Raw genomic sequence first — 115,343 nt, 5'->3', positions numbered from 1 at the left:
GCGTGTGGATATTCTTTTAAATAATTTGTTAACCAATGAATATGTTCAACGTCTAAATAGTTGGTAGGCTCATCTAATAGTAATACTTCTGGTTGCTCAAGTAGTAACTTTGCAAGTAATACTTTTGTACGTTGTCCACCACTTAATGCAGCAACATCACGATCTAAACCAATTGCGTCAATTCCAAGACCGCGCGCTGCTTCCTCAATTTTCATATCTAATAAATAGAAACCGCCTGCTTCAAGAGCATCTTGTATTTCCGCCATTTGCTCAAGAAGTTCTTCTAATTCTTCAGGTGTAGCAGTTCCCATTTTTTCTGTAACTTCATTTAAAGCTTTTTCTTTTTTAAATAAAGGTAAAAATGCATCTGCTAATACGTCACGAATTGTACGGCCAGGTGTTAAAATTGTATGTTGGTCTAAGTAACCATAATTTGTGCCAGGTGTCCATTCGACACGGCCTTCATCATGGATAAGTTCACCAGTAATTATATTCATAAATGTTGATTTACCAACACCGTTTGCTCCAACTAATCCAACATGTTCTCCTGCGAGTAAGCGCATGGATACATCTTTAAATAATGTACGATCACCAAATGTATGGCCTAATTTTTCAACAGTTAATAAGCTCATAATGTCCTCCGTTCAATTCTAAATAGTGTCTTGAATCATGATACTAAATTCTTCGATATAATGCTATCATTTCAAAAAATGTATATAAGTAAACAAAGCAAGTTTCTCCTCATAATTTGGAAGAGAAACTTGCTTCGTTGTTGTTTATCTGCCTAGCTTTTTATTCACAAACCCTAAAAGTAACCTGCGTATTTGTGGGTCAATTGCAAGACCGATAATGCCGTACAATATACCAGTAAGTGTTAAAGCTACTAGTGGTGGTAAGTTAATTAACACAGTACGATATAGAGCGTAACTGATTATAAATGCTAGTGCATTGAATATTGTTCCTTTGAATAGTAATGTAAAGCCTTTACGAGCGAATAAAGTAAAGCCGATTAATAATGTAATCTCGGTAAGGATAGCAGCTACAGCTGCTCCCATCATTCCAAATTGGCTACCTAATACGATGTAACTTATGACAGCAACAGCTAACCCAATCCCCATAGTTGTCGCACGCTTCCACTGTTGACCAATTGTCGTTAAATTATCAGCAAGTGGGTAGTTGATAGATTGTAAAATGACCATAAAGGCTAAAATTGCAAGAGCGTCACCAGCTGGGGCATACTCTTCACCTAATAAAGTAACAATCCAAAATCTTGGATTAGCGATGAATGGGATAGAAATCCCCATTCCTAAGAAAGACATAAGCTTTAATTCAAACAGAGATAGTTTTCTATGTTCATCAATATTTTTTTCATTTCCAAAAGCAAATAACTTTGGATAAAAGGCTGCTGCAATTACACCGGGTATTTGATAAAGTACAGCGGGTATTTTAGAAGCAGCTCCAAAGAATCCAACTTGCTCGTACGTTGAAACTTTTTCTAATATAATAGGCCCTAACTGTGGCAAGAGCATAATGATAATGCCATTGATTGTGAAAATCAGCAGTTGATCTAAAATCCCTTTGTCCCAGCCCTTATGAACTGTCGTATGGCGAATTACCATTATAAAGGCGATGACACCTGTTACAAGACTGGATATTCCGTACATGGCAGCGACCATCATAAGTGACCATTTAAATGACATTCCTAGTAGAAGAGCAGCTGCGGCTGTTACACCTTGTATTACAGAAATAATGGCTGTAAATTGCATACGTTCTGTTACTTGGAAGTAAGCCATCCCGACACCTTGTAAAGTTGCTCCAAACATTGTTGGTAGTACAACCCAATATACCATGGCGCGTAAGTAGGCATCTGTATAGAAGAACTGAGCAAAAATAGCGAAGAGTACAGAAATTACGACAGCTAATACGAAACGAATGCGTAAATAACTACTGATTAGTACGCTAATATTTGCATCCTTTCTCGTTCCTTCACGCATAAACGTATGTGTCAAACCTGCATCTGTGAAATAACAAATAACAGCGGAAACTGCTAATGCAGTTGTAAACATCCCATACTCACCAGGAGAAACGTATCTTGCGAAGAGAATCGTCGCGATAGCAAGTACAAATCGAACAGTAATATTTCCTACAAATAGGTAGGAGGCATTTTTAAGAATCTTATTTGTTTTCATGAGAAAAAACCTTTCTATTCTTTAGGACCTTTTTCGTTTGTCCTATTTGTAAATTTGATTTGTTTACGGAAAGAGAGATGAGTACTATATTTTCAGTTTAAGAAAACAGAAATTTAATTCGTACAAACCAAAGCATTGCATATAGTTTTTTACTACGCTTTCCGTTTTTTGAATAGATTTTACGGCAATATTTCTTTATATCTTTTTTGATTAATTGAACTTGGGCATTATTTAATTGAGTGTTTTCTTTAATGTATATACAAGCATTATTGATAACCGTATAAGGGAATAAATAAGTCTCAAGAATCTCAATAAGTGACTGAGGGTCTTTCGTAATGAAGTCTTGAGATTTATTATGTACCCAGTCTTTCATACGATTGAATATTTCCAGTTCTTTAGTTGTTTTTAATTCGTAATCTTTATATTTAGAAGAAAGATTTCCTTCGGATAAGATTCTATAATATGTTAAATATTCATCGACATAGCATACATTTGTCACACTCATTAGTTTAAATAAAAACTCCAAGTCTTCTCCCCAGCTACATCCTGGTGTAAAACGGATATTATGATTCATTGCGATAGAGCGTTTGAAAATCCAAGTACTTGTTTGAGCAACAACTTGGTGTGTTAAGAATGCTTTTGCCATATCACCTTTAATAAAGTTTGTTGTATGCTCAACCTTTTCACCTGTTTCTTCGTAGAAATTCATATAACCACAATAGCACGCATCCATGTTGTTTTTATGCATACTCTCGATTTGTTTCTCAATTTTAGTTGGATGCCATAAGTCATCACTATCAAGGAAAGCGACGTATTCCCCGCTAGCATTTTCAATCCCTGTATTACGAGCTACTGAAACGCCTTGGTTTTTTTGGTGAACGTATTTTACTTGCCCCGGATATTTTTCTGCAAGATTTTTTACGATAGAAGGTGATTGATCTTTACTTCCATCATCTACAATTACAATTTCAATGTTTTTATATGTTTGATCCAGTATTGACTGCATTGTGTCTTCAATATATTTTTCTGTGTTATACAGAGGTATGACAACAGAAACAAGTTGTTTTTGTTCCATCATAGAATTTTTATCTCCTCAAATTTTTTATGTCTTGCACCATATATACAAGCCTTTTGAAAGGAAGAAGATTACAAGAACATCTGTATCAGTTTAACGCATATAAACTTTGTAAATCAACTTTCTATTATTGTACTTTGTATACAAAGTACAATAATAGAATATATTTTCTTGTGAAAATATATAAATAAAATTTGAAATTTATGTATTTTGAGGGGAAATATGAAATGTTAAGGCGATTTGCGCTTCGTTTTGCAACTTTACAAACACATGGTGCAGATTTGACTCTAGCTAGCGATGATATAGGTTATCAAAAAATGGAAACTATTTTATTGGAAACAGGAATGTTAATATATCATGAGCTTGATAAACCACCTATTCATATTATGCCAGGTTTTCCAGTGTTTTTAGTTACTGTATTTTACTTTTTTGGAAATGGTAATAAAGGCCTTTTTGTAGCTAAATTAATTATTATCCTATTAGGAGTACTTATTATTTTACTCACTTATAAGATTGGTACTTATTTATTGAATCCCGCTGCAGGATTAATAGGTGCTTTCTTATTAGCGGTGTATCCTCCAGAGATTGTTGTGGAAAATTTAACAGAAGGACAGTTTCTATTCTTTTCATTGGGATTATTATATTGGAGCTTAAAATTAGCTGATACTCATAAAACGAAACATTTTCTACTTTTTAGCATTGTACTTACGCCTACAAGTTGCTTTATATCCAATACTATTATTTATATATCTTTTAATGAAGCGCTATCCATTCCGCATTATGATGAAGCAAGCGATAGTATTTTTTATAATAAAAAATACATGCAAGGAAGGACCTGTGCATGTATGATGAGAAGATTATGTTAAATATTCCAAGGCTTACTTAAAGTTAAAACTTCAGCCATCTCTTTACTTTTTAAACGTCCCTTTTTTCGGTTTTCCGCGCGTTCTAAACCGGTTGTGTGTAACCAATGTTCTTCCTGAGTTTCAGGTAGTACTTGTGGTACGGACGAAGGTTTTCCATCTTTTATAGCCACAAATGTAATGAAGCAAGTAGCAGCAATTCTACGCTCGCCTGCTAATAAATTTTCTGCGATTACTTTTACGAAAACTTCCATTGAAGATTTCCCTGTATAACACACAAATGCTTCATAACAAACAGAATCAGCTTGGTGAATTGGAGTTAAAAAATCAACTGAATCAATAGATGCTGTTACGCAATGTTTACGACTATGTCTTGCAGCCGCAATTGAAGCAATACTATCAATTTCTGCTAATAATTTCCCTCCAAAAAGTGTTTGGTGATTATTTAAATCGTTAGGAAAAACACGTGTTGTCTTAATTGCTTTAGATTCTCGCATGAATTTCTTTTCCATATATTCAGCCCCTATAGTCTGTTTTCAATCAGAATAATATGTGTAAGTGGAGTACTCATATTAGATATTTAATGAAGTAAAGTGTATTCCAAAAGAGGATTATTTAAACTTCTGTATTTGTATTCATGTAACTGAAAGAAAATTTATTTTATCTAAAATGTAGTGTAAAAGAGGATTCGCTTACATTGCAAGTAAAAAGTAATGACTATGTATTCGTCATAGAAATTCCCTATCAGCCGTGTACCCATTCATGATAGAATCATTTTGTTATGAATGGAAATAGAGGTGCAATGGACATATGAATCATATACAAACAAATTTTTCATCTTTCTTCAATAAAATTACGATCGGTGCGATGCTCGCATTTTTCGTTTATAGTTGTTGGGTAGCATTTGAGACAAGTAAGCAATTCTTTGGAGGAAGTACAACAAGTGTAACAATCATATTGGCAATTTTCGTCATACTTATTTTGTTAGTGGCATCAATTCTACAATATCGTTTTACAGATAAACAATTTCTTATTTTTCTTATAAGTATATCTATAGTTGTGAGGCTTAGTATGCTGTTATTTGTAGATGCTCCAATAATTGGTGATATGAAAGTGATGTATGAGTCTGCAAAGCAGATTGCAATTGGTAATAATATAGGGACTGTAACTCATTTGCCTTTTATTATATATGAGTCAGTAATCATTCGTATATTCGGTGATACATTATTCGCTTTACAACTATTTAATGTGTTATTTTGCGCAGGAACCGCATTTTTTATTTATCGTATTGCGGCAATGGTTTTTGGAGAAGAATGCGGTCGTATTGCTTCTATATTTTATGCTCTGTATATTCCAAATATATTGCTGAGTTCCGTATTAACTCCTGAGTCACTTGCAATATTTTTATTTTATTTTGCTTGTTACATACTTTTATATAAAGGGTTAGATCATCCTTATATGTGGGTGTTTTCAGCGGTTTTATTTGCATTTAGTAATATGATTTTCCCGATAGGATTATTTCTTCCTATTTTTATCACTGTATATGTATTATTAATTGAAGTGTCTCAATCAGCAACGAAACAAAAAGTGTTACTAAAGATGGTAGGGATACTTATTCTATTTTATAGTACTCATTTTGGTGTGAATTATGGAATTAAGGCAATGGGATTGTCACAATATACGATTTCGAATGAGACGTATGTTCAATCTGTCTTAATTGGAAAAACGAAACACGAGGAAAAAATATCGAAAAATCAAAGTGTAACAGAGCATATTGATCAAAAGTTAAAAGAGATTGAGGGAGAAAGATTTAAACTTTTAGAACCGATGATAAATCAGTTTTCAGATGAGGGGATAAATTCTATTCTTTTCAAATGTGAAAAACTGATATATATAGCCGTAACACTGTTTATGACTATAGCTCTATTGCACTTCCTTATTAAGAAACAACAAAATGAAGGATATATGTTGTTCTTATTTTTAATTAGTGGCTACGTATTGTTAAGGCTTTTCCAAGTAGATATGGCATATTACAATGTAATTATGCCGGCATTGTTTATTTTGCAGAGCTTTGGTGTTTATATGAGTTATGTGTATTGTCAAAAAATATTTTTCAGAAAATAAAAAGAATCCATTCTGGATTCTTTTTTTGATGGAAGATGAAATTTAGTAGTCAGTGCAAAATGGAAAGTATGCCGGACCTGAATTTTATTCCGCTATTTTCCGGACAGTCAGCCCCCACCTCAAAATCAGCGAAAGCAAAGAAGTTAGGTGGGGGCGGACTGCCTGTAAAAGCCCGATTGTTGAGGGCTGATTAAAGTGTCACTTTATCTTATCGATTTAGTTCTAGTTGTAAATTATCGGCTGTTAGAGCCATTTGTGAGGAATCATCTTGAATTCCTTTCATTACTTGTGAAATAGCTTGTAGCTCATGTTCAATTTTCTTATTCTGTTCTTTTGAGTTAGACATATCTTTTACAATTTCTTGGAAGTATCGATCTGTTGCCGACATACTATCCGTTCCTTCTGATACGAGAGAGCTAATTTGTTTTACGGAAGACGAGACACGGATAATTTGTTCATTTGTTTTTTCGACGAGCTTTGTAACGTTAAAGATAGATTCTTTCGTTTGCTCTGATAATTTTCGGATTTCACCAGCAACAACAGAAAACCCCTTCCCAAATTCTCCAGCACGTGCAGACTCGATAGCAGCATTTAGTGCGAGTAAATTTGTTTGCTCCGCGATTGATTTAACGATATCTATGATTTCGTTAATTTTGTTAGAAATATCAAGAAGTTCATGAGTATCTGTAATAATCGTTTCCATATTCATTTGAATAGATCCCATTCGTTTGTTTTGCTGGTTTAATTGTTCTTTCCCTTTATTCGCTTTTTCTTCAGATGTTGTAGCTAATGATGTACCTGTTTTAGCAATCTCTACAATAGTTTCAGACTTAGCGGTTAGTTTTTGAATAGAAGAGCTTGTCTTTTCAGATACAGCAGCTAGTTCTGTTGCAATATGCGTAATTGTCATAGCAGTTAGTTCTTTTTCTTTCTCATGCTCTTTTTGCATTCTTTCATATTCAGATTCATAAGCTGCAAGAACAAGTTCTTGTTCAAGAGTGAATAATTTATTTATGACATTTATAGAATAGGAAAAATCATCGATTGTTGTTATTTTTGTTTGCAAAATCTTCATGATAGAGCGGAATAATTCTTGATAAGCAGCAGTATACCATTTTCGATGTAAACCAATTTGCACATGTCTTTTGGCGATTCTAACACGCTGTTCAATGAAATCTTCATGCATATTGCCGCTGAATAATTCTTTAATATGTGTTTTTAAAGTTTGTTTTAGTTTTGGAATAGAGCTGTAACGTTCAATAATAGTAATTAAATTAGGTTGTTTTGTAATGTTGGCATAGAATTTTTCAGTAATCCAATCAATTTCTGCATAAATAAAAGGCTGTAGTACTTTTACAACTTGTAAATCTTCTTTTGAAATATGTAGCATATCCATTTGAATTTTTAATTCAGAATTAGTAGGTACATTAAAAGTTATTTGTTGGTCCTTACTTAATTCGATTATACTGGCATTTGTTTTATTAATATTTTTTCTGAAAACCCCAAGCATCATTCTTCCCCCTGTATATAAAACGTTTTCAATTTTAAAACTAATATAGAGTAATTATATATGCTTATATATAATTACTCTATATTAGTTCGTTGAATAGTATATAAATTAAGAGAATTCTATCTAGAATTCTCTTAATGGCCTTTATTAATTTTAGCATGTGTTTTAAAGAAAACAGGGAAATGCACATTATATATTACAGTGACGACACGAATAACGAATGTTACTAATAAACAAACATAGAAAGCTAATACGTGCGCCCCCATAGCGTATGTGATTAGGAAGCTAATTGCTCCTAAGATAGAAGCGATTGCGTAAATCTCTTTTCGGAATACGTAAGGGATATCTTGAGCACAAATGTCACGCAAAATACCGCCTCCAATACCTGTAATGACTCCCATTGAAACAACTAGAAATGAGGCGTCAACATGATGTGACATTGCCGCATTTGCACCAATAGCTGTAAAAACGCCTAATCCAACAGCATCAGAAAGCATAATAACGACTTGAAGTTTATTGATACGCTCAAAAAACATACAAGTAAATAATGCTGATAATACACTTACGAAAAAGTAAATGGGTTTTACAAATGCGACAGGGGGCAGGTTACCAATCATGATATCACGAATAATACCGCCGCCGAGCGCAGTAGCTACAGCTAAACAAAGGACACCAAATAAATCTAAATCTTTTTTTAAACCAACTAATGTACCAGAAATGGCAGCGGCGATAATGCCAAGAAACGTAAATATATCGATTAATAACATGGCCTTAATCCCTTTCTCTTAAAGATGTTCCAGAGAAAAAATATACACTAAAGTATTGGAAATAACAATTACTTTTCGTTACATGTATAAAAACGGATAAAATACATAAAGAAAGCGTTTGAAAATGCTTAGGAGAAAACGAAGCAAGGTTAATCTTTAGTTGTAGGATAGCCGAGTGGGTGTTTGTATGTAATTATTAAATTTTATATACTTATAAATAAATTAACAAATGTTACTATAATGCTGATAATAAGTGGAAGAGTGTTAGATAGTTTTTATAGAGATAGGGAAGAATAGCTAAAGGATAATGTTTTCTAGCACTACTTAAGCTGGATTTGGTTAGTTTCGGCATAAAAATAAGTTCTCAATTTAAATATGAGTTATGTTATAATTGCTAGGTGTGTTTTAACGATAATAAATTATGATTAAAAGATAATGTTAAGATTTTGTATGGAGGTCTTGGAATGTTAGCAAATCAAGCTAGGGTTAGATTTGAGCATTTTTTGCTCTTTTTTATTATTTTACAGCCTGTTTTAGATTTATTAACGTCTCTTAGCATCACTTTATTAAAGTCAAATGCTACCGTTGGAATTTTAGTAAGATTCCTTATTATGGCTGTTGGTGGTATTTACATTTTAATTCAGGCAAAAGAGAAGGAAAATAGAAAGTTTTTAATTTATCTTATATTATTAGCCGGCGTTTTAGGGATAGGATTTATTAATAACAAACTAGTTAAGGATCCTATTGTACTTGGTGAAGAAGTTAAATTCGTTGCGAAAGCATTATATATATATATTATGCTGGGATCATACATTTTAGCTTTAAAATCATTGAAAACGAAAGTTAATATTAGTGATAAGGTTCGAAATAGTATTGTATATTCTACATTAATCATTAACGCAATTATGGTTATTTCTATTTCAACATCTACTGACTTTGGTAGTTATGAATGGATGAAGGTTGGTTCTCGAGGTTGGTTCTATGCAGGGAATGAACTAGGTTCAATCTTAGCTATTATTTTCCCTATTGTGGTACTATATTCTATTCAAAAAACAAAGAGCTGGAAACATATTTTATATTGGATTCCATCACTTTTAATGATTTACTCATTAATTCAAGTTGGTACAAAAGTAGGAATGGGCTCAATTGGTGCTACGTTGGCAGCAGCAATCGGGATCATTGTACTACAATTATTATTTAATAGAAAAAATCCGAACAAAAAATCTCTTGCACTTAACGCAGTAATTGCTATTGTCCTATTAGCTGGTGTAGTTGGGACGTTTAAACAAACACCATTAGCACAAAATATGGGCATTCATAATAATTATTTATCAGAGCAAAATGTGGCTCAGCAAGGCCAAAAAGAACAAGAAATTAAAGATAAGTTGAAAAAAGAACAAGAACTTAAAGCAAAAGAAGAAAATCATCATAAAGTTGAAAAGCCAGAAGAAAAGGCGAAGATAGAAGAGGAAGTTAAGAAAGAACTTGAGAAAGAGCAAAAGAAAGAAAATCAAGAAAACCTTATTTTCAGTGGACGTCAAGTATATGAAGAAAGACATAAGCAGTTCTTTAAAGAAGCGCCAATGTCACAAAAGTTATTAGGAATGGGTTATGCAGGTAACTTTAAATACAATGAACAAAAGCAGCCAGATCCAAAACTAATTGAAATGGACTTCCATGATTGGTTTTACGATTTCGGGATTATTGGCTTTGTATTACTAATGATTCCATTTATTTATTACGGGCTAAGAATTCTACTAGCATTTGCTACGAGATTTAAGGACATATTTAATATAAAATATGGAATGATTTCAGCAAGCTTATTGTTAGCGTTAGGTATTGCTTATATTGCAGGACATATTTTAACAGCACCAGGAGTTGGAATTTACTTTGTAGTGGTGTTAGCTTATCTAATAGTAGACCTAGAAATTGAATGATAAAAATAAAAGCTAACTTTTGTTAGCTTTTATTTTTTAGTACAGTAAAATAAAAATAGATGGAAACGTAGCGAGGATTTAAAGGAGGAAAAAATATGAGAATATTGCATATGAATGCAGGAGCAGAAGATGGGGGAGGGAAAACACATATTATTTCACTTCTCGATCAGTTTCCAACTGGTGAAGTAGAATTAGCAGTATTTGAAGATGGAATTGTTGCGAAGGAAGCAAGGGAGTTAGGGATAAAAGTCCATGTGTTTTCACAAAAATCGCGCTATGATTTATCCATTTTAAAGAATATAAGTGAATTTATTAATAAAGAAAAATTTGATGTAGTTCATACACATGGTCCTAGGGCTAATTTCTATGTTTCTTTAATGAAAAAGAGAATAAAGGCAAAATGGGTAACGACTATTCATAGTGATCCATTTCAAGACTTTACTAAACAGGGCTTAAAAGGTTGGATTTTTACGAAATTAAATTTGAAAGCCTTAAAAAATATAGACTTATTTTTCGTTGTAACAAATAGATTGAAAAAAAGCTTGGCAGCATTAGGCATTTCAAATGACAAGATGCATGTTATTTATAATGGAATTGAATACGATCAGGAAAAAGCAGAAGGCTATAATAAAAAAGAAATGTTCAATATTGATGAAGATGTATTTACGGCAATCCAAGTAGCACGATTACATCCCGTCAAAGGACATGAAGTTTTATTCGATGCGTTACAACAAACAAAATTAGAGAAAATTAAAGTATTGTTAGTTGGCGATGGCCCATTAGAAGAAAATCTAAAGTCATTAGCTACTGAAAAAGGGATTAACGATAAAGTAGAGTTTTTAGGACATCGTCAAGATGTAAAACAATTATTTGCGTCGTCACATGTAAATTTATTAACTTCCCATAGTGAAGGGTTCCCACTAGTTTTATTAGAAGCGGCAAACCAACGTGTACCATCAATTGTGACTAGGGCTGGAGAAATTGAGCCATTAATCGTAGATGAAACTTACGGATGGATTGTGCCAACAGGTGATGGAAAGGCATTAGCATTAGCTTTAGAAGAAGCGTATGATAAGTGGAAAACGGGAGAATTAGCAGCAATGGGTAAACATATTTATGAGCATGCTACTATGAACTTCTCACTTCAAAAACTATATGAAGATACAAAAGAAACATATAAGCAATTAATAGCGAAAAACTTGTAATGATAGAGAGGATAGTTAACTATGGCAGTACAAACAGTTGATATTCTAGGCGTTCCTTTTTCTACAATGACAATGGATGAAACGGTCCAATATTTAAAAGAACAACTAGAAGCGGAACGAACTCATACGTTTCAGGTAGTAACAGCAAATCCTGAAATTGTTATGTGCGCAAAAAAGGATGAAAAGTTCTATCAAACATTATTGAATACAGATTTAATTACACCTGATGGTATTGGGGTTGTAAAGGCAAGTGGTATGCTTGGTACACCTTTAAAAGAGCGTGTAGCAGGTTTTGATTTAATGTGTAATTTACTTGCGAAGTTATCAGAAGATAGTAAACCAGTATCTGTTTTCTTATTAGGTGCAAAGCCGCATGTTGTACAAGCTGCAGCAGATCATTTAACAAAGACATATTCAGCTGTATCCATCGCCGGTACACAAGATGGTTATTTTAAACAAGAAGACGAAGAGAATATTATTTCTCGCATTCAAGAAGCAAAACCAGATTTATTACTTGTTGCACTCGGTTTCCCGAGACAAGAGAACTTTATCCAAAACAATAAGCATCGTTTAGAAACGAAAATGGCTGTTGGAGTGGGTGGAAGTTTAGACGTATGGGCTGGAGAAGTAAAACGTGCACCAAAATGGATTCAAGCGATTCATTTAGAGTGGTTTTATAGATTATGCAGTAATCCAACACGCTGGCGTCGTCAGTTAGTATTAGCGGAATTTTTAAAAGAAGTAATGCGTTCGAAAAAGTAGCGAAATATCGCTGCTTTTTTTATTTGTTCATTTTTAATAAATTGAAACTTTAATCAGTGAGGCATCCCTACTGATTATTAGCCCTCACCAATCGGGATAGACGTTTTACTTTTTGGGAATGATGAAGGAGAAATTTTTTACACAAAAGTATTTTACTTATACAATTCACACATGTAAAATGATGTGTAAAGACACCTGTGTAAGGAGGACTTCTAGTGGGTAAGGTAAAAGAAATTTCGAAGCGCAAACTACTTGGTATAGCTGGGCTTGGATGGCTATTTGATGCAATGGATGTTGGAATGCTTTCATTTGTAATGGTAGCCTTGCAAAAGGATTGGGGATTAACGAGCCAGGAAATGGGCTGGATAGGTAGTATTAACTCAATCGGTATGGCAGTAGGAGCGCTTATTTTTGGGATACTATCAGATAAAATAGGGCGAAAATCAGTCTTTATTATTACATTATTATTATTTTCTATCGGTAGTGGTTTAACTGCGTTAACGACGACACTCGCGATGTTTCTCGTTTTACGCTTTGTAATTGGTATGGGGCTTGGCGGAGAGCTTCCGGTTGCCTCTACACTAGTATCAGAGAGTGTTGAAGCACATGAGCGTGGGAAAATTGTTGTGTTATTAGAAAGTTTTTGGGCAGGTGGATGGTTAATTGCAGCTCTTATCTCGTATTTTGTTATTCCGAAATATGGTTGGGAAATTGCGATGGTATTGAGTGCAGTTCCAGCACTATATGCTTTATATTTAAGATGGAATTTACCAGATTCCCCAAGGTTCCAAAAAGTTGAAAAAAGACCATCTGTTATTGAAAATATAAAATCAGTTTGGTCTGAGGAATATCGTAAAGCAACAATTATGCTATGGATTCTATGGTTTTGTGTTGTCTTTTCCTATTATGGAATGTTCCTTTGGTTACCGAGTGTAATGGTGCTAAAAGGGTTTAGTTTAATAAAAAGTTTCCAATACGTACTTATTATGACGTTAGCTCAACTTCCAGGGTATTTCACCGCTGCTTGGTTTATTGAACGTCTCGGTCGTAAATTTGTTTTGGTTACGTATTTAATCGGGACAGCTTGCAGTGCCTATTTGTTTGGGGTTGCGGATTCATTAACAGTATTAATCGTGGCAGGTATGTTACTATCCTTCTTTAACTTAGGTGCTTGGGGAGCATTATACGCCTATACACCTGAGCAGTATCCAACCGTTATTCGTGGTACAGGTGCAGGAATGGCAGCAGCGTTTGGGCGTATTGGTGGTATTCTTGGACCACTATTAGTGGGGTATTTAGTTGCCTCAGAAGCTTCACTATCATTAATATTTACGATTTTCTGCGGATCAATTTTAATTGGTGTATTCGCTGTAGTAATACTTGGACAAGAAACGAAGCAACGAGAATTAGTATAAAGTGAAATTTTAAATGTATGCCTGATCGTTTATTACCCTACACTACTTGGTTCTTTCTAGGCAGTTAATGTAGGATAAAGGGGGAGAGGAAACCGAAGGGGTTTCCTTTTTTCTGTTTTTTTAGATAAATAATGGTATAGTAAGAAAAAGGGATTATTTCTTATAAAAGCGAATGTATACAGCAGGACATATGGACAAAGAATTAGGTGGTTGAAGAAATGAAAATTTTACTGATCATGGAAGAGGCAGAAGAGAGAAGAGAGTTAGCTGAAAATTTCACTGAAAATATGAGAAATGTAGAATGTTTTGAAGCAAAGACAGGAACAGAATCTTTATTTATGATGAAAAAACATATACCAGACTTTGTTTTTTTAAGTTCCAAATTACTAGATGGTACTGGTTTTGAATATGCAAGTTTATTACGAGAAATAAATTGCTATACAAAATTTATTTTTGTAGGTGAAAACATAGAGGAATCTATTACAGCTTTTCGTTTCCAAGCATTTTATTATTTATTACGACCATTTCGTGAAGAAGATTTACAATTTCTTTTATATAAAATAGGTAAAGAACAAGGTGAGAAAGCAAAGAGTTATTTGCGGAAACTACCGATAGAAAGTCAAGAAGGTATACGATATATGCTTCCAGAAGATATCGTATATGTAAGTAAAAATAAAGAAAATAAAACTGTTTCAATTTACACAACGAATAATCAGTATATTTCAACATATACACTTCAGGAATTAGAAAATAAGCTAAATGCATATGATTTTTTACGTGTGCATAAAAGCTATTTAATTAATATGTCATATGTAAAAGAACTGAAACCTTATTATAATGGCACGTATAATTTGTATTTAGATAGGTATGATGAGCAACCGATTCCAGTCAGTCGTAATTATGTAAAACGCCTTCGAAATAACATTGAATTATAGTAGGTAATGAGAGTATTTTAACATGATAAACTGAAAATCCTTCATGATAAGGAGGATTCAAGTTAAATATTCAGAAAATTTAGTACAATCTCCACTAAGAAATAGTATTGGGGGAATTGTATGTGAAGACATTGAAATCAATCTTACTTTGGGGCGTTATTACAGCAGTAGGAGCAGGTGCTTTTGGGGTAATAGCTTTATCACAAGGTGAAACCATTAATGCTGTATGGCTCTTAGTAGCTGCCGTATGTGTATATGCAGTTGCTTATCGTTTTTATAGTAGATTTATAGCGAGAAAGGTTTTTAATTTAGATGATAATCGGCAAACACCAGCCCATACATTAAACGATGGGAAAGACTATGTTCCGACAAATAAGTGGGTATTATTTGGACATCACTTTGCAGCGATTGCTGGGGCGGGACCTTTAGTAGGACCGATTTTAGCAGCACAAATGGGATATTTACCAGGGACCATTTGGATTATTGTTGGGGTAGTTGTTGCGGGGGCTGTCCAAGATTTTGTCATTTTATTTGCTTCGATGAGACGTAATGGTAAATCGTTAGGAGAAATGATTAAGGATGAGATTGGACCTGTTACAGGACTAATTGCAATGATAGGTATTTTAGGAATTATGATTATTTTATTAGCAGTATTAGCGTTAGTCGTAGTAAAGGCACTGATCGGAAGTCCTTGGGGAATGTTTACGATAGCAGCAACGATTCCTATCGCTATTTTAATGGGAGTTTATATGCGCTATATTAGGCCTGGTCGTGTTGGAGAAGGGTCAGTAATTGGTATTATCCTACTTATTTTATCTCTTGTTGGAGGACAGTATGTAGCAGAAAATCCAACACTTGCAAGTATGTTCACATTTAGTGGTGAAACAATTGCTATTATGCTTATTGTATATGGATTTATTGCATCTGCATTACCAGTTTGGATGCTATTAGCACCACGTGATTATTTAAGTACATTTTTAAAAGTTGGAACAATCGTTGGATTGGCGATTGGTATTTTAATTGTAGCACCCAATTTACAAATGCCAGCAGTTTCGCAATTTATTGATGGAACTGGTCCTGTTTTCTCCGGTAATTTATTCCCGTTCTTATTTATTACGATTGCCTGTGGTGCGGTCTCTGGATTCCATGCTCTCGTTTCATCTGGTACAACTCCAAAAATGATTGAGCAAGAGGGACACGCACAGCCAATCGGTTACGGAGCAATGTTAATGGAGTCGTTTGTAGCGGCGATGGCAATGATTGCAGCTTGTGTATTAACGCCAGGAACTTATTTTGCGATTAATAGTCCTGCGGCACTTATTGGTACGGATGTATCACAGGCAGCTCAAGTTATTTCTTCATGGGGATTTGCTATTACACCAAATGAACTAAAAGAACTTGCTGTAAATGTTGGAGAGCAAACAATTTTATCACGTACAGGTGGCGCACCGACGTTAGCAATAGGTATGGCATATATTTTCTCACAAGTAATAGGTGGGACGGCGATGATGGCATTCTGGTATCATTTTGCCATTCTTTTTGAAGCCCTATTTATTTTAACAACGATTGACGCAGGAACGCGTGTAGGACGATTTATGATTCAAGATATTTTAGGGCATGTATATAAGCCTTTTGCGAAAACAGATTCTACATTAGCGAATGTAATAGCTACAACGTTATGTGTATTAGGGTGGGGATATTTCCTATACCAAGGGGTAATAGATCCGCTCGGTGGAATTAATACATTATGGCCGCTTTTCGGTATTGCAAATCAAATGTTAGCGGGTATCGCATTATTACTTGGAACGACAATTTTGTTCAAAATGGGGAAAAAGGCGTACGTTTGGGTAACACTTATTCCAACTGTGGGATTGCTTATTGTAACAATGACAGCTGGTTATCAAAAGCTATTTCATGAAAATCCTAAAATCGGATTTCTATCTCACGCAAAGGTGTTTCAGGGAGCGCTAGATGAAGGGAAAGTGTTAGCACCAGCTAAAAATGTTGCTCAAATGAAGCAAATTATTTTTAATGATTATATCGATGCAGCGCTTTGTGGGATTTTTATGATAGTTGTAATCGCTGTGTTAATTTCAGCACTTCGAATTTGGATACAAGTATTGAGAAATAAGCCAATGCCGTTAAAAGAGGCACCATATATTCCTAGAGATGAAAGTGAGTCGAGGAACTATGCTTAAAAAGCTGTGGCAAGTATGGGGGAAAAGGAAGCGCTTTATTAGTTTGCTCGTTGGGGTACCAAGTTATGAAGTATACGTAGAGCATATGAAAAAGCATCATCCTGAAGAAGAGGTTGTATGTCAAAAGCAATTTTTTGCTGAGGCACAAGAAGCAAGATTTAATGCAAAGGGTGGAAAAATATCACGCTGTTGTTAATGAAAAAGGGCGAGTTTTCGCCCTTTTTATTTTTTTTGCTGTTTCACGTGGAACAGCAAAAAAATAAACAAAAAACTTTGGGAATTATAGGGATTTCGTATACAATAAAGTGAGGAAGGGGATAGATGGAAAAGTAGGGAGATTATTTTATGTTAAGGGACTTATTTGTAAATACAACAATTATTATTTCCTTTATTTTTGTTGGAGGTCAGCTTTTAAGGGATAAACCGTTAAAAGAAGAATTCTCTTTTTTGCAGAAGTGTGTAATCGGTATTTTTACTGGAATATTAGGTGTACTGTTAATGCATTTTGGGGTACACATTGAAGATATTATGTTGGATTTACGTTATTTAGCCGTTATTTTGGCAATTATAGTTGGAGGTCCGGTAGCTAGTAGTATAACAGTTACTATAATTTTAATTACTCGGCTAATTTTTACTGAGTACTCTTTAGCTTCCGAATTGGCTTGCTATACAATTTTACTAAGTGGAATTGGTGTTATCTTTATTGCGAGAATACAAACTTCGATTACGTTAAAGTTAGTATGGTTACACGTATACTGCCTTTCTATTTTGATAGTACCGATGTATATATTATTTAATGATATATCTGTAGTTGTACTATATTTAATTTCAAGTATTACTACAGGTTACATAACATTCGTAAGTACAAACTATGTTTTACAATCCAATGAGTTATTTCAAAAGATGAAACAATACGCAACGATAGATGCATTGACAGGTCTAGGAAACGTAAGACAGTTTGATTTAGAGATGAATCATCATATTAGTAATAAGAACATGAAAAATGATTCGCTTTGTTTACTCCTTATAGATATTGATCACTTTAAGTATGTAAATGATACGTACGGGCATCCTGCAGGGGACGAAGTGTTAAAACAAGTAGGATGTATTTTACGAGAAACTTCACAATTTCCAGATTTGGCTTTTCGAAAGGGGGGAGAGGAGTTTGCGCTTTTGATACCGAATAAGGGATTAGCTTACGGAATTTGTATGGGCGAGCAAATTCGTACAGCTGTTGAAAGTCACCCATTTCAATTGTTAGATGGAACAAAAATAAAAATTACGGTTTCGGTAGGGGTTTCAGAGTATGAAGGGTCATCAGAGCAATTTATTCAAGCGGCGGATGATGCGTTATACTACTCGAAACGAAATGGTAGAAATAAGGTCAGCTCTGCATCTTAAAGATAAGATGACCAGAAGACATAAAGCTTATAAAAAACACTCACAGAGTCAATGTATGAACCTTGTGAGTGTTTTTATTTATATATTAGACAAGTTCTTTTGATACAACGAATTTACGATATGCACCATGGTGAGTTGGACCTACGTATTCGTTAATTTTGAATGAGTAACGAATAGCAGCTGTGATGAATTCTTTAGCAGTTTTTACTGCTTCTTTCACAGGTTTTCCTTTTGCAAGTTCTGCTGTAATTGCAGCAGAATATGTACAACCTGCACCGTGTGTATTGGTTGTATCGATTTTTTCTGATTCTAGAAGTTCGAATGTTTCTCCATCATATAGGACGTCGATTGCAGTTTCCGTACCAAGTTTGCTTCCGCCTTTAATTAGTACGTATTTGGCACCTAAAGCGTGGATTTTCTTCGCTGCTTCTTTCATGTCCTCAAGAGAATTAATTTTCACACCGCTTAATTGGTAAGCTTCAAATAAGTTTGGCGTTACAACTAATGCCTTTGGCACAAGAACGTCACGTAAGCAATCGTTCGTTTCAGGATGTAATGCTTCATCTGCACCTTTACATACCATAACAGGGTCAACTACTACATTTTTGAAATTGTGCTTTTCGATTGTTTCTGCAACCATTTCAATAATTTCTACTGATCCAAGCATACCTGTTTTTAAAGCATCTACGCCAACACCTTCAATTGTTGTTTCTAATTGTGGTTTTAATGTAGAAGCTGGGATTGGAAATACGTTATGTGCCCAACCGTTATGTGGATCCATCGTTACGATTGTTGTAAGAGATGTCATTCCGTATACGCCAAGTTCTTGGAATGTTTTTAAATCTGCTTGTATACCAGCACCGCCACTTGTGTCAGAACCAGCGATAGTAAGTGCTTTATTTAATGTCATTATGAAAGCCCCCTCAAGTGATATAATGAAAACTATGTTTTCACCATTATATCAATGTTACGAATAAGTACAAAGTGAAAAGTAGATGATTTATTTTAAGAGCTATTTAAAATCTTGTATGCAGGAGACTGGGTATGTTTCGAGATAATCGTACAAATGAATTAGTTATATTAAAGGAAATTGCAGAAACATTAAATACATCAAATGATACGTATCATGTATTGCAAGCTGTCCTAGAGAAATTACTAAGTGTGACAGGCTTAACGACAGGATGGATTTTTCTTGCAGATGAAAATGGGAAGTATACGAAGTTGATTGATTACCAATTACCAGAGGCACTTACATATGAAAATAAACGCCCGATGTGCGAAGGTGAGTGTTGGTGTTTACGAGGTTTTGTAGATGGGAAATTAGAGAGAGCCGTTAATATTATTGAATGTAAAAGAATTAATAATGCAATTGAATATAATTGGGGAGATACGGAGGGCATTCTTCATCATGCTACGGTTCCTTTAAAAGCTGGAGGAGAAAAATTTGGGTTGTTAAATGTTGCAAGTCCGGGTAAAACACATTTTTCGGAAGAAGAATTAGTATTACTCCAATCGGTTGCTTTCCAAATTGGTACGGCTTTAAAGCGAACAAAATTATATGAAAATGAAAAAAGAAGAGCACATTATTATGTGAAATTAGAGCGTTTCATTCAAGATTTAAAAACGATTCATAAGTTTAATGTATTACCTGAAAAGGTGGTAAATCACGTAGGTGAAGTATTTCAATGGAATCAAGTAGCGCTTTTTATTAGGGAGGAAAAAGAATTATCTCTGCGAGCGTCTTACGTTCAGGAAGAGTTACAAGAGGATGTAAAAGAGGCGGCCAACAAGGCGTTAGAGCAAGATGAACCAGTTCTAATAAAACATCAAATAGGGCATAATGTGCATCTAAATCAAACTGTTATTGCTACGCCAATACATATTCAAAACCATATATTTGGTGTTTTATGTGTTAGCTTGAATAATGGAGAGTTTGATGCTAATACAATAGATGTAATTCAAGCGCTATCAAACCATGTTTCGTTAATAATAGAGAATTTGAGGTTAAACGAGCAGCGCCGTGAACTTGTACGAATGGAAGAAAGAAACCGATTAGCAAGAGATTTACATGATTCTGTTTCGCAAAAATTATTTTCATTAACCTTCATGACAAAAGGCGCCGAGGCAGTTTTAAAAGGTAAAAATGAAAAGGTAGATCAATCTTTGCATGAGATGCGTGAACTTGCACAAGGAGCTTTGAAAGAAATGAGGACATTAATTTGGCAGCTTCGTCCGGCAGGATTAGAAAAAGGATTATTGCCAGCTCTAAAGCAGTACGGTGAAAATTTGGGGCTGAAAATTAGGGAGCAAGTTACGGGTGTTCGTGATTTACCTCGTGTAGTAGAAGAAGCTTTATGGCGCATTGGCCAAGAAGCACTGAACAATGTAAGTAAGCATGCAGGTGTAAAAGAAGCGACGATTTATTTTACAGTGAATGAGAAAAATGTATCATTAGAAATAGTTGATCAAGGAAAGGGCTTTGTGGAAAAGAATATAAAAGAAAAGAAATCACTAGGTATGACTACGATGCGTGAAAGAGTAGAATTAGTTGGTGGAACAATTAAAATTGTAAGTAGTAATAAACGAACGAGCGTAAAAGTAAATGTACCATTATGATGTGAAAATGAGGGAAGTTTGTGAAAATAAAAGTATTGTTAGTTGATGATCATACAGTTGTTTTAAAAGGATTAGCGTTTTTCTTAAGTACACAGGAAGATTTAGATTTAGTTGGAGAAGCGAATAATGGGAAAGAAGCGTTAGTGAAAGTAGGAGAAACAAATCCTGATGTTATATTAATGGATTTATATATGCCTGAAATGGATGGTGTTGAGGCGACGGCATATATTAAAAAAGAGTATCCAAATGTGAAAGTAATTGTATTAACTAGCTTTTCTGATCAGGCGCATGTGTTACCTGCATTACGGGCTGGAGCAAGTGGGTATATTTTAAAAGATGTAGAACCGGATCAGCTTGTTGAGGCTATTCGAAGTGCATATAAAGGTAATATTCAATTACATCCGGATATAGCAAATGCTCTTCTCTCTCAAACATTACCTGTAGAAGAAAAGGAAGAAGAACATTCTATTCAAGTGGATGTGCTAACAGCGAGAGAAAATGAGGTGTTGCAACTATTAGCAAAAGGGATGAGCAATAAGGAAATTGCATCTGTTTTAGTTATTACAGAAAAGACGGTTAAGGCGCATGTAAGTAGCATTTTGAGTAAATTAAATTTATCCGATCGTACGCAAGCGGCGTTATATGCAGTGAAAAATGGAATTGTATAAGACAAAAGTCGTAAGACCTAGTTCGCCTTTAGAAGGTGGACTTTTTTTATGGAAAAATACGTCTATGTGAGGACGAAATTGTCTTGATATAAAGATAAAATATGTTTGTAAGCAACAAAACAACAATTACAAGGGATACCTTTTTTGAAAGCATATAACAACATAAGAGTGAGTACTAGGAGGAAGAAATAATGGCAACAGTTTTATTCGTTAAAGCAAACAACCGTCCAGCGGAACAAGCAGTTAGTGTAAAATTATATGAGGCATTTTTAGCAAACTATAAAGAAGCACACCCAAATGATACAGTAGTAGAACTGGATTTATATAAAGAAGAATTACCATATGTAGGTGTAGACATGATCAATGGTACATTCAAGGCAGGTAAAGGATTTGATTTAACAGAAGAAGAGGCAAAAGCAGTAGCAGTTGCTGATAAGTATTTAAATCAATTCCTAGAAGCTGATAAAGTTGTTTTCGGCTTCCCATTATGGAACTTAACGATTCCAGCGGTGCTACACACATATATTGATTATTTAAACCGTGCTGGTAAAACGTTCAAATACACGCCAGAGGGTCCAGTTGGCCTAATCGGTGATAAGAAGATTGCATTATTAAATGCACGAGGCGGCGTATATTCAGAAGGTCCAGCAGCTGAGGTAGAAATGGCTGTTAAATATGTAGCAAGTATGATGGGCTTCTTCGGCGCAACAAACATGGAAACAGTAATTATTGAAGGACATAACCAATTCCCAGATAAAGCAGAAGAAATCATTGCTACAGGTCTTGAAGAAGCAGCTAAAGTAGCAAGTAAATTTTAATTAAAATTATAATCGTCACTCGAAAAAACAGCATTAACATGTAAACGTTAATGCTGTTTTTTTTATATTTTTAGTTCATCAGCAAGTTTTTTTAATTGAATTCGATCTCGTATGTAATAGGTTCTTCCGTCTTTTTTTAAGTAATTTTGTTGGCAAAACTGATTTAATACATATAAAAGATGACGGTAGCTGATATTTAAATATTCCGAGGCCTCAGTATGCTTTTCTATATAACAATTATTTTGTTCTGTTAATAAAATAAAAGCAGCTAATCGATTTTCAAAAGGATAACTATAGTTTTTTGCGTAATTTTCAGTGCGAGTAATTGTCTTTTCTCCAATAAATTTGCATAAGTGCTGTAAAAACGTTGCATCTTGTAATAAAATTTGCTGACAATCTTTAAGAGGAAGTGCCAAACAAACACAATCTTCTAGTACTTCAACGGACTTAGTAATATTTTCTACTCCTATTAATCCTAATTCCCCGATAAATGATGGTGCTTGAATAAAATTAATTAATGAAACCTTCCCGTTTTTATGACTCATATATATTTTTGCCTTCCCAGAAATTAAGTAATAGAGATAAGGGAGAGCATTTCCTTCGCTACATATCATCTCTTTCGTTTGAAAAGAATGCAGCTCTACATATGGCAAGACATGAAATGAAAATAGGGTATGGAATTGATGGATTTGCATGTATTGATAAATTTCTTCCTCATTTTTGCTGATTTTCATATTTTCACCCCTATGTATAGTATGAGATATCTCCTATTATCTTTACAAGAAGGAATGATACGATTTATGTAAATTTGTTTTTGTAGAAAAGAGAGTGTGATGAATTTATGAAAAAATATAAAACATTGCTATTTGATGTAGATGATACATTATTAGATTTCCAAAAGGCTGAAAAAATGGCTTTACGGGTGCTTTTTGAAGAGAAGGGAATCTCTTTAACAGACGAGATAGAGGCTCGTTATAAAAAAATAAATAAAGGTCTTTGGGATGCTTTTGAAAAAGGTGAACTATCACGCAATGAAGTTATAAATACACGATTCTCTCTGTTGTTTCAAGAGTATGGAGAAGAAGTAGACGGAATATTATTCGAAAATAATTACCGTAACTACTTAGAAGAAGGAAATCAACTCATGCAAGGTGCGTTTGAATTTATAAATCAAATTCAAGGGGAGTATGAGTTGTATATAGTGACAAATGGTGTTTCTAAGACGCAAGATAAACGTTTGCGTAATGCAGGGTTACATTCATTGTTTAAAGATGTTTTTGTTTCAGAAGATACAGGTTTTCAAAAGCCGATGAAAGAGTATTTTGATTATGTTTTTGAACGGATTCCTAACTTTGCACCTGAAGAAGGGCTGATTATTGGTGATTCATTAAGCGCTGATATTAAAGGTGGATATGTAGCGGGAATTGATACTTGTTGGTTTAATCCAGAAAGGAAATTAAATGATAGTGGGATTATACCGACATATGAAGTGCATAATTTTGAGGAGTTAGAAGCGTTATTAAAGCAGCATGTGTAATAAAAAAATAGGCAGTGGAGCTTTCGTCCCCACTGCCTATTTTTATTAATTTTTATTTTCGTTATGTTTTGGGAGTGGAAAGGCATTCCCAATAGCAGCTGCACCAAGCATTGGCAATAGTAAATTAAGCGGGAAAAACATAAGTAATAGCAATGTAATAGCTATTGGCTTTCGTAACGCATAGCTCGAAATTGCTGTCGTTACGATAGCAACGGATGCTACTGGATCTATAGGAAGAATAGATGCTATAGCGTATCCAATACTTGATCCGGAAAATATAATTGGGAATATATGTCCACCCCGCCACCCTGTGTTCAAACAAACGGCAGTAATACACAACTTTAAAATCCCTGAAAGAAGTAGTATCCAAAAAGATAAATGGCTCCATTCAACAACTAACTCTTTTAATTGATGTTCCCCTGAAAATAATGTGTACGGAAGAAAAGTTCCTGCAATTCCTAATAAAATGCCACCGATAATTCCGAGTGTCAGCTTGTATTCCCTAAAAGGGTGAATTAACTTCTCTAAAGTGAATTCTAACTTGAAATAAAAGAAACCAACTATAGCACCGATACTAGCAAGTGGAAGAAATGCGATCCATTCATTGAAAGAAAGTGCACCTTCCCCGAAATCAACAATAAAGGATCCACGATTATCGAGTTTACTCAGTAGTAAATAAACAGAAAAACCTGCGAAAGTAGTAGCTAAGTATACAATTGCCTTTTTTCCTTTAGAAAAAGCAGCAATTTGTTCCCCCTCATTTTCATTCGGTGCTAAATAACCGAATAATGGTGCGTTAAAAATGACACTTAAAGTAGCGCCAATTCCAATCTCGGTTAGCTCATTCATACCCTTTAAGGCAAATTTAAAGCGATCCCCTACCCATGTGCACAGTCCGCCTATAATTCCAACTAGTGCGGCTTCTGGACCAAGACTAGCTCCGAAAATTAAAACAATAATCGCTGTTAAAGTAGCCTGATGGACAAAGCGATATTCGATTCGACCAGTTTTTTGATATTCAGTCATCACTTCAGGCATAAGGCGTGGATATATACCGAAATATTTTTGTGATAGACCAACGAGGACCCCGCCAATTATTGTTACGCAAAGGGTGTAATAAGAGGGATAAGAGAGAACTTCAGGCAAGTATCCCCAAATAAAGTGGATTCCAATATTTATTGTGACTAAAAATAACCAGACTGTAGCTCCTACTATAGATCCTAGAAGAATGCCATATAGAGCAAGTATGTACTGCATATCTTTTTTATTTGTCATGTTATACCTCCGTTATGTAAATCTCAGTAGGGAAAAAGTGAAATATACTAGTGGAAAATGGATTGAATATATATAGTATCTTTTTGAGAGGACCGCCTATTCAACATATAGGCTGAATTTTAGAGAATTTGAATTTATAGGTTAAATTACTTATTTAATTTTATAGACTGATTTGAGTTTTTTAAAGGTCTTTTTTGAAATAGACTAGAATATATTTCTTTTGTTGCTTTATATGAAACTGTTAACATTTATTTTAGAACATTCAGAAAAACTGTTTGACATTAGGAAATTATTGCTATAAAATCAACGGTAATTGCATAGTCTTATCAAGAAAAGGTGGAGGGACAGGCCCGATGAAACCTTGGCAACAGCCGTATAACGGAATTGTGCCAAATCCTGCAGGTAGTAATCCTGAGAGATAAGAAAGAGCCTTTAGAGCGTGTTTTCAAACTGCTCCTTTCTTGTTTTCAGGAAAGGGGCAGTTTTTTATTTTGTATAAAAGAAAGGAGAATGAGAGATGGGAGAATCATGGGGAAAAGGAACGATTTGTGTGCAAGGTGGCTATACGCCAAAGAATGGTGAACCACGTGTTTTACCACTTTATCAAAGCACAACGTATAAATACGATACTTCGGATGATTTAGCAGCTCTATTTAACTTAGAGGCAGAAGGATATATTTATACGCGTATTGGAAACCCTACTCTAGCCGCATTTGAGCAGAAGTTATCAGATTTAGAAGGCGGTGTAGGAGCTGTTGCAACGGCTTCTGGGCAAGCAGCTATTATGCTCGCAGTTTTAAATATTTGTAGTAGTGGGGATCATTTACTTTGCTCTTCAACTGTTTACGGGGGAACGTTTAATTTATTTGGGGTGAGTTTACGTAAGCTTGGCATTGATGTTACGTTCTTTAATCCAAATTTAACGGCAGATGAAATTACGGCACTTGCTAACGATAAGACGAAACTTATCTATGCAGAATCATTAGGAAATCCAGCGATGAATGTTTTAAATTTCAAAGAATTTTCAGCTGCCGCTAAAGAATTAGAGGTACCTTTTATCGTTGATAATACATTAGCAACTCCTTATTTATGCCAAGCGTTTGAATATGGGGCAAATATTATTGTTCATTCTACGACTAAATATATCGATGGGCATGCGAGCTCTTTAGGTGGTATTGTAATTGACGGTGGAAACTTTGATTGGACAAATGGAAAATATCCTGAGCTTGTTGAACCAGATCCAAGTTATCACGGTGTAAGTTACGTTCAAAACTTTGGTGCAGCAGCATATATTGTGAAAGCACGTGTTCAACTATTAAGAGATTATGGAAATTGTATGAGCCCATTCAATGCATATATTAGCAATATTGGCTTAGAGACTTTGCATTTACGAATGGAGCGTCATAGCGAAAATGCTCTGGCAGTTGCTAAGTGGCTTGCTAATCATGAACGTATTGAATGGGTGAATTATCCGGGATTAGATAGTAATGAAAATTACTCGTTAGCACAAAAGTATTTGAAAAAAGGTGCTAGTGGGGTTTTAACATTTGGTATTAAAGGGGGATTAGAAGCAGCAAAAGAATTTATCGCAAATGTAAAACTAGCAACTCTTGTAACGCACGTAGCTGATGCACGAACTTGCGTTATACATCCCGCTAGTACGACGCATAGACAATTAAATGCTGAAGATCAGCGTTTAGCTGGTGTTACATCTGATTTAATTCGTTTATCGGTTGGTATAGAAGATGTTTCTGATATTATTGCAGATTTGGAAGCAGCTCTAGTTGGAGGCAAAACACATGCCGATCATAATTGATAAAGATTTACCGGCTCGCAAAGTGTTGCAAAAAGAAAATATTTTTGTAATGACGAAGGAGCGGGCAGAAACACAAGATATACGCGCTTTGAAAATTGCTATATTAAATTTAATGCCAACGAAGCAAGATACAGAGGCACAATTACTTCGCTTAATTGGAAACACACCGTTGCAATTAGATGTTCATTTACTTCATATGGAATCACATCTGTCTCGTAATGTAGCGCAGGACCATTTAACGAGCTTTTATAAAACGTTTCGTGATATTGAAAATGAAAAATTTGATGGGCTCATTATTACAGGAGCACCAGTTGAAACTCTTTCTTTTGAAGAAGTAGATTATTGGGAAGAGCTTAAACGTATTATGGAGTATTCAAAAACGAATGTAACATCTACGCTCCATATTTGCTGGGGGGCACAGGCTGGTTTGTACTATCATTATGGTGTTCCAAAGTATCCCCTTAAGGAAAAAATGTTCGGTGTATTTGAACATGAGGTTTGCGAGCAACATGTGAAATTGTTACAAGGATTTGATGAATTGTTTTTTGCTCCGCATTCTCGTCATACAGAAGTACGAGAGAATGATATTAGAGAAGTGAAAGAATTAACATTGTTAGCAAACTCTGAAGAAGCAGGTGTTCACCTTGTTATTGGGCCAGAAGGAAGGCAAGTTTTTGCCCTTGGACATAGCGAATATAGTTGTGAGACGTTAAAACAAGAATACGAACGAGATCGTGACAAGGGATTAAATATTGATGTGCCAAAAAACTATTTTAAACATAATAATCCAGATGAAAAGCCGCTTGTTAGGTGGAGGAGTCATGGTAATTTATTGTTTTCTAATTGGTTGAATTATTACGTGTATCAAGAAACCCCTTATATATTGTAAAGAAAGATTGTGTAACACGTGGCAACGTTTTCCTTGTAAAGATTAACTTATATTTTTCCGAATGTTCAAAATACATTGTTTTTCAGATTTTTTACTCATATAATTTCATCTAAACACAATTTTTGAGGGGTGGACAGTACTATGAAAGAAATTCAAGTTGGGTTATTAGGTCTTGGGACAGTTGGCAGTGGTGTGGTTCGTATTATTACAGATCATCAAGAACGACTCATACACCAAGTAGGTTGTCCAGTTAAGGTAACGAAAGTATTAGTGCAAAACATTGAGAAAGAGAGAGAGGTAGAGGTACCTTCTACTCTATTAACACAAGATGCAAATGAAATTTTAGATAATCCAAATATTGATGTTGTCATCGAAGTGATGGGTGGCATTGATGATGCAAAATCATATATTTTACAAGCTTTAAAAAGCGGAAAGCATGTTGTAACTGCAAATAAAGACTTAATGGCATTACATGGAGCTGAATTATTAGCGACAGCAAAAGATAATAAGGCTGATTTATTCTATGAGGCGAGTGTGGCAGGAGGAATTCCAATTTTACGCAGTATCGTAGAAGGACTTTCTTCAGATCTTATTACGAAAGTAATGGGAATTGTAAATGGAACGACAAATTTTATTTTGACGAAAATGTCAGACGAAGGGAGAGCATATAACGACGTGTTAAAAGAAGCCCAACAACTTGGATTTGCAGAAGCAGATCCAACATCAGACGTAGAAGGTTTAGATGCAGCAAGAAAAATGACGATTTTAGCTACTCTCGGTTTCTCTACAAATGTAGAGCTTGGAGATGTGAAAGTAAAAGGGATTACCTCTATTACAGAGGAAGATATTGAATACAGTAAGAGCTTAGGTTATACAATTAAATTAATCGGTCTTGCAAAACGAGATGGTGAAAAATTGGAGGTTACAGTTGAACCAACTTTACTTCCAAATACACATCCTCTTGCGGCAGTACAAAATGAATATAACGCTGTGTATGTGTACGGTGAAGCAGTTGGAGAAACGATGTTTTATGGACCAGGCGCAGGAAGTTTACCGACAGCGACAGCTGTTGTTTCGGATTTAGTTGCTGTAATGCAAAATATTAGATTAGGGGTAACAGGAAATAGTGCTGTAGTCCCACAATATCAAAAAGTATTAAAAGAGCCAGACGAAATTGTCGTGAAAAAGTTTTTAAGACTGCATGTAAAAGACGAAATTGGTGTATTTGCAAAAATTACTTCATTGTTCTCTGAGCGTGGCGTTAGCTTTGAAAAGATTATTCAAATGCCGCTTGAAGAGAAAGGAAAGGCTGAAATTGTAATTGTAACGCATCGTGCGTCTCTTGCTGATTATGATTATATTCTACATACGTTGCAAGGGTATGAAGAAATCGATTGTTTGAAAGCGAACTATCGAATTGAAGGGGATGCTAAGTAGTATCTCTTACCATAAAACAGAAAGAGCCTATTAAGCAGCTTGCTTAATAGGCTCTTTTCTATTTAAAATCTGCGTACCAACTTGAATAAATGCTTGGATAATCCAGCCTGTTGTAAAGGATAAGATGATTGTTCCAAAATAGATAGGTCCATCTAATAAAAAGCTTAACGTTAAAAATAAAAAGGCTAATGAAATCTCTGTTCTTCTAAACGTCCATTTTTTCTTTTCAGCAACCGTTAAAACGAAAGCTTCTTGAGGCGCCGCGCAAAGGTTTGTAGAGACGTAAAGACCAATTCCAGCTCCAACGAATAGATTTCCGCAAATAAGTGTTATATATTTTGGAAGAGAGCGGATAGCGTCCATAATAGTTGTAATGGAACCAATCCAATCAACAAAAAGAGAAATAAGAACCATCGTTACAATTGTACCGATTGTAATTTGTTTTTTATTCCAAAAGAGTACGATAAGTGTAAAGGCAAAGTTAATCATGAAAATCCAAAAACCAATGCTTATCCCAAAATTTTGATATAGTGCAATAAAGAAGGAATCATAAGGACTAAGTCCAAAGGAAGTAATTGTTGTCATCATATTAATACCGATGGCAAGAATGAGTAAACCGCCAATGAAAAATATATATTCTAATTTGAATCGAAGCATAGTTGTATATCCTTTCTAAATGTATTTGCTAGGAAAGGATATATTGTGGAAAGCTTACCAGGTCAAGGGAGAATTTTTGTGAGAAGGGGAAAATGAGATGACAAATATAAGAAAGATTGCTGAACTTGCTGGAGTATCTGTTTCAACTGTTTCACGTGTACTAAATAATCATCCGTACGTAAATGAACAGAAACGAAAAGAAATTTTAGCAATTATAGAAGAATTAAATTACACGCAAAACGTGAATGCAATTCATTTAGTGAAAGGAAAAACGAATGTAATTGGCGTTTTATTGCCACACGTAAATGATCAATATTATAGTGCTATTATCGAGGGGATATCAAAAGAAACAGCAAAGAATAATTATAATATGATGCTTTGCCAGACAAATTATAGCGAAGAAAGAGAACTAGAAATTTTAAATATGTTAAAAATGAAAAAGCTTGATGGGGTTATTATTTGTTCTCGGACAAATAGTAAGGAGAAGCTTGAAGAATATACGAAATTCGGCCCGATTGTTATGTGTGAAGAAATAGATTCGAAGTATATTTCAAGTGTCCATATCGATTACTACAAAGTATTTTCACGTGGGATGAAAAGCTTAATAGATGCCGGTCATACACGTATTGGATATTGTATTGGAAGAAGTAATAGCGTTAATAGCCAAAGACGAAAGAAGGCGTACGAAGATTCGCTTCAACAGAGTATCGTAACATCGTTAGAGACCTGGAAATTTGAGGGTTGTTTTACAGTGGAAGATGGACGCAATGTAATTAGAGAATGGGCTCATATGTCAGTAAAACCGACGGCGTTCCTTGTATCTTGTAACCATATTGCAGCGGGGATGGTTACAGAAGCAAAAAAACAAGGATTTCGTATTCCAGAGGATATTACGATTATCGGGTGTGATGATCAAGAGGTGGCAGATATATTGGGTATAACGACGATTTCGCATTCTAGTAAAAACGTTGGAGTGAAAGCGTTTGAATTATTATATGAAAAGATTAATGAAGAGAAATTAGATGTGAAGCATATAGAGTTATTACCAGAGTTAGTAGATAGAGAAACGACATAATTGAGAAGGTGTGAAAATCGCTTTTCAAAATTTCGTTTGGTATAATTATGGACAATCTATGAGGGCTAAAAGGGGTTTTGATATGAGATCAAAAGTAGTAAAAGTAATTCTACTCATTACAATTGCATCTTTCTGTTTATTTGCATATGGCTTTGTTTCAGGTGTAAATGATGTATTAAATCCGAAAGCTTCAAATTTAATTAAAAAGACCGATGTAGTGGCAAAAGAGAAAAAGAAAACGGGAACGTTACAAATCGTTAGTTTAGGTGATTCATTAACGCGTGGCGTTGGTGATAAAGAAGGAATTGGCTATGTTGGGCGAATGAAAGAGGATTTACAAAAAGATTATAAGCAAAAAATTGCATTAACAAATTTAGCAGTTAGTGGTGCAAAAATGCCCGATTTATTAAAACAAATTGAAAGTAGTGGCGCTCAATATTCAATTAAGCAAGCAGATGTAATCGTGTTAACGATCGGCGGGAATGATTTGTTCCCAGGCTGGGAATCGCTCGGGAAAATAGATTTTGAGACGTATCGTCCTGATACAGAAACGTTTCAAAATGAAGCAAAGAAAATTATAGAAGAAATTCGTAAATTAAATGCAAATAGTCCGATTTTTTGGCTTGGTTTATACAATCCTTTTGAAGATGTAGAAGATTTAAAAGGGTCTTCAAACATTGTTGTGGACTGGAATGCATCTTTAGAGAAGTTAGCGCTAAACGATAAAAATGTGTATATTACACCGACATTTGATTTATTCCAAAACCGCGGGAAAGATTTATTATACTCTGATCATTTTCATCCGAATGAAGTAGGTTATACGTATATGGCAGAACGTTTAGTTCAAAATGTTGTAAGTAAATTAAAACTAGAACAAGGAGGGGTAAAATGACGACGATACTTTCCGTACGAGACTTGAAGAAGGTAATTGGAAAGAAGACTCTTGTAGAGAATATTTCCTTTGATGTAAAGCAAGGAGAAGTATTCGGGTTCCTAGGACCAAACGGTGCTGGAAAGACGACTACCATTCGAATGTTAGTCGGATTGATTAAGGCGACAGAAGGTAAGATTTCTATCGGTGGTTATTCGATTAAGGAAAATTTCAGAGAAGCGATGCGTCAAATTGGGAGTATCGTTGAAAACCCAGAGTTGTATACATATTTAACAGGATGGGAAAATTTAAAGCAATTTGCTCGTATGTTAGGTGATATATCAGATGAACGTATTATTGAAATTGCTGAAATGGTTCATTTAGATGAAAGAATTCATGACAAGGTAAAAACGTACTCACTTGGTATGAAACAACGCCTTGGAATTGCACAGGCGCTCCTTGGGAATCCTAAATTGCTTATATTAGATGAGCCAACGAATGGTTTAGATCCAGCAGGGATTAGAGAACTTAGGGAATTTATACATAAGCTTGTGAAAGAAGAAAATATGAGCGTGTTTATTTCAAGTCACTTGCTAAGTGAAGTGCAAATGATATGCGATCGCGTTGCTATTATTCATAAAGGAAAGATGATAACAGTTGCCAAGGTTGAAGAATTAATTAAAACAGCAAGTGATCGTGTAGAATGGATTGTTACACCAATTTCTAAGGCGAAAGATATGCTAGAAGCGGCCGAGGAAATAAGAGAAGTGAGTGTAAAAGGCGAGCGATTACTATGCCGCATGGATATTGCATCTATAAGTAGTTGGAATAAAAAATTTGTAGAAAATGAAATAGATGTACATAGCGTTAAGGAGCTTGTATTTACGCTAGAAGATTTATTTATTGAACTCACAAGGGGTGAGCAGCATGCGTGAATTTGCGAATCTAGTTTTAAATGAATCAGAAAAGATTTACCGTAAGAAACGTATTTTTGTTGTCATGCTTATTTTAGCAATCTTGATCCCGCTTTTTGTGTACGCGCAGTATCGTGAAATAGAAACGACACAAAAAAGACTCGGTACAACTGATTGGAAGGTTTCATTGCAACAGCAAATTGTTGATTCTCAGAACCGGTTGAACAATTCTAGGTTGCCAGAAGAATGGCGTGATTGGTTAAAGGTAAGAGTTGAGCAACAACAATATTATTTAGATCATGATATTAACCCGATGGCACCGGGTGCACCGACTTTTGTCAGAGCATTTATTGAACAAGGAATTACATTGTTTATTCCGCTTCTCGTAATGATTGTCGCTATTGATATCGTTTCAGGAGAACGAAGTGATGGGACAATGAAGATGTTACTTACGCGGCCGATTCGGCGCTGGAAAATACTCCTTAGTAAATACGTGACGATGTTATTTTTCATTTCGCTCATACTGTTTCTTGTAGGTTTGTTTGCTTACATATTATCAGGGCTTGTATTTGGATACTCGGGATGGAATTTACCTGTTTTAACAGGATTCGTCATTGATAAGGAAACGTTAAATACGAACTTTGTGCATCTGATTCCGCAGTGGCAATACATCTTAATGGCGTATGGACTAGCCTGGTTTGTTGCTATCGTTGTCGGAACTATATCATTTATGGTCTCTGTTTTAATTCGTAATACACCAGCTGGTATGGGCGTTATGCTAGCTGCATTAATTGCAGGCGGTATCTTAAGCTCGTTCGCAACATCTTGGGAAGGTGCGAAATATATTTTTAGCGTGAATTTATCATTAACGGATTATTTATCAGGAAAATTACCTGCATTACAAGGCTTATCAATGGGATTTTCTTTGATGAATTTAACTGTTTGGGCAGTTGTTTCCCTTATTATTTCGTTCTTAGTATTTATAAAACAGGATATGTTGAATTAATTAGACAGGAAGTGACAGTATGGAAAATGTTTTAAAGAATGATTGGGGACTATTATTGGCACCAGAATTTGAGAAAGAGTATTATCGTACTCTATCCAGTTTTTTGACAGAAGAGTACAGCACGCATGTTGTTTATCCGAAGGTAGAAGATATTTTTAACGCTCTTCAGTATACAAGTTATGAAAATACAAAGGTTGTTATTTTAGGACAAGATCCATATCATGGACCGAATCAAGCGCATGGTTTAAGTTTTTCTGTACAACCTGATGTTAAAACACCACCATCATTGTTAAATATGTATAAAGAACTTCGAGATGAATATGGTTATGAAATCCCGAATAACGGTTATTTAGTAAAATGGGCGGAACAAGGAGTATTACTACTAAATACCGTATTAACAGTTCGTCAAGGCGAAGCAAATTCTCATAAGGGAAAAGGATGGGAGCACTTCACAGATCGTGTGATTGAACTGTTGAACGAACGTGCAAAGCCAGTTGTTTTCATATTGTGGGGGCGCCATGCGCAGGCGAAGAAGAAGTTAATTACGAATCCGAATCATCATATTATCGAATCTGTACATCCAAGCCCATTATCGGCAAGACGTGGTTTCTTTGGTAGTAAGCCATACTCTAAAGTAAATACGATTTTAGCTAATATGGGAGAAAGAGAAATTGATTGGGAAATTCCAAATTTATAAATAGAAAAGGTAGTTAACAGTCGTTAACTACCTTTTTATTATTGTTGCTCATTCTTTAATTTTGCATCTAGTACAAAAGTACCAAATGGGATAACTGATGAAACAAATGCTCCAAGTGCCCATAAAATTGATTTACGGTGTACGATTGTTACTTGAATTACTGCAAAGATGAATAGAATAAACAGAACACCATGAGCCATGCCTGTAATTTTAACAGCTGTTGCAAATCCTGCGAAATATTTCAATGGCATTGCTACAAATAATAGTAATAGGAAAGAAATACCCTCAACTAGTCCAATTGCTCTTAATCGTCCGATTGGTGTAGATAACATAAAGTAGCCTCCTTTAACGTATGCTTGTATATAGTAAATTTGTATTCTTTTTCAAAATAAAATAGTCTATTTTGTTTCATTATATACAAAAAGAAAGTTTACACTACGAGAATAGTGCAAAGTTCAAAATATAGTCACAAAAGCATGAGAATTTAAATAAAAACCTATTTGAAGTATTTGACTTCAAATAGGTTTTGTGAATGAAAATATTAAACAAGTACATCCGTTTTTAAAACGAATTTCTCTACAACTTTTGCAACACCATCATTCATATTTGTATCTGTTACGTAGTTTGCAATTTTTTTAATATCATCAGGTGCATTGCCCATTGCAACGCCAAGACCAGCAAATTCAATCATTGCTTGGTCGTTATAGCTATCGCCCATTGCGATAACTTCTTCACGCTTAATGCCAAGCTTTTGAATCAGTTTGTTTAAGCTCGTTCCTTTTGTAACACCGGCTTCAGTAAATTCTAAGAAGAATGGTTTCGAACGCATCACACTTAATTGGCCTTCTAGTTGTTTTTGTAGTTTCTTTTCAACTTCAACAAGGTGTTCAGCTTCTTTATTCATTAATACTTTTACTACAGGCTCTTTAACTGCGGCTTTAAAGTCATCTACTACAACAATTGGCATACCAGTAATATCGCCCTCAATTTCAGTATAAGGATTATTTTCTTCCGTTACGATATCATCGCCCATATAAGTATGAATCCATACATCTTCAGTTTTACTAATTTTAAATAGGTTGTGAACGATTTCAGGAGATAGTGTACTACTAAAGATTTCTTCGTTTGTTTTACAGTTAATAATTTTTGCGCCATTAAAAGATAGAATGAAACTGCCGTATTCTTCTAAGCGAAGTTCTTTAGCTACATTGCGCATACCAAACGTTGGACGTCCAGAAGCAAGTACAACCTTTACCCCTTGCTCTTGTGCAGTCATTAACGCTTCTTTCGTACGAGGTGAAATAGTATGGTCATCACGTAATAAAGTATCATCTAAATCTAAAACAATCATTTTATAAGTCATATAGAAAATTCCTTTCTTTAATTGAAATCAAAATACATGTTCATGAAGATGTTGAGGAATAATAGTAAGACATCAAACCTCTTTGAAAAGAAGTAGATAAATCATTATGAGTGTGTTGCTCATAATATCGGTTAATAATCATTGGGGATGGATAAAGCCCCAATGATTCAAGTTTGATTTTATCGTAACAACTCTAAAGGTAGAGTGCAATAATGGAAGTTTTCCAATTTACGATATTTGTTTTGCTGTGGAACGAGAAAATAGTATTTCTAGCAAAATGGCCATTACAGATCCAAGAACGAGACCGTTACTTAAAAACGATGCTAGAAATGGTGGAAGTGTGGAATATGCTCCTGCTGGAACAAACATAACTCCGACTCCTGTGAAGATTGAAAGACCGGCTACTTTAAATAATTGTTCCTTATCCTGGGCAGTTTCGTATTCTCGAAAGGCGAGGCCAATCATGCTTGCGAATACAGGATAAATAGCGGCATAACCAACTGCAACAGGGATTGCTGCAAAGAATGAAGTAATCTTTGGGAATATACTAACGACAATAATAAAGCTTGACCCTAATATAAAAGGGAGACGTTTATAAATATTAGTCGTTGCAATAAAACCTGCTGATCCAGAAATAGCGACAGGTCCAATAGCTGAAAACAGGCCGCCTAGCAATTGGTTGATTCCTGTTATAATGCCGGCTTGTTTAAAACGATCTGATGCAGCATTTTCTTCATATTTAGAGACAACCTTTTGTACAACGCGAATACTTGCTAACATATTTGTTAGAAGTAAGAGTGTAACAAATATGACCGTAATTACCATGTTCCATTCAACACGAGGCATGCCGAAAACAAATAAGGACGGAAAACGAATTATGTCTGTCACTGGTGTTATTGGATTAGATAATCCGAAGCATGCGAATAATATCCAGCCGCATATGATACTGAAAAGAACGGAATATTGTCCAATAATAGGTAGCTTCATGATGAAAAAGGATAGTAAAATAACAATGAGTGAAAGAATAAATACGTTAGGTTGTACTTCTGTATGTTTTCCATCAAGGCCAAACATTCCCTTTAAGAAGGAGCCACTGAGTTGCGCGACAAGAAGAAATAAATACGTTCCAATGACTGTCGGTGTAAAATAGCGAACGAGTTTATCAATAAGTCCAAAAACGCTAAGAATAATACAAATAATACCGCTTAATAAGAAAGCATATTGAAGAACTTTAAGTGTCTCATTGCTTGATCCAAATAATACGACGCCTAAACTTGCGTAAAGGGAGAAAATTCCCCACCAAAGGCCAGCAGGACCTTCTTGAATAGGAAGTTTATGCCCAAATATAGCTTGCAAGAGACCAGCAAAGCCTAGAACAAATAATGTTCTTTGTACGAATGCAATGGCTTCAGCGCCATCAAGACCATAACTAGTTGCGACACTAATTGGTACAATAAGGCTTCCAGCTAAAATAAATAGTGCCCATTGTAAGGCGGAAAGAAATGTCTTCATTATATCAACCTCTTTCATAGATTCCGTATCTAGTATATACGTATTTTATTTCCACTGGCAAAGATTGTAGATAGAGAAAAGAGTTGAAACACGGTATGAATGCACGTAAGCAATTATGGATAGCAGTTATATGTATGACTTTTGTTGTAATTCTAGGAACAATAGGATTTATGACAATTGAAGAGATTAGTTTGTTTCAAGCATTTTGGATGACGATGATTACTGTATTGACTGTTGGATACGGAGATGCCGTTCCTGTAACGCAAGCAGGGAAAGTATTTGCGCTCCTTATTATTCCTGTTGGTGTAGGTATTGTTACGTATGCAATTGGGGTAGTGGCAGCTATGATTATTGAAGGGAATTTATTTCATGCAGTACGGAGGAAGAAGATGGATAAACAAATAGCGCAGTTGAAAAATCATATTATAGTATGTGGTTGCGGTAGAGTGGGGCTTCAAGTTGTACATGAATTGCAAGAAAAGAATATTCCATTTGTCGTTGTTGATAAAGATGAAAGCATATTGGAGCAGGAAAAGCTTTTATTTGTACATGGAGATGCAACGGAAGATCAAGTATTACATAATGCCGGAATTTTAAAAGCAGCTGGTTTAGTTGCTATTGTTGCAAATGATGCCGAAAATGTATTTATTACATTAACAGCAAGAGGATTAAACGATACAATTAAAATTGTGGCGAGATCTGAAAAGCCAGAAACTGAAGAGAAATTAAGGCGTGCTGGTGCAAATAAGGTTATTAATCCATCTAGTATGGCAGGTATTCATATAGCAAAAGGTATTGCAAATCCATTAACCGTTCATTATATTGATACAGTGTTGTATGGAGTAGAACAGTCATTTGTCATTGAAGAAATTCTAGTTGGCAAAGATTCAATACTAGTCGGTAAATCGTTACTAGAGAGTAATGTAAGGAATCAGTTTGATGTAACGATATTAGCGATTTCAAGAAATGGGAATATTATACATAATCCAACAGGGCAGGAAAAACTACAAGAACATGATATGATAATAGTATTTGGTTCAGTAGAGAAACTGGGACAATTTGAGAAAGAATTACAAAGTACGAGGTGATAAGGAATGCAAATATCTAGTGACAAGATTTTAAATAAAATGGCGAATGAAATTGCGAAGGCAAAAAGTAGCGAAGGACAAAAGTCAAAAGAACATTTATTAGTTGTGCGTGCTTTATGCGATTTACTATTAGATGAACAGGTTGAATCTTCTACGTATAGGGAGCCGCAAATTCAATCGCAAGTAATTGGATCACAGCCTATAACAACAGTTCAACCAGTTATACCAGTTTCTGGAGAACCTGTGTATATAAAAGAAGAAGGTGCAAATGGTAATTCTTTATTTGATTTTTAAGAATTAAATCGTTTGGCTTATATGAAAAAATTGCTTATGATAAAGGTAAAAAAGGGGAATTAAGATGAAAATTTTCTTTTTACTAGGTTGTATTGCAGCGGGGCTATCTGTTGCGTTAGGGGCCTTTGGAGCACACGGTTTAGAAAATAAAATTTCTGCGAAAATGTTAGAAGTTTGGAAAACAGGCGTTACATATCAGATGTTTCATGCAGGTGGATTATTCGTAGTTGCTTTATTGATGGATAAGGTTCAATCATCACTTTTAACTACTGCTGGTTGGCTAATGGTAGCTGGGATTATTATGTTCTCAGGTAGTTTGTATGCATTAAGTACGACAGGCATTAAGTTCTTTGGTCCAATTACACCTCTTGGTGGTGTAGCGTTTATTGTGGCGTGGATTCTAGTAGGGACTGCAGTTGTAAAAGGATTATAAAAAACAAAAGCTGGCATTTGCCAGCTTTTTTTATGGTCTTGGAGTATAAGTTGCTTGTTGACTAGGTAAATACGTAATTTCTTCTGGAAATTCTACGTAATCTAAGTAGATCATTAATAGTAAATAGCGTTTTCCTGATTGCGGTTCACTAATAACGATATGGTCACGGCCAGCTGCTTCAATAATACCTGTATAAGATTGTGTACCAAGGGAACTGCCACGTTCATAAGTCATTACAACTGTAGCTTGCTTACCTTTGTTTAAACGAAGGATATTTTCAATATAGGATTGCTCTAGAGGTAACATGCCTTGAGAAATTGCATATTGAGCTTGCGCAGCTTGAGCTGTTTGTTGTTGCATTGCTTGCTGTTGTTGTTGAGTCATTTGTTGTGGTTGGACATAAGTTCCAGATGGTTGATAAAAACCTGTTCCATAGTACGGATTTTGTTGCTGTGCCATTCAAAAATCCCTCCTCATTTTCATCTCTTAATATACGCTAGGACAGTCTTCACCAGATGGTTGGAAGAAGCAGTGCTTTTTGAAGCGACCAGAGTTTTGTTGGTTATACCAAGTTGGTGGACAAGGACCTTCAGGTCTAAAGAACCATAAGGCAAAGTTAGCGGGCCAAAAACGTTGTCCTTGAATAGTTCGCCTTGCTAAGGCGATATCTTGTTCACGGGCTCTTTGATAAAAATATCCTTTTTGTGTTGCCTCAAAACCACCAGGATTTTGATACACCATTTGACGTAAATTACGAATACTTTTAAAGTCTAAACAATTTCCGCGGACACGATTTACCCCAACGTTTCCGACCATTAACATTCCTTGTTGCCCTTCTCCTTCGGCTTCAGCACGCATCAGTCTAGCTAACAACTTTACATCTGCTTCGTTATAAGCAATAACACCCATTATGTGTCACCTCTCTTTTTGTAATACCTTTTGGAAAGAGGTTTATTTCTAGATGAAGTGTGGAACAATTACTAGTTCATACGTATGAGAAAAAGGACTCAGATATGACAACCAAACGAAGTTTTACATTGAGAGAGGAAAATAAAAAAAGCTAGCGTGAGCTAGCTTTTCATCATTAAAATACTTTAGACCATAAGTTTGAGAAGAAATCTCCAATAGAGCGCATTGTTAGCACAAACCAATTTGCTTTTTCAACTTCCTCTGTTGTTTTTGCAGTAACTTTCATACTTTTACTACCGTCTAAGAAACCATATTTATCAGTTGATGCTAAAGTAATTGAGCCTACTTTAGCATCTTTCTTAACAGGAGCAACTAAATGTCCATCTTCAGCAAGAGATTTATCTAATTCAGTCCCAATTTTATAAGGATCTTTGCTACCTTTTTTCGCAATTACTGTTATTTCTTTTTCAGGTGCAACCGTTACTTGATCTTCTTTCCCTTTTACTACAGAGATTGTGTTATTTTTATCAACCTTGAGCTTTTGTTTTTCAAAGTTATTAAATCCATATTCGATTAATTCACGAGATTCTGTGAAGCGCTCGTCCATTGATTTCGTTTTAATAATAACCGAGATAAGACGTAAATCACCGCGTTTCGCAGTAATAGTAAATCCATATCCAGCTGTATCAGAACTTCCTGTTTTTAAACCATCAGTACCTTCATAAGCGAAGGCAGCTCCTGGTAACATCCAGTTCCAGTTTTCCATACGAATTGGTTTTGGATGATTGTCTGGGAAGTTTCTAAATCTTTGTTTTGTATCCTCTAGCATTTCTGGATACTTTGTAATCATTACTTTTGAAAGTATACCCATATCGCGAGCTGACATAGAGTTTTCTGCATTTGGATCAGTACCCTCGGGATGTTTCCCTTTTAAGTCAGCGTTATTTAAACCAGTAGCGTTTACAAATTTATATTTCTTTAACCCTAGTTTTTTTGCATGTTCATTTGCAAGATTTAAGAAGTTTTTCTCACTTCCTGCAAGTAGCTCTGCTAAAGCAATACTAGACCCGTTTGCAGAGAAGATAACAATAGAATGATATAATTCTTTTACAGTATATTGACGTCCTTTCTCAAATGGTACGTTAGAGAATTCATTATTACGTGAGACTTCATAAGCGTAATCGGAAATATTTACTTTCGTATCCCAAGTAATTTTCCCTTCTTTAATTGCTTCTAAAACAGCGTAAACAACAATTAATTTTGACATACTAGCAATAGCTAGCAGTTCGTCTGGGTTTTGTTCATGCAGTATTTTCCCTGTATCTGCATCAAATAGAAGTGCAGCAGCAGCTTCTATTCGTATTTTTTCTTCCGCATGGGATGTTGTTACTCCTAAGGAAGAAATTGACAATAGAAGCGCTAGTAAAATAGACAAGATTTTCTTCATATAAATTATCACCTTCGCATCGTTATTAGCATATAGCTCGTACCATTTTAGCATGAATTTGGATATAGAAAAGTTACAATTTTGTAAGGAATTTGTCGGTTTTTGTTCGAATTTGCGGGAAAAAGGAGTTTTTTGAGAAGAAATATAGAGGGAAATAAAAAAAGGAACGAATTTCGTCCCTTTTTCAATATTATATGTGTAAAAATTCCTCTACTTTTTCGTCTGGTAAGATGTTTCCAACGAAGAATGTTCCGAATTCACCATAACGAGCACTTACTTCATCAAATCGCATTTCATATATAAGTTTCTTAAATTGAAGAACATCGTCAGCGAATAATGTTACGCCCCACTCGAAATCATCGAATCCAACAGATCCTGAAATAACTTGGCGTACTTTCCCTGCGTATTGGCGACCAATCTTACTATGACTGTACATCATTTTTTTACGCTCTTCCATAGGAAGCATGTACCAGTTGTCATCACCTTGGCGACGCTTATCCATTGGATAGAAGCAAATATGATTTGCTTTCGGTAATTCAGGATATAAGCGAGCTAAAATTTGTGGATTTTGATATGGATCCTCATCAGCTGGAAGGTAGTTGCTTAGTTCAACAACAGATACGTAAGAATATGCAGGAACCATATATTCAGCTAATGTTGTTTTATTCAATTCTGTCTCAATTTCATTTAACTCTTCCATTGTTGGACGTAAAATCATAAGCATAATATCAGCTTTTTGACCAACAACTGTATACATTGCGTGACTACCTTTTTTCGCAGTAGCTACTTCGTTCCATTTTTCAACGACATTTAAAAATTCAGACACTGCTTGTCCGCGTTCGTCGCTAGATAATGTTTTCCATGCAGCCCAATCAATAGAACGTAAATCATGTAAACAATACCAGCCATCTAACGTTGTTGTTGCTTCACTCATTCTATTCACCTCAGTTAATGATAGTTTTACACGTTAACTATAGCATATATAGTTTTAAAATCATCTATATAAAACCTTGGCGCATAAAATTGTCACATTTAAGTGTTTAAGCGAGGTGAATTTAACGGCTGAATTTTATGAAAATATAATCATTTTTATTTTATCTATTTTTTGGGAGCTATAAGTTTAAAATATAGAAGAAAAGCAGTATTCTTAAAGATAGAGTTTTTTAACATATGTAGGAGGGTTTATTCGTGAGCAACTTATTTACAACAGTAAAAGAAAAAGTTCAAGGAAAAGGCATTTCTATCGTACTTCCTGAAGGAACTGATGAAAGAATTTTAGGCGCTGCAGAGCGTTTAGCAAAAGAAGAGTTAGTAAAACCAATCTTAGTTGGTAATAAGGAAGAAATTAGCGCAAAAGCTGCTAGCATGAATTTAACATTAGCAGGCGTTGATATTTACGACCCAGCTACATACGAAGAAATGGATGCAATGGTAGCATCTTTCGTTGAACGCCGTAAAGGTAAAGCAACTGAAGAAGACGCTCGCAAAATCCTTAAAGACGAAAACTACTTCGGTACAATGCTTGTATACATGGGCAAAGCACACGGTTTAGTAAGTGGTGCAGCTCACTCTACAGCTGATACAGTTCGTCCGGCACTTCAAATTATTAAAACAAAACCAGGCGTTACAAAAACTTCTGGCGTATTCATCATGGTACGTGAAGAAGAGAAATATGTATTCGCTGATTGCGCAATTAACATTGCACCAAACAGCCAAGATTTAGCTGAAATCGGTATCGAAAGTGCGAAAACTGCTGAGTTATTCGGCATTGATCCACGCGTTGCTATGTTAAGCTTCTCTACAAAAGGTTCTGCGAAATCTCCAGAAACAGAAAAAGTTGTAGAAGCAACTCGCATTGCAAAAGAAATGGCTCCTGAGTTAACTTTAGATGGAGAATTCCAATTCGATGCTGCATTCGTACCATCTGTAGCTGAGAAAAAAGCTCCAGGTTCTACAATTAAAGGTGATGCTAACGTATTCGTATTCCCAAGCTTAGAAGCTGGTAATATCGGCTACAAAATCGCTCAACGTTTAGGTAACTTCGAAGCAGTAGGACCAATCTTACAAGGTTTAAACATGCCTGTAAATGACCTATCTCGTGGATGTAACGAAGAAGAAGTGTACAAGTTAGCTTTAATTACAGCAGCTCAAGCACTTTAATTCTAAAATGAATTAGTATGGAAAATGACCACCCTTAGGGTGGTCATTTTTATTTTTCTAAGCTAAGTGCTTTATTATTACGATCAATAATACGTTGTAAATTCGTCTCATATAAAGGAATCTCATCTATTGTTAATTGAGATGGTGTTAACTTTGGAGCGAATTGCTGCAATGTTTTTAAAAGACGCATCATTAAATCTTGTACTGTAATGGTTTCGCCAAGTAATTCTGAGAGTGAGGCCATCGTACTTGGTACAATTTCAGGGTACGTAAAGCGTGTTTCTTTTCCTTGAATTGCTAGGTTGTAGAAATCACGAACGAGTGCGGCACGCTCAGAGCCACTTCCGGTAGCACAGAGATAAATTTGGACAGCGACACCACCGCGAATACGACGTTGTGAAATACCAGCGAATTTTTGATCGCGAATACTTAAGTCATAACTACCAGGACAGTAAGAGCCAACAATTTCTTTTGCCTCGATAGTAACGTTGTAATCCTTTAACATCTCCTTAATTAAATGCCACATCGTATCGTATCCAAGATCAATATCGATACCTTTTTCTGTTTCTTGGAATAAAAGTGATACGTTTAAAACACCTTCATCAAGCACGACTGCAAGCCCGCCAGAATTACGAACAATAACATTGAAGTTGTGTTGTTTTAAAAAAGAAATACCTTCTTCTAAATGCGGAAGGCGTGAATCTTGAATGCCAAGGACAATTGTATTGTGATGAACCCAAGAACGCATTGTTGCGGCTGACTTGCCATTTCCAATGCTTGTGCATAATGTGTCATCCATTGCGAATGACTGAAGTGCATGGAATGTTGGTCCCAAACTAGACTGATCTACAATGCGCCACTCTGGCTGAGATAAAATGGAACGGGAATTGCTCATATAACTAACCCCTTATCTTTAAAATGACAATCTCTATTATAGCAAAAAATGAAGAATGGAGTTTTCTCACATATAAAGGGGGAGCTTAAAGGTGAAATAATAAAAAGGATGCATTACATGCATCCTTTTTATTCTGCAATTTTTTCTAAATTACCGTTTCGGTCCATTCGGAAAGATGTTTGAGAACGTTCTTCGTCATCCATGACTGCCAATTTACGAGCTCGGTTCATAATGTTCATAAGTGTTTCGTAATCTTCTTGTACAGTATGAGATTGCTTTTCTAACTTTTCTAGTTTCTTTTCTAGTTCCTCACTCCGAAGGATTTGTGCTTTAATTTCTTGTTTCAATCTCGTATTCTCGTTTTCAAGAGCTGTCACTTTTATATTTGAAGATCCGACTGTTTGTAAAAAATAAATAACATCTTGCATTGTCATAGAGCTTCTTGCAGCAGGAGCAGTAGATTCTTGATATGGAATAGCTTCTTTATATTGTACGATTGATTCCTCTTGTGCTAATTCTTCATAATCAGTTATCGAATCTGAAGCTGGTGGTGTATAAAGTAAACGTTTTTTCGCTTGTTCACCGCTTGCAGCACGCATTTTATCTTTACGATGTTTTTTTGCTAGTTGAAGAGCTTGTTCATAGCTATAGCGAACGACAGCATTCCAGCGGAAACCACAAGCAGCAGATGTACGATTTAACTGATCTCCTACTTCCTCAAATGCATTTAATTGCGTACTTCCTTCTCGAACATGACGAAGTACCGTTTCAGCAAGTAATAAATCATCCTCATCTGTCCAAGCATCTTGTCTTACTTTCATAGATTCAACTCCCTTTCTTTTTATGAACTTCCTATTTTTATAATGGGCAAAAAAATAAACTTTTATACAAAGCTTTTAAAAATATGGTAGATTTCGATGAAAGGTAAAAATTTTCCCATGAATGGTGAGCGCTTCTGTAGGAGAGCATATAAATATGTAGCATTATGTAGAGAATAGGCTTTGTAGGGAAACTTGCAACGAGCTTCAAAGAGCGGTAAAATACCATTTAGTGTTTATTTTTAAACGTACTTGAGAAAAGTTTAAAATAGAGGAAGTGTTATATAATGGGAAACGAATTTCGCGTGTGCGATGACTGTCAGGCAACGAACGTTAAAACGTTAGTTCCGAAGTTAAAAAAAGTAGATTCATGTGCAACGATTGAAGTTGGATGTCAGTCTTACTGTGGTCCTGGTCGTAAAAAATCATTCGCATTTGTAAATAACCGTCCAGTTGCGGCTCCAACAGAAGATGAGTTAATCGTAAAAATTGAAGCAAAGTTAAATAAGTAAGAAAAAGAAGAGTGAAAAGATTACTCTTCTTTTTTTATGCCCATAAGAGGAAAGATTTATTCTGCGAAAGTACTCTTGTGTGGACGAACGTTTTCTAAAGGATGGATATAACTTTTGTATTAAAGTTCCAATTTATATAAATTTATATTTCAAAATAATGGTTGACAGTCTTTTAAAGCGATAGGTAGAATAGAAGTGTCTGATTCTGAGAATCATTATCAGGAAAATAACAATTCACCTAATTTTTTTATTACTATTTGAGAATAAATTTCATTTTAATAAATATATGTTGTTGGTTAGGATGGTTGAGGGATGGAAGCGAGCGCAAGCAGTATAGAACAGCAAGAAGAGAATGTTAAAGAGATTAAGAGCAGACCGCTCATCGCTTCTATTATTTTAGTAGCGGGTACAGTTTTGTTAGCTTTAAGCATGGCAGTTTCTATTTCTTTTGGGGCTGCAGATATTAGTTTAAAGACTGTATGGCAAGCTGTATTTCAGTTTGATGGATCTATTACACATCATAACGTAATTCAAGAGCTTCGCATGCCTAGAGCAATAGGGGGCGTAGTTGCAGGTGCCTTTTTAGCGGTATCAGGAGCAATTATGCAAGGCATGACGCGAAATCCACTTGCTTCACCATCGTTAATGGGAATTACAGATGGGGCTGTATTTGGAATTGCAATTATGTATGCATTTTTCCCTAATTCACCTTATTTAATGTTTGTTATCGCATCTTTTATTGGAGCTGCGTTTGGTGCAAGCATTGTATATGGAATTGGGTCTTCTTCACCAGGTGGATTAACACCTGTGAAATTAGCTTTAGCAGGTGCAGCTATTAGTGCTTTATTAGGGGCAATTTCATCTGGAATCGCATTGTATTTTAATCTTGCCCAAGAGGTGAGCATGTGGAATGCAGGCGGAGTTGCTGGAGTGAAATGGCAAAGTATTAATATGTTAGTGCCAATTGGCCTTGTTTGTCTTTTTATCGCAATTATGATGTCGAGATATATTACAATTTTGAGCTTCGGTGAAGAAATTGCAATTGGACTTGGTCAAAATACGACATTAATTAAATTTATCGGAACAGTACTTGTTCTTGTTTTAACGGGTTCCGCAGTTTCCATGGCAGGATCAGTAGGGTTTGTTGGTCTTGTAATCCCGCATATGACTCGTTTCCTTGTAGGCTCGGACTATAGATGGGTTATTCCATGTTCTGCGGTCTTAGGTGGGCTGTTAATTGAATGTGCAGATATGTTATCTCGCGTTATTAACCCGCCATTTGAAACGCCAATTGGAGCAATTACAGCGCTAATTGGGGTTCCATTCTTCCTCTACTTAGCACGTAATGAAGGGAGAGGAAAGATGTGAGGACGAGTGTCTTAACAAAAAAGAACATTTCTATATTAACGATTTTAGTAGGGCTAATCGTTTCTATATTTCTTATTAGTTTAAATACAGGAACTTTTAAAATACCCCCAATGGACGTATTAAAGTCATTGGTTGGACTAGGGGCTGAAGATCAGTCTGTTATTTTATTTGAATTCCGTATGCCGCGTATGGTAATTGCTATACTAGTCGGATCTGCTTTAGCTATGTCAGGTGCGATTTTGCAAGGTTTATCACGAAATCCACTTGCTGATCCAGGTATTATAGGGATTAATGCTGGAGCGGGATTAACAGTTGTTATATTCGTCTACTTCTTCTTCGGGAAAGTAGGGACTGGTACATTTTTATCTGTATTCATTCTTCCATTTTTCGCACTAGTTGGAGCGATATTAGCAGCGGTAATTATTTATTTATTAGCATGGAAAGACGGCGTTTCATCGACTCGATTAATACTAGTCGGTATTGCCGTTGCAGCTGGATTTGGAGCTGTTAGTTTAATTTTCTCTATGAAGATGACATCTAACGATTTTCGTTTTGCTACGATTTGGCTGGCGGGAAGTCTATGGGGTACAGATTGGAAATTCGTATTAAGTGTACTTCCATGGATGGTTATTTTCTTACCGCTTGCTATAAGTAAAGCACACATATTAAATGTAATGAACCTAGGCGATTCTACAGCAGTTGGCCTTGGTGTAAATGTAGAAAAAGAAAGACGTAAATTATTATTTATTGCAGTTTGTTTAGCGGGTGCATCTGTTGCTGTTGCCGGTGGAATTGGCTTTATCGGTTTAATGGCCCCGCATTTAGCAAGGCGCCTTGTTGGTGGCAAACATCAAATCATGTTGCCCACAGCTGCGCTAATAGGAACGTTTTTACTTTTATTCGCAGACGTAATTTCAAGAAGTGTACTAACAACTTCAGAAATACCAGTCGGTCTTGTTATTTCTGTAATTGGTGCCCCGTATTTCATTTATTTACTTATGAGGACAAAATAAAGGGAGGCTTTTCGTATGGCAACTTTAGCGGTTGATGCGGTATCTGTTGGCTATAATGAAGGTTTAATTATTGATGGATTAACAGTTGAAATTCCGGAAGGGAAAATTACAACAATTATTGGGCCAAATGGTTGTGGGAAGTCCACATTATTAAAAACGGCGTCTCGTATTTTGAAGGCAAAACAAGGTACTGTTTATCTTGACGGAAAAGCAATTGAGAAACAGCCAACGAAAGAAATTGCAAAGAAAATGGCGATTTTACCACAAACTGCAGAAGTACCAACGGGTCTTACTGTATTTGAGCTTGTGTCATACGGAAGATTCCCTCATCAAAAAGGGTTTGGCACGTTGAAAGAAGAGGATTATCGCTACATTAACTGGGCACTTGAAGTGACAGGAATGAAAGAATTTGCGAATCGTCCAGCAGAAGCGCTATCTGGTGGTCAACGTCAACGTGTTTGGATTGCAATGGCTCTTGCACAAGGAACAGAATTACTTGTATTGGATGAACCAACAACGTACTTAGATATGGCTCATCAATTAGAAGTATTAAACTTATTGAAAAAGTTAAATGAAGAAGAAGGTAGAACGATTGTTATGGTTATCCATGACTTAAACCACGCTTCTCGTTTCTCAGATCATATGATTGCATTAAAAGCAGGTAAGTTAATGAAACAAGGAACGCCAGATGAAGTTATGACAAGTGAAACACTTCGTAACGTATTTGAGATTGAAGCTCAAATCGTTCCATGTCCAGTAAACTGTAAGCCAATTTGCTTAACATATGATTTAGCGATGATTAGTAATCAATTGCGTAAAAAAGCATAAGTAGAACCCCCTCGTGAAGAGGGGGGACTTCTAATGGACGTTGAGCTTCTTATATAAGAATGGGAAGTTGAACGCCCGTTAGAATGGGGTATTAACAACAATTAATAAAAATATATTGATTAATTGTTATCTTCGTTTCTTATAGTTCATTGCAACTTATAAGATAAATACAGCTAGAAGGAGTGGGAACATGAAGAATTTTAAAATGGCACTATTAGCAATGGTATTAGTTGTGACTTCTGTACTATTTGCTGCTTGTTCTAACAAAGAAGAAGAAAAGAAAGCAGATGCAAAGACTGAAGAGCGCACTGTAAAACATGCAAAAGGGGAAATTAAAATTCCTGCAAACCCAAAGAAAATTGCTGACCTTAGTGGTTCAACAGAAGAATTATTAATTTTCGGTATGAAACCGGTTATTACTGCTAATACATCTCAAGAAAAAATTGATGCACATATTGAAAAGAAACTAAAAGACGTTAAACCAGTTGGTTCTGCTTGGGGCGATAAAATTAACATCGAAGCAGTAGCTGCTGCAAAACCAGATTTAATTCTTGTAAATAATCGTCAAGAAAAGATTTATGATCAATTATCTAAAATTGCACCAACAGTTATGTTAAACACTCCATTAGATCAATGGCGTCCAAAATTCGAAGAAGTAGGTCAAATCTTCGGTAAAGAAAAAGAAACAAAAGAATGGTTCAAAAAGTATGATGAAAAAGCAAGCAAATTACATGACAAAATCGTCGCTAAAACTGGTGAAGCAACATTCATGAAAATGGCTGCGTATCCAAATGCTTTCCGCGTATACGGTGACTACGGTTACGGTAGCGTAATCTTTAATGATTTAAAACTACCAGCAGTTAAAGGTACACCAACTGATAAACCACTAGTACAAGTACAAAAAGAAGCTTTAATCGATTACAACCCAGATTACTTATTCGTATTTACAACTGGTGACGGTTCTCAGCGCTTAAAAGAATTCCAAGAAGAATCAATTTGGAAAAACATGAACGCTGTTAAAAACAACCACGTATTTACAATTAAAAATGAAGACTTAAACAAAGGTTACTTCCCACTAGGGAAAGATATGATCTTAGACGAAGTTGCTGAATTCGTTTTAGGTAAATAATGTATAAAGGAAATCACTTTTACTTCGGTAAAGGTGATTTTTTCTTTTTATAAAGGTAATTAATACAGTCTTTCATTTCTTTCTGTTTCTCATTTCGTTTATAATATAAAGTAAGAATGTAGTAAAGAAAGGGGGATGTCGGAAAGTGGTATATTTAAACGACAAACTCAGCGAAACAAAAGTGTTTAAAGACCCAGTACATAAATATGTGCACGTGCGTGATCGTGTTATTTGGGATTTAATCGGAACGAAAGAATTTCAACGCTTGCGCCGTATTAAGCAGCTTGGAACGACATTTTTTACATTTCACGGTGCAGAGCATAGTCGCTTTACTCATTCGTTAGGTGTATACGAAATTATTCGTCGTATGATTGATGATGTGTTTGATGGCAGACCAAATTGGAATGCTGAAGATAGATTGTTATGTTTATGTGCGGCATTACTTCATGATGTCGGTCACGGCCCATTTTCTCACTCGTTTGAAAAAGTATTTTCATTAGATCATGAGAAATTTACGCAAAAGATTATTGTTGGCAATACGGAGATTAATGATGTATTAAGTCGTGTTGATAAGGAGTTTCCACAAAAGGTAGCAGATGTAATTGCAAAAACGTCTACTAATAAATTAGCAATTAGTATGATTTCGAGCCAAATTGATGCGGATCGTATGGATTATTTATTAAGAGATGCTTATTTTACAGGCGTAAAGTATGGAAACTTCGATATGGAACGTATACTGCGTGTAATGCGCCCGTATGGGGATCAAGTAGTCATTAAAAATAGTGGTATGCATGCTGTTGAGCATTACATTATGAGTCGTTATCAAATGTATTGGCAAGTATATTTCCATCCGGTAACGCGAAGTGCAGAAGTTATTTTAACGAAGATTTTACACCGTGCTAAATCATTGCACGAGAAGTATTATACATTTAAAAATCATCCTGTTCATTTCTATTCTTTATTTGAAGAAGAAGTAACAGTAGAGGATTATTTAAAGTTAGACGAGAACGTTATGTATTACTACTTCCAAGTATGGCAGGAAGAAGAAGATCCAATTTTAAGCGATCTATGCCGCCGTTTTATGAATCGAAATCTATTTAAATATGTAGAGTTTACAGATAAACATGGTTTAGATAATTGGATGGAATTAAGTAGTTTATTTAAAAAGATTGGACTTGATCCGGAGTATTATTTAGTAGTTGATTCAACATCAGACTTACCGTATGACTTTTATCGTGCAGGAGAAGAAGAAGAGCGTTTGCCAATCCTACTTCTTATGCCAAACGGAGAGCTTAGAGAGCTTTCACGTGAATCGGATATTGTTGAGGCGATTACAGGTAAGAAAAGAACGGACCAAAAGCTATTCTATCCACATGATTTAATCTATGAAGATGGAAGAAAAGGAAAATATAAAGAGAGAATTATTGAGTTGTTAGAAGGAAAGAAATAAGAAGCAGCTAGTGGCTGCTTCTTATGAAAAACTTGAAATTATTTGTCGCTTAAGCGTTTTCCGCCAACTGCATAATGATTCTTAGACATTTCTTCGATGAAAACAACGATGTTTTCTTCAGGAGCACCAGTTGTTTCGCTTACTGCTGCTGTTACTTTCTCAGCAAGAGCTTTCTTTTGTTCTTCTGTGCGTCCTTCTAGCATTTTCACTGTTACGTATGGCATGTACAATCGCTCCTTTTATGTAAGTTACACTCTTATTATAGCGGATTATGGGGAAGAACAATCGAAAAAACAAATAATTTCTTTTTTTGACATATGGAAGAGGAGATGAAGTATGGATCAGTTATTTAGATATCCATTGCACGAAATTCCGTTGGTAGCAATGGCGATTATTATTGCATTATCCGTTCATGAATTTGCACATGCATATGTTGCATATAAATTTGGGGACGATACAGCAAAGAGACAAGGGCGTTTAACGTTATCACCGATGGCTCATTTAGACCCTATCGGTTTGATTGCAGTATTAATTCTTGGATTCGGTTGGGCAAGACCGGTTCCTGTTAACCCATATAACTTTAAAAGACCGCGTCTTGCAGGCATATTAGTTTCAATTGCAGGGCCGATTAGTAACTTAATTTTAAGTGCAATTGGTTTAATTATTTTGTATAGCTTAGCAGTATTTGGAGTGTTAGATGCAGTTCCAGTTGCAGTAGCTGAAACATTAGGAAAGTTTTTTGAGCTCTTTATTATGTTAAATATTGTTTTACTTGTATTTAATTTATTACCGATCCCGCCACTTGATGGGTATCGTGTAGTGGAAGATTTAGCACCAGCAAATATTCGCGCGAAAATGACACAGTATGAAAAATATGGAGCGATTGCGTTATTAATTCTCGTTATTACACCGCTTAGTAATTACACAATTCAACCTATTTTCCAGGTAGTTATTCCGCATGTATTAATGTTTTTACAAAGTATCATTGCGCCTATTTTTGGCCTTTTATAATTTTTAAGTGAGGAGGATTTTACATATGACAGAGAAAAAGAAAAAAATCGGTTTTAATATCGTGAAAAATGATTCAACAGATGGACATGGTGGATTTGGTGTTGGGGCATTAAGCCTAGAAAACATTTCACCTGTATTTGTTGATGTACTAGAGAAAACCGCATTCGTTGATATCGGTGCGATGCATGCGCGTAGTACAGTAGAAAAAGGTATTAAGTTTTTAACAAATAAAGATGAAGTTCCAAACGGAAAACCATTTTGGCTTGTTTGGGTAACGATTGAAAGAACTGCAACTGGTGCTTATTACGCAGGTGTAACAGCTTGTGAAATGACAGTAGACCGTGAAATTCGTCGCGGATATAAATCACTTCCAGAACACGTAAACAAAATGGATAAATCAATGAAGCGTCACATTATGGTTGACCATATGGATGAATCATCTAAAAAAGTACTTGGTACGTTCTTGAAAGAACATAATGAAGCGATTTGGAACGAATCTAGTGAAGAATTGCGTCGTGCATTATTAAGTGAATAAAAAATAGCTGACGGATGCCCGTCAGCTATTTTTTTTACCAAGGAAGATATTTTTTCCACCAACTTGTTTTTTTCTTTTCTTCAGTCGTTTTTTCAAATTCTTCTTTATCATCGACGTGATCCATACAATATTCAGTCGGTTCGGTACCTTTAGCGAAATACATTTTCACAGAAATAGGACAATTTTTTGTAGCAATTTTACCGTTCTCTGGGTTGATACTAACCGCTACGACGTCACCTGGTTGTTTAAATTCTTTTTTGGGCTGTCCATCTAAGCCTTTCTCCATCGTATCAGTCCATATTTTCTTCGCATATCCTTGTTCTGCTACGTTTGAAATAGATTTGGGTTGATCATATCCGACCCATACACCTGTTACGATTTGCGGAGTAAATCCGATCATCCAACTATCCGTTTCAGTAGAACCAGATTTTCCGGCATATGTTCTTGATAATTTTGATAACATCGATTGGCCAGTTACAGCAGCATAACTGCTTAGTTTCTTATTAAACATACCGGTCATCATTTCTTCCATTACAAACGCTTTGCTCTTGTCGAGAACTTGTTTACTCTCTAAATGAGCATCGTATAATATATTTCCTTCATGATCCATAATGCGGCGAATGAAAGTAGGTTTTACTTCTTTTCCACCGTTTGCGAACATGCTATAAGCGTTAACCATTTCAATTGGTTTTACGGGTGATGTGCCGAGAGCTAGAGAAGGCACATCTTTTAATGCACTTGTAATTCCAAATTGTTTTGCTGTTTTTGCGAGTGCGTCATCTCCTAAAAATAAATTCGTTTTTACAGCATATATGTTATCAGAGACTGCGAGAGCTTGTGCCATCGTTACAAAATCATCTGCATAATAATCTTTATAGTTTTTTGGTTTATACTTTGAAACGCCGTCACCTAAAGTAAATACAGTATATTCGCTTTTTAAGCGCGTAGCAGGCGTGAATCCTCGTTCTAATGCTGCATAATATAGAAATGGCTTAAATGTAGAACCAGGCTGACGAACGGCTTGTGTAGCCCTGTTAAATTGACTCGTAGTATAATCAGTTCCGCCAACAAGAGCAGCCACTTCACCTGTCGTTGGATTCATAGAGACGAGAGCAGTTTGTATGTTTGTTGTGTCAGGTATATGATCTTTTACAGCTTGCTCTGCTACAGCTTGTAGTTTAGGGTCTAGCGTTGTATAAATTCGCAAGCCACCCCGTTGTAAAGCTTGTTCGTCTAATCCAACATCACGAAGAAGCGAAGCTTGTACAGCATCTTGGAAATATGGTGCGACCTCTGCTACTTTTTTCGTATCTAATGAGGCAAAAGTTAGTGGCTCTTTCTTCGCTAAGGCTGCTTGTTGCTTCGTAATATATCCTTGTTCGACCATTTCATCTAATATGAGAGCTTGTCGTCCTTTAGCACGATCCTCTTTCAAAAAGGGAGAATAGACACTTGGCCCTTTCGGGATACCTGCGAGCATACTAGCTTCTGCTAATGTTAAATCTTTTGCTGTTTTATCGAAATATAGACGGGACGCAGCTTCGATTCCATAAGCGCCATGTCCGTAATAAATTGTATTTAAATATCCTTCTAAAATATGATTTTTATTATAGTTTACTTCAAGGCGGACAGTGTACATTGCCTCTAATAATTTCCGTTTCCACGTTTTATCATGATCTAAATACAGATTACGCGCGTATTGTTGTGTAATTGTACTAGCTCCTTGTACCTTTGCCATCGCTTTTAAATCAGCAACAATTGCACCTGCAATCCGTTTCACATCGAAGCCGTGATGTTTGTAGAATCGTTGGTCTTCGATAGATAGTGTCGCCTCTTTTACATAAGGAGAAATTTCATTGAGAGATACATTGTAACGTTTTTGAATTTCATTACTTTGTCCAATAACAGTATCATCGTTTGCGTAAAAGACGCTTGTTTGTGGGACCGCAACAGGAGGAGGTCCCATAATTTTTGCGACTATAATAATAACAAAAAAAGAAAAAACGAAGAAAAGGACGCAAGAAAACATTGCGGTGAAGAAAAGACGTTTATATTTTTTAAGTTTTGGATTCATAGTCTGATCCATCTTTTTTCAGCCCCTCATTAATACAAGCGTTATTGTATTAGTATTGAGGGTTTTCATTTATTTTAAACAATGAAATTTCGAAAATAAAAAGCTCCTTCCATTAAGAAAGGAGCTCAAAGGCACGTGCTGGCCAATCGGTAATGATGACATCTACACCATAATCAATCATAGTTTGTAAATCTTTGTATTCGTTAATTGTATATGGACGGAAAACATATCCTTGCTCTTGTGCTAATTGCACAAATTCTTTCGTTAATAGCTGGAAGTTTGGATGTAATCCACTTGCTTTTCTCTGTTTTGCTTCGGCAATTGGATCAGCAATCGGTGTATCATATAAAATTGCTCTTGGGATTTCAGGAGCAATTTCTGCTAATAATGAAACAGAGTCATGGTTAAATGATGAAAATACAATTTGATTAGAAAGATGATATTCGCGCACAAGTGCAACAGCTTTTTCCTCAATATTTGGGTAATGAATAACATCTGTCTTTAATTCAATATTTAGTTGTAAGTTCGTTGTGGAAAGCCAAATGAAAACCTCACGCAACGTTGGGATTTTTGCTTCATGGAAAGAAGGGTCTTTATAGCTACCAGCGTCCAATGATTGTAATTCCTCTACCGTTTTTTCCGAAATAAGTCCAACGCCATTTGTTGTACGATCGACGGTTTCATCGTGAATTACGACAAGTTCACCATCTTTTGATAAGTGGACATCGAGTTCAATTCCGTGAGCGCCAATGCGTTCTGCTTCTTGGAAGGCAATCATCGTATTTTCGGGATGTGTACCTTTTACTCCGCGGTGAGCGAAAATAAGTGGTTTACTCATGTGAAATTCTCCTTATTATCTCTTTTCTTTCATTATGAAACTGCTTTAGGGAAAATACAATTGAATATGACAAACATTTACAAAAGTCTAACAGTTGCAGAAAAGTTAACGTTAACGTAAAATGTAATAATCAAGTGAAGGGAGGAATAAACATGTATAAAATTGATGAAGTAACAAAGCAAGTCGGTTTAACAAAACGTACACTTCGTTATTATGAGGAAATTGGTTTAATTCATCCCCCAGAACGTAGTGAGGGGAATATTCGTCTGTATACGGATGAGGATATTGCCAGAATTAAAAGAATTGTAGAAGCGAAAGAAGTGCTAGGAATCACACTTCAAGAAATGCAGCATTTCTTATCACTAAAAGAAAGAATGGAGAAAAGAAGAAATAGCGAGAACCCTCGTGATCGTGAAGTGATTCAAGAAATTAAAGATATGCTTGAAAAACAAGTGCAAACGTTAGACGAAAAAATGGAGCAAATGCAACGTGTAAAGGCAGAACTTGAAGATAGTTTACATCGTGCAGTAACATTTTTAGAGAGCACAAAAGGAGAGTAATCAAAATGGAGAGCAAACAAAAACTAGGGAGATTGATTACAGTGGTGGCTACCTTCCTTGCCTTTTCGGGTATAGGAGTAGTCGACCCAATTTTGCCGATTATTGCAGAGAAAATTGGTGCAACGCATTGGCAAGTTGAAATGTTATTTACTGCTTATATTTTAACGATGGCAATCATGATGTTACCAGCTGGTATATTTGCATCAAGATTTGGTGATAAACGGATGATGACAATCGGTCTTGCGATTGTGACTGTATTTGCGTTTATATGTGGTATATCGCAAACGATTGCTCAATTATCTCTTTTCCGTGCTGGATGGGGATTAGGAAATGCGATGTTTTTTGCTACAGCAATGACGCTGTTAATAGCATTAAGTAAAGAAGTTCATGAAGCAGTAGGATTATACGAAGCAGCGATCGGCTTAGGTATGGCTGGGGGGCCGTTATTGGGTGGAATACTAGGTGGACATTCTTGGCGTTATCCGTTTTTCGCGACGAGTATTTTAATCTTCTTAGCATTTATTTTAGTATTCTTTTTTGTAAAAGAACCGGAGCGAAAAGTGAAACGTAAGGCTGCTGGCGTAGGAGAATTACTTAACCTGGTGAAATATAAACCGTTTATGCAAGGTGCGATTTCAGGAATGTTATACTACTACGGATTTTTCGTTGTGTTAGCATATTCACCACTTATTATGCATTTATCAGCTATTCAATTAGGCTTTGTATTTTGCGGATGGGGATTAGCGTTAGCTTATGGTTCTGCAATTTTAGCACATAAGCTAGAAGGGAAATATGAACCAAAAACATTATTGAAGGGTAGTTTACTTGTATTTGCGATTTTCTTAATTGCACTATTCTTTATGAAAATTATGTGGTTACAAATTACTCTTATCGTTTTATCAGGATTAGCATCTGGCTTAAACAATGCATTATATACAAGTTATGTAATGGATATTTCACCTTATGAAAGATCTGTTACGTCGGGTGTTTATAACTTTGTTCGTTGGTTAGGGGGCGCAATTGCTCCGATTTTATCAGGAATTATCGGTCATACTGTTTCACCACAAAGTCCGTTTTTAGTAGGTGGAATTGTGGTGTTAGTTGGTTGTATTATGATCCTAATTCCAATTCGTAAACCAGTAGAAATAGAGACAAAAGCCCTTTCTTAAGAAAGGGTTTTCTTTATACATATATGTTAGAACCCTCTGACTAAAATATATTTTCGGTATTTTTGTACTTTTAACTATACATTTTGGATGTTTTGTTTTATTTTTGTTAGGGGACATTAATGATGTCCCTATTATAAATTTGCATTGAAAGGCGTGATTGTACGATGGAACTATGGTTCACTGAAAAACAAACAAAACATTTTGGGATTACGGCGCGTATTAACCGCACATTACATACGGAGCAAACAGAATTCCAAAAACTTGATATGGTTGAAACAGAAGAGTTCGGAAACATGCTTATTTTAGATGGCATGGTTATGACAACAGAAAAAGATGAGTTCGTTTATCATGAAATGGTAGCGCACGTACCTTTATTTACACATCCAAACCCTGAAAACGTATTAGTTGTTGGTGGCGGTGATGGTGGTGTTATTCGTGAAGTGTTAAAACACCCAAGTGTAAAGAAAGCAACTCTTGTTGAAATCGATGGAAAAGTAATTGAGTACTCTAAACAATACTTACCATCAATTGCAGGCGCATTAGATAATGAGCGTGTAGAAGTAAAAGTAGGAGACGGTTTCCTACATATCGCAGAAAGCGAAAATGAATACGATGTAATTATGGTAGATTCTACTGAGCCAGTAGGACCAGCAGTAAACCTATTTACAAAAGGCTTTTACGCTGGAATTTCAAAAGCGTTAAAAGAAGATGGTATTTTCGTTGCACAAACGGACAACCCTTGGTTCACACCAGAGTTAATTACGACTGTGTTTAAAGATGTAAAAGAAATTTTCCCAATTACTCGTTTATACACAGCTAATATTCCAACATACCCAAGTGGTCTTTGGACGTTCACAATTGGATCTAAAAAACATGATCCATTAGAAGTAAGTGAAGAGCGTTTCCACGAAATCGAAACGAAATACTACACAAAAGAATTACACAACGCAGCATTCGCATTACCGAAATTTGTTGGCGATTTAATTAAGTAAGAAAATCGAGCTTGAACAAATAAAGTGTGAGTAGCTCATTTAAGGTGTTTGTCCAGAAGACTTGAACATGCTAGCTACTTACACTTCTGTAGAGAAAATCGTCTTCTTGTTGTTAAAAAGAAGACCCGGTAAATCGAGAAAGAGGAGCAATTCGCTCCAAATTTGAGAAATAGTGAAAGGTTGGGATACCTTAAGTTCCACATAAGGAGGAAAAGAATATGCGTTTTGATGAAGCTTATTCAGGTAAAGTATTTATTAAAAGTCATCCAAGTTTTGAAGAGTCAAAGGTAGTTATTTATGGGATGCCTATGGATTGGACAGTAAGTTACCGTCCAGGATCTCGTTTTGGCCCTGCACGTATTCGTGAAGTATCAATCGGTCTTGAAGAATATAGTCCGTATTTAGATCGTGAATTAGAAGAGGTAAAATATTTTGATGCGGGTGATATCCCATTACCATTCGGAAACGCACAACGCAGCTTAGACATGATTGAAGAGTATGTATCAAAACTTTTAGATGCCGATAAGTTTCCACTAGGTCTCGGCGGTGAGCACCTAGTGTCTTGGCCAATTTTTAAGGCAATGGCAAAAAAATATCCGGATTTAGCAATCATCCACATGGATGCTCATACTGATTTACGTGAATCGTATGAAGGGGAGCCTTTATCCCACTCTACACCAATTCGTAAAGTGTGTGATTTAATTGGTCCGGAAAACGTATATTCTTTCGGAATTCGTTCTGGAATGAAGGAAGAATTTGAATGGGCGAAAGAAGTAGGTATGAACTTATATAAATTTGACGTATTAGAACCTTTAAAAGAAGTATTACCGAAACTTGCTGGACGCCCAGTCTATGTCACAATCGACATTGATGTATTAGACCCAGCTCACGCTCCAGGAACAGGAACGTTAGAAGCTGGCGGTATCACATCTAAAGAATTATTAGATTCCATCGTAGCAATTGCAAATTCAAATATAAATGTAGTTGGAGCAGACTTAGTAGAAGTAGCCCCAGTCTACGACCATAGTGATCAAACACCAGTCGCAGCAAGCAAATTCGTGCGGGAAATGCTGCTCGGTTGGGTAAAATAAAAGCGGAAGCGGCTCGCTCAGAATGTGAGGGGGATGGAGCTTCAGACGTAGAGGCTCTTTTTGCCTCGAAGGAAGAAGCGAAGCCACCGATCATTCTAGCCGCTGCAGCTAGATAAAGTAAGAGCCCTCTATATGATTAGAGGGCTCTTATTTTGTCGTTATGTGTCGGTAAGTCGATATATTAAAAAAATCGCCGGTATAATTTCATTTACCGTTACGCGACACAAAAAAAGCTATTCTCAAACGATGGGAATAGCTCTTTTTCTTATGCAACCTTCTCTTCCGAAGTAACTCCACGAATTTCATCAGCAGAGCGGATCGGATATTTACGGAACACAATAGACCCGATGTATCCGACAATAGTGGTAACGATTCCACATAGTACAGCAGCAATCGTTACTTTTATAACGTCATTAAATCCGAATAGGACAAGAAGACCTGGAATTGGTGATGCTGTTCCTGGTGCATTATTAACAAGCTGGAATAGCGATGTAATAATACCGGCAAGTGCACCGCCAACGAAGTTTGTTGCATAAATTGGAATTGGATTTGCTGAAACAACATCTGCTTGTGTTAAAGGCTCGATTGCTACAGCGATTGTGTCTTTCTTTGAGCAAATTTTTAGTCGCTTAAAGAAAATAAAGTTCATCGGGGCTGAGGCTGCTACGGCAAGACTACCAATTGCCATTGGTAAACCTGTTAATCCAAGCATTGCAGTTAGTGCCATAGAACTCAGTGGAGAGGTAGAAATAACTGTTATTAATCCACCAAGCATAATACCCATAATGATAGGACTTTCTGTAGTTGCAACTGATATCATAGAACCGATTTTACCAAGTGTTGCGTTAACGAGCGGATCCATAAGCATTGCCATTCCACGTGAGATTGGTGCAGCGATAAATAGGATTGCTAAAAATTCCACACCAGCCGGTAATTTCTTTTCGAGAAATTTCACGACGAAGGCACAAACGTATCCGGCGAAAAATCCTGGTAAAATACCGAATCCACTAGTAGCGATACCAATTAAAACAGCGTATACGGGGGAAACACCGATTGCTAATGCGACTAAAATCGCTGCTGCGACACCGCTCATACTACCAGAAGCTTCTCCTACTGATTGTAAAAAGTCATTATGAAACATTTCTCCACCTATATAACGGTGAAATGCTTCAATAAGAAAACTTGCGATTGCTGCATTAGCTAAAGCGCCCATCGCCTTCATTCCGTAAGGCGCACGGTAACTGAAAAGTGTAAATAGACAAAGTACAACAAGTAATAGTGCTAAACCTTGCAAGATAGCCATTTGAAAACTGTCTCCTTTGATTTTTGTAATAAAAATTCGTATCATTCAATAATAATATAAAAGTGTATGAAACGGAAAAATTTTTTCTTGGGAACTTGCTGTAAGAAAAAATCCCTTACAATAATGTAAGGAAAGTGTAAGACTTTTAGATAGAGTATAGTATGCTCTTTTCCGTATAATACAAGTATAGATATAATACTAGTGAGAAAGAAGTGCAAACAGGAGGCGCATGTATGAAATTGGTAATTAAAGTTTTAGCTGTATTCGCCATCATTTTAGGGGGAACAGCATATTATTTAAACACAAAAACAGAAGGTGTACATGCTTTTGTAGACAACTTCTTTTCAAATAAAGAAATACAAGATTATTATGCGGTTGTAGATAAAGGTGAGAAAAAAGACGGTGAATATTTGTATACATTTAAAGGGTATACAGAGGACGGAAAGCAACAAATTATTAAAAGAATGGTAAATCGTGAATTGCATGCAGGTGCTTTTATAAAAATTTATGCAAAAGGTATGCAAGGAAAAGGATGGGCTGAAATAACGAAAGAATCAATCCCGCAAAAAGCGTTGCAAAAAATAGAAAAATCATAAAAGGAGCGAATCGTTCGCTCCTTTTTTAGTGCGTTAAAATAGTGATAGATGTATTTTTTTTGTTAGAAATGATTTTGGCATGTCCACCAATTGGAAAAGTAAAAATTGGAGTTGTATGTCCAAAATTTGCATTTGCAATGATAGGAATATGTGCAAGTTCAGGTTTTGAAGAAATCATTTCTTGAATGTCCGCTATCGTACATTCTGCTTCTTTTTGCATTCTTCCTATTACAATACCTGTTATATGTTCAAAATCAGGTTGCTGCATAAGGGAATGTAGATAGCGATCAAAAGTTTTAAGCGTTGATTTTCCTGTTAAACTGTCTTCTTCAAGGAATAAAATTTTGCCCTTTAAGTTTGGCATATATGGTGTGCCTTGTAGTAAATTAAGTGTGCTCATATTGCCACCGATAATTTCTCCTGTCGCTTCTCCCTCTTGAATTGGAACATACCCTTCATTTTTTATAAATTCTCGATTTTCCTGATCCATATACCAAGAATCATCGCTCCACGTTTCCGCCGGAATGATTTCAATAGGCTCATTAGTGGTTAAGCATTGTAAAAAGTAATCGTTTGTATACTCGAGCCCTTTCTCCATTCCAAATGAAGAGAAGTGGGGACCCGAATATGTAACAAGCCCTGTTTTTGTGTAAATTGCATTATTTAAGGCAGTAATATCAGAATAACCACAGAAAAATTTCGGGTTTTTACGAATTAGATCATAATCGAGATGTTTCAATAAACCATTGGAGTTGTATCCGCCAAGTGTCGTCAAAATAGCTTTTACATTAGGGTCTCCAAATGCTTCATGGAGGTCTTGAATGCGGGAAGAAATAGAAGAGGAAGCAAATTGATCTATCTCATCGGCATATTTTGAGAATGTAACTTGAAAGCCCATGTCAGTTAATCTTTTTATAGCAAGTTTTCTATTTTCATTTGAAACAATACTTAAACTACAGGATGGTGAAATCACGCGTATTTCATCACCCTTTTTTAACTTTGTTGGTATCACTGAATTCACCTCTATAATTAAAAGAATATTTAGATTTAAAAAATATTTTATCACATGAAATAAAGTAGAAGTGAATTATTTTTTGAAATGGAGTTTTCCTGATTTTTCAGCAGACAGACAGCGTCTTTTTTTGATATGATAGGAAAAGTGATTTATTATAAGTAGTATTTAATATCTATAACATTTGAAAGGTGTGCAAGACGTGAAGAAACAACTTGCAGGCTTGCCGGTACACGTTCATTTCGTAACAGAAATCCGTGAAGGGGCGAGGAAGGAAACCGTTGCTTTTGAAGCAAATGGTCAATACTATGTAAAAGGTCAAGGTACATATGTAACATTCCAGGAGCCGAACGAACAAGGCGAAGTGAAAACAATTATTAAAATTCAAGATGAACAAGTTCTCATTATGCGTTCAGGTGCTATTTCTATGCGTCAGACGCATGTGAAAGGTGAATGGACAACGGGTACGTATACGAGTGAACTTGGTACGTTTGCACTGCAAACGAAAACTGATAACGTTCTTTTTAAATGGTCGGATGAAAAGAAAAAAGGACAACTCTTCTTAACGTACGCATTGCTTCTAAGTGAACAAGAAGCTGGCAGATATACAATTACAATTAATTTGAAGGAGGCAAAATAATGAATTCCTTAGAACAGGTAAAAGGATTGATTAAAGAAGAAATTCAAGCTGCTGTATTAAAGGCAGAATTAGCGACAGAAGAACAGATTCCAAACGTTGTATTAGAATCTCCAAAAGATAAAACAAATGGTGACTTCTCTACAAATATGGCAATGCAACTTGCACGCGTTGCGAAAAAAGCACCTCGTATGATTGCAGAAGAACTAGTTGCAAACTTCGATAAAGCAAAAGCTTCTATTGAAAAAATCGAAATCGCTGGTCCTGGTTTTATTAACTTCTATATGGATAATAGCTACTTAACAGATTTAATTCCAACAATCGTAAACGCTGGTGAAGCTTACGGTGAAACGAACACTGGTAAAGGTGAAAAAGTACAAGTTGAGTTCGTATCTGCGAATCCAACAGGTGACCTTCACTTAGGACATGCACGTGGTGCGGCAGTAGGTGACACTTTATGTAACGTATTAGCAAAAGCAGGATACGATGTATCTCGTGAGTACTATATTAATGATGCTGGTAACCAAATTCATAACTTAGCTCTTTCTGTTGAAGCTCGTTACATGCAAGCATTAGGTTTAGAGAAAGAAATGCCAGAAGACGGTTACCATGGTGCGGATATCATTGGAATCGGTAAACGTTTAGCTGAAGAGTTTGGTGATCGTTACGCAAAAGCTGATGAAAAAGAAAGCTATGAATTCTACCGTGAATATGGTTTGAAATATGAGTTAGCAAAACTTCAAAAAGACTTAGAGAGCTTCCGTGTTAAATTTGATGTATGGTTCTCAGAAACATCATTATACAAAAACGGAAAAATCGATGCTGCACTTACTGTATTAAAAGAGCGTGACGAAATCTTTGAAGAAGGCGGAGCAACTTGGTTCCGTTCAATGACTTACGGTGACGACAAAAACCGTGTATTAATTAAAAATGACGGTTCTTACACATACTTAACGCCAGATATCGCTTATCACCGTGATAAATTAGAGCGTGGTTTCGATAAGTTAATCAACATTTGGGGTGCTGACCACCACGGTTACATTCCTCGTATGAAAGCTGCTATTCAAGCGCTAGGTTACGATAAAGAAACACTTGAAGTAGAAATCATCCAAATGGTACAACTGTACCAAAATGGTGAAAAAATGAAAATGAGTAAGCGTACAGGTAAAGCAGTTACACTTCGTGAGCTTATGGAAGAAGTAGGCGTGGACGCAATGAGATACTTCTTCGCGATGCGTAGCGGTGATTCTCATTTAGACTTCGATATGGACTTAGCTGTATCAAAATCTAATGAAAACCCAGTATACTATGCACAATATGCTCATGCTCGTGTATGCAGTATCCTTCGTCAAGGTGAAGAGTTAGGATTAGCTGCAGATGGAGACGTGAATTACAAACTTGTTACTTCTGAGAAAGAAGTAGAGTTACTGAAAAAACTTGGTGAATTCCCAGCTGTAGTTGCGGATGCAGCACAAAAACGTCTGCCACACCGCATTACAAGCTATGCATTTGAATTAGCAGCAGCATTACACAGCTTCTACAATGCAGAAAAAGTATTGAACCAAGATAACTTAGAATTAAGTAAAGCTCGTTACGAGTTAATGAAAGCAGTACGCACTACACTTCAAAATGCATTAGCAATCGTAGGAGTATCTGCACCAGAAAAAATGTAATTAAGAAAAGCGAAAGCGGCTCGTTTAGAATAGGAGGGGGATGGAGCTCCTGACAGAGAGGCGTACTTTGCCTCGGAGGAAGGCGCGAAGCCACCGAGTATTCTAGCAAAGCGGAGCCGATTTTTCGCTTTCAGTAAAAGGCAATCACACGATGTTGTGATTGCCTTTTTGTATGGAGATAATAAAAAAATAAAATTTTATCAAACAAAAGGATAATTTGCGTCGTCTTATATAAATGACAGGAGGCTTATGATGGAAGAAAAGGTAGAAGAATTAATTGATATATATAAGCAGCAAATATATTCCTTATGCTATAAGTTAGCGAAAACGAAAGAAGATGCGGAAGATATTTTTCAAGAGACGTGGATAAAGGTTTTTTCATCAAGGCACCAACTTTCTTATGTGGATAATTATAAAAAGTGGATTACTACAATTTGTGTTCGTACGTTTTATGATTTTTATCGTAAGAAAAAAAGGTGGAAAGATCGAATATTGGATTTGTTTCATAAAGAAGATGGTGGAGAAATAGATTTCGCAGATGAAGTGAATATATCAGAAGAATTTATTCAAAAAGTGGAAGCGGAAATGATACGGGAAGTAATACAGTTATTAAATGAAAAATATAAAACGGTACTCGTACTCTATTACTATGAACAATATTCTTACAAGGAAATGAGTGAAATATTAAATATACCGATTGGTACGGTGAAGTATCGTCTCAATTATGCGAAAAAGAAAATGCGAGAACATTTGGAGGGTTTCGTGCATGAAGGAAGATAAATTTGAACAGAAAATAAAGAGCAGTTTAGCGGGAGAGATGATTCCTAGCGAAGAGCTGATAAATCATACGAAACAGAGCGTGCGAAATGCTCGGAAATTAGAAAAGAGATGGGTTGTTTTCATTCATGCTATTTGGATGATTGTATTAACAGTCATCCTAGAGCAGTTTGTTAGTCATTTGGATCATAAAATATCTGTCATTATAACGATAGTTATTATGATGCACCTATACATTCCTATATACGTTGTCATACAGTCATTTTTAAAGAAGGAGTATAAATTACATGATAGAGTTCGCTAATCCATTTGTAGTATTTGAGATAGCTGGGATTACAATGTTTTTGGCTTTTATAGCACTTTTAGTATGTGTAGCATCATGGGTGTATACAGATGCGAAAACGTGTGGAATAAGTAAGTGGTGGAGTGTTATAGCGATTGTATTGCCATTTTTTATTGGAGTTTTGTTATATATGATACGAAGAAGTAACAAGAAAATAGAAGGCGAACATACGATGAAGGTTATGAAAAAACAAAAGATAAAATTAGTTGTCATATTTGCAAGTGCGATGTTTGTATTACTTAGCGGCTTTGCTTTTGTTCAAACGCTAGATGATATGTGGAGAGCTGGTGATATATATTTAGAAAATGAGAAGCGAGGGGAGACAAGTTACGAGGCAAAATTCTCATCATGGGATATTGCTGGGAAAGGTATTGAACTTGAGTATGCAAAAGATACAGAAGTAACATTTTCTTATGAAACAGATGCAAAACTTGGTAACTTATGCTTTAGCTTATATGAAAGGAAAGGAGAAGGAGAAGGTATAAGAGAGTTAAAAGAAATCTGTGAATCGAAAAAAGGTACTTTTAAAGCTACATTAAAAGCAAATGAAAAGTATGTATTTAATATAAGTGGTTTAATGGTGAAAGATGGTTTTGTAAAAGTGAATTGGGAAGCAAAATAAAGGGCCCTTGAGAAAGGCCCTTTATTTTATTGGATTGTATAAGTAACAGAAAAACTAACAGGACTATAGTAAACGTAAGGTGCATGAAATTGAACGTACATATTTCCATCTGTTTTTGCAGTGAAAATTCGGCCGTAACCATCAGAATAACGTCCAATAAGGTTATGATTTGAGTCATAAACACTGTAACTAGGAGTTTTGCTGTTAGGTTGAATTGTTAACTCTTGTCCCTTTTGAAGGAAAACAGGTTCTTGTTCAGAACTACCTCCAGTTTGCAAAGAATAAAATTTTGTAAAGCTTTGTTCTTGAGCGGCAGCAGCGACTTTTGTTTCAGGAATAAACGCGGTAGCGCCGGTAATTCCTGCTAAAGTTAACGCACCTGCTAAAATCATTTTTTTCATAATAGAAAAAGCCTCCTTATAAGTTGTAATCGATATTGTTACAGTTAATATTGTATACGATAATGAGTAGGATAAAATATGCTTTTATGCATATATATTTTTTCTCAATAAAAGACCACTGATAAAAATCAGTGGTCTTTTATTGATTAAGCAGCTTTCTGTTCAGTTTGAGTAACAGGTTTTTGAAGCGAGTTATAAACCCCTGTTCCGATAACGTCTAATGCCATTTTCATTCGTTCAGGTGAAATATTTTCTAATACGTTATCTTGAGGTGTATGGTATACCTTCTCAATATGATAGATTAATGGATTCCAACTATCGACACCCATCCAAATAAATAGAGCAGCAGGAATACCAGCTTCAGCAAATGGAACATGATCACTAGAACCGAATTTACCTTGTAGGACGAGGTCATTATTTAGTTGTTTACCTGCTTGCAAGGCAGCATCTGTTACAAAGTTTGTAGAGCCATCAGGTGTCATAGCGTATAAATTCTTTGCTTTATCATAATTTGTTGCAACCATGTCTGCGTTAAAGACACCTAAAATTCGATTGCGTTCTTTTTGGGATAGACTATTAACGTAATAATCGGAGCCAAGTAAGCCAGTCTCTTCAGAACCAAAGGTAATAAACCGAATTTCCTTATCAGTTTCTACATTTTGAAAAGCACGAGCTAGTTCTAATACTAATCCAGTTCCAGAAGCATTATCATTTGCGCCAGGTGCTCCGACAACACTATCATAGTGCGAACTTACAACGACTGCTTTTTCATTACCGGTACTCTTTTTTGGTTTCTTTTTGGCGATAACATTTAGAGATGTTAATTTAGATTCATGTCTCGCTTTTAGGGAAAGAATTGTTGTCCCTTTTTTAGCGATTTCTTCTTTAAATGCATTTCCTTGCGCATAAGCAAGACCAAAGACAGGGATAGATTGCTTTTTCGTTAGGCGGGGATTGAAGGTTTGTCCATAATTTCCGCGTCCGCCAATTAAACTGTATAAAAGAACACCTTTTGCACCTTTGCTAACAGCATTTTCAACTTGTTTATTATAGTCTGTAATTGTCGTTCCTCTTTCAAATAAAACAATTTTACCGTTTACTTCGTTTGGAATATCTTCTAATTTTGTCCCACCTTGAACAAAGATAAGGGGAGCTGTAACAGCTTCTGTAGAAATTAGTGAATTAGGAGCAGCACCAGCTTGCCAATTACGTTTTATTGATAGTGGTGATTCAATGAATCCAACGTACTGATCGGGCACCTGAAATGGCTGATATTCTACTTCATAGCCCATCGATTTAAGCTGCATACCAATGTAACGAGAAGCCCATTCTTCGGATTTTGTTCCACCGGGTCGAGGACCAATTGTTTCAGATAAGAAACGAACATGTTCAATTGCCCGGTTTGGATCAATCTGTTTTGTAATAGATGGAGTTTGTGTAACCTCTGACGTGGAATCCGCTTTTGCTTGCCCAATTGGAGCTAAGCTAACAGCGAGTGATACAGCAAGCAAAGAGCTTACTATTTTTTGTTTCAATGATTTTCTCATTTTTTCCTCTCCTATTCTTCTATTCTCTGTGACTGACAAAAGAAGACGGATAATGACTTTATTTTACCTTCGCGTCTTTTATTTTTCAATATTCTGACATTGAGAAATAAAAACAATATATGCATATTTGCATATTTTTGAGGAAGATATGTATGCTATTATTTTAAACGAAGGTTCGCTTTCTACTCTGAAAGCTCCTACATTGCATGAATCTAGTGTACCCAAACTTTAGATTATGTAGAGAAATGGAACCACTGTAGGGTTTCATTTCTCATGTTTGAATCAGTTGATGGTAATTATGTTTCCGCATTTCATAATTATTATCAGTGATATATGTAAGGCATCCATATGAAAATAAGAGGCTGTTCAAAGGTTTTCCGTACTTTTGGGCAGCCTCACCCCGTTAAAAGGACGATACTTTATGTATCGTCCTTTTTGTATAAAAAAACATCCAATCAATTGAGAGATTGATTGGATGTAAAAACATTATTAATAATGTTTTTTGCGTTTTGTAGCTAAAATACTTAATAATCCAGCTAGTAGAAGGACGATACCTACTGTTTGTGTAGGGTCTTCTTTATGACCTGTATTTGGAAGGTGTTTATCCGTATTTCGATCATCTTGCTGTTTGTTATCTGTTTCATTTGATGTTTCTTCGGAAGTTCCGTTTTTGTGTTTCTCAGATGTTTCATTGCCTTTGTTTTCTTCTTTATTTGGAGGAGTAACTGGCTTGTCATCTCCACCTGACGAAGATTCAATCTTTTTATTTGAAACTGTAATTTGTAGTGGTGTAGCTTGGGCTTTATCAATTGTAAAGTTTATTGGTGATGCATCTAATTGATAGCCTTTAGGAGCCTGTGTTTCTACTAATTGATAATTACCAGGTTTCAAATCATTTACGATTACTTTTCCGTGTTGGTCTGTTTTTAAACCTTCTCGGATGATTTTTCCATCTTGGTCTAAAATATTGAAAATGGCACCTTCAAGTGTTCCATGGTGATCAATATCAACTTTAGTTAACTCAATTGAACCTGTTGTTAAACTATTTAAAGCTGTAACAGAGGTAATCTGAGATTGTCCTTTCGTAATTGTGAAAGGAATTGGTTTAATGTTTAAATCATAGCCAGTTGGAGCTTTCGTTTCAATGAACTGATAATCTCCTGGACGTAAATCAGAAACAGAAATCTTCCCATCTTTATCAGTAGTTAAATCAGAATGAACATCTTTACCGTTCATATCTACAATTTTAAAGATAGCCCCTGCAAGAGTAGTACCATCGATGTCATCAACTTTAGTTAATTCAACTGCGCCTTTAGTTAAGCTGTTAGTAGCAGTAACAGAAGCTTTAGCAGTTTGACTCTTTTCAATAGTAAACTTGATAGGATTTTGATTTAAGTCATAATGCTTAGGAGCTTTCGTTTCAATGAACTGATAATCTCCCGGACGTAAATCAGAAACAGAAATCTTCCCATCTTTATCGGTAGTTAAATCAGAACGAACATCCTTGCCGTCCATATCTACAATTTTAAAGATTGCTCCTTCAAGAGTAGTACCATCGATGTCATCAACTTTAGTTAATTCAACTGCGCCTTTAGTTAAGCTATTCGTAGCAGTAACAGAGGCGATTTTTTCTTGGCCTTTTTTAACTGTGAACTTAATAGGTGTTTTGTTTAAGTCATAGTGTTCAGGAGCTTTTGTTTCGATAAACTCATAGTCTCCTGGCGGTAATTCATCCACAACTAAACGGCCGTTTTTATCAGTAGTTAAATCGGTACGAACATCGTGTCCATCCTTATTAACAATTTTAAATACTGCACCTTCAAGTGTTGTGTTTTGCTTGGCATCATCAACTTTAATTAACTCAACACTACCTTTCGTTAAGCTATTAATAGCTGTAACGAAGACATGCTTTGTTTGACTTCTTTCGATTGTGAACTTAATTGGTTCTTCATTTAAGTCGTAATGTTTAGGAGCTTTTGTTTCAATAAATTGATAGTCTCCTGGTTGTAAGTCTTTAGCGATGATTTTTCCGTCTTTATTGGTAACTAAATTCGTACGAATGTCGTTACCGTTCAGATCAGTAATTTTAAATACCGCACCTTCTAGCATTTCTTTCTTATCTATAGAGTCAACTTTCGTTAATTCCACGCCACCTTTTGTTAGGCCATTCTTAGCAGTAACAGAAGCGTGAGTTAGTTGACTTCTTTCGATAGTGAAGCTAATAGGTGTTTTATTTAAATCGTAATGCTTAGGAGCTTTCGTTTCAATGAATTGATAGTCTCCTGGGCGTAAGTTCGTAGCAGTAATCTTACCATCTTTATCAGTAGTTAAATCAGTGCGAACAATTTTACCTTTCGCATCGATGATGTTAAACACTGCATCAGAAAGTTTTGTATCTGGATTTATATCATCCACTTTTACTAATTCTACAGCACCCTCAGTTAAGCTATTTGTAGCAGTAACTTGGAGCTTTTCTTTTTGGCTTTTCTTAATTGTAAACTTAATAGGTGTACTATCTAATTTATAGTGTTCAGGAGCTTTCGTTTCAACAAACTGATAGTCCCCAGGACGTAAATCAGAAACAGAAATTTTTCCGTGTACATCTGTTGTAAGCTCAGTACGAATGTCGTTACCATTCAGATCAGTAATTTTAAATACCGCATCTTTAAGAGCAGTACCATCTACATCATCCACTTTAGAAAGTTCCACAGCGCCTTTCGTTAAGCTATTTGTAGCTGTAACGGAGATAGGATCAGCTTGGCTCTTTGTAATTGTGAATGGAATTGGCTCTTTGTTTAAATCGTAGTGTTTCGGAGCCGTTGTCTCGATGAATTGATAATCACCAGGACGTAGGTCAGAAACGCTAATTTTACCTTGTTGATTCGTAACAAGATTTTTGCGAATTACAGTACCATTCATATCCACAATTTTAAATACTGCGCCTTCAAGAGTAGTGCCATCGACGTCATCCACTTTAGAAAGTTCCACGCCGCCTTTTGTTAAACTATTTTTCATAGTAACGGTAGCAATATCTTTTTGGCTTTTTTCAATTGTAAATATAATTGGTTTTTTGTCTAAATCATAGTGTTCAGGAGCCGTTATTTCAACGAATTGATACGTACCAGGACGTAAGTTTTCGATAACGATTTTACCTTCGCTGTTTGTTTTTAAATCTGTTTTAAGTACTTTGCCATCTTGATCCAGTAAATTAAATACCGCATCAGCAAGTTTTGTTTGAGTGTTTAAATCATCAACTTTAAGTAATTCGATACTACCTTGTTTTAAGCTATTTGTAGCAGTTAAAGAAATAGCTTTCTTCTGTCCTTTTTCAATAGTGAATTTGATTGGTGTTTCATCTAAAACGTAATGCTTAGGAGCTTTCGTTTCGATAAATTGGTAATCACCAGGACGTAGGTCGTTAATTTCGATTATTCCTTGTTCATTTGTAACAAGGTCTTTATGAACTACATCACCGTTCATATTAACAATTTTAAATACTGCATCTTTAAGAACAGTGCCATCAACATCGTCTACTTTAGAAAGTTTAACTGCACCCTTTGTTAAAGCATTTGTAGCAGTGATATGAAGAGTTTCAGTTTGGCTCTTTTTAATTGTAAATACGATAGGTTTTTTATATAAATCGTAATGTTCAGGAGCAATTGTTTCAACGAATTGATACGTACCAGGACGTAGATTTTCAACAACAATTTTACCTTCAGCATTTGTTTTTAAGCCTTCTTCAACTAGCTCCCCGTCTGCATCTAATAAATTAAATACGGCGTTAGCAAGTTTTGTATTTACATCAATATCGTCAATCTTTGTTAGTTCAACGCTACCTTTTTTCAAAGCATTTTTGCCTGTAACATTGATCTCTTTCGTTTGACTTCTTTCAATTGTAAATGGAATCGTTGTTTCATCTAATACATAGTGCTCAGGAGCTTTTGTTTCAATGAACTGATAGTCTCCAGGGCGTAAATCAGAAACAGAAATTTTACCGTTTTTATCTGTAACAAGATTCGTATGAACTTCCTTACCATTCATATCCACAATCTTAAAGATTGCACCTTCGAGCATCGTACGATCGATGTCATCAATTTTTGTTAATGTTACTGCACCTTTCTTTAAACTGTTAGTAGCAGTAACAGTAATATTCTCTTTTTGACTTTTTTCGATAGTGAACGGAATAGGGTCTTTGCTTAAGGTATAGTCTTTTGGAGCTTTTACTTCAATAAATTGATAGTCTCCAGGACGTAAATCAGAAGCAGAAATTTTACCGTTTTTATCAGTTGTTAAACCTTTGCGAATTACCTTTTTAGTATCATGAGCGTCAACGATTATAAATTCTGCACCTTCAAGAGTAGTGCCATCAACATCATCAACTTTTGTTAAAGTGACGCCACCTGTAAGTAAACTATTTTTTACAGTAACGGGGATAGGAAGATCTTCCTTACTACCTTTTTTAATTGTGAACTTAATAGGTGTTTTGTCTAATTTATAATGTTCAGGGGCTTTTGTTTCGATAAATTGATAATCCCCTGGTGCTAAATCAGGAATAACTAATACTCCGTAATCATCTGTTGTTAAATCTTTCATAATTTCTTTGCCAGTTGCATCTTGCAATGTGAATACAGCGCCGGCAAGAGCTTTACTACTTTCCACATCATCTTCTTTAATAAGTTTAACTTTTCCTTTCGTTAAACTATTTTTAAATGTAAGTGGAAGGAGTTTTTGTTGTCCTTTTTCGATTGTAAATTCAATTGGTTCTACATTTACATCGTAATAAGTTGGAGCCTTTGTCTCGATAAGCTTATAGTTACCAGGACGTAAGTCATCTACAACTAGCATTCCTTTACTATTCGTAACAAGGTCCGTACGAACATCTTCATTAGTATCTCTATTAACGATTTTAAATACTGCACCTTCAAGTGTTTCCTTTTCATCTGCAGCATTCACTTTTGTTAACTCAATACCGCCTTTTGTTAAGCTGTTTTTAGCGGTAACAGTAGCCTGAGTTGTTTGACTTTCTGTAATCGTAAATTTAATTGGTTTTGTATTTTTGTCGTAATACTTCGGTGCTGTTACTTCGATAAATTTATAATCGCCAGGGCGTAAGCCAGTAGCGATAGCTTTACCATCCGCACCAGTTTTTACATTTTCGCGAATAACTTTCTTTTCATCATTTGCATCAACAATTTTAAATACAGCACCTTCAAGAGCTGTACCATCGATATCATCAACTTTTGTTAATTCAACATCTCCTGGTTTTAAAGCATTTTCAGCTTTCACAAGTAGAGTTTCTTTCTGACTTCTATCGATTGTAAATTCAATAGGTTCTGCTTGTAAAACGTAATGTTCAGGAGCAGCTATTTCAATAAATTTATACGTACCAGGACGTAGGTTACTAACTTTAACTTTACCGTGTTTATCAGTAGTTAAGTTAGTGTGAGGGGAAACGTCATTATTATTTGTATCGACAAGTTTGAATACAGCACCTTCTAGTGGTTTTTTCTCACCAAACTCATCAACTTTTAATAATTCAACCTCGCCCGTTTTTAAGCTGTTATTTGCCGTAACAGTAGCAAGAGCTTGTTGGCTTTTATCAATTGTAAACTCGATAGGGTTTGTACTTAACGTATAATCCTTAGGAGCTTCTGTTTCGATAAATTTATAAGCACCAGGCTCTAAATCTTTAACGGTAACTTTTCCATCTGAACCTGTTTTTATATTTTCACGAATTACTTGTTTCTCGTCATTCGCATCGACAATTTTAAATACAGCACCTTCAAGGGCAGTGCCATCGACATCATCGACTTTCGTTAAAGTGACACCACCTTTAATGAGGTGATTTGTCGCTGTAACAGTAAGTGCTTTCTGTTGGCTCTTATCAATTGTAAATTTAAGTGGTTTTTTATCTATTTCATAATGTTCAGGAGCTTTCTCTTCAACAAATTGGTACTCTCCAGGAAGTAAATTTTTCGCTTCGATTTGTCCGTTACCATTTGTCGTTAATTTGGTATAACCAGGAATTCTTTTGTTATTTCGGTCCCGTACACTAAATACTGCACCTTCTAAAGTATTACCCTCTTTATCAACTTTTGTTAGGATAACTGAGCCTCTAATCAAGTTGTTTTGGGCCTCTTTATTAATTACTGTTGTTTGATCTTCCTCGATTGTAAATTCAATAAGTCGATCATCTAATTGATAATGTTCAGGAGCCTTTATTTCTTTTAAGTAGTAAGTTCCTGGTTTTAAATTATCTACAGTAATTTGTCCTTTATCATTTGTTATTAATTCTTTATGTTCAGGAATGACATTATGGTTTTGATCAAGCAGAGAGAAAACTGCATTTTTAAGCTTTTCTTTGTTATGAGCATCAGTCTTTGTAAGTACTACTTTTCCAACAAATTTCTCGTTTTTAAGAGTATATGTTGTAGTTTCTTCTGCACCAAGCTTAACAAGTTTACCTGCTTTTAATTCTTTACTAATGACATAGCCATCAAGAGTTTTCATTTCTCTAAGCAGATATTCATCGCGTTTTAAGTTGTTAAACTGAGCGATACCATTGTCGTCTGTTGTAATTGTTCGAATAGCAGTTGTACCTGTGCGATCGAATAAAGTAAATACTACGCCAGATAAAATTTTATTTGGATCTGCATTATCTACTTTTTTAATTTGAAGGTTTCCGCGTCCCTTAGTAGCAGAACCGCCTCCAGATCCAGAAGATACTTTAACTACTATTTCTTCAATTTTTTCAGTTTCTGTTAATTTTAAACTATTACCAGTAATCTTCGCTTTATTGCTTACCTTTTCATTATTGTCTGCATTAATGAGTGAACGGTATTCTAAAATATAAGCTCGATCAATAGTATGAAGAAATTCAATTGTAAATTGTTGTTTCCCCGTATTGTTGTCTGTTGTTATTTTGAGTTTATAGTCTTTTCCTTCTTTTAATTCGTTTGTTGTATCTTTCGTTAAAGTGCCATCCACGGCTACTGTTGTCCCATATAGGTGGAATGACTTTTCATCGAGAATTTGATTGTCTGTCGGATCGTCTGTTACGACAGCATTTTCAATCGTTGATTGACTTGCATTAATAGAAACGCTCCAATCAATGTACTTGTCATTTTGTTTTGCTTTTTTCGTAACGCCGCTACCACCATTTTTGATCTCGAATGCACCATGAATATTGGCGATAGTTTCCGATCCATCTTTTAATTTGGCGTAATTATCATAGCGCTTATTAATTTCTTCACCTGCAAGTGAAGTTTTAAAGCTGATATGGTACGCTGTTTTAATTTCATTTTTAAAATGAATCGTTAATGTATTTTTATTATCTTTCATTGCATTTTCTACCGTATATTCGTCAGGGGAAACAAGTGCCCCTAATTTATAACCGTCTGCACCACCAGTTAATTCCATATGATGAATCTCAATGGAGTCTGGTATAAGTTTTTGATTGTTTTCTAGTACGTCAACGATAGAAGGGTCTTTAATAGTCCTGTTATTATAGTTAAACCCTATGTCCCATTTGATTTCTTTCGTTTGGGCATTGTAAGAACCGTATTTAAATCCGTTTCCTTTTGTATAGCCGTCAGGATTGAATCTATCATGAGATTTACTATTTTTATCGTTCCCATTTATATCTTTCCATGATAACTCAGCTGTATTTTTGAATGATTTATTATCATCCTTTTTAGATAGAGTCTCGTAATTAAAGTCTGTTGTGTACGTGATGGTTAAAGTTTTATCCATATTAGACTTATAACTACCAGCTAGTGTTACTTTGAATCCGTCAGCTGTTACATCAAGTGTGTAATCAGAGTCTAATTTCAGTTCAGTTGATCCATCAGTAATTTTGAAACTATCTTTTTGTAATGTAAGTCCACTATAGTCAAACGTATCAGTGATAACAGCATCATTTAACACGTAATTGTTATCATTTACAATAATTGTCCATTTCGTTGTTTTCTTATTGTAATCTGTATCGTTTGCATTTTTATTATGTTTCTTTATGATGTTTTGTTGTTGTAATGTAACTTTGTTTGTTTTACTCCATTTTCCATCTGCAATAATTGTATTTTCGATTTCGCCATCTTGTATAACATCATTCTTGGCTTTCGATGTATAAGTAATCACATAGGCACTATTAATATCTTCATTAAATTGTAAATCAAATCCCTCATCGGTTTCTTTTACAGTAAAGTTTGTGGCGTTGTCACCTGTAACAAGTTTTCCGTTATTATCATAAGAAGCATTTTTAACCACGATAGAACTTGCATCAACTTTATGAGATTTGTCCAAGATGTCTTTTAAAAGCGCATCAGATTGTTTAATATCTCTTTGATCACCGTTGAAAGTAATTGTCCATTCAATTGTTTGTGTTTTTGGATTATATTTATTAGTTTTCTCTAGATGTGTACCGCGTGAAACAGTTACAGTTGCATTTGCGGATACATCTCCTTGATTCTTGCTGGATACTTTTGCTTCATTTTTGAAACTAGTAACACTTTCGTCAGTAATTTTTGTCGCATATTCAATTTGATATGCTTTTTTTGTTTCATTTTTAAAAGCGATATTTAATTTATCGGAGGATGAAGTGAGTGTATATTCTTCTTTACTAACTTCGGCTCCACGAGTCGTTTTCCCGTTAATATCTACTTCTAACTCATAAACCTTAATAGAATCTTCATTGAGACTGGATCCATTTGGAATATTGTCTTGGAAGACAGCGTTTGTAAGAATGTCTTTTGTTTTGTTCATTTCGACTGTCCAATTGATTTGATTCGTATTAATCGGTCTATCAGGTATACCTTTTTTATTCATAGATTTCTTTACATTAGGTTTGAAATCAAGCTCGATAATAACGTCTTGTTCTTTAATTGGGAAAGGAATTTTTTGTTCCGTAGTCCCTTTAATTTTTGTTTTATTGAATTCCGTACCAACTTTTAAATGACCATCTATATTAGGATTGTCTTCAACGTACTCGTTAAAAGTCATAGTTACTTTTCCGTTTAAGTCAACAACGAACGTCCCAATTTCATGTCCTGTTCCATCAACTAAAGGCTGTGTAATGGTGTTGTGGACGATAAAATATTCCGGGAGTTGGAAAATATAGTAATCTCCCTTTTTTACTTTTAATGATTCTAAAACTTCCCATGTAAAATCGATATTGGCAGCAGAATCAGGATTTGGACGATTATCTGTATCATTAAATGGTTTTCCGTCTTTATCTGTTAATTTTACGCTTGTTAAAATATTTTCTTTAATTTGCTTAGGTGATGGGTCTGGATTTTCAACAGGTTGCCCTGTTGTGTTATCACCAGGGTTCTCAGTAGGTTGCTGTGTCCCGCCATCTTTTGGCTGTTCAGTAGGCTGCTGAGGATTCCCGTCTTTCGGCTGTTCCGCAGGTTGCTGAGTGTTCCCGTCTTTTGGTTGTTCCGCAGGTTTCTGCTGTGTCTCACCATCTTTTGACTGTTTCGCAGGCTGCTGAGGATTCCCGTCTTTTGGTTGTTCCGCAGGTTTCTGCTGTGTTTCACCATCTTTTGGCTGTTCAGTAGGTTGCTGTGCGTCACCGTTCTTTTGCTCTTCGGTAGTCTGCTTAGCATCATCACTATTAATAGTAGGTGAAGTAGGGTTATCTACTTGAACAGGAACTGAGATAGTCTTAGCTACTGTACCTAGAGGGAAAGTGAGTGGGACGGCTTTTATGCCAGGTTTTAAATCTGGATTGAATACAGTGTCAAATTTAATTTTTCCCTTAACACCTTTTGAATCTTTTACTGAATCGTTAAAGACTATTTTCATTTTGTTATCGTTTGCCGTAACAAAATATTGACCAATAATTTGTTGATCTGCCATCAAGTTTCCTTGTTGGTCATTTTTTACTTTTAATGCGTTAGGTATTTGAAGAACTGTTGCATCTTTTTCTTGTGCAATTTGATGATCTTTTATTGACCAAGCATATTCTAGGTGAATGATTGATCCTGCATTTATTAAGTTTTTAGGATTTAATGCTTCGTCAATAATATGATTCGTTGCATCTTTCATTTCAACAGTGTCAAATAAGGAATCTCCTGTTAAGGTTTCCGCTTTTACTTGATTGTATGGAAAACTAGCAAGTTGCGAAAATAGTACGAATACAATTAAACATACATTGAAAAGTTTTTTCATTTTTCCTCCTCTGAACATTCATTTGTCCATTGGGGACTTATTCCACATGAACAAATGGAATATAAAAAGTATTTTTTATAAGCTATTTCCTTTTTGCTATCCCTCCGTTTCTATACGCGTTCTCAGACAAGTAGGATTATGTTCAAAGTAATATTATTTAACGTAAAACAAAATGTATATTTACACAGTTCTGTGGAAATATACACAATTCGACAAAAAATGTCGAAAAAAATACTGATATTAAAGAATGATATCAGACCTTTATATGTGAGATAGTTTTCATGTATATCTAGTAAAAAAGAATGGTTATAAAGGTAAGTTTTACGATACATACTAACCAATGTAGTGTATCCCTTTGTGAAGGCTTATTTTTGCCTTAAAGTTATGTGGAGATAAAAAGCTAGATAGGGTTGGTTTTGGTCAGAATGAAGACAATATGTACTTTGAAAATAGTCATTTATTTTGTCTAAAGAGAGTTGTGCGATTAGTGGACCGAAGTTGAAAGATGATAGTTTCTTACATTGTTAGAGGAATATAAGAATTACAGAATATTCGACTAACACGTTACTACGGTCATTTTTGAGACTGTTTAAACAATAAGAAAGAAGGTGTTTTACTCCTTAGTTACAATATCTTTTTAGTAAAGATAAGCTTAAGTAACCTCCGCTAAAGATTATATACTTAAATGATAAAGAGTTCAACAGTAGTTCACATATTTTCCCAAAAATAAAAACGGCTGTTTTATGTGGAATAAATCTACAAAACAGCCGTTTTTGGTATTAGATTTCTGTTAAAATTATTGGTTCGCCGCGCGTTACGACAACGGTATGTTCACATTGTGCAACAAGACTTTTATCAGGTGTAACGAATGTCCAGCCGTCGTCACCACGTTCAATAATATGATCAGCTTTCATAGAGATGAACGGTTCTACAGCGATAACAAGACCGTCTTTTAGAAGCGCATTATCCATTGGATCATAGTAACTTAAAATGTGATTTGGTGCTTCATGTAAGCTAAGACCAATGCCGTGACCAGTTAAGTTTTGAATAACATTGTATCCACTTTTATGTGCAAAGTTTGAAACAGCACGACCAATTTGATTTTGTTTTGAGCCAGCTCTAACCTTTTTCATTGCTGCCCAAAATGCATCAACCGCTGCTTGGCAAAGCTTTTCTTTTGCTTCGTCTTCTCCAAGAACAAATGAGATACCTGTATCTGCATAATAGCCATCAAGTGCAGCAGATACATCGACGTTTACTAAGTCGCCTTCTTTTAATACGCGATCTCCTGGAATACCATGAGCAACTTCCTCATTTACACTAATGCAAGTTACACCTGGGAAATCATATTCTTTTTCAGGTGCAGAAATAGCACCATGCTCATCTAATACTTTTTTACCGATCAAATCAAGCTCTTTCGTTGTCATACCTGGCTTCGCTTCTTTTTTCATTTCTTCACGTGCAAGCGCAACGATGCGGCCGATTTTTCGTAAGCCTTCTAAATCTTGTTCATTACGAATAATCATGAAAACCACTGTCCTTCCTCGAATATATATCTTAACCGATTGTATCATGTTTATTTTCGTCCTGCTACTCGCTTGCGGTATGCAGCTTGATTCCTCTCATAAAGAATACATGACAATTGTCATATCGATGTCATGACGCATCATACTGTTTCCTAAGTTTTCCAAGTAATACAATGTAAATATAAGAAACAGCGGGGGTGGAGAGATGGAAAAGATTATTGAAGTAAATGGTGTTTCTAAAACATTTAAACATAAAAACGCAGTAAATAATGTTTCATTTCATGTAAATAAAGGGGAAATAGTAGCGTTACTTGGTCCGAATGGTGCGGGGAAAACAACGACGATGTCGATGATGCTTGGATTAAAGGACCCGACAGAAGGTAAGGTCTTTATATTTGGAAAGAGTCCAAAGCATAGAGATGTTCGTAATAGCCTCGGTGCGATGCTACAAGAAGTAAGTGTCATTGATAGTATTACGGTGGAAGAGGCAATCGAGTTATTCCGTAGTTATTATACGAATCCTATAGCGAAAGAAACGTTACTGCAGTTATCAAATTTAGAATCAGAGCGAAAGCAAAGATGTGAGAAATTATCAGGTGGGCAAAAAAGAAGGTTGAATTTTGCGCTTGCACTTGCGGGAAATCCGGATTTGTTATTTTTAGATGAGCCGACAGTCGGAATGGATATTACGTCTCGAAGAACGTTTTGGGAAACGATTCGAAAGTTAGCAAGTGAAGGGAAAACGATTATTTTAACGACGCATTATTTAGAAGAAGCAGATGCTTTAGCAAATCGTATCTTATTATTTGCGAACGGAAAGATTATCGCAGATGGTACACCAGACGAAATGAAAGCAACGATTTCGAGAAAAACAATCACATTTTACTCGAAGGAAAGCATTCCTACAAAATTATTAAAGGAATTACCAAATGTAACAGAAGTAAAGTCAAGCGAAGGACGATTCATTTTAACAACGGAGGATACGGATGCAACTTTAAAAGCCATTTATCAAAGGAATTTACCTGTAATAGATGTTTCAGTTGAACGTGGAAGCCTTGATGAAGCATTTGAACAGTTTGTCGCAAATCAGAAGGAGGAAATCGCATGAGAGCATTATGGATGCAATGCAAAATAGAAATTTTACGTACATTCCGCAATAAATTATTTATCTTTTTCTCATTATTAATGCCTGTTATGTTTTACTACATTTTTACAAATGTTGTTCAAGTACCACAAAACGGAGATGCGTGGAAAGCACACTATTTAATTTCGATGGCAACTTTCAGTATTGTAGGGACTGCACTCTTTAGTTTCGGTGTGAGACTTTCTCAGGAAAGAGGACAAGGATGGACACATCTTTTGAAAATCACACCACTTCCAGAGGGTGCGTATATAACTGCTAAAATTATTGCACAAACAGTAGTAAATGCTTTTTCAATATTAGTTATCTTTATTGCAGGGATACTAATTAATCATGTTGAGTTAACGATAGGGCAATGGATTGGTGCGGGATTATGGTTATTGTTAGGGGTAACACCATTTTTAGCATTAGGAACAGTAATAGGTTCCATTAAGAAGGCGGACGCAGCTGCTGGCTTAGCAAATATTTTAAATATGAGTTTAGCTATAGTTGGCGGGTTATGGATGCCGATTGAAGTATTCCCCAAAATGTTAAGAACGATTGGTGAATGGACACCGACATACCATTTCGGAAGTGGTGCGTGGGATATTGTAGCTGGAAAATCAATTGGATGGGAAAATATCGCGGTATTAGGAGGTTATTTCCTTATATTTGTTGTAGTATCAATATATATAAGAAAAAGACAGGAAGCGGTATAAATGATAGAGAAGAAGAGGATTGAGATTTTTCCGAAACATATGGGATTCTTCCCGTATATGTGGTTTGTTTATCTATTATTTCCAATTTATCACTTAGCGCAGGCATCAGGATGGAAGCTTGTAATAGGAAGCGGTATGTTGATAATTTTTATCGTCACATACCGTCAGCTTTATTTTGTTCAGAGGACGTTTGTTTTTTGGGCGTGTATTCAAATGGTACTCATCTTTTTATTTGCTTTATTTTATAATCCTTTTATGATATTTTTTGGCTTTTTCACAGCAAGTGCGATGGGATTTGCGCCAAATAAGAAAGTATTTCGAGTGCTGTTATGTTCGTTAGTTATCATGCTTGGAGCATTTTTATTTGTAAATATGAATCAACTAACAACTACAAGTTTAGTAAATATTGTTCCGATGTTTATTTTAATGCTTCTTACGCCATTTGGTATGCGTAATTTTAATCAGAAAAAGATGTTGAAGAACCAACTGAATGAAGCAAACGAGCAAATTAAAGACTTAGTAAAACGTGAAGAACGGCAGCGGATTGCAAGAGATCTTCATGACACATTAGGGCATACGTTATCTCTTATTACTTTGAAAAGCCAGCTTGTAGAGAAGTTAATTGTGAAAAATCCAGAGCGTGCAAGTGCGGAAGCGAAGGAAATTACACAAACGTCTCGTACAGCCTTAAAACAGCTGAGAGAATTAATTTCTGATATGCGTATGATTACGGTAGAAGAAGAGCTAGAGCAAATAAAAGCGATCTTACAAGCAGCTAATATTGAATTAGAAGTGAGGCAAGAAGCCAGCTCGAGTTCGTTATCACCAATTGAACAAAATATTGTCGGGATGTGTTTACGTGAGGCTGTTACGAATGTTGTAAAACATAGCAAGGCAACGCGGTGCACAGTTTCTGTATTAGAATCGCAAGGTGAGCTGATTTTGAAAGTAAAAGATAACGGAATCGGTTTAACAGATCAAAATCATGATGGAAATGGTATCCGCGGCATGAAAGAACGAATTGCTCTTATTGATGGATTTGTTGAACTAGGTACAATCAATCCAGGGACGTTGTTAACAGTAAAAGTTCCAGTTGTAATTAGAACAGGAAAAGATGAGGTGAGGGCATGATTCGAATTATTATTGCAGAAGATCAACGGATGCTTCGTGGTGCATTAGGGGCCCTACTTGATCTAGAAGATGATATCGAAGTAATTGGGCAAGCGGCAAACGGGGAAGAGGCGCTAAAATTAATTGAATCGTTAAAACCGGATATAAGTATTATGGATATTGAAATGCCGATTCAAAGTGGATTAGATGTTGCTGAAGCGTTAAAAAAAGAAAAATCATTATGTAAAGTAATGATTTTAACAACATTTGCACGGCCGGGATATTTTGAAAGAGCAATGAAAGCTGGTGTGCACGGCTATTTGTTAAAGGATAGCCCAAGTGAAGATTTAGCAGCAGCAATTCGTAATGTAATGAAGGGGAAACGAGAGGTCTCCCAAGATTTAATGTTCGGCCTATGGCAGGAGCAAAATCCGTTGTCAGATCGCGAAAAGGAAGTATTGTTGCTTGCGAAAGAAGGAAAGACGGCAAACGAAATTGCGAAGGCACTTTATCTTTCACCGGGTACAGTACGTAATTATATTTCTGAAGTATTAACGAAGCTCGATGCGAAAAATAGAATTGAGGCAATTACAATTGCGGAAGAAAAGGGTTGGATATAAAAAGAAGGTTACCTATGAGAGGTGACCTTCTTTTTATACTTATTTTACTTCTATTACTTGATTTACTTTTTGTAATGACTTGTAACCATGTGCTTCAAATGCCTTTGCAAATTCATTTGATACGGCAGTGCCATATAGATCTTTTGCAGCTTGTACGATGTGAGATTGAAGTGATTCAAAGTCTTCAGCGGAAGTTGCGTAATTTTGCAATGCACGCATAACAACTTTACTTACTTTTTCATTACCTTGTTTTTGAACAGCAACACCGTTATATGTTTTACCTTCAGCTAATTGATATAATACGTGACTAATAATACCAGAATTCACGTGTGATTCTTGATTATTACCATCGTTATAGAAATCTTGTAAATTTGTATATAGTTTATGGCCGCCGTCACCAATTTCCCTTGGGATATCACGAATTGTTAGGCCGCCTAATGTATCGCCCATAATCCAGTTTCCCTTATCTTTCTTTACGTAATATTCGATTTGTGTACCCCAGAAATCCGCTAATCCCTCGTTTAGTGCAGATGTTTCAGCGCTTGGATATCTCACGACTTTATTTTTCGTCGTGCCACTGAATACAGCATGTCCAAATTCATGAGCTGTTACATCAAGAGCTGATGTTAGTTTTCCGTCTAAACCATCACCAAATACCATTTGGTTCCAAGCAGGATGCCAAAACGCATTTACATAGTCTTCTTTTACACCATCACTAACTTCAGTAGAATCAAAACCGTGTACACTAGCAACAACTTTTGAATCTTTATTGTCGTAACTTTTTAGATTATGTTCTTTCTTAAAGTAATCATAAATATCACTCATGTTCTTCATAGCGCCCGCGGCTTCTTTATCTGCAAAATTAGGAGTGCTACTTGAAATTAGTGTCCCTGGATAACCAGCTTGACTATATCCCCCGAGGGAATCGGCGTAGTTTGCATTATAAATATAAATACCATTTCCGCGTGATAAATCGGCTAAATAAAATTTTCCATCAGTTCCTTTGGCAATATTGAAAGAGATGTTTTCTTGAAGTGCATTTTTCCCAGTTCCTTGCTCACTTGCAGGGGATAATCTAGGTGATGTTACTTGATTTATAGTCTTATTCTCTTTGTTTTTAATGAATTTTTCTTGGAAAAGTACTTCGCCAGTTTTTAGATCAACGATAGCATTGCCGTTTATAATCTGTTCATTGTTTTCATAAGTAAATGTAATAACAGTTGCGAATGTATAATAGCCATCTTTTTTCTTATAAACAACGGTTTCGCTAGAGAATTCCGTCTCAGCTGCATCACTTGGAATTTGAACTATATCGCGTAATTTAGATTTTACTTCATTTTTCGACAAAAAATTTGTTATAGTAAGATTAGGTTGTTGATTTAAATTTTGAACAACTTTACCACTAACAGTTGTGATCACTCCATTTTTATCTACTTTTACAATGAGATCTTGGCCATATACTTTATAGTTTTTATATGTTTGTGCAAGGCGAACTTCGGTTTGATTTTCTTTGGTTTCTTTATTTGTAGGTTGGAAATCTACATTTTTTTCAGTAGTGACTTGTTCTTGTTGAGCTTTAGCCCCGTTTACCTCACCTTTTAAATACTTTTTAGCAATATTTTCTTTCGTATCATTTTGAGGTTGTGTTAATTTCCCGATTGTTAAACCAGGCTGAGCGATTTCAACTTTGACTGCACTTTTGTCTAATTCTTGAGCATGAATAGCTTCTGTTGATAAAGGGCAAAGAAGACCGAACGTAACGAAAGCACTAGCAAATTTTCTATAATTCATCTATAACACTCCTAATCTATTATTGTATGTGAGATGAATTGTATGAAAAATTTGCCGAATTATATATATATTATGCATTATTTCATATCAAAAATTGTCGAATTCACATTATTGTAGTGGTATGACAACTTAAAAAACTAGATTGTTATAATGGGATGGTGAGTAAGTATGCACGCAGAAAAATTAGGAAGTGAAATTAAGAAAATTAGGGTGATGAGAGGATTAACACAAAAACAGTTATCCGAGAACATATGTCATCAATCGGAAGTAAGTCGAATTGAATCGGGCGCGGTATACCCAAGTATGGATATATTGCAAGGTATTGCAGCAAAATTACAAGTTCCCATCATTCATTTTTATGAGGTACTCATTTATTCTGATATTGAGAGGAATAAGCAGTTAAAAGATCAAATTATTCTACTTTGTAAGCAAAAAAAATATAAAGAAATTTATAATAGAGTATGCAATGAATTGAAAAAGGAAGAATATCATCCCGAGCTTCAGCAATTTCTTCAATGGCAATATTATGTAGCTGCTTACGTATTGAAAAAAATCGATTACGAATATTGCATTTTAGAATTAAAGAAATTGCTCAATCAACAACTGGTAGGAATAGATGTATATCAGAACCTTTATATTGAAAATGCAATTGCAAACATTTATGCTGAAAACGGCTATTTGAAGCAGGGTATTGATTTGTTTGAAAATATATTAAAACAATTAGAGGCATTGCATGATAATAAAGAGTTTGATGTGAAGGTGAGACATAATCATGCAAAAGCATTATACATAGACAATCAATACGAAGAAGCGCTTTGTCACGCAAATAAAGCTATTGAACTATCTTGTCAAATTAATAGTATGACATTAATTGGACAGTTATACTTTCGAAAAGGTGAATGCCTAGCAAAACTTGGGTGTGATAGAGCAGAAATTGAAGATGCTTACGAAAAAGCATGCTTCTTTTTTGATATATTAGGAAACCATGAATTAAAAGAATCACTTATAAAAAAAATGAAGAAATAAAAAAGACATAAAGAACAAATATGCATAATTGCATAAAGTCTGGATAATTTTTCATGATATATTTAAAGAAAAAAATGCGGGTGATGGAATATGAAAAAACTACTTATTGGTAGTTTACTAACGTTAGCGATGGCATGGGGTATTTCATTAGGAGATACAGCATTAGAGAAAAACCAAATAATTTCTCATAATAATCAAGAGGTACAATTAGCTAATGAAGTACCTTTTGAGTTCTAAAAAACAACCGTCTTACTTAGACGGTTGTTTTTTTATGGAGTAACATCCAAACGTCTTTACTAGAGACAGGTTTGCTAATAAAGAATCCTTGAATGTGATCACAATTTTGTCTATGTAAAAATTCCCATTCTTCTTCCGTTTCTACACCTTCTGCAATCACTTCTAAATTTAGTTCTTTTGATAGTGTAATAATGGAAGAGACAATTGCTTCTTCTAAAGGGCTAGTTGTAATTCCACAAATAAACTCTCGAGCAATTTTTAATGTGTTGATTGGATATTTTGTTAAATAAGCTAAAGAACTATAACCAGTTCCAAAGTCATCGATTGAAATTTGAATACCGAGATTTTGAAGTTGTTCTAGTTTTGCAACTACAGATTGATTTTGATTAATTGCGATGCTTTCCGTAATTTCAATATCTAGTGCTTCTGGTTTCAGTTCTGTTTCTTCCAACACCTTTGAAATAGTTGGGATTAAATCTGCATGGTTAAATTGAACAACAGATAAATTCACACCAACTTTTAAGTGAGAAAAACCTTGATTATGCCATCTTTTTGCCTCTAAACAGGCAGTACGTAAAATCCAATTACCAAGTTCAATAATAAAACCAGTTTCCTCTGCTAGGGGGATAAATTGGGCCGGAGATACGATACCGAGTTTTGGATGCTTCCAACGTATTAATGCTTCAAAACCGATAATTTGTTTTGTTTTTGTGCTTACTTGTGGCTGGTATTCAAGGAAAAATTCATTTTGTTGTAATGCTTTTGAAAGTTCACCTTCTAAGAATTGAATTTCATTTTGAGCGATACTCATTTCTTTTGAGAAGAAAACAAATCTGTTTTTTCCATTTGCTTTCGCACGGTACATAGCCATATCAGCATTTTTCATTAACTCATTTACATCAGTTCCATAATCAGGGTACATCGCAATTCCGATACTTGGTGTAATAGAGAGTTCTTCGCCTTGAATGAAGAATGGTTTGTTTAAAATAGTTAAAATCTGTTCAGCTATAAAAATTGCACTTTTTTCTGAGTACATTTCTGGTAATAGAATTGTAAACTCATCTCCACCTTGGCGAGCGACGACATCTTTTGAACGCAAGCAACCGCGTAATCTTTTTGCTACTTCAATTAATAATAAATCTCCGACGTCATGACCAAGTCTATCGTTAATTTTTTTAAATCGATCTAAATCAAGAAATATGACGGCGACATCATTGGCGTTAGTTTGAGCTGTATTTAAAATGGCTTTTAAATCTTTTTCGAACTTTCGGCGATTTGGTAATCCAGTAAGTGCGTCGTGAAAGGCTAAATGTTCTACTTGTTTTTGTTTTTCATATAAAGTGGTAATATCACGCGCTATCCCAAACATTCCGACCACTTCTTTGTTTATAAAAGTAGGGATAAGTGTAATATGGAGATAATAATAATAGCCTTCTTGTTCTTTTGTACGAACTTCTAACGTTTGTGGCCTACCTTCCTTTGTAATTTGTAAAGCCTTCTTTAGTAGTTCGTGGTCTTTTGAATCAATGAAGTGTACCAGAGAATAGCTTGCCACTTCGCAATAATAGGCAGTAAATAAGCTTTCGCATGCCTTATTAGATTGTTGAAAAATGCCATTCATATTTAAAGAGAAAACGGCATCGGGATGATCTTCGAATAAAGATTTATAACGTTGTTCACTTTTTGATAATGCAAATGCACCTTCTTCAACTTCATCCTCTAGTTGTGTAGTCAACTGTTCATATGTATGGATTAGTGCTTGATTATCTTTCCACATGTAAAGTTGCCGCAAGAATAACAAAATAAGTGATAATACGAGACCGATTAACATGAACTTATCATCCCAAGGTTGAATGATAATAAAAGAAAAAGTAATAATTATACTAAAATAAGGTAGTATAAAACGTACATAATCGAATCGATAATATTTTGCTTTCGTTTCATGCTGCATTGGTTTATCTAAAATATATAGTATGGAAGAAAGTCCAATTAATAAAATAGAAGCAGTGTGTATTAAATAATTAATTTCAGCAGAAGTTTTCATCCCAAAATTCAATTGAAATAGATGAATATAACCGTATACGAGTATAATAGTGAAACCAATAATTAATGCGATTCTACTAGAAGAATATTGTTCTCTTCTATATAGGCTAATAACGGCGTAAATTACTAATGATTGTGCAATGAAATACCCAATTAAAATCCAAGTATCCTTTGTTAACATGCGGAAACTTGAAAGATCTAAGATAAAAGTTAAGGTGAAATAAATGTTCATAATAATAATAAAGATGCTATCGAATGAAAATTGCGAAAGCCCCTTAATAGAGTAATTCTTTATAAACTTTATAGCAAATCCAACAAAGAGCAAAATATATTGTATGATAAAAAAAGGCAATGCTTTATATGAAAATATAGATTGATCATGTATGGAAAGTGAACTAAGAAATAGGGTTATCTCCATAACTAATCCACATAGGCAAGTACATAGTAATAAAATCCAAAATAGTTTATCACTGCGTTTCATTTTCTTAATAGCTTTATATAAACAGTGGCAAGAAAAAAGTGCAGCGAAACAGAATAAGAAAAGAATCCCAATTTCCTTTATATGCGACTCATTTGGAATAAAGAGTATCCAAAGAGCAAATATAGATATGTATATTATGACAAATTGTACATACTTTTTTTGACTAATCATATTATGACTCCGTTTCAATAAAGTTGAATCTCGGGGGAATGCTAATTTAAATAATAGCATATAAAATAGGATGTTTTTTACTATAAAAATTACTTTTTTGAAAAAATGGTGCAAAGTTACAATTTACCACTGTAACTTTGCACCACTTATTCTTTTAATTCCTCTTATAGCAGAAAGTTCATTTATTAATTGGAATAGTGCTAAGTCTTTTTGTTTACTTTCAATCATAATATCGAAATTATGATTGTTTTTTTTTGCAACGTGTAAGAAGGGCTTGATAAACTCTAAATCGATATATTCAGCATGAGCCCTAAATTCTTTTTCCGATCTCGGAGAGGAAATGTGAACTTTAGGAGAGATATTTGTATGTGACCAAGTTTCAAAAATTGCAGGGAGCAACTCTTCTAGTGGTTCCTCGCAAAGATTGGCCATATGATGATGATAATCAAATACAAATGGGATATTTTCTTTTTGGCAAATTGATAAAGTTTCAGAAGTTGTATAAGTTTTATCATCGTTTTCAAGAGTCATTTGTTTTTTTATATGTGCAGGAAGTTTTTTTATGTTTTCATGGAAGCGCTCAATTGCCTTTTCTTTATTTCCATAGGCTCCACCTACATGAATATTAATGTAAGAGGAATCTGCAATGCCTATTGCATCTAATACTTTATAATGATAAGTCATATCCGTAATAGCGTTAGTAGTAATATGTGGCTTGTCGCTTGTAAATAGCGTAAATTGATTTGGATGAAAACTTATTCGTAAATTGTGTTCTTTAATTAAAGCTCCTATTTTACGCCAAAGTGGTGTAAATACCCCAATATAGTCAAACTCGACTTCGGGATGTGTTGCAAGTGGGACGATTGAAGACGATAGGCGATATAGTGGGATTTCATGCGCTATATTGTAATGTAGGATACGTATTGTGTGCTCTAAATTTTGCCTTATAACATGGTACAGTTTGTCTTCTCGCTCTTGCTTGCTGAGTTTCTTAAAGCTTGTAAACGTCATTGTTTTGGCAGGAGAACAGTCCCAGAGTGCCATTGCATGTGAGACATATCCAAACCGCATAATCATATAAGATACACCTCTTTTATTCATTGTCTTTCCTATAAAAAGAAAGCAAGCATTGTTCCAATCCATTCCTTTCCTCTATCGATAAGAGAAGTTGGGTTTACATCGCTATAGGAAAGTATGGATGCATTCTTTAGGTCTTCATGGAATTTATTTTTTACTGTTTGAACGAAATGTTTACTATATAACAGGCAGTTTATTTCATGGTTAATATATAAACTTCTCATATCAAAGTTTGCTGTTCCGATATCACAAATATCATCATCCACTATAATAATTTTGGCGTGAAAAAAACCTTGTTGAAATGCATAAATATTGCAACCAGCCTGTATTAATTTTCGGCAGTACGGGAATTTTGCTTCTCGAACGAGAGGGTGATCAGCTTTTTCTGGAACAAGAATTGTGATTTGAACCCCTCTTTCTCTTGCTTTTAATAAGGCATTCATAATTTTTTTTCCAGGAATGAAATATGGTGTACCGATACAGATTTCTTTTTTTGCTCCGTTAATTAAATGTAAAAAAGTATGCTGTAAATAAGCACCATCAGTCGGAATAAATTGATGCAGTATGGTACCTGGGTTTTGTTTTGGAAAATAAAGAGAAGCATCCAATAAATTCTGTTTCGTATCATCAAACCAGTCATGCAAAAATTGCTTTTGTAAATCTTGAACCCCTTCTCCTGTAAGACGTAAATGATAGTCTCGCCATAATCCTAAATATTCATTATGCCCCAGATACTCTTCGCCGATATTAAATCCCCCGATATAGCCAGTTTTCCCATCAATCACTGTAATTTTTCTATGGTTTCTTTGATTGGCAGAAAAGAAAAGCAGAGGAAATTTTACCTTATGACAAAATGAAAAAGATACACCGTGTTTTCGCAGGGAGCGAATAGCTTCGTTTGATAAATAATGGCTGCCAAATCGATCAAGTAAAATTCGTACTTCAATTCCTTCCTGAGCCTTATCAATCAACAACTTTAAAAATTCGCGACTGATTTTATCGTTTTTTACAATGAAGAATAAAATATGAATGTGGTGCTGTGCTTGTTTTATATCAGTAAATAAAGCGTCATATAAATCTTTACCGTATGTATAAAGGTGAAAATCACTTTGACGTAAAGGGAAAGTGCGAGAGCTTACCCGTTTTAAATGAAGAAATCTCCCGTATGAAAGATCAATTGTAATCCAAAGAGCAACGGATATTAACAAAAGAGATAAGTAGAGCATCAGTGAATTCCCTCCTTCGCATTCTTTTCACCTTCAGTGTGTTACAAATGATACGGGTAGCACGGCTGTTAATTATAAATTTCATCAGATGATAGTATGTTGCACTGATTAAAGTTTCACTTTACCCCACTTTAACGGGCAGTAAGCTTCCTACTTCAAAAACTGATGAATAAGTAGAAGTTAGTTCGGAAATCAACTGCCCGTAAAAGCCCTACTGATTAAAGTTTCACTTTATAGTTTCACCGAAATAAACAGCTTTATGAAAAAATGTGTTGTTCTATAACAAAAAACTGTTGACTGAATGCTCACTCATTATATAATGGGGATAGGGGATATAATTCAGAAAATTATATATTTTTGAAGATTCAAAAAAGAAAGAGGGCTTACAAAGAGAGGGGTAGCATAAAAATGAATAGCTTACTGATCATTAATTGGCTGGCTGCCATTGCTGTTATTGCTTATGCAGGATATTTGTTTGTATATCTTATACGGACGAGAATGGCCTACATACAATTAGGAAAAAAAATTGAATTTGACCGTCGTTTTAAAGAGCGTTGGGATCTCCTTAAGGTCAATGTTTTCGGTCAGAAAAAGCTGCTGAAAGATAAGAAAAGCGGCATCATTCACGTTATGTTCTTTTACGGATTTATTCTTGTCCAATTTGGAGCAATTGACTTCGTTTGGAAAGGACTCGCACCAGGATCACATCTTCCACTTGGACCACTATACCCTGCATTTACATTCTTCCAGGAAATTGTCACACTTGTTATTTTAATTGCAGTATTTTGGGCTTTTCATAGACGTTATGTAGAAAAGCTTGTTCGTTTAAAACGTAACTTCAAATCAGGTCTTGTTCTTATCTTTATCGGTGGCTTAATGATTTCTGTGCTACTTGGTAACGGTATGGGACTTATATGGCATGGCGAGGAGCTTTCATGGAGTGAACCAATCGCTTCTGCAATCGCTTACGTTTTTAGCGGGATAAATGAAACCGTAGCCATTTCAGTGTTCTATTTTTCTTGGTGGGTGCATTTACTAATTTTGTTAACGTTTTTAGTCTATGTTCCACAATCAAAACATGCGCATTTAATTGCGGGACCAGCTAATGTATTCTTCGGTCGTCTTTCAAACCCAGGGAAGCTTGAAAAGATTGATTTTGAAGATGAAACGCAAGAAACATTTGGTGTTGGTAAAATTGAAGACTTTAGACAAAATCAACTTATTGACTTATACGCTTGTGTAGAGTGTGGTCGTTGTACAAATATGTGTCCGGCAACAGGAACAGGAAAAATGTTATCGCCGATGGACTTAATTTTAAAACTTCGTGATCATTTAACTGATAAAGGAGCTGCGGTAACATCAAAAGCACCGTGGGTTCCAGTAGTTGCCTTCAATAATACACAAGGAAATCAGTTAGCGATGATGGCAGCTGGAAAAGGACAACAAGAATCAGCGGCTACAACTCTCGCTTACGATCCGAGTTTAATCGGAGATGTTATTACAGAAGAAGAGATTTGGGCATGTACAACGTGTCGTAACTGTGAAGATCAATGTCCAGTTATGAATGAGCATGTTGACAAAATTATTGATTTACGTCGATATCTCGTTTTAACAGAAGGAAAAATGGACGCGGAAGCACAACGCGCGATGACAAATATCGAGCGTCAAGGGAATCCGTGGGGTCTGAACCGTAAAGAGCGTGAAACATGGCGCCAAGGTGATGAAGAAGTAACAGTTCCGACTGTAAAAGAAAAATCAAAAGCTGGTGAGGAATTCGAGTATTTATTCTGGGTTGGTTCAATGGGATCATACGACAACCGTAGTCAGAAGATTGCAATATCATTTGCGAAGTTAATGAACGAAGCAGGCATTTCATTCGCAATTCTCGGTAATAAAGAAAAGAATTCTGGAGATACACCACGCCGCCTTGGAAATGAATTTGTATTCCAAGAGATGGCGACAAAGAATATCGAAGAATTTGAAAAGGCAGGAGTGAAGAAAATCGTTACGATTGATCCTCATGCTTATAACACATTTAAAAATGAGTATCCGGACTTTGGCTTGCAAGCAGAAGTCTATCATCATACAGAATTGTTAGCTCAGTGGGTGAAAGAAGGACGCTTAAAGCCTGTTCACGCTATTGAAGAAACAGTTACGTACCATGATTCCTGTTATTTAGGAAGATACAACGAAGTGTACGAAGCGCCACGTGATATTTTGAAAGCGATTCCTGGAGTGAATCTTGTAGAAATGGCACGTAACCGTGAAACTGGAATGTGCTGTGGCGCAGGTGGTGGCTTAATGTGGATGGAAGAAACAACAGGTTCTCGTATTAACGTTGCTCGTACAGAACAAGCATTAGCTGTACAGCCATCCATTATCGGTACAGGTTGTCCATATTGCTTAACGATGATCAGTGATGGAACGAAAGCGAAAGAGGTAGAAGAGAAAGTTCAAACTCTTGATGTGACAGAGATTTTAGAACGATCTGTTATCGGACAGAAAAAAGAAGCGATGTAGTTTATAAGAATGTATACAACTTTAGAAAGAGGTGCAATGATTGCACCTCTTCTCAACGTAGGGATACCGAGCGAGCGCTCAGTGTTAAAAAAAGAAATGGGGGAAAGAAACATGAGTAAAACAGTTATTTTAAGTGCTGCAAGAACACCAGTTGGAAAATTTGGAGGATCTTTAAAAGATGTAAAAGCGACGGAACTTGGAGGAATTGCAATTAAAGCAGCGCTTGAAAGAGCAAATGTTGCGGCTAGTGATGTTGAAGAAGTTATATTTGGAACGGTTATTCAGGGGGGACAGGGGCAAATTCCATCGCGTCAAGCTGCAAGGGCTGCTGGAATCCCTTGGGAAGTGCAGACGGAAACAGTGAATAAAGTTTGTGCATCAGGACTTCGTGCGGTTACGTTAGCGGATCAAATTATTCGTACTGGCGATCAATCACTGATTGTAGCTGGCGGTATGGAGTCGATGAGTAACAGTCCTTACATTTTACGCGGAGCAAGATGGGGATACAGAATGGGCAACAACGAAGTTATTGATTTAAACGTTGCTGACGGTTTAACATGCGCATTTTCAGGTACACACATGGGTGTTTATGGCGGAGAAGTTGCGAAGGAAGATGGAATTTCTCGCGAAGCACAAGATGAATGGGCATATCGTAGCCATCAGCGTGCGGTTTCAGCGCATAAAGAAGGACGTTTTGAAGAGGAGATCGTGCCAGTAACGATCCCGCAAAGAAAAGGCGATCCTATTGTCGTTGCAAAGGATGAGGCGCCACGTGAAGATACAACGATTGAAAAGTTAGCAAAGTTAAAACCTGTATTTGATAAGGAAGCGGCAGTGACAGCTGGTAATGCGCCAGGACTAAACGATGGTGGTGCCGCACTTGTGTTAATGAGCGAAGACAGAGCGAAGCAAGAAGGAAGAAAGCCATTAGCGACAATTTTGGCGCATACAGCAATTGCAGTGGAATCTAAAGATTTCCCAAGAACGCCAGGTTATGCAATTAACGCATTGCTTGAAAAAACAGGCAAGACAATTGAAGACATCGATTTATTCGAGATTAATGAAGCATTTGCAGCAGTAGCAATTGCAAGTACAGAAATCGCAGGAATCGATCCAGAAAAATTGAATGTAAATGGCGGCGCAGTGGCGATGGGACATCCAATTGGAGCAAGCGGAGCGCGCATTATCGTAACACTAATCCATGCACTTAAGCAGCGCGGCGGCGGAATTGGAATTGCTTCGATTTGTAGCGGTGGCGGTCAAGGAGACGCAGTGATGATTGAAGTTCACTAATTAAATTTCGAGGGTATAAAATTTATTAACAATTAAGGGGGAAGAAAAAATGGGTGTACAAAACATTGTTGTAATTGGTGCAGGGCAAATGGGATCAGGAATTGCACAAGTATGTGCAATGGCAGGATATGACGTGAAGGTACAAGATTTAAAACAAGAGCAATTAGATAGAGGATTGGCTATCATTACGAAAAACTTAGCGCGCCAAGTAGAAAAAGGACGCATGAAGGAAGAAGAGAAGGAAGCGACATTAAATCGTCTTACAGTAACGCTTGATTTAGATTGTGTGAAAGAAGCGGATCTTATTATTGAAGCAGCTGTTGAGAAAATGGATATTAAAAAGAAAATCTTTGCGAATCTAGATGAAATTGCTCCAGAACACGCAATTTTAGCGACAAATACGTCATCTCTGCCAATTACAGAAATTGCAGCGGTAACGAAGCGTCCGGAAAAAGTAATCGGCATGCACTTTATGAATCCAGTTCCAGTTATGAAGCTTGTTGAGATTATTCGTGGTTTGGCTACAGATGATGCAGTATATGAAGCAATTGAAGATATTACGAAAAAAATTGGGAAAGTACCAGTTGAAGTAAATGATTTCCCAGGTTTTGTATCAAACCGCATTTTGCTACCGATGATTAACGAAGCAATTTATACGTTATATGAAGGTGTAGCGACGAAAGAAGCAATTGATGAGGTCATGAAGCTTGGTATGAACCATCCGATGGGGCCTTTGACACTCGCTGATTTTATCGGTTTAGATACGTGTTTATACATTATGGAAGTGTTGCATGAAGGATTAGGAGATAGTAAATATCGCCCATGTCCGTTATTACGTAAGTATGTGAATGCAGGATGGTTAGGGCGTAAAACAGGTCGTGGATTCTACGTTTACGAATAAATGCCCCTTTTGTTACAAAATAGTGGTCTTACCAAATTATTTAAAGGATATATAGCAAATGGAGGCGGAATATATGAACTTTCGTTTTAATGAAGAGCAGCAAATGATGAGGAAAATGGTTCGAGATTTTGCACAGAAGGAAATAGCTCCCTTTGTTCCTAGTATGGAACAAGGGGTGTTCCCGAAAGAGATTTTGCAAAAGATGGGTGATCTTGGATTAATGGGTATTCCAGCACCTGCAAAATACGGCGGGGCAGAAATGGATTTTATTTCTTATATTCTAGCAATTGAGGAAATCTCAAAGGTAAGTGCAACAGTTGGTGTAATTTTAGCTGTACATACGTCAGTTGGAATGAATCCGATTTTATATTTCGGAACAGAAGAACAGAAGAAAAAATATGTTTCTAAACTTGCAACCGGGGAATATTTAGGCGCATTTGCTTTAACAGAGCCAAATGCAGGATCAGATGCAGGGAGTTTGAAATCAAGAGCTGTCAAAAAAGGTGATCATTATATTATTAATGGATCGAAAGTGTTTATTACAAATGGTGGTGAAGCAAGTACATACATTGTATTCGCTTCTACAAATCCAGAGGCAGGAAAAAGTGGTATTTCTGCATTTATAGTAGAGAAAGATACACCTGGTTTAATCATCGGAAAAGATGAACATAAGATGGGGCTCCTTGGTTCTCGTACAGTACAACTTACTTTTGAAGATATGAAAGTGCCAGCGGAGAATTTACTTGGGGAAGAAGGACAAGGATTCAAGGTGGCGATGGCGAATTTAGATGTTGGGCGAATTGGAATCGGTGCACAGGCGTTAGGAATTGCTGAAGCGGCGCTTGCATGTGCGATTGATTATGCAAAAGAACGAGAACAATTTGGGAAACCAATTGCGGCGCAGCAAGGGATTGGCTTCAAGCTTGCAGATATGGCAACAAGTGTCGAAGCGGCAAGGTTACTCGTATATAGAGCGGCGTCTCTTAGGGCACAAGGATTACCATGCGGTAAAGAAGCATCTATTGCGAAATTATTTGCTTCTAAGACAGCGGTTGAAGTCGCGATTGAGGCGGTGCAAGTATTTGGTGGTTACGGTTATACGAAAGAATATCCAGTAGAACGATTTTTCCGGGATGCGAAAATCACGCAAATATATGAAGGAACAAGTGAAATACAGAAACTTGTTATTAGCCGTGCTTTATAAAAGGGCGAGGGGGAGACGGAGATGCATTTTAAACTATCAGAAGAACATGAAATGATAAGAAAAATGGTTCGAGATTTTGCTAAAAATGAAGTGGCACCAACAGCAGCTGAGCGTGATGAGGAAGAGCGATTTGATCGAGAATTATTTGATCAAATGGCAGAGCTTGGTTTAACCGGTATTCCGTGGCCTGAAGAGTACGGTGGAATTGGAAGCGATTACTTAGCTTACGTAATTGCGATTGAAGAATTATCTCGAGTTTGTGCTTCAACAGGTGTAACACTATCTGCGCATACTTCACTTGCGGGATGGCCAATTTTTAAATTTGGGACAGAAGAACAAAAGCAAAAGTTTTTACGACCGATGGCTGAAGGGAAGAAAATTGGTGCATACGGCTTAACGGAGCCAGGATCTGGATCGGATGCTGGTGGAATGAAGACAATCGCAAAGAGAGATGGCGACCATTATATTTTAAATGGATCAAAAATTTTCATTACAAATGGCGGTATTGCTGATATTTATGTTGTTTTTGCGCTAACTGATCCTGAATCGAAGCAGCGCGGTACGAGTGCATTTATTGTAGAAAGTGATACACCGGGATTTTCAGTTGGGAAGAAGGAGAGCAAGCTAGGGATTCGCTCTTCACCAACGACTGAAATTATGTTTGAAGATTGCCGTATTCCGGTAGAGAATCTACTTGGAGAAGAGGGGCAAGGATTTAAAGTTGCGATGCAAACATTAGATGGAGGTCGTAACGGTATTGCGGCGCAAGCTGTTGGTATTGCACAAGGGGCTTTAGATGCTTCTGTAGAATATGCAAGGGAGCGCCATCAATTTGGAAAACCAATTGCGGCGCAGCAAGGGATTGGCTTTAAACTTGCGGATATGGCAACAGATGTAGAAGCGGCACGCCTTTTAACATATCAAGCGGCTTGGCTTGAATCAGAAGGGCTTCCGTATGGAAAAGAATCAGCGATGTCAAAAGTATTTGCAGGGGATACAGCGATGAAGGTGACGACTGAAGCGGTGCAAGTATTTGGTGGTTACGGTTATACGAAAGATTATCCAGTAGAGCGTTATATGCGAGATGCAAAGATTACACAAATATACGAAGGAACACAAGAGATTCAGAGGCTTGTAATTTCTCGTATGTTAACGAAGTAGGGACGAAAGCGTAGGTATTTTCCTACGCTTTTTCCTTCCAAAAAATAATAGAGAGAGGTGAAGGGAATGGTTAAACATAATGTACATGCATCGGTGAAAGATGAAAAATTAGTTGCGTTAAGACGTGAACAAATGATTAAAGGTGCGGTGCAACTGTTTAAACAAAAAGGATTTCCGCGTACAACAACGAGAGAAATTGCAAAAGCGGCTGGATTTAGTATAGGGACACTTTATGAGTACATTCGTACAAAAGATGATGTGTTGTATTTAGTTTGTGATAGTATATATGAACATGTAAAAGAACGATTAGAGGAAGTAGTGTGTACAGAAAAAGGGAGTATAGAAAGTTTAAAGATAGCAATAACGAATTACTTTAAAGTGATGGACGAATTGCAGGAAGAAGTATTGATAATGTATCAAGAGGTACGCTTTTTACCGAAAGAATCACTTCCGTATGTATTAGAAAAGGAGTTTCAAATGGTAGGAATGTTCGAGAATATTTTAGAACAGTGTACGGAAAATGGAACATTTACATTAAATAAAAAAGAAATACAGCTTCTTGCCCATAATATTTTTATACAAGGACAGATGTGGGGATTTAGACGCTGGGCGCTGCAAAAACTGTATACGCTCGAAGAATATACAGAAATGCAAATTAGGTATGTATTGCAAGGGGCCCATATGCTTCCGAAATAAGGGACAGACAAATTATTAATTTTATTACCATATAAAAGTTTCCCGTTTTTTTTTGTAGCATATTTGTGCGACTTTTGTTTATAATGAATAGTATGGATTTTTTTAAGCAGGCCGTTATATATAAGGTTATATTTGATGAAAGGAAGTGCCGCATAAGTGGATTTTAAGCAATATTCACCAGAAGAGCTAAAAGAATGTTCAATGATTGAAGTTGTACATAGCGTTTTAGGGGATAAAAAACAAGCAACGACATTCAACGAGTTGGTTCAAGAAATCGCTCAAGTGCTGGGACTATCTCAAGAGCAAGTTAATGCGAAACTCGCACAATTTTATACAGACTTAAACATCGATGGACGTTTCATTAATTTAGGAGAAAATCGTTGGGGACTACGCAGCTGGTACCCATATGAGCAAATTGATGAAGAAATCTTACCGCAGCCAAAACCGAAGAAGAAACGTAAAGTTGAGGAAGACGGTTTTGACGACTACATTGAAGAAGATGAAGATGACTTTGACGATGCAGACGGAAATGCAGACGACGAAGATGATGTAGAAGATTTGGACAAGGTTCTTGAAGATGAAGACGGAGATGACGACGATCTTGATGATTTAGAAGAAGATGAAGACGACGACTTCGCTGAAGAAGAACTTGAGTATGATGAAACTGAAGAAGAAGAAGAGGAAGAACTGTAGTTCTTGACTTTTCATTATCGTCCATGTAGAATCATTTTTGGGCTCTTTAAAAAAGGACGATAATACTTTTAAAGTGTAAATATAAAAGAAAATTGCTCCCTACTTATTACTTTATGTGATGAGGGGAGCAATTTTCTTTTTTGTTTTTTGTTTAGAAAATAAAAAGAGTCTAACAATAAGATGGATACAGTGTTATCTACATACGTTGCGCTTTGCAACGGTGATTATATAACAGCAAAATAGAAGGGAGCTTTTTCATGACTAAGTATATTTTTGTAACAGGCGGTGTAGTATCGTCTTTAGGAAAAGGTATTACAGCAGCATCTCTTGGAAGACTTTTAAAAAATCGTGGTTTAAACGTAACGATTCAAAAGTTTGATCCATACATTAACGTAGACCCAGGGACTATGAGCCCATATCAACACGGTGAGGTATTCGTAACAGATGATGGCGCAGAAACTGACTTAGACCTTGGTCACTATGAGCGTTTCATCGACATTAACTTAAACAAATACAGCAACGTAACAACAGGTAAAATTTACTCTTCAGTTCTTCAAAAAGAGCGTCGCGGTGAATATTTAGGAGGAACGGTTCAAGTTATTCCTCACATTACTAACGAAATTAAAGAACGCGTATATCGTTCTGGTCGTGAAACAAATGCGGATGTTGTTATTACAGAAATCGGTGGAACTGTTGGTGACATCGAGTCTCTACCATTCTTAGAAGCAATCCGTCAAATTAAGAGCGACATCGGTCGTGACAATGTAATGTACATTCACTGTACGTTAATCCCGTACTTAAAAGCAGCGGGTGAAATGAAAACAAAACCAACACAACATAGCGTTAAAGAACTTCGTAGCTTAGGTATTCAACCAAACATCATCGTTGTTCGTACAGAAATGCCTGTTTCTCAAGATATGAAAGACAAGCTTGCATTATTCTGTGACATCGATACAAAAGCAGTTATCGAAGCTCGCGATGCAGATACTTTATATGCGGTTCCATTATCTCTTCAAGAACAAAACATGGACCAAATCGTTTGTGACCACTTAAAATTAGACAATCCAGCTGCAGATATGACAGAGTGGACTGCGCTAGTTAACAAAGTACGTAACCTTTCTAAGAAAACAAAAATCGCTCTTGTTGGTAAATATGTAGAACTTCAAGATGCATATATTTCTGTTGTAGAAGCACTTCGTCATGCTGGTTACTCATTCGACACAGATGTAGAAGTAAAATGGGTAAATGCTGAGCACGTAACAGCAGAAAATGTACAAGAATTAGTAGGAGACACAGATGGTATCCTTGTACCAGGTGGCTTCGGCGATCGTGGTGTAGAAGGTAAAATCGTTGCGATTCAATATGCTCGTGAAAACAAAGTTCCATTCTTAGGAATTTGCTTAGGTATGCAACTTGCATCAATCGAATTCGCACGTAATGTATTAGGTTTAGAAGGTGCTAACTCTTCTGAGATCAATCCTGATACGCCATATGCAATCATTGACTTATTACCAGAACAAAAAGATGTAGAGGACTTAGGTGGTACACTTCGTCTTGGTCTATACCCATGTAAGCTTGCTGAAGAAACAAATGCTTACAATGCTTATAATGAGCCGGTTGTATATGAGCGTCATCGTCATCGTTATGAGTTCAACAATCAGTTCCGTCCGGATATGGAAAAAGAAGGATTTGTATTCTCTGGTACAAGCCCAGACGGCCGTCTAGTTGAAATCATTGAATTAAAAGACCACCCTTGGTTCGTAGCAGCACAGTTCCACCCAGAACTTGTTTCTCGTCCAAACCGTCCACAACCATTGTTCCATGACTTCGTAAGAGCTTCTATTACGAATAAAGAGAGCAAGTAATAAAAAAAGCGCCTGAAATAAGGCGCTTTTTTTAATATTCATTTAACATTTCATCAATTGTAAATTTGATTCCATGATAAGCAAATAAAGCTACTATTAAGCTCGGGAACCCGTAGCGATTACCTTCATCGTCTGGAATAAGACCTTTTAACAATTTTGTATCAATATGTACGTCTGTATATTGTTCCAGTGATTCCGTACCTTCTTGAAGAGCAGAAATGCCGACAATAGAGTGTCCCTCTTCTTGTAGTTTTTTTGCAATTTCTACAACCGCTTCATCTGTTGAAAAACGGCTAATAAGAAGTACACGATCCGCAGAGGTTACTTCTGCTTCTTTACCATTTTCAAATAAGCGTTTTGCTTGCTTCATTGGTTCAGCACCGAATAGTGCCTCGGCAACAACGCCCTCCATTTCATTTGTACCATGTAAATAAATGAAACCATCGCCAACTAATGCTTGAGCAAGTAAACGAGCGCTATCTTCTATATTCATTTCTTCTTTTTGAGAAACTCTGGAGAAATAACCACTTAATTGAGTTGAAAAAATTTTTAACATAATGTTACTCCCTTCGTACGTGTTTGCCGGCTTTCATTATAATTTATTTTTTTAGAAAGGTGAAATCGTAGGGTAGCATAACAAAATAGGAAACGGTAAAATAAGAAAGAATAGGAAGGAATTTGCCAAAGAATAGCGAAAATAAATCGTTAAGATATAAGAAGCTTTAAATCTTGTACTTACACAGAAAGGTTGGGAATTATGGAAGGTAAAATTTTAATTGTTGATGATCAATATGGGATTCGTGTGTTATTACATGAAGTGTTCCAAAAAGAAGGTTATCAGACATTCCAAGCAGCGAATGGATTTCAAGCTTTAGATATCGTGAAAAAAGATAATCCAGATTTAGTAGTGTTAGATATGAAAATTCCAGGCATGGATGGTATAGAGATTTTAAAGCATGTAAAAGAGATTGATGAGAGTATTAAAGTCATTTTAATGACTGCTTATGGAGAGCTTGATATGATCCAAGAAGCAAAAGATTTAGGAGCTTTAATGCATTTTGCTAAACCATTTGATATTGATGAAATTCGTCAAGCTGTGAGAAATGAGCTCGCTGTAGAGGCGTAAAAATGAATTTTTTATAAAAAATATGGAAAAAAGCGTTTACATGGACTATTGTGCAGGTGAATACGGTTGAGTTTTTGAGTACAAGTTGTTATCCTATTGAGTGTAGAAAAAAGTCCGGTATGTAGATATACATATTTTACCTTATTCTGGTCATACTACCAGCGATAAGAACTTATCGGATACAAAAAACGTTTTTTAGGAGGATTCACCATGCCTTTAGTTTCTATGAAAGAAATGCTAAACAAAGCACTAGAAGGAAAATACGCAGTTGGTCAATTCAACATGAACAACTTAGAGTGGACTCAAGCTATCTTAGCTGCTGCGGAAGAAGAAAAATCTCCTGTAATCCTAGGTGTATCTGAGGGTGCAGCTCGTCATATGACTGGTTTCAAAACAGTTGTAGCTATGGTTAAAGCTTTAATCGAAGAAATGAACATCACTGTTCCTGTAGCGATTCACCTTGACCATGGTTCAAGCTTCGAAAAATGTAAAGAAGCAATCGATGCAGGTTTCACATCTGTAATGATCGACGCTTCTCACCACCCATTCGAAGAAAACGTTGAAACTACTAAACAAGTAGTAGAATACGCACACGCTCGTAACGTATCTGTTGAAGCTGAGCTTGGAACAGTTGGCGGACAAGAAGACGACGTAATCGCTGAAGGCGTAATTTACGCTGACCCAGCAGAGTGTAAGCACCTTGTTGAAGCAACAGGTATCGATTGCCTAGCTCCAGCTTTAGGTTCTGTACACGGTCCTTACAAAGGTGAGCCTAACTTAGGATTCGCTGAAATGGAACAAGTTCGTGACTTCACTGGCGTACCTTTAGTATTACACGGTGGTACTGGTATCCCAACTGCTGATATCGTAAAAGCTATCTCTTTAGGTACTTCAAAAATCAACGTAAACACTGAGAACCAAATCGAGTTTACAAAAGCTGTTCGTGAAGTATTAAACAAAGACCAAGAAGTTTACGATCCTCGTAAATTTATTGGACCTGGCCGCGACGCTATTAAAGCAACTGTTGCTGGTAAAATGCGTGAGTTCGGTTCTAACGGTAAAGCGTAAGAATAAAATTCCGTTTTGGAAACCGTCTAGTCTTTTAGACGGTTTCCTTTCGTTGTATAATGAAAGCGTGAACAAGTCGAAAGATTTTATCATTTTTGGTTTTTAAATAGAAAATAATGTGCATAGTCCTATTAATAAATGTGATAACGTATCTAAATTGATAAAGTGAATTCGATGAATAGTTGATCTTTATCTATTCGTGCTACAGGAGAAATGGAGATAATGGTTTCCTATTTATTGAGTTTTGGGATGGAAAGAGTAATTGAGATTCTTAAGGGGAGCTTTCTATGAAAAGATAGAAAGTAAATACATTCACAAGAAGGGAGCTCAATATGGAAAAATTGCTAATTGAAGGCGGAAGAGCTTTAAATGGAACAATTCGAGTAAGCGGTGCAAAGAACAGTGCCGTTGCATTAATTCCAGCGACAATTTTAGCAGATACTCCAGTAACTATTGGTGGTGTCCCTAATATTTCGGACGTGAAAATGTTAGGCGACTTACTAGAGGAAATTGGAGGGAAAGTAACTTATGGACAGGAGGAAGAGATGGTAGTCGATCCTTCTAACATGGTTGCAATGCCTTTGCCAAATGGAAAAGTGAAAAAATTGCGCGCTTCTTATTATTTAATGGGTGCGATGCTTGGCCGTTTTAAAAAAGCTGTTATTGGGCTTCCGGGTGGATGTCACTTAGGACCGAGGCCGATTGATCAGCATATTAAAGGGTTTGAAGCGCTAGGTGCACATGTTACAAATGAACAAGGTGCTATCTATTTAAGAGCAGATGAACTACATGGAGCACGTATTTATTTAGATGTTGTTAGTGTGGGGGCTACGATTAATATTATGCTAGCAGCTGTACGAGCAAAAGGTAGAACTGTTATTGAAAATGCAGCGAAAGAGCCCGAGATTATTGATGTAGCTACATTGTTAACAAGCATGGGAGCACGTATTAAAGGTGCCGGTACAGATGTAATCCGAATAGATGGTGTGGACTCTTTACATGGTTGTCACCATACTATCATCCCAGATCGTATTGAAGCTGGTACGTATATGATTCTAGGAGCTGCATCAGGAGGAGAAGTAACGGTTGATAACGTTATTCCTCAGCATTTAGAATCAGTTACTGCAAAGCTAAGAGAAGCTGGTGTTCAAGTTGAAACGAATGATGATCAAATTACAGTGAACGGTAATAGAAAGTTAAAAGTAGTTGATATCAAAACGCTTGTATATCCAGGTTTTCCAACAGATTTACAACAGCCGTTTACGACGCTTTTAACAAAAGCACACGGGACGGGAGTTGTAACAGATACAATTTACGGTGCCCGTTTCAAACACATTGATGAATTACGTCGTATGAATGCTCAAATTAAAGTAGAAGGTCGTTCGGCAATTGTAACTGGTCCTGTGTTACTGCAAGGTGCAAAAGTGAAGGCGAGTGATTTACGAGCGGGAGCAGCACTTGTTATTGCAGGGTTAATGGCAGATGGAATTACAGAAGTAACAGGACTTGAGCATATTGATCGAGGTTATGAGAATATAGTGGACAAGCTTAAAGGGCTTGGAGCAAACATTTGGCGAGAACAAATGACAAAACAAGAAATTGAAGAGATGAAGAACGCATAAGTGATACTTCCGTAAGGGGGAAGCGAAGCATCACTACTTGCGGAAGTACACTTTATAGAAAAACACGGTTCACAAAATACGGCAGAAATATAAAGACTTAAAGGAGAGGGATTATTGTGGAAAGAAGTTTATCTATGGAGTTAGTACGTGTAACAGAGGCTGCAGCATTATCATCAGCGCGTTGGATGGGGCGCGGGAAAAAAGATGAAGCAGACGGTGCAGCAACATCAGCTATGCGTGATGTATTTGATACAATTCCGATGAAAGGTACAGTCGTAATTGGTGAAGGTGAGATGGATGAAGCACCAATGCTATATATCGGAGAGAAATTAGGTACAGGATATGGACCACGTGTAGACGTTGCGGTTGATCCTTTAGAAGGGACAAACATCGTAGCAGCTGGTGGCTGGAATGCTCTTGCTGTTATTGCAATTGCAGACCACGGTAATTTGTTACATGCTCCTGACATGTACATGGATAAAATCGCGGTTGGCCCAGAAGCAGTTGGGGCGGTCGACATTGATGCGCCTATTATTGATAACTTACGTGCAGTTGCGAAAGCGAAAAATAAAGACATTGAAGATGTTGTAGCAACAGTTTTAAACCGTCCACGTCACCAAGCAATTATCGAAGAAATTCGTAAGGCTGGTGCTCGTATTAAATTAATTAACGATGGAGATGTAGCTGGAGCAATTAATACAGCGTTTGACCGTACAGGTGTAGATATTCTATTTGGATCTGGTGGAGCACCTGAAGGTGTATTAGCAGCAGTTGCTTTAAAATGTTTAGGTGGAGAAATTCACGGAAAACTATTGCCACAAAACGAAGCTGAATTAGCACGTTGTAAAAAAATGGGCATAGAAGACATTAATCGTATCCTTCGTATGGAGGACTTAGTAAAAGGTGACGATGCAATCTTTGCAGCAACAGGTGTAACAGATGGTGAACTATTACGTGGTGTTCAATTTAAAGGTAGCGTAGGAACAACACAATCTCTTGTTATGCGTGCAAAATCAGGCACAGTTCGCTTCGTAGATGGTCGTCATAGCTTAAATAAAAAACCGAACTTGGTTATTAAGTAAAAGGTGGAAGCGGCTCGCTCAGAATCGCAGGACATTGGAACTCTCGACCTTGAAGCGCTCTTTGCTTCGAGTGAGAGAGTGAAATGACTGGAGATTCTAGCCGCTGGAACTGGATTTAAGTAAAAAGCGTAAGCAGCTTGTTCAGAATGGGAGGGGGATGGAGCTTCTGACGTAGAGGCGCTTTTTGCCTCGCAGAAAGAAGTGAAGCCACCGACCATTCTAGCTGCTGAAGCTGGATTAAGTAAAAAGCGTAAGCGGCTCGTTCAGAAAGGTTAAAATGGTCGATTTTTTTAACTATCGGAGCCGGAACTAAATTAAATAAGAAGCGAAGACAAATTTTCTTGTCTTCGCTTCTTGTATTTGTGTTCCAACGTATTGATTAAAACTAGATAAAAGGGTTACAATAGTGAATATTACCCTACTTGAACTTATTGCCTTTCATTATTAATTATTTGCCTTCCGTATTTTTTCCCTTTACCCATGAAAAAAGAGAATAACGTTAAAGTGTGGTGTCTGAATGAATTTGTCAATTGCAGCATTAGAAAACATGAAATTAAAAGAGTTATACGAGCTTGCCAAAGAATTTAAGATTTCGTATTATAGCAAGTTAACGAAAAAAGAGTTAATCTTTTCTATTTTGAAAGCTCGAGCAGAAAAAGAAGGTTTCTTTTTCATGGAAGGCGTATTAGAAATTATTCAATCAGAAGGATTTGGATTCCTACGTCCTATCAACTATTCTCCAAGCTCAGAAGATATTTATATCTCAGCTTCGCAAATTCGTCGTTTCGATTTACGTAATGGAGACAAAGTTTCTGGTAAAGTACGACCTCCGAAAGAAAATGAACGCTATTTTGGGTTATTACAAGTTGAAGCTGTAAACGGAGATGATCCAGATTCAGCAAAAGAGCGTGTGCATTTCCCTGCATTAACACCATTATACCCAGATCGCCAAATGAAATTGGAAACGGAACCGAAAAAGTTACCGACACGTATCATGGATTTAATCGCACCAGTTGGATTTGGACAACGTGGTTTAATTGTTGCGCCTCCAAAGGCTGGTAAAACAAGTCTATTAAAAGAAATTGCACACAGTGTTACAACAAATCATCCAGAAGCAGAATTAATTGTGCTTTTAATTGATGAGCGTCCAGAGGAAGTAACAGACATTGAACGTTCTGTTAAGGGCGACGTTGTAAGTTCTACTTTTGATGAAGTACCAGAAAATCATATTAAAGTAGCTGAACTTGTGTTAGAACGTGCAATGCGTCTTGTAGAGCACAAAAAAGATGTTATCATTTTAATGGATAGTATTACCCGTTTAGCGCGAGCTTACAACCTCGTTATTCCGCCAAGTGGTAGAACATTATCGGGTGGTATCGACCCAGCGGCTTTCCATAGACCGAAGCGTTTCTTTGGAGCTGCACGTAATATTGAAGAAGGCGGTAGCTTAACGATTTTAGCAACAGCCCTTGTTGATACAGGATCTCGTATGGACGATGTTATTTACGAGGAATTTAAAGGAACTGGAAATATGGAACTTCACTTAGATCGATCGTTAGCTGAACGTCGTATCTTCCCAGCGATTGATATTCGTCGTTCTGGTACACGTAAAGAAGATCTATTAATTCCAAAAGAGCATTTAGACAAGTTATGGGGCATTCGTAAAACAATGCGTGATACACCAGACTTTGTTGAAAGTTTCTTACGTAAGCTTCGTCAAACGAAGACAAACGAAGAATTTTTACAAAACATTGTTGCAGACTCGAAAAGATATGTAACAACTAAGTAAAGGGAAAAGATTGGGACTCGCTTATTTTATAGTAAGCGAGTTTTTTATGCCTTTTAGGTGATATTAAAGAGAGAAATAAGTGGGAGAACCTTAGCTGGTCAGAGCTGAGCGAGCCCCCGCCACTTTTAAGGTGATATCCAGCTCCAGCGGCTAGAATGGTCGGTGGCTTCGCGTCTTCCTACGAGGTAAAAAGCACCTCTACGTCAGAAGCTCCATCCCCCTCCCATTCTGAACGAGCCGCTTCTGCTTTTAAATTGTATCTAGTTCCGACGGCTAGCTCTTCGTGTCTAAGAACCTCCCGCACTAAAGGTAAAAAGCACCTTTTGTGCGAGAGAACCTTAGCCAGTCAGAGCTAAACGAGCCGTCTACACTTTTAATTTCAAAAGACAAAAACAGGTAGTTGCAAAATGAAGTTAGCCTTGTTATAATTTCATCATATGTGTTTCATCAATATAGTTGTGTATGCAGCTGAAGATGAAAAACTCTGTTTCGAAAATGATTCAGGGCGGAAGGAGATGAAAAGAATGAAAGCAGGAATTCACCCAGATTACAAGAAAGTTGTATTCATGGACACAAACACAGGCTTCAAATTCTTAAGCGGGTCTACTAAAGGCTCTAGCGAAACTGTTGAGTGGGAAGATGGTAACACTTATCCATTACTAAAAGTTGAGATCAGTTCTGATTCTCACCCATTCTACACTGGACGTCAGAAGTTTGCTACTGCAGACGGACGCGTTGATCGCTTCAATAAGAAATACGGTATCAAGTAATAAAAACATAAAACAGGCAAGTGTATGTATTCGCTTGTCTGTTTTTTTTGTGAAAATATTATACCTTTACCCTACTTTTAACTAAAAAGTAGATGAAAGGAGAGCTTCATGTACTTAATAAATCAAAATGGCTGGATTGAAGTGATTTGCGGTAGTATGTTTTCTGGTAAATCAGAAGAGTTAATCCGCCGTGTGCGCCGTACGCAATTTGCGAAACAACATGCAATTGTATTTAAACCATGTATTGATAATCGCTATAGTGAAGAAGACGTTGTATCACATAACGGATTAAAGGTAAAAGCAGTTCCTGTTTCAGCTTCAAAAGATATATTTGAACATATCACTGAAGATATGGATGTAATTGCAATCGATGAGGTACAATTCTTTGATGGGGACATTGTGGAAGTGGTGCAAGTATTGGCAAATCGTGGCTATCGTGTCATTGTAGCTGGTTTAGACCAAGATTTCCGTGGTCTACCATTTGGACAAGTTCCTCAGCTGATGGCGATTGCTGAACATGTAACAAAGCTACAAGCAGTATGTTCTGCATGTGGATCTCCGGCAAGTCGTACACAACGATTAATTGATGGAGAACCAGCGGCATTTGATGATCCGATTATTTTAGTTGGGGCTTCAGAATCGTATGAGCCACGCTGTCGTCATTGTCATGCAGTTCCTACAAACAAAGATAAGTAAAACTCGCTGCGCAAGGCGGGTTTTTTTCAGAATAGAGAGTGTGGTTGGTGTGAGCCGCTTACGCTTTTAAATATATCTAGTTCCGGTGGCTAGCTCTTCGCATCTAAGAACCTCCCGCACGAAAGGTAAAAAGCACCTTTTGTGCGAGAGAACCTTAGCTGGTCAGAGCTGGACGAGCCACCTCCACTTTTAAATATAATTTGCGTTTTTTTGAGTAAGTACCATATACTATTTGTATTAGATACTAGGATGTAGAGGTGAATGATGTGTTAGATCGTTTGCAAGCTGTAGAAAATCGTTATGAGAAGTTAAATGAATTGTTAAGTGACCCAGAGGTTATTAGCGATACAAATAAACTTCGTGAATATTCAAAGGAACAGTCTGATATACAGGAAACGGTAGAGGTGTATCGTGAGTATAAGGATGTTCGTGAGCAATTAAAAGATGCGAAAGCAATGTTAGAAGAGAAGTTAGACGCAGAAATGCGTGACATGGTAAAAGAAGAGGTTTCTGAGTTAGAATCACAAGAAAAAACGTTATCAGAACGTCTGAAAATTTTACTAGTTCCAAAGGACCCTAATGATGATAAGAACGTTATCGTTGAGGTTCGTGGGGCTGCTGGTGGCGACGAGGCCGCTTTATTTGCTGGTGACTTATACCGCATGTATAGCCGTTATGCTGAGGTTCAAGGTTGGAAAACAGAAATTATCGAGGCTAGCTATACAGAGTTAGGTGGATATAAAGAGATTATCTTTATGATTAACGGTAAAGGTGCTTTCGCGAAGCTGAAATTCGAGAATGGTGCTCACCGTGTACAACGTGTTCCTGAAACGGAATCTGGTGGACGTATTCATACATCTACAGCAACTGTAGCTGTATTACCAGAGGCAGAAGAAGTAGAAATCGACATTCACGAGAAAGATGTTCGTGTTGATACATTCGCTTCTAGTGGTCCTGGAGGACAAAGTGTTAATACAACGATGTCAGCGGTACGTTTAACGCATTTACCGACTGGTGTAGTTGTATCTTGTCAGGATGAGAAATCACAAATTAAGAATAAAGAAAAAGCGATGAAAGTATTACGCGCACGTGTTTATGATAAGTTTAGACAAGAAGCACAAGCTGAATATGATCAAAACCGTAAACAAGCTGTTGGTACGGGTGATCGTTCAGAGCGTATTCGTACGTATAACTTCCCGCAAAACCGTGTTACAGACCATCGAATCGGTTTAACGATTCAAAAGCTAGATCAAATCTTACAAGGTAAGTTAGATGATTTCATCAATGCCTTAGTGATGGAAGATCAGGCTCAAAGGATGGAGGCAGCTGAGTAATGCGTGTCTATGAAGCCCTGAAATGGGCTTCTTCTTTTTTACAGGAAAATGGACGAGATGAAAATGCGGGAGAAATTGTCCTTTGTCATGTATTAAAGATGAACAGAACAGGATTACTTATGAATATGCGTGAAGAAATAAATGAGGAACAAGAGGCAAGCTTTACGGAGTTTATCCACAAGCATGTAGAAGGTATTCCTATTCAATATATGATTGGTTATGAAATGTTTTATGGCCGGTCGTTCTTTGTGAATGAAGAAGTATTAATACCAAGACCGGAAACAGAAGAGCTTATAGTAGGAGTATTAGAAAGAATTGAGCGCCATTTTGGCGACAAGGAACTACATGTAGCAGATATAGGCACAGGTAGTGGAGCGATTTCTATTACGCTTGCTTTAGAAAATAAAAATCTCCACGTGTATACAGTAGATATTGCACAAGAGTCGATTGAAGTTGCAAAAGAAAATGCAAAAGCTTTAGGTGCAGAAGTAACGTTCTATCACGGTGATTTATTGTCACCATTTGATAAAACGGGTCAAAAGCTAGATGTTGTTGTTTCAAATCCTCCATATATACCGGAAGAGGATTGGCGTGGTCTTTCTCCTGTTGTGAAAGAGCATGAGCCGAAGAGAGCGCTTGTTGGTGGAGAAGACGGATTAGATTTTTATCGCCGTTTTATGGAAGAATTGCCGAATGTGTTGCAGGAGAAAGCAATTGTAGCGTTTGAAATTGGAGTAGGACAAGGTGAGGATGTAAAAAGATTGTTACAACAAGCTTTTCCACATGCCCATGTTGAGGTTGTTTTTGATATTAACGGAAAAGACCGTATGGTATTTGCAGAGATGGAGTAAGGTTCACACCTTACTCCATTTTTTTGTGGGAAAATTCATATAGATTTTGAATTTAATAGTTTAGAAATATGAAAGTCTGTCCACACTGTTTGTAGAGGGGACGGTGGAGGAAATGAAAAAACAAGTTATTGCTTATCTTCTTATACTATTAATTGGTGCACAGTTACTTGTGCAGTTTGGATATATGAAAGCTGATGCAAAAGGGCCTTCAGTTATTCCGAAAGAGGCCGTTCGATTACGAATTTTAGCAAATAGTGATTCAGATAAAGATCAGGCATTAAAGCGTAAAGTGCGTGATGAAGTAAAAGCACAAATTGATGGCTGGGTAGCGGATTTAACTTCATTTGAAGAGGCACGCAAAGTAATTCAAAGTCATATTCCAGAAATCGAGAAAACGGTGGAAAATACGTTAAAAAAAGAAGGAAGTAAAGAATCATTTCAAGTGAAATTTAGTAAGAATGTAAAGTTTCCTACAAAGGTATATGGGAATTTTATTTATCCAGCAGGAGAATATGAAGCGGTATTGATTACAATTGGAGAAGGTGAAGGGGCGAACTGGTGGTGTGTATTATTTCCACCAATGTGTTTCTTAGATTTTTCGAGTGGGACAGCTGTAAGAAAAGAAGAGCACGTTGTGAAGGCGGAATCTCCTGAAGAGGAGCAGGTGAAACAACTAGATGAGGAAGTAGTAAATACAGAAGAGAAGAAAGTGGATAAGGTAAAAGAAACGAAAGTTGTAAAACAGGAAGTAGTAAAAAAAGTAACATCTTCTGAAAAGAAAGTAGTAAAAAATGAAACAAAAGTCGAAGAGCAGCCTGTAAGCAAAGAAGAAACAAAAACTGTGGAAAAAGTGGAGAAACCTGTGGAGAAAAAACAAGAAAAGCAAAATGAGTATGTAAAAGTAGAAGAGGAAGAAGAAAAGCCAGAAGTTAAATTGTTTATTGTAGAAGCTTTTACATCTTTATTCTCTAAATAGTACTATTAATAAATCCCTCCTCATATATAAAAATGAGGAGGGATTTATTATGAAGAAAGTGTATTTTGCTACGAAAGCAGATGTGGAAAGATTACATTCTTTTTTCGGACAAGCTAATAAAAAAGATGATAAAATAAATGAGTTGTACGCACAATTTATGATTTTGGAAGAGGCGGAAGAAATACGAGCTGTAATTGGTTATGAACAAGGTGGGGAAGATGTACTTATTCGTTCTTGTTTATTCACACCTCATGTGGATAAACAGACTTTCTTATATTTTTTTGAAATGTTTTTGCAGTATATGAAAGAAAAAAATGTTCAACAATTGTACTTACTAACAAACCATCCACAATCTGTACCAATCTTTCAGTTCTTTGACTTTTTTACTATAGAAAAGGATGAGGTTCCAGAGGGAATTCAACAGTTAGAACATTTTTGTAAAAATATAAAAGAGCAGAATGCAATAATACTAAATTGTCAGCTATTCACAAAGTTATCCACGGATTAATTAGGTTTATCCACATTTTGTGGATAAACCTTGTTTGTCTTTTGGATAAATCTCATAGTAAACTAAAAATAGACAAGTATTTAAGGGTAGAAAAGGACGTGGAAAAAAATGCATACAAATATGTGGGTTGTGGATAATGTTGTGGAAAGAAAAAAATATTATCCACAGTTACAAGAAGCAGCAAAATTATTAAGAGAAAATGAGGCGGTTGCTTTCCCTACGGAAACAGTATATGGGTTAGGTGCAAACGCGATGGATGATGAAGCAATCGCGAAAATTTTCGAAGCGAAAGGAAGACCGAGTGATAATCCACTCATTGTCCACATAGGTACAAAATCTCAGTTAGATGGGATTGTGAAAGAAATTCCACCAGTTGCAGAGAAGTTAATGGCGCATTTTTGGCCAGGACCATTAACAATTATTTTGCCGAGAAAAGAAGGGATTTCAGAGAGGGTGACAGCAGGACTTAACACGGTTGGGGTAAGAATGCCTGATCATCCAGTTGCACTTGCTCTTATTGAAGAGGCGAATGTACCTGTTGCGGCACCAAGTGCGAATCGTTCAGGGCGTCCAAGTCCAACACTAGCTTCTCACGTATATGAAGATTTGAACGGGAAGATCGCAGGTATTGTTGATGGTGGTGCAACTGGAGTAGGCGTTGAATCAACTGTAATTGATTGTACAAGCACGGTTCCAACAATATTACGTCCAGGTGGGATTACGAAAGAACAATTAGAAGCAGTGATAGGTACCGTTTCTTTAGATCCAGCTTTAAAGGATGAGAAGGAAAAACCGAAATCACCTGGAATGAAAT

102 protein-coding genes, 2 pseudogenes and 1 riboswitch (2 of these 105 cut by a window edge) are annotated in these 115,343 nt (G+C 36.1%); of the genes and pseudogenes, 70 read left to right on the top strand and 34 right to left on the bottom strand.

What is annotated here, in order from left to right; all coding sequences use genetic code 11:
- From N2V79_RS26650 to N2V79_RS26640, 3 genes are all read right to left on the bottom strand, one after another.
- Positions 1-632: the beginning of an ABC-F family ATP-binding cassette domain-containing protein gene (locus N2V79_RS26650; protein ID WP_000055383.1), read on the bottom strand. It extends 922 nt beyond the left edge of the window; the window shows 632 of its 1,554 coding nt (coding positions 1-632); its start codon is at positions 630-632; its stop codon lies beyond the left edge, outside the window.
- Between the two features lie 144 nt (positions 633-776).
- The gene (locus N2V79_RS26645) at positions 777-2,189 is read right to left on the bottom strand and encodes an oligosaccharide flippase family protein (RefSeq protein WP_053563277.1); all 1,413 of its coding nucleotides are present in this window, start codon (positions 2,187-2,189) and stop codon (positions 777-779) included.
- A gap of 97 nt (positions 2,190-2,286) precedes the next feature.
- Complete coding sequence (locus tag N2V79_RS26640; RefSeq protein ID WP_069356580.1) at positions 2,287-3,267, bottom strand: glycosyltransferase family 2 protein; 981 nt, start codon at positions 3,265-3,267, stop codon at positions 2,287-2,289.
- Positions 3,268-3,467: 200 nt separating this feature from the next.
- Between N2V79_RS26640 and N2V79_RS26635 the strand changes: the two are divergent.
- Positions 3,468-4,065: pseudogene (locus tag N2V79_RS26635) on the top strand (4-amino-4-deoxy-L-arabinose transferase); the annotation flags it as partial.
- 61 nt (positions 4,066-4,126) lie between these two features.
- Here the strand turns inward: N2V79_RS26635 and N2V79_RS26630 are convergent.
- Positions 4,127-4,639 carry an acyl-CoA thioesterase gene (locus N2V79_RS26630; RefSeq protein WP_000412126.1) on the bottom strand — a complete coding sequence of 171 codons (513 nt, stop codon included), beginning with the start codon at positions 4,637-4,639 and terminating at the stop codon, positions 4,127-4,129.
- A 298-nt stretch (positions 4,640-4,937) separates the two neighbouring features.
- Here N2V79_RS26630 and N2V79_RS26625 point away from each other — a divergent pair, with 298 nt between their 5' ends.
- The gene (locus N2V79_RS26625; RefSeq protein WP_053563280.1) at positions 4,938-6,251 is read left to right on the top strand and encodes an ArnT family glycosyltransferase; all 1,314 of its coding nucleotides are present in this window, start codon (positions 4,938-4,940) and stop codon (positions 6,249-6,251) included.
- 208 nt (positions 6,252-6,459) lie between these two features.
- On the opposite strand, the gene N2V79_RS29280 is transcribed toward N2V79_RS26625, so the two are convergent.
- From N2V79_RS29280 to N2V79_RS26615, 3 genes and pseudogenes are all read right to left on the bottom strand, one after another.
- A complete protein-coding gene (locus N2V79_RS29280; protein WP_372430521.1) occupies positions 6,460-7,161 on the bottom strand; it encodes a methyl-accepting chemotaxis protein in 702 nt (233 codons plus the stop codon).
- 54 nt (positions 7,162-7,215) lie between these two features.
- Positions 7,216-7,761 (bottom strand): annotated as a pseudogene (locus tag N2V79_RS29275) (protoglobin family protein); the annotation flags it as partial.
- A 134-nt stretch (positions 7,762-7,895) separates the two neighbouring features.
- Positions 7,896-8,528, bottom strand: coding sequence for a trimeric intracellular cation channel family protein (locus tag N2V79_RS26615; protein WP_000924377.1), 633 nt, complete (start codon positions 8,526-8,528; stop codon positions 7,896-7,898).
- A gap of 464 nt (positions 8,529-8,992) precedes the next feature.
- Here N2V79_RS26615 and N2V79_RS26610 point away from each other — a divergent pair, with 464 nt between their 5' ends.
- From N2V79_RS26610 to N2V79_RS26575, 8 genes are all read left to right on the top strand, one after another.
- Positions 8,993-10,465 carry an O-antigen ligase family protein gene (locus N2V79_RS26610; protein ID WP_053563281.1) on the top strand — a complete coding sequence of 491 codons (1,473 nt, stop codon included), beginning with the start codon at positions 8,993-8,995 and terminating at the stop codon, positions 10,463-10,465.
- A gap of 95 nt (positions 10,466-10,560) precedes the next feature.
- The gene (locus tag N2V79_RS26605; RefSeq protein ID WP_053563282.1) at positions 10,561-11,670 is read left to right on the top strand and encodes a glycosyltransferase family 4 protein; all 1,110 of its coding nucleotides are present in this window, start codon (positions 10,561-10,563) and stop codon (positions 11,668-11,670) included.
- 21 nt (positions 11,671-11,691) lie between these two features.
- The gene (locus N2V79_RS26600) at positions 11,692-12,432 is read left to right on the top strand and encodes a WecB/TagA/CpsF family glycosyltransferase (protein ID WP_000290751.1); all 741 of its coding nucleotides are present in this window, start codon (positions 11,692-11,694) and stop codon (positions 12,430-12,432) included.
- 215 nt (positions 12,433-12,647) lie between these two features.
- Positions 12,648-13,847, top strand: coding sequence for an MFS transporter (locus tag N2V79_RS26595; protein ID WP_340720329.1), 1,200 nt, complete (start codon positions 12,648-12,650; stop codon positions 13,845-13,847).
- 218 nt (positions 13,848-14,065) lie between these two features.
- On the top strand, positions 14,066-14,782 hold the full coding sequence (locus tag N2V79_RS26590; RefSeq protein ID WP_000698259.1) for a LytR/AlgR family response regulator transcription factor: 717 nt from the start codon (positions 14,066-14,068) through the stop codon (positions 14,780-14,782).
- Between the two features lie 122 nt (positions 14,783-14,904).
- On the top strand, positions 14,905-16,980 hold the full coding sequence (cstA, locus tag N2V79_RS26585; protein ID WP_023523603.1) for a carbon starvation protein CstA: 2,076 nt from the start codon (positions 14,905-14,907) through the stop codon (positions 16,978-16,980).
- Complete coding sequence (locus N2V79_RS26580) at positions 16,973-17,176, top strand: YbdD/YjiX family protein (protein ID WP_023523602.1); 204 nt, start codon at positions 16,973-16,975, stop codon at positions 17,174-17,176. Before cstA ends, N2V79_RS26580 begins: the two co-directional genes overlap by 8 nt.
- A 149-nt stretch (positions 17,177-17,325) precedes the next feature.
- Positions 17,326-18,381, top strand: a complete 1,056-nt coding sequence (locus tag N2V79_RS26575) for a GGDEF domain-containing protein (protein WP_000942875.1) — start codon at positions 17,326-17,328, stop codon at positions 18,379-18,381.
- An 85-nt stretch (positions 18,382-18,466) separates the two neighbouring features.
- Here the strand turns inward: N2V79_RS26575 and pdxK are convergent, their stop codons facing one another.
- Positions 18,467-19,291 (bottom strand): pyridoxine/pyridoxal/pyridoxamine kinase, encoded by an 825-nt coding sequence (gene pdxK, locus N2V79_RS26570; protein ID WP_000174259.1) that lies wholly within the window; start codon positions 19,289-19,291, stop codon positions 18,467-18,469.
- 134 nt (positions 19,292-19,425) lie between these two features.
- Between pdxK and N2V79_RS26565 the strand changes: the two genes are divergently transcribed.
- From N2V79_RS26565 to N2V79_RS26555, 3 genes are all read left to right on the top strand, one after another.
- Entirely contained in the window at positions 19,426-20,997 is a 1,572-nt protein-coding gene (locus tag N2V79_RS26565) for a GAF domain-containing sensor histidine kinase (protein ID WP_000488131.1), read from the top strand.
- Positions 20,998-21,017: 20 nt separating this feature from the next.
- Complete coding sequence (locus N2V79_RS26560; protein ID WP_063549203.1) at positions 21,018-21,665, top strand: response regulator; 648 nt, start codon at positions 21,018-21,020, stop codon at positions 21,663-21,665.
- A 191-nt stretch (positions 21,666-21,856) separates the two neighbouring features.
- Positions 21,857-22,483, top strand: a complete 627-nt coding sequence (locus N2V79_RS26555) for an FMN-dependent NADH-azoreductase (protein WP_000246722.1) — start codon at positions 21,857-21,859, stop codon at positions 22,481-22,483.
- A 62-nt stretch (positions 22,484-22,545) separates the two neighbouring features.
- On the opposite strand, the gene N2V79_RS26550 is transcribed toward N2V79_RS26555, so the two are convergent.
- Positions 22,546-23,217, bottom strand: a complete 672-nt coding sequence (locus tag N2V79_RS26550; RefSeq protein WP_340720328.1) for a transcriptional regulator YeiL — start codon at positions 23,215-23,217, stop codon at positions 22,546-22,548.
- A 107-nt stretch (positions 23,218-23,324) separates the two neighbouring features.
- Here N2V79_RS26550 and N2V79_RS26545 point away from each other — a divergent pair, with 107 nt between their 5' ends.
- The gene (locus N2V79_RS26545; RefSeq protein WP_090978327.1) at positions 23,325-24,020 is read left to right on the top strand and encodes a YjjG family noncanonical pyrimidine nucleotidase; all 696 of its coding nucleotides are present in this window, start codon (positions 23,325-23,327) and stop codon (positions 24,018-24,020) included.
- Between the two features lie 45 nt (positions 24,021-24,065).
- Here N2V79_RS26545 and N2V79_RS26540 read toward each other — a convergent pair whose 3' ends face one another.
- Positions 24,066-25,295: a chloride channel protein gene (locus N2V79_RS26540; RefSeq protein ID WP_197233876.1), complete on the bottom strand. Its 1,230-nt coding sequence runs from the start codon at positions 25,293-25,295 to the stop codon at positions 24,066-24,068.
- Positions 25,296-25,615: 320 nt separating this feature from the next.
- A riboswitch (SAM riboswitch) is annotated at positions 25,616-25,720 on the top strand.
- A 92-nt stretch (positions 25,721-25,812) separates the two neighbouring features.
- Between N2V79_RS26540 and N2V79_RS26535 the strand changes: the two genes are divergently transcribed.
- The 3 genes from N2V79_RS26535 (at position 25,813) to N2V79_RS26525 (ending at position 29,437) form a co-directional block, all read left to right on the top strand.
- Positions 25,813-27,111, top strand: a complete 1,299-nt coding sequence (locus tag N2V79_RS26535; RefSeq protein ID WP_000504786.1) for a bifunctional O-acetylhomoserine aminocarboxypropyltransferase/cysteine synthase — start codon at positions 25,813-25,815, stop codon at positions 27,109-27,111.
- The gene (gene metA, locus N2V79_RS26530) at positions 27,095-28,000 is read left to right on the top strand and encodes a homoserine O-acetyltransferase MetA (RefSeq protein WP_001121531.1); all 906 of its coding nucleotides are present in this window, start codon (positions 27,095-27,097) and stop codon (positions 27,998-28,000) included. Before N2V79_RS26535 ends, metA begins: the two co-directional genes overlap by 17 nt.
- A 141-nt stretch (positions 28,001-28,141) precedes the next feature.
- Positions 28,142-29,437 (top strand): homoserine dehydrogenase, encoded by a 1,296-nt coding sequence (locus tag N2V79_RS26525; protein ID WP_000659109.1) that lies wholly within the window; start codon positions 28,142-28,144, stop codon positions 29,435-29,437.
- 30 nt (positions 29,438-29,467) lie between these two features.
- Here N2V79_RS26525 and N2V79_RS26520 read toward each other — a convergent pair whose 3' ends face one another.
- Entirely contained in the window at positions 29,468-30,094 is a 627-nt protein-coding gene (locus N2V79_RS26520; protein ID WP_000943411.1) for a YczE/YyaS/YitT family protein, read from the bottom strand.
- A 97-nt stretch (positions 30,095-30,191) separates the two neighbouring features.
- Here N2V79_RS26520 and N2V79_RS26515 point away from each other — a divergent pair, with 97 nt between their 5' ends.
- The 5 genes from N2V79_RS26515 to N2V79_RS26495 are packed head-to-tail and all read left to right on the top strand — an operon-like array spanning position 30,192 to position 34,657.
- Complete coding sequence (locus N2V79_RS26515) at positions 30,192-31,169, top strand: LacI family DNA-binding transcriptional regulator (RefSeq protein ID WP_053563286.1); 978 nt, start codon at positions 30,192-30,194, stop codon at positions 31,167-31,169.
- 10 nt (positions 31,170-31,179) lie between these two features.
- Entirely contained in the window at positions 31,180-32,061 is an 882-nt protein-coding gene (locus N2V79_RS26510; protein WP_340720327.1) for an SGNH/GDSL hydrolase family protein, read from the top strand.
- Positions 32,058-32,975 carry an ABC transporter ATP-binding protein gene (locus N2V79_RS26505; protein WP_000207708.1) on the top strand — a complete coding sequence of 306 codons (918 nt, stop codon included), beginning with the start codon at positions 32,058-32,060 and terminating at the stop codon, positions 32,973-32,975. Before N2V79_RS26510 ends, N2V79_RS26505 begins: the two co-directional genes overlap by 4 nt.
- The gene (locus N2V79_RS26500) at positions 32,968-33,960 is read left to right on the top strand and encodes an ABC transporter permease subunit (protein ID WP_097997186.1); all 993 of its coding nucleotides are present in this window, start codon (positions 32,968-32,970) and stop codon (positions 33,958-33,960) included. Before N2V79_RS26505 ends, N2V79_RS26500 begins: the two co-directional genes overlap by 8 nt.
- 19 nt (positions 33,961-33,979) lie before the next feature.
- Positions 33,980-34,657, top strand: a complete 678-nt coding sequence (locus N2V79_RS26495; protein WP_340720326.1) for a uracil-DNA glycosylase — start codon at positions 33,980-33,982, stop codon at positions 34,655-34,657.
- A gap of 38 nt (positions 34,658-34,695) precedes the next feature.
- Here N2V79_RS26495 and N2V79_RS26490 read toward each other — a convergent pair whose 3' ends face one another.
- The 3 genes from N2V79_RS26490 to N2V79_RS26480 all read right to left on the bottom strand — a co-directional run bounded on the left by N2V79_RS26490 (position 34,696) and on the right by N2V79_RS26480 (position 37,532).
- Complete coding sequence (locus N2V79_RS26490; RefSeq protein WP_000953396.1) at positions 34,696-34,989, bottom strand: DUF3817 domain-containing protein; 294 nt, start codon at positions 34,987-34,989, stop codon at positions 34,696-34,698.
- 209 nt (positions 34,990-35,198) lie between these two features.
- Complete coding sequence (locus N2V79_RS26485; protein ID WP_340720325.1) at positions 35,199-36,020, bottom strand: Cof-type HAD-IIB family hydrolase; 822 nt, start codon at positions 36,018-36,020, stop codon at positions 35,199-35,201.
- Positions 36,021-36,248: 228 nt separating this feature from the next.
- Positions 36,249-37,532, bottom strand: coding sequence for a purine/pyrimidine permease (locus tag N2V79_RS26480; protein ID WP_340720324.1), 1,284 nt, complete (start codon positions 37,530-37,532; stop codon positions 36,249-36,251).
- A gap of 95 nt (positions 37,533-37,627) precedes the next feature.
- Here N2V79_RS26480 and N2V79_RS26475 point away from each other — a divergent pair, with 95 nt between their 5' ends.
- The 3 genes from N2V79_RS26475 (at position 37,628) to N2V79_RS26465 (ending at position 39,347) form a co-directional block, all read left to right on the top strand.
- Entirely contained in the window at positions 37,628-38,620 is a 993-nt protein-coding gene (locus N2V79_RS26475) for a potassium channel family protein (protein WP_000993985.1), read from the top strand.
- Positions 38,621-38,626: 6 nt separating this feature from the next.
- On the top strand, positions 38,627-38,914 hold the full coding sequence (locus N2V79_RS26470) for a YwdI family protein (protein ID WP_001167346.1): 288 nt from the start codon (positions 38,627-38,629) through the stop codon (positions 38,912-38,914).
- 64 nt (positions 38,915-38,978) lie between these two features.
- The gene (locus N2V79_RS26465; protein ID WP_000688315.1) at positions 38,979-39,347 is read left to right on the top strand and encodes a DUF423 domain-containing protein; all 369 of its coding nucleotides are present in this window, start codon (positions 38,979-38,981) and stop codon (positions 39,345-39,347) included.
- Positions 39,348-39,377: 30 nt separating this feature from the next.
- Here the strand turns inward: N2V79_RS26465 and gerQ are convergent, their stop codons facing one another.
- The 4 genes from gerQ to hemQ form a co-directional block, all read right to left on the bottom strand.
- Complete coding sequence (gene gerQ / locus N2V79_RS26460; protein ID WP_000068652.1) at positions 39,378-39,806, bottom strand: spore coat protein GerQ; 429 nt, start codon at positions 39,804-39,806, stop codon at positions 39,378-39,380.
- A gap of 27 nt (positions 39,807-39,833) precedes the next feature.
- Positions 39,834-40,256 (bottom strand): cell wall hydrolase CwlJ, encoded by a 423-nt coding sequence (gene cwlJ, locus N2V79_RS26455; protein ID WP_000538155.1) that lies wholly within the window; start codon positions 40,254-40,256, stop codon positions 39,834-39,836.
- Positions 40,257-40,431: 175 nt separating this feature from the next.
- Positions 40,432-41,703 carry a serine hydrolase gene (locus tag N2V79_RS26450; protein WP_088024742.1) on the bottom strand — a complete coding sequence of 424 codons (1,272 nt, stop codon included), beginning with the start codon at positions 41,701-41,703 and terminating at the stop codon, positions 40,432-40,434.
- A gap of 190 nt (positions 41,704-41,893) precedes the next feature.
- The gene (gene hemQ, locus N2V79_RS26445) at positions 41,894-42,637 is read right to left on the bottom strand and encodes a hydrogen peroxide-dependent heme synthase (RefSeq protein WP_153592386.1); all 744 of its coding nucleotides are present in this window, start codon (positions 42,635-42,637) and stop codon (positions 41,894-41,896) included.
- A 254-nt stretch (positions 42,638-42,891) separates the two neighbouring features.
- Between hemQ and pta the strand changes: the two genes are divergently transcribed.
- Entirely contained in the window at positions 42,892-43,863 is a 972-nt protein-coding gene (gene pta / locus N2V79_RS26440; protein WP_000067215.1) for a phosphate acetyltransferase, read from the top strand.
- A gap of 49 nt (positions 43,864-43,912) precedes the next feature.
- Here pta and N2V79_RS26435 read toward each other — a convergent pair whose 3' ends face one another.
- Both N2V79_RS26435 and N2V79_RS26430 read right to left on the bottom strand, forming a co-directional pair.
- Positions 43,913-44,758, bottom strand: a complete 846-nt coding sequence (locus tag N2V79_RS26435) for a lipoate--protein ligase family protein (protein ID WP_340720323.1) — start codon at positions 44,756-44,758, stop codon at positions 43,913-43,915.
- Between the two features lie 128 nt (positions 44,759-44,886).
- Entirely contained in the window at positions 44,887-45,579 is a 693-nt protein-coding gene (locus N2V79_RS26430) for an RsfA family transcriptional regulator (RefSeq protein WP_075718667.1), read from the bottom strand.
- 284 nt (positions 45,580-45,863) lie between these two features.
- On the opposite strand from N2V79_RS26430, the gene N2V79_RS26425 reads away from it, so the two are divergent.
- The 6 genes from N2V79_RS26425 to N2V79_RS26400 all read left to right on the top strand — a co-directional run bounded on the left by N2V79_RS26425 (position 45,864) and on the right by N2V79_RS26400 (position 51,876).
- Positions 45,864-46,088 carry a DUF1450 domain-containing protein gene (locus N2V79_RS26425; RefSeq protein ID WP_000526079.1) on the top strand — a complete coding sequence of 75 codons (225 nt, stop codon included), beginning with the start codon at positions 45,864-45,866 and terminating at the stop codon, positions 46,086-46,088.
- 312 nt (positions 46,089-46,400) lie between these two features.
- A complete protein-coding gene (locus tag N2V79_RS26420; RefSeq protein ID WP_000388296.1) occupies positions 46,401-47,456 on the top strand; it encodes a FecCD family ABC transporter permease in 1,056 nt (351 codons plus the stop codon).
- A complete protein-coding gene (locus tag N2V79_RS26415) occupies positions 47,453-48,469 on the top strand; it encodes a FecCD family ABC transporter permease (protein ID WP_001260757.1) in 1,017 nt (338 codons plus the stop codon). The genes N2V79_RS26420 and N2V79_RS26415 overlap by 4 nt, the downstream gene beginning before the upstream one ends.
- 15 nt (positions 48,470-48,484) lie before the next feature.
- On the top strand, positions 48,485-49,297 hold the full coding sequence (locus tag N2V79_RS26410) for an ABC transporter ATP-binding protein (RefSeq protein WP_000212068.1): 813 nt from the start codon (positions 48,485-48,487) through the stop codon (positions 49,295-49,297).
- A gap of 190 nt (positions 49,298-49,487) precedes the next feature.
- Positions 49,488-50,426: an ABC transporter substrate-binding protein gene (locus tag N2V79_RS26405; RefSeq protein WP_000787724.1), complete on the top strand. Its 939-nt coding sequence runs from the start codon at positions 49,488-49,490 to the stop codon at positions 50,424-50,426.
- Positions 50,427-50,571: 145 nt separating this feature from the next.
- On the top strand, positions 50,572-51,876 hold the full coding sequence (locus N2V79_RS26400) for an HD domain-containing protein (RefSeq protein ID WP_000262741.1): 1,305 nt from the start codon (positions 50,572-50,574) through the stop codon (positions 51,874-51,876).
- 38 nt (positions 51,877-51,914) lie between these two features.
- Here N2V79_RS26400 and N2V79_RS26395 read toward each other — a convergent pair whose 3' ends face one another.
- A complete protein-coding gene (locus tag N2V79_RS26395; RefSeq protein WP_001147171.1) occupies positions 51,915-52,100 on the bottom strand; it encodes a 2-hydroxymuconate tautomerase in 186 nt (61 codons plus the stop codon).
- Between the two features lie 112 nt (positions 52,101-52,212).
- Here N2V79_RS26395 and N2V79_RS26390 point away from each other — a divergent pair, with 112 nt between their 5' ends.
- Both N2V79_RS26390 and N2V79_RS26385 read left to right on the top strand, forming a co-directional pair.
- Complete coding sequence (locus N2V79_RS26390; RefSeq protein ID WP_000372443.1) at positions 52,213-52,887, top strand: site-2 protease family protein; 675 nt, start codon at positions 52,213-52,215, stop codon at positions 52,885-52,887.
- A 25-nt stretch (positions 52,888-52,912) separates the two neighbouring features.
- Entirely contained in the window at positions 52,913-53,422 is a 510-nt protein-coding gene (locus N2V79_RS26385; protein ID WP_000136683.1) for a YwhD family protein, read from the top strand.
- Positions 53,423-53,456: 34 nt separating this feature from the next.
- Here N2V79_RS26385 and N2V79_RS26380 read toward each other — a convergent pair whose 3' ends face one another.
- Entirely contained in the window at positions 53,457-55,508 is a 2,052-nt protein-coding gene (locus N2V79_RS26380) for a transglycosylase domain-containing protein (protein ID WP_088022134.1), read from the bottom strand.
- A 100-nt stretch (positions 55,509-55,608) separates the two neighbouring features.
- Entirely contained in the window at positions 55,609-56,334 is a 726-nt protein-coding gene (locus tag N2V79_RS26375; protein WP_048656344.1) for a glycerophosphodiester phosphodiesterase, read from the bottom strand.
- A gap of 152 nt (positions 56,335-56,486) precedes the next feature.
- Between N2V79_RS26375 and N2V79_RS26370 the strand changes: the two genes are divergently transcribed.
- The 4 genes from N2V79_RS26370 to speB all read left to right on the top strand — a co-directional run bounded on the left by N2V79_RS26370 (position 56,487) and on the right by speB (position 60,146).
- A complete protein-coding gene (locus N2V79_RS26370; RefSeq protein WP_048656345.1) occupies positions 56,487-56,894 on the top strand; it encodes a MerR family transcriptional regulator in 408 nt (135 codons plus the stop codon).
- Between the two features lie 5 nt (positions 56,895-56,899).
- Positions 56,900-58,063: an MFS transporter gene (locus tag N2V79_RS26365; RefSeq protein ID WP_340720322.1), complete on the top strand. Its 1,164-nt coding sequence runs from the start codon at positions 56,900-56,902 to the stop codon at positions 58,061-58,063.
- 164 nt (positions 58,064-58,227) lie between these two features.
- Complete coding sequence (gene speE, locus N2V79_RS26360) at positions 58,228-59,055, top strand: polyamine aminopropyltransferase (RefSeq protein WP_000424696.1); 828 nt, start codon at positions 58,228-58,230, stop codon at positions 59,053-59,055.
- Positions 59,056-59,273: 218 nt separating this feature from the next.
- Positions 59,274-60,146: an agmatinase gene (speB, locus tag N2V79_RS26355; protein ID WP_001209831.1), complete on the top strand. Its 873-nt coding sequence runs from the start codon at positions 59,274-59,276 to the stop codon at positions 60,144-60,146.
- Between the two features lie 265 nt (positions 60,147-60,411).
- Here speB and N2V79_RS26350 read toward each other — a convergent pair whose 3' ends face one another.
- Positions 60,412-61,449, bottom strand: a complete 1,038-nt coding sequence (locus N2V79_RS26350) for a PTS sugar transporter subunit IIC (protein WP_000996313.1) — start codon at positions 61,447-61,449, stop codon at positions 60,412-60,414.
- A gap of 233 nt (positions 61,450-61,682) precedes the next feature.
- Between N2V79_RS26350 and N2V79_RS26345 the strand changes: the two genes are divergently transcribed.
- Positions 61,683-62,045 carry a YxeA family protein gene (locus N2V79_RS26345; protein ID WP_000779932.1) on the top strand — a complete coding sequence of 121 codons (363 nt, stop codon included), beginning with the start codon at positions 61,683-61,685 and terminating at the stop codon, positions 62,043-62,045.
- 25 nt (positions 62,046-62,070) lie between these two features.
- Here the strand turns inward: N2V79_RS26345 and N2V79_RS26340 are convergent, their stop codons facing one another.
- Positions 62,071-63,057 (bottom strand): S66 family peptidase, encoded by a 987-nt coding sequence (locus N2V79_RS26340; RefSeq protein ID WP_340720321.1) that lies wholly within the window; start codon positions 63,055-63,057, stop codon positions 62,071-62,073.
- A gap of 202 nt (positions 63,058-63,259) precedes the next feature.
- On the opposite strand from N2V79_RS26340, the gene N2V79_RS26335 reads away from it, so the two are divergent.
- From N2V79_RS26335 to N2V79_RS26315, 5 genes are all read left to right on the top strand, one after another.
- Positions 63,260-63,697 carry a DUF1934 domain-containing protein gene (locus N2V79_RS26335; RefSeq protein WP_000744343.1) on the top strand — a complete coding sequence of 146 codons (438 nt, stop codon included), beginning with the start codon at positions 63,260-63,262 and terminating at the stop codon, positions 63,695-63,697.
- Positions 63,697-65,367, top strand: coding sequence for an arginine--tRNA ligase (argS, locus tag N2V79_RS26330; RefSeq protein ID WP_053563293.1), 1,671 nt, complete (start codon positions 63,697-63,699; stop codon positions 65,365-65,367). The genes N2V79_RS26335 and argS overlap by 1 nt, the downstream gene beginning before the upstream one ends.
- 252 nt (positions 65,368-65,619) lie before the next feature.
- Positions 65,620-66,147 (top strand): RNA polymerase sigma factor, encoded by a 528-nt coding sequence (locus tag N2V79_RS26325; RefSeq protein ID WP_000391649.1) that lies wholly within the window; start codon positions 65,620-65,622, stop codon positions 66,145-66,147.
- The gene (locus tag N2V79_RS26320) at positions 66,134-66,448 is read left to right on the top strand and encodes a hypothetical protein (protein WP_053563294.1); all 315 of its coding nucleotides are present in this window, start codon (positions 66,134-66,136) and stop codon (positions 66,446-66,448) included. The genes N2V79_RS26325 and N2V79_RS26320 overlap by 14 nt, the downstream gene beginning before the upstream one ends.
- Complete coding sequence (locus N2V79_RS26315) at positions 66,432-67,109, top strand: anti-sigma factor (protein ID WP_340720320.1); 678 nt, start codon at positions 66,432-66,434, stop codon at positions 67,107-67,109. The genes N2V79_RS26320 and N2V79_RS26315 overlap by 17 nt, the downstream gene beginning before the upstream one ends.
- Before the next feature lie 26 nt (positions 67,110-67,135).
- Here the strand turns inward: N2V79_RS26315 and N2V79_RS26310 are convergent, their stop codons facing one another.
- The 4 genes from N2V79_RS26310 to map form a co-directional block, all read right to left on the bottom strand.
- Positions 67,136-67,510, bottom strand: coding sequence for a hypothetical protein (locus N2V79_RS26310; RefSeq protein WP_000738223.1), 375 nt, complete (start codon positions 67,508-67,510; stop codon positions 67,136-67,138).
- A gap of 146 nt (positions 67,511-67,656) precedes the next feature.
- The gene (locus N2V79_RS26305) at positions 67,657-69,057 is read right to left on the bottom strand and encodes a M28 family metallopeptidase (protein WP_053563296.1); all 1,401 of its coding nucleotides are present in this window, start codon (positions 69,055-69,057) and stop codon (positions 67,657-67,659) included.
- A 489-nt stretch (positions 69,058-69,546) separates the two neighbouring features.
- Positions 69,547-79,227 carry a SpaA isopeptide-forming pilin-related protein gene (locus N2V79_RS26300; protein WP_340720319.1) on the bottom strand — a complete coding sequence of 3,227 codons (9,681 nt, stop codon included), beginning with the start codon at positions 79,225-79,227 and terminating at the stop codon, positions 69,547-69,549.
- Between the two features lie 779 nt (positions 79,228-80,006).
- Positions 80,007-80,801, bottom strand: a complete 795-nt coding sequence (gene map / locus N2V79_RS26295; protein WP_100910518.1) for a type I methionyl aminopeptidase — start codon at positions 80,799-80,801, stop codon at positions 80,007-80,009.
- Positions 80,802-80,958: 157 nt separating this feature from the next.
- On the opposite strand from map, the gene N2V79_RS26290 reads away from it, so the two are divergent.
- From N2V79_RS26290 to N2V79_RS26275, 4 genes are read left to right on the top strand one after another with little or no spacing between them, the layout of a single operon-like run.
- Positions 80,959-81,861 carry an ABC transporter ATP-binding protein gene (locus N2V79_RS26290; RefSeq protein WP_053563298.1) on the top strand — a complete coding sequence of 301 codons (903 nt, stop codon included), beginning with the start codon at positions 80,959-80,961 and terminating at the stop codon, positions 81,859-81,861.
- A complete protein-coding gene (locus tag N2V79_RS26285; RefSeq protein WP_340720318.1) occupies positions 81,858-82,592 on the top strand; it encodes an ABC transporter permease in 735 nt (244 codons plus the stop codon). The genes N2V79_RS26290 and N2V79_RS26285 overlap by 4 nt, the downstream gene beginning before the upstream one ends.
- Positions 82,593-83,723 (top strand): sensor histidine kinase, encoded by a 1,131-nt coding sequence (locus N2V79_RS26280; protein WP_053563300.1) that lies wholly within the window; start codon positions 82,593-82,595, stop codon positions 83,721-83,723.
- A complete protein-coding gene (locus N2V79_RS26275; RefSeq protein ID WP_053563301.1) occupies positions 83,720-84,322 on the top strand; it encodes a response regulator transcription factor in 603 nt (200 codons plus the stop codon). The genes N2V79_RS26280 and N2V79_RS26275 overlap by 4 nt, the downstream gene beginning before the upstream one ends.
- A 39-nt stretch (positions 84,323-84,361) precedes the next feature.
- Here the strand turns inward: N2V79_RS26275 and N2V79_RS26270 are convergent, their stop codons facing one another.
- A complete protein-coding gene (locus tag N2V79_RS26270) occupies positions 84,362-86,113 on the bottom strand; it encodes a M4 family metallopeptidase (protein ID WP_197242324.1) in 1,752 nt (583 codons plus the stop codon).
- A 168-nt stretch (positions 86,114-86,281) separates the two neighbouring features.
- On the opposite strand from N2V79_RS26270, the gene N2V79_RS26265 reads away from it, so the two are divergent.
- Complete coding sequence (locus N2V79_RS26265; RefSeq protein ID WP_075719300.1) at positions 86,282-87,139, top strand: helix-turn-helix domain-containing protein; 858 nt, start codon at positions 86,282-86,284, stop codon at positions 87,137-87,139.
- A gap of 90 nt (positions 87,140-87,229) precedes the next feature.
- Positions 87,230-87,376 (top strand): quorum-sensing peptide PapR, encoded by a 147-nt coding sequence (locus N2V79_RS26260; protein WP_000734727.1) that lies wholly within the window; start codon positions 87,230-87,232, stop codon positions 87,374-87,376.
- Between the two features lie 16 nt (positions 87,377-87,392).
- Here the strand turns inward: N2V79_RS26260 and N2V79_RS26255 are convergent, their stop codons facing one another.
- The 3 genes from N2V79_RS26255 to cls all read right to left on the bottom strand — a co-directional run bounded on the left by N2V79_RS26255 (position 87,393) and on the right by cls (position 92,374).
- Positions 87,393-90,071: a DUF4084 domain-containing protein gene (locus N2V79_RS26255; RefSeq protein WP_200458675.1), complete on the bottom strand. Its 2,679-nt coding sequence runs from the start codon at positions 90,069-90,071 to the stop codon at positions 87,393-87,395.
- A gap of 123 nt (positions 90,072-90,194) precedes the next feature.
- Complete coding sequence (gene uvsE / locus N2V79_RS26250; RefSeq protein ID WP_053565463.1) at positions 90,195-91,148, bottom strand: UV DNA damage repair endonuclease UvsE; 954 nt, start codon at positions 91,146-91,148, stop codon at positions 90,195-90,197.
- Between the two features lie 32 nt (positions 91,149-91,180).
- A complete protein-coding gene (gene cls, locus N2V79_RS26245; RefSeq protein ID WP_053563305.1) occupies positions 91,181-92,374 on the bottom strand; it encodes a cardiolipin synthase in 1,194 nt (397 codons plus the stop codon).
- Between the two features lie 408 nt (positions 92,375-92,782).
- Between cls and N2V79_RS26240 the strand changes: the two genes are divergently transcribed.
- The 8 genes from N2V79_RS26240 to pyrG all read left to right on the top strand — a co-directional run bounded on the left by N2V79_RS26240 (position 92,783) and on the right by pyrG (position 102,707).
- On the top strand, positions 92,783-94,894 hold the full coding sequence (locus N2V79_RS26240) for a heterodisulfide reductase-related iron-sulfur binding cluster (RefSeq protein ID WP_069356560.1): 2,112 nt from the start codon (positions 92,783-92,785) through the stop codon (positions 94,892-94,894).
- Between the two features lie 9 nt (positions 94,895-94,903).
- Complete coding sequence (locus N2V79_RS26235; protein ID WP_120459809.1) at positions 94,904-96,187, top strand: acetyl-CoA C-acetyltransferase; 1,284 nt, start codon at positions 94,904-94,906, stop codon at positions 96,185-96,187.
- Positions 96,188-96,236: 49 nt separating this feature from the next.
- Complete coding sequence (locus N2V79_RS26230; RefSeq protein WP_000538874.1) at positions 96,237-97,088, top strand: 3-hydroxybutyryl-CoA dehydrogenase; 852 nt, start codon at positions 96,237-96,239, stop codon at positions 97,086-97,088.
- Positions 97,089-97,161: 73 nt separating this feature from the next.
- On the top strand, positions 97,162-98,292 hold the full coding sequence (locus tag N2V79_RS26225; RefSeq protein WP_001011166.1) for an acyl-CoA dehydrogenase: 1,131 nt from the start codon (positions 97,162-97,164) through the stop codon (positions 98,290-98,292).
- A gap of 21 nt (positions 98,293-98,313) precedes the next feature.
- Positions 98,314-99,453, top strand: coding sequence for an acyl-CoA dehydrogenase AcdA (acdA, locus tag N2V79_RS26220; protein WP_000545543.1), 1,140 nt, complete (start codon positions 98,314-98,316; stop codon positions 99,451-99,453).
- A 66-nt stretch (positions 99,454-99,519) separates the two neighbouring features.
- Entirely contained in the window at positions 99,520-100,149 is a 630-nt protein-coding gene (locus tag N2V79_RS26215) for a TetR/AcrR family transcriptional regulator (protein ID WP_000238599.1), read from the top strand.
- A 156-nt stretch (positions 100,150-100,305) separates the two neighbouring features.
- Positions 100,306-100,842, top strand: coding sequence for a DNA-directed RNA polymerase subunit delta (gene rpoE / locus N2V79_RS26210; protein ID WP_069356559.1), 537 nt, complete (start codon positions 100,306-100,308; stop codon positions 100,840-100,842).
- A gap of 257 nt (positions 100,843-101,099) precedes the next feature.
- On the top strand, positions 101,100-102,707 hold the full coding sequence (gene pyrG / locus N2V79_RS26205) for a CTP synthase (protein ID WP_000170461.1): 1,608 nt from the start codon (positions 101,100-101,102) through the stop codon (positions 102,705-102,707).
- A gap of 31 nt (positions 102,708-102,738) precedes the next feature.
- On the opposite strand, the gene N2V79_RS26200 is transcribed toward pyrG, so the two are convergent.
- The gene (locus N2V79_RS26200; RefSeq protein ID WP_088022148.1) at positions 102,739-103,263 is read right to left on the bottom strand and encodes a DUF2529 domain-containing protein; all 525 of its coding nucleotides are present in this window, start codon (positions 103,261-103,263) and stop codon (positions 102,739-102,741) included.
- 201 nt (positions 103,264-103,464) lie between these two features.
- Here N2V79_RS26200 and spo0F point away from each other — a divergent pair, with 201 nt between their 5' ends.
- The 12 genes from spo0F to N2V79_RS26140 all read left to right on the top strand — a co-directional run.
- Positions 103,465-103,833 carry a sporulation initiation phosphotransferase Spo0F gene (spo0F, locus tag N2V79_RS26195; RefSeq protein WP_000398594.1) on the top strand — a complete coding sequence of 123 codons (369 nt, stop codon included), beginning with the start codon at positions 103,465-103,467 and terminating at the stop codon, positions 103,831-103,833.
- 210 nt (positions 103,834-104,043) lie between these two features.
- Positions 104,044-104,901 carry a class II fructose-bisphosphate aldolase gene (locus N2V79_RS26190; protein ID WP_001131856.1) on the top strand — a complete coding sequence of 286 codons (858 nt, stop codon included), beginning with the start codon at positions 104,044-104,046 and terminating at the stop codon, positions 104,899-104,901.
- A gap of 332 nt (positions 104,902-105,233) precedes the next feature.
- Positions 105,234-106,523: a UDP-N-acetylglucosamine 1-carboxyvinyltransferase gene (murA, locus tag N2V79_RS26185; RefSeq protein ID WP_000413248.1), complete on the top strand. Its 1,290-nt coding sequence runs from the start codon at positions 105,234-105,236 to the stop codon at positions 106,521-106,523.
- 116 nt (positions 106,524-106,639) lie between these two features.
- On the top strand, positions 106,640-107,605 hold the full coding sequence (gene glpX / locus N2V79_RS26180) for a class II fructose-bisphosphatase (RefSeq protein ID WP_000442336.1): 966 nt from the start codon (positions 106,640-106,642) through the stop codon (positions 107,603-107,605).
- A gap of 517 nt (positions 107,606-108,122) precedes the next feature.
- Complete coding sequence (gene rho, locus N2V79_RS26175; RefSeq protein WP_001053903.1) at positions 108,123-109,394, top strand: transcription termination factor Rho; 1,272 nt, start codon at positions 108,123-108,125, stop codon at positions 109,392-109,394.
- Between the two features lie 524 nt (positions 109,395-109,918).
- Entirely contained in the window at positions 109,919-110,164 is a 246-nt protein-coding gene (locus N2V79_RS26170) for a type B 50S ribosomal protein L31 (RefSeq protein WP_000643435.1), read from the top strand.
- Positions 110,165-110,272: 108 nt separating this feature from the next.
- Complete coding sequence (locus tag N2V79_RS26165) at positions 110,273-110,860, top strand: thymidine kinase (RefSeq protein ID WP_000280851.1); 588 nt, start codon at positions 110,273-110,275, stop codon at positions 110,858-110,860.
- Positions 110,861-111,126: 266 nt separating this feature from the next.
- Complete coding sequence (prfA, locus tag N2V79_RS26160) at positions 111,127-112,194, top strand: peptide chain release factor 1 (protein ID WP_000887066.1); 1,068 nt, start codon at positions 111,127-111,129, stop codon at positions 112,192-112,194.
- Complete coding sequence (prmC, locus tag N2V79_RS26155) at positions 112,194-113,045, top strand: peptide chain release factor N(5)-glutamine methyltransferase (protein ID WP_001267022.1); 852 nt, start codon at positions 112,194-112,196, stop codon at positions 113,043-113,045. Before prfA ends, prmC begins: the two co-directional genes overlap by 1 nt.
- A gap of 112 nt (positions 113,046-113,157) precedes the next feature.
- Positions 113,158-114,021, top strand: coding sequence for a stage II sporulation protein R (gene spoIIR, locus N2V79_RS26150; protein WP_069356557.1), 864 nt, complete (start codon positions 113,158-113,160; stop codon positions 114,019-114,021).
- A 49-nt stretch (positions 114,022-114,070) separates the two neighbouring features.
- Positions 114,071-114,529 (top strand): mechanosensitive ion channel protein, encoded by a 459-nt coding sequence (locus N2V79_RS26145; RefSeq protein ID WP_340720317.1) that lies wholly within the window; start codon positions 114,071-114,073, stop codon positions 114,527-114,529.
- A 108-nt stretch (positions 114,530-114,637) separates the two neighbouring features.
- Positions 114,638-115,343, top strand: the 5' portion of a protein-coding gene (locus N2V79_RS26140; protein WP_050844751.1) for an L-threonylcarbamoyladenylate synthase. 335 nt of this gene lie beyond the right edge of the window; 706 of the gene's 1,041 nt are visible here — the first part of the coding sequence; its start codon is at positions 114,638-114,640; its stop codon lies off the right edge, out of view.

Origin of the sequence: Bacillus sp. CH_70, assembly GCF_038007045.1 — a bacterium.
Lineage (GTDB): Bacteria > Bacillota > Bacilli > Bacillales > Bacillaceae_G > Bacillus_A > Bacillus_A cereus.
This window is presented reverse-complemented; position numbering and strand designations above follow the sequence as displayed.

Coding starts and splice junctions, on each gene's coding strand:
- N2V79_RS26645 (WP_053563277.1), bottom strand. CDS start 2,189: ATGAAAACAAATAAGATTCTTAAAAATGCCTCCTACCTATTTGTAGGA.
- N2V79_RS26640 (WP_069356580.1), bottom strand. CDS start 3,267: ATGATGGAACAAAAACAACTTGTTTCTGTTGTCATACCTCTGTATAAC.
- N2V79_RS26630 (WP_000412126.1), bottom strand. CDS start 4,639: ATGGAAAAGAAATTCATGCGAGAATCTAAAGCAATTAAGACAACACGT.
- N2V79_RS26625 (WP_053563280.1), top strand. CDS start 4,938: ATGAATCATATACAAACAAATTTTTCATCTTTCTTCAATAAAATTACG.
- N2V79_RS29280 (WP_372430521.1), bottom strand. CDS start 7,161: ATGACAATTACGCATATTGCAACAGAACTAGCTGCTGTATCTGAAAAG.
- N2V79_RS26615 (WP_000924377.1), bottom strand. CDS start 8,528: ATGTTATTAATCGATATATTTACGTTTCTTGGCATTATCGCCGCTGCC.
- N2V79_RS26610 (WP_053563281.1), top strand. CDS start 8,993: ATGTTAGCAAATCAAGCTAGGGTTAGATTTGAGCATTTTTTGCTCTTT.
- N2V79_RS26605 (WP_053563282.1), top strand. CDS start 10,561: ATGAGAATATTGCATATGAATGCAGGAGCAGAAGATGGGGGAGGGAAA.
- N2V79_RS26600 (WP_000290751.1), top strand. CDS start 11,692: ATGGCAGTACAAACAGTTGATATTCTAGGCGTTCCTTTTTCTACAATG.
- N2V79_RS26590 (WP_000698259.1), top strand. CDS start 14,066: ATGAAAATTTTACTGATCATGGAAGAGGCAGAAGAGAGAAGAGAGTTA.
- N2V79_RS26580 (WP_023523602.1), top strand. CDS start 16,973: ATGCTTAAAAAGCTGTGGCAAGTATGGGGGAAAAGGAAGCGCTTTATT.
- N2V79_RS26575 (WP_000942875.1), top strand. CDS start 17,326: ATGTTAAGGGACTTATTTGTAAATACAACAATTATTATTTCCTTTATT.
- pdxK (WP_000174259.1), bottom strand. CDS start 19,291: ATGACATTAAATAAAGCACTTACTATCGCTGGTTCTGACACAAGTGGC.
- N2V79_RS26565 (WP_000488131.1), top strand. CDS start 19,426: ATGTTTCGAGATAATCGTACAAATGAATTAGTTATATTAAAGGAAATT.
- N2V79_RS26555 (WP_000246722.1), top strand. CDS start 21,857: ATGGCAACAGTTTTATTCGTTAAAGCAAACAACCGTCCAGCGGAACAA.
- N2V79_RS26550 (WP_340720328.1), bottom strand. CDS start 23,217: ATGAAAATCAGCAAAAATGAGGAAGAAATTTATCAATACATGCAAATC.
- N2V79_RS26545 (WP_090978327.1), top strand. CDS start 23,325: ATGAAAAAATATAAAACATTGCTATTTGATGTAGATGATACATTATTA.
- N2V79_RS26540 (WP_197233876.1), bottom strand. CDS start 25,295: ATGACAAATAAAAAAGATATGCAGTACATACTTGCTCTATATGGCATT.
- N2V79_RS26535 (WP_000504786.1), top strand. CDS start 25,813: ATGGGAGAATCATGGGGAAAAGGAACGATTTGTGTGCAAGGTGGCTAT.
- metA (WP_001121531.1), top strand. CDS start 27,095: ATGCCGATCATAATTGATAAAGATTTACCGGCTCGCAAAGTGTTGCAA.
- N2V79_RS26525 (WP_000659109.1), top strand. CDS start 28,142: ATGAAAGAAATTCAAGTTGGGTTATTAGGTCTTGGGACAGTTGGCAGT.
- N2V79_RS26520 (WP_000943411.1), bottom strand. CDS start 30,094: ATGCTTCGATTCAAATTAGAATATATATTTTTCATTGGCGGTTTACTC.
- N2V79_RS26515 (WP_053563286.1), top strand. CDS start 30,192: ATGACAAATATAAGAAAGATTGCTGAACTTGCTGGAGTATCTGTTTCA.
- N2V79_RS26505 (WP_000207708.1), top strand. CDS start 32,058: ATGACGACGATACTTTCCGTACGAGACTTGAAGAAGGTAATTGGAAAG.
- N2V79_RS26500 (WP_097997186.1), top strand. CDS start 32,968: ATGCGTGAATTTGCGAATCTAGTTTTAAATGAATCAGAAAAGATTTAC.
- N2V79_RS26495 (WP_340720326.1), top strand. CDS start 33,980: ATGGAAAATGTTTTAAAGAATGATTGGGGACTATTATTGGCACCAGAA.
- N2V79_RS26490 (WP_000953396.1), bottom strand. CDS start 34,989: ATGTTATCTACACCAATCGGACGATTAAGAGCAATTGGACTAGTTGAG.
- N2V79_RS26485 (WP_340720325.1), bottom strand. CDS start 36,020: ATGACTTATAAAATGATTGTTTTAGATTTAGATGATACTTTATTACGT.
- N2V79_RS26480 (WP_340720324.1), bottom strand. CDS start 37,532: ATGAAGACATTTCTTTCCGCCTTACAATGGGCACTATTTATTTTAGCT.
- N2V79_RS26475 (WP_000993985.1), top strand. CDS start 37,628: ATGAATGCACGTAAGCAATTATGGATAGCAGTTATATGTATGACTTTT.
- N2V79_RS26470 (WP_001167346.1), top strand. CDS start 38,627: ATGCAAATATCTAGTGACAAGATTTTAAATAAAATGGCGAATGAAATT.
- N2V79_RS26465 (WP_000688315.1), top strand. CDS start 38,979: ATGAAAATTTTCTTTTTACTAGGTTGTATTGCAGCGGGGCTATCTGTT.
- gerQ (WP_000068652.1), bottom strand. CDS start 39,806: ATGGCACAGCAACAAAATCCGTACTATGGAACAGGTTTTTATCAACCA.
- cwlJ (WP_000538155.1), bottom strand. CDS start 40,256: ATGGGTGTTATTGCTTATAACGAAGCAGATGTAAAGTTGTTAGCTAGA.
- N2V79_RS26450 (WP_088024742.1), bottom strand. CDS start 41,703: ATGAAGAAAATCTTGTCTATTTTACTAGCGCTTCTATTGTCAATTTCT.
- hemQ (WP_153592386.1), bottom strand. CDS start 42,637: ATGAGTGAAGCAACAACAACGTTAGATGGCTGGTATTGTTTACATGAT.
- N2V79_RS26435 (WP_340720323.1), bottom strand. CDS start 44,758: ATGAGCAATTCCCGTTCCATTTTATCTCAGCCAGAGTGGCGCATTGTA.
- N2V79_RS26430 (WP_075718667.1), bottom strand. CDS start 45,579: ATGAAAGTAAGACAAGATGCTTGGACAGATGAGGATGATTTATTACTT.
- N2V79_RS26425 (WP_000526079.1), top strand. CDS start 45,864: ATGGGAAACGAATTTCGCGTGTGCGATGACTGTCAGGCAACGAACGTT.
- N2V79_RS26420 (WP_000388296.1), top strand. CDS start 46,401: ATGGAAGCGAGCGCAAGCAGTATAGAACAGCAAGAAGAGAATGTTAAA.
- N2V79_RS26410 (WP_000212068.1), top strand. CDS start 48,485: ATGGCAACTTTAGCGGTTGATGCGGTATCTGTTGGCTATAATGAAGGT.
- N2V79_RS26405 (WP_000787724.1), top strand. CDS start 49,488: ATGAAGAATTTTAAAATGGCACTATTAGCAATGGTATTAGTTGTGACT.
- N2V79_RS26395 (WP_001147171.1), bottom strand. CDS start 52,100: ATGCCATACGTAACAGTGAAAATGCTAGAAGGACGCACAGAAGAACAA.
- N2V79_RS26390 (WP_000372443.1), top strand. CDS start 52,213: ATGGATCAGTTATTTAGATATCCATTGCACGAAATTCCGTTGGTAGCA.
- N2V79_RS26385 (WP_000136683.1), top strand. CDS start 52,913: ATGACAGAGAAAAAGAAAAAAATCGGTTTTAATATCGTGAAAAATGAT.
- N2V79_RS26380 (WP_088022134.1), bottom strand. CDS start 55,508: ATGGATCAGACTATGAATCCAAAACTTAAAAAATATAAACGTCTTTTC.
- N2V79_RS26375 (WP_048656344.1), bottom strand. CDS start 56,334: ATGAGTAAACCACTTATTTTCGCTCACCGCGGAGTAAAAGGTACACAT.
- N2V79_RS26370 (WP_048656345.1), top strand. CDS start 56,487: ATGTATAAAATTGATGAAGTAACAAAGCAAGTCGGTTTAACAAAACGT.
- N2V79_RS26365 (WP_340720322.1), top strand. CDS start 56,900: ATGGAGAGCAAACAAAAACTAGGGAGATTGATTACAGTGGTGGCTACC.
- speE (WP_000424696.1), top strand. CDS start 58,228: ATGGAACTATGGTTCACTGAAAAACAAACAAAACATTTTGGGATTACG.
- speB (WP_001209831.1), top strand. CDS start 59,274: ATGCGTTTTGATGAAGCTTATTCAGGTAAAGTATTTATTAAAAGTCAT.
- N2V79_RS26350 (WP_000996313.1), bottom strand. CDS start 61,449: ATGGCTATCTTGCAAGGTTTAGCACTATTACTTGTTGTACTTTGTCTA.
- N2V79_RS26345 (WP_000779932.1), top strand. CDS start 61,683: ATGAAATTGGTAATTAAAGTTTTAGCTGTATTCGCCATCATTTTAGGG.
- argS (WP_053563293.1), top strand. CDS start 63,697: ATGAATTCCTTAGAACAGGTAAAAGGATTGATTAAAGAAGAAATTCAA.
- N2V79_RS26325 (WP_000391649.1), top strand. CDS start 65,620: ATGGAAGAAAAGGTAGAAGAATTAATTGATATATATAAGCAGCAAATA.
- N2V79_RS26320 (WP_053563294.1), top strand. CDS start 66,134: ATGAAGGAAGATAAATTTGAACAGAAAATAAAGAGCAGTTTAGCGGGA.
- N2V79_RS26315 (WP_340720320.1), top strand. CDS start 66,432: ATGATAGAGTTCGCTAATCCATTTGTAGTATTTGAGATAGCTGGGATT.
- N2V79_RS26310 (WP_000738223.1), bottom strand. CDS start 67,510: ATGAAAAAAATGATTTTAGCAGGTGCGTTAACTTTAGCAGGAATTACC.
- N2V79_RS26305 (WP_053563296.1), bottom strand. CDS start 69,057: ATGAGAAAATCATTGAAACAAAAAATAGTAAGCTCTTTGCTTGCTGTA.
- N2V79_RS26300 (WP_340720319.1), bottom strand. CDS start 79,227: ATGAAAAAACTTTTCAATGTATGTTTAATTGTATTCGTACTATTTTCG.
- map (WP_100910518.1), bottom strand. CDS start 80,801: ATGATACAATCGGTTAAGATATATATTCGAGGAAGGACAGTGGTTTTC.
- N2V79_RS26290 (WP_053563298.1), top strand. CDS start 80,959: ATGGAAAAGATTATTGAAGTAAATGGTGTTTCTAAAACATTTAAACAT.
- N2V79_RS26285 (WP_340720318.1), top strand. CDS start 81,858: ATGAGAGCATTATGGATGCAATGCAAAATAGAAATTTTACGTACATTC.
- N2V79_RS26280 (WP_053563300.1), top strand. CDS start 82,593: ATGATAGAGAAGAAGAGGATTGAGATTTTTCCGAAACATATGGGATTC.
- N2V79_RS26275 (WP_053563301.1), top strand. CDS start 83,720: ATGATTCGAATTATTATTGCAGAAGATCAACGGATGCTTCGTGGTGCA.
- N2V79_RS26270 (WP_197242324.1), bottom strand. CDS start 86,113: ATGAATTATAGAAAATTTGCTAGTGCTTTCGTTACGTTCGGTCTTCTT.
- N2V79_RS26265 (WP_075719300.1), top strand. CDS start 86,282: ATGCACGCAGAAAAATTAGGAAGTGAAATTAAGAAAATTAGGGTGATG.
- N2V79_RS26260 (WP_000734727.1), top strand. CDS start 87,230: ATGAAAAAACTACTTATTGGTAGTTTACTAACGTTAGCGATGGCATGG.
- N2V79_RS26255 (WP_200458675.1), bottom strand. CDS start 90,071: ATGATTAGTCAAAAAAAGTATGTACAATTTGTCATAATATACATATCT.
- uvsE (WP_053565463.1), bottom strand. CDS start 91,148: ATGATTATGCGGTTTGGATATGTCTCACATGCAATGGCACTCTGGGAC.
- cls (WP_053563305.1), bottom strand. CDS start 92,374: ATGCTCTACTTATCTCTTTTGTTAATATCCGTTGCTCTTTGGATTACA.
- N2V79_RS26240 (WP_069356560.1), top strand. CDS start 92,783: ATGAATAGCTTACTGATCATTAATTGGCTGGCTGCCATTGCTGTTATT.
- N2V79_RS26235 (WP_120459809.1), top strand. CDS start 94,904: ATGTATACAACTTTAGAAAGAGGTGCAATGATTGCACCTCTTCTCAAC.
- N2V79_RS26230 (WP_000538874.1), top strand. CDS start 96,237: ATGGGTGTACAAAACATTGTTGTAATTGGTGCAGGGCAAATGGGATCA.
- N2V79_RS26225 (WP_001011166.1), top strand. CDS start 97,162: ATGAACTTTCGTTTTAATGAAGAGCAGCAAATGATGAGGAAAATGGTT.
- acdA (WP_000545543.1), top strand. CDS start 98,314: ATGCATTTTAAACTATCAGAAGAACATGAAATGATAAGAAAAATGGTT.
- N2V79_RS26215 (WP_000238599.1), top strand. CDS start 99,520: ATGGTTAAACATAATGTACATGCATCGGTGAAAGATGAAAAATTAGTT.
- pyrG (WP_000170461.1), top strand. CDS start 101,100: ATGACTAAGTATATTTTTGTAACAGGCGGTGTAGTATCGTCTTTAGGA.
- N2V79_RS26200 (WP_088022148.1), bottom strand. CDS start 103,263: ATGTTAAAAATTTTTTCAACTCAATTAAGTGGTTATTTCTCCAGAGTT.
- spo0F (WP_000398594.1), top strand. CDS start 103,465: ATGGAAGGTAAAATTTTAATTGTTGATGATCAATATGGGATTCGTGTG.
- N2V79_RS26190 (WP_001131856.1), top strand. CDS start 104,044: ATGCCTTTAGTTTCTATGAAAGAAATGCTAAACAAAGCACTAGAAGGA.
- murA (WP_000413248.1), top strand. CDS start 105,234: ATGGAAAAATTGCTAATTGAAGGCGGAAGAGCTTTAAATGGAACAATT.
- rho (WP_001053903.1), top strand. CDS start 108,123: ATGAATTTGTCAATTGCAGCATTAGAAAACATGAAATTAAAAGAGTTA.
- N2V79_RS26170 (WP_000643435.1), top strand. CDS start 109,919: ATGAAAGCAGGAATTCACCCAGATTACAAGAAAGTTGTATTCATGGAC.
- N2V79_RS26165 (WP_000280851.1), top strand. CDS start 110,273: ATGTACTTAATAAATCAAAATGGCTGGATTGAAGTGATTTGCGGTAGT.
- prmC (WP_001267022.1), top strand. CDS start 112,194: ATGCGTGTCTATGAAGCCCTGAAATGGGCTTCTTCTTTTTTACAGGAA.
- spoIIR (WP_069356557.1), top strand. CDS start 113,158: ATGAAAAAACAAGTTATTGCTTATCTTCTTATACTATTAATTGGTGCA.
- N2V79_RS26145 (WP_340720317.1), top strand. CDS start 114,071: ATGAAGAAAGTGTATTTTGCTACGAAAGCAGATGTGGAAAGATTACAT.